Source organism: Acinetobacter sp. X9 (assembly GCF_054889255.1).
This window is the reverse complement of sequence record NZ_CM142679.1, coordinates 980,415-1,095,757: the sequence shown is the minus strand read 5'-3', so window position 1 is coordinate 1,095,757 and position 115,343 is coordinate 980,415. Positions and strand designations below refer to the sequence as shown.

The following is a 115,343-nucleotide window of genomic DNA, read 5'->3' as shown; positions in this document are numbered from 1 at the left end:
TAATTGCTGAAAAGCCGTTAGTTGCATTAAAGCCAGTTGAAGAAGCAGGTTTCTTTGCTCGTTTAATCGACCATATCAAGCAATTCTTCAGCAACTTATTCTAATTTTTGAATAGTTGAATTAAGCACTCATGCTATTTAGCCTGAGTGCTTTTTTATTTTATAATTCGACTAAATTTTATTTTGATACTACTCATGGCAAAGAACATTCGTCCTTATCTTGAACACCACCCTCAAGTAGATACAACCTGTTATATCGATGACATGGCTGTTGTGGTTGGTGACGTTAGCTTAGCTGAAAATGTTTCTGTTTGGCCTTTTGCAGTCATCCGTGGTGACGTAAATAGTATTCAAATTGGCAAAAACAGTAACGTACAAGACCATTGTATGTTGCATGTTAGCCATAAAAATGATGCCAAACCGAATGGCTCACCTCTGATTATTGGTGAAGATGTAACGGTTGGACACCATGTGACTTTACATGGCTGTACCATCGGTAATCGTGTTCTCGTCGGAATCAACACCGTTATTCTAGATGACGTAATTATTGAAGATGATGTGATGATTGGTGCTGGAAGTTTAGTTCCGCCTCGCAAAGTCTTAAAAAGCGGTTATCTCTATGTAGGAAGCCCTGTACAACAAGTGCGACCACTGACTGAAAAAGAACTGGCGTTTCTACCTTATTCAGCAAGACATTATGTAAAAGTGCAAAATAATCATAAAGCTGCACAAGCAGATAAAGATTAATTATCCATCTTGTTTGTGAGTATTAAAAATTCTGATTTTTAAACGATATGGTTTTTGCCGTATTGCTCATATCGTTTAGCAGATCACCGTAGCCAAAAACCCCTAAATTTCGTATTATACGTCTTTTAAATCATGGTGCTTTTTTATGGCCGCATGGACTCCTCATGTCACTGTTGCTACAGTCGTAGAAAAAGACGGACGCTATCTATTTGTTGAAGAGCATAGCGAAGGTTTTGTACACACAGTATTTAACCAACCTGCTGGTCATGTAGAATGTGGTGAGTCATTAACAGAAGCTGCCATTCGAGAAACACTTGAAGAAACAGGCCATCATATTGAAATTGATGCCTTGCTTGGTATTTATACTTATACCCCGCCAATGTTTCCCGATCGTACTTATTACCGCTTCTGTTTTCTAGCGCATGTGACTCAAGTTGAAAGTGATCCTCAACTCGATACAGGTATTGTCGCGGCTGTGTGGATGACACCCGATGAACTTAAAGAATCTGCCCGTGCCCGTAGCCCTCTTGTGCTAAAAGCAGTTGAAGATGCTTTAAAAGGCCACCATTATCCTTTATCGCTTATTTATGAGCACCCCTTCTCTCCCTCATTAACTTCTCATTTGGATGCCTAGTCCTATGCAACAACGTGTCATCGTCGGTATGTCTGGTGGTGTAGACTCTTCTGTTTCTGCAGCACTTTTACTTCAACAGGGTTATCAAGTTGAAGGTCTTTTCATGAAGAACTGGGAGGAAGACGACGGCACGGAATACTGTACGGCAATGGAAGACTTAGCTGATGCCCAAGCGGTAGCTGATAAAATCGGTATTAAGCTGCATACAGCAAACTTTGCTATGGAATATTGGGATCGCGTGTTTGAACTTTTCCTAGCTGAATATGCTGCTGGTCGTACACCAAACCCAGATATTTTATGTAATAAAGAAATTAAATTCCGCGCATTTTTAGATCACGCCATGACTTTAGGTGCAGACTTTATCGCAACTGGTCATTACGCACGCCGTGGTGAAACCGCATATAACTCTAAAGGCGAAGCATATGCGCCATTATTACGTGGTGTAGATAACAATAAAGACCAAACCTATTTCTTACATGCCGTTCATGGTAGAGAAATTAATAAAACATTATTCCCAGTAGGCGAAATCGAAAAACCTGAAGTTCGCAGAATTGCTGAAGAACTTGATCTTGCTACAGCCAAGAAAAAGGACTCAACAGGAATCTGTTTTATTGGGGAACGTCGTTTTAATGACTTCCTTAAACAATATTTACCCGCTCAGCCTGGGAAAATTGTACTTGATACAGGTAAAGAAGTTGGTGAACATCACGGTCTGATGTACTATACGCTCGGTCAACGTGGTGGAATTGGTCTAGGTGGTTTGAAAGGTGCAGCGGAAGGTGCATGGTTCGTACTACATAAAGATCTTGCCAATAATCGTCTCGTTGTTGGTCAGGGACATGAACACCCACTCATGCAAAGTACTCAACTGTGGAGTGAGTCAATTGACTGGGTAGCTGGTGAACAAAATATTCCAGTTGAAGGATTACGCTGTACAGCTAAAACGCGTTATCGCCAACCTGATCAGGCATGTACAATTTTTATTGATGAAAACACTGAACACGGTGTTCGCGTTGAGTTTGATGAACCACAGCGTGCTGTTACACCGGGTCAAAGCGTTGTATTTTATTCAGATGAAGTTTGCTTAGGCGGGGGTGTCATTCACCATACAAATGCCCCTACACCAAATTTTATTTAAGGGAATGAATGGCATGGTGGAGTTACCATTTCAACAATCACAAGCCTTGAATGTTCGACAAAACCGTGCCCTTGCCTTGGCTGGGGTATTTCAGGCCACCCAGCTCACCCATATGACAGCAATGACGGGTCAGCAAAGTATTGGTGAAAGTGGTAACTTCTATTTTGAACTATTAATCAAAGCAAGTTTAAATATTCGCCCTACAGTCAATAATGGTGTTCAAACTTTAGATTTTTTTAATCAGTTGGCAGATATTTCTTTAGGGCTTAAAACACTCGAAAATTGTATTACTCAACCTTTTACAAACATGCCTAAGTCTCGCCTTCCCAAAATGGGCACGGCTAAATTGCCAATGTCTTATGCGATGTCGCTTTTACAGTTAGAAAAAAAGGTTTATAGCAATCCTGAATATGTCGCAATCATCGAGAAAGCTCAGCAGAAAATTTTAAAACAGCTGTCTTTTTTTGATAATAACTACCTACACCCAAGCATTTTAGCCAATTTGGCTCAAACTTATGTTGATACGGCTGGGCAGATTAACCCACGAATTTTAGTTCGTGGTAATGCAGAAGCATTTAAAGATACCAACCATACTAACCGCATCCGTGCTTGTTTGTTTACTGGCTTACAAATGGCCCATTTATGGCGACAACTCGGCGGTAGTTCATGGAACATGATTTTTAGCAAACGTAAATTGCTACAGGATATTCAAGCACTTGCTCGTTTACAGTACCAAGTCGTTTAAGACTATAAACGAGATTTTTTTAGTTTTATGTTTATTCCAACATTAAGGAATCGTTATGAACGCTTTAACCGCTCTATCACCATTAGATGGACGTTATGCCAGCAAATGTGATGCGCTACGCCCTTTTCTTTCTGAGTTTGGTTTAATCCATGCTCGTGTCACTGTAGAAGTGCGTTGGTTACAAGCACTTTCTAACCGTCCAGAAATTGTTGAAGTTGCACCTTTTTCAAACGAAACAAATGCAGCCTTAGATGCGATTGTTAGCAACTTCTCTGAAGAAGATGCAAATCGCATTAAAGAGATTGAACGTACGACTAACCATGATGTTAAAGCAGTTGAATATTTCTTAAAAGAGAAGATTGCTGGTATTGCTGAATTGCAAAATGCGGGTGAATTCATTCACTTTGCATGTACTTCTGAAGACATCAACAACTTGTCTCATGCGCTTATGCTTAAAAACGGTCGTGAAGTTTTAGTATCAAGCATGAAGCAAATCCTTAATGCGATCTCTGCTTTGGCAACGACTCACGCTGAACAACCAATGTTGTCTCGTACACACGGTCAAACTGCTAGCCCAACAACTTTGGGTAAAGAAATGGCGAACGTGGCATACCGTTTAGCTCGTCAAATCAAACAATTTGAAAACGTTGAGTTACTTGGCAAAATCAATGGTGCTGTAGGTAACTACAATGCTCACCTTTCTGCTTATCCAGATGTTGATTGGGCCGCTCACGCACAAGCTTTTGTTGAATCTTTAGGTTTAACATTCAACCCTTATACAACTCAAATCGAACCACATGACTACATGGCAGAGTTGTTTGATGCGTTACGTCGTTTCAATACGATTTTAATCGACTTTAACCGTGACGTATGGGGTTACATTTCTTTAGGTTACTTCAAACAAAAATTGAAAGAAGGCGAAGTTGGTTCATCAACAATGCCACACAAAGTTAACCCAATTGACTTTGAAAACTCTGAAGGTAACTTAGGTATTGCAAATGCAGTATTGGCTCATTTAGGTGAAAAATTACCAATTTCTCGCTGGCAGCGTGACTTAACTGACTCAACTGTATTACGTAATATGGGTGTTGGTTTTGCACAAAGCTTAATTGCTTTCGATGCGTGCTTAAAAGGTGTTGGTAAACTTGAGTTAAATGCAAACCGTTTAAATGAAGATTTAGACCAAGCTCAAGAAGTTTTAGCTGAACCAATTCAAACTGTAATGCGTCGCTACAACATTGAAAAACCATACGAAAAATTAAAAGCATTAACTCGTGGTCAAGCAATGACGCGTGACATGATGGTTAATTTCGTAAATGGTGATGAACTTTCTCAAGTACCAAGCGAAGAACGTGCGCGTTTAGCTGAACTTACTCCTGCAACTTATACAGGTAATGCAGCTGAACAAGCGAAACAAATTAACGATTTAATTAGCAAAATTTAATTAAAAAGTTTACAAAAAGCGGAGCTTAGGCTTCGCTTTTTTATTACACTCATATAAATCACAATAAAGACTTCATAAAATGATCGAAAAACAATTCAAACTTAAACACTATATTACTCTTGGCTTGCTTTTAATTGCGATTGTTATTTCAGCTATTCAGCCTCTTGAATTTGAAGCCTATTTACTTCATCAAGCAGGCACTGTATTTATGTTGATTTTGCTCTTTGTTATTTTTAAGAAGATTGGACTCGATTTTTTAAGTTTTACTTTCTATCTGCTGTTTTTACTCATCCATATTGTTGGTGCACATTACCTATATTCATACGTTCCATATAATGATTGGATACAACAGGTATTCAATTTTAATTTAGATCAATACATGGGTTGGTCCCGTAATATGTATGATCGTTTGGTTCATCTTGCCTATGGTATTTTTCTCTACCCTCTTACTTATCGCGTGTTTCAGGTGTGGTTACCATCAGCAAAGCCATTCAGTCTATTTTTGCTAGTGGTTCAATTTGTAATGGCTTCAAGTGTTTTATATGAACTTATTGAATGGGCAATTGCTATTGGATTATCTCCCGAAGAAGCCGAAAATTATAATGGGCAACAAGGCGATATGTGGGATGCCCATAAAGATATGCTGTTAGCGACTATTGGGGCGATTTTCTATGGACTTCTTGCACTGATGCTTCCATCCAAAACAAATAACTCATAAATAAAAAAGCGCTCAATGAGCGCTTTTTTTAAGATCACTTTAGACAACAGGATAGGTTTGTTCTAAAAGGCTTTGTAAAACCGAAGAAGTAGTATCAGGTAAAACATGCTCAAGATTGGGAGTAATATTACTAGCGTTCGTAGTTATATCACTCTGATCATTTACCTGAGTGGGCTTTAATGCCGCTGAAGACAAAAGAGTTTCAATTGGGTCTGGTTCACTAGACGTAGAGCTTTTTAATAAATCATCTAATGACACAGATTTTTGCTGCTGACTAGTCGTTTCATTGGTTGTAGTTTGCGCTAACTTTAATGTATTTAACCCAACGCTATCCGCAACAGAAGGGACAACTTCATTTACATCACTACTGACAACTTCACTCGTACTCGCCACTTTTGGAGCGACCACATAAAACGTAAATGGTGAACTCACTTCACTTGTAAGGCCTGCTGCATCTGTTTGAATTAAAGTAATCGTATGTTTTCCAACAGCTAAATTTTTATCAAGTGTAAATGACCAATAGTTATTTGCATCTACTTGACCAACTTTTAGAATTGAAATTGCGACTCCATTATCATAAATAGTCAAAGTCGCACTGGGTTCAACTTTAACCGTAAATTTTGGGGTTGTATCATCTGTTTCAGAATTAGGGAGAATTTGTTTTAAAGTAGTCCCATTATCATTTTCTAATTTATTAAAAACTGGTTTCTCAGGAGGTGTATCCTTTGTACCATGGATTTCCAGAGACACAGAACTATTACCAGAGGCATCTATAGCAGATACAGAAGCTGTATCTTTAATAGTATTTAAAGCTGGTGAAATAGTAATTGTAAATTTCCCATTCTCGTCCGCTACTCCACTACCAATAACTTTATTGTCTTTCGTTATTTGTATTTTCGCATTAGCTTCAGCGGTACCAGTAACAGATGTTCCTTCTGCATTCACTTGAGCTGTAGGTTTATCTGGTGCTATGGTGTCATAGCCAGATTTAATTTCTAAAGGCTTAGAGGTATTCCCCGCTGCATCTTCAACAATGATTGTCGCCTTTTGTGACTCTTTTAAGGGGGAAGAAAGCGTGATTTGGAATTCACCTTGAGCGTTGGCCGTACCAGTTCCAATGACTTTACCATCAGCATCTTTGATATAAACCTTTGTATTAGCTTCTGCCGTTCCTTCAACTACTGTTCCTTCTTTATTTACTTCAATCAAAGGAGCGTCTGGCGGAATAGTATCTTTCCCAGCAAAGATCAGAGTAGCTTCAGATTTATTCTCTGCAGCATCCTGAGCAATCACTTTACCACCCGCTTCACTGGTCAAAGGTGGAGTTAGCTTTAAAGAAAAAATACCATCTTTATTCGCAGTTACAGTGCCTAGTACATTACCACTAGCATCATAAACAGTGATTTTTGCATCTGGTTCAGTTCTACCATCTAATATTGAACCATCTTCACTTAACTGGGCGCGTGGGGCATCTGGAGCAATTGTGTCTTTTGGACCTGTAATCGAAGCAGCAGTGGACTCACTGCCACCTTCACTTTGAGCTGAAACATTTAATTTATTTCCATCTGTCAAAGGTTTATCTAGCTTAATCGTAAAATTACCACTTGCATCTGCGTTACCTGAAGCAATTACATTTCCACTTAAATCTTTAATATAAATTTTTGCATTAGCTTCGGCTTTACCAGTGACCGTAACAGCATCATCTGCAAGTTTTACTTCTGTTGGTTTCGCAGTGGTTGGAACATTAACAGGCGAGTCATCTTTGTCATCATTATCAAAAGCCCAAAGATATAAACCTTCAGCGGCTAAAACCGCTAAACCTGCTTTTAGCACATTGCCCATCGAAAAAGTTGGGGAATCATCAACTGCCATTGTTGAGGCTGGTTGGCTCGTGCTGGTATAGGCTAAATCTGTGACATGGTTTAAACCTGTATAGTCGATCACCTTACCCTGAGCGTCAAATTGTGCCTCAACAAATTTTCCATGCTCAGTCGGAAGAACAAGTGAATGTTCTGTCGTATTCGTTACTTCATTAAAGAAATTTTCTAAGACAATAGTCTCTCCATTTTTTAAATGGACGACTAGACTTCCACCTTGTTTTTCCACCGATGCTATATCTTTTTGACTTACACCAATTTGAATAATAGAAGGTTTACTTAACACGACCTTATTGAGCTGACCATCTTGCAGAACGTCCAAACCCTCTTTGGATGCTACAATTATTCTTGTCATTATTTCCTGTCCTAAATTTCAGTTATATTTTTAAATGTCTAACTTTTTAAATATTTCATTTAAAAGCTATTTTATTGCTGTTTAAAATATCAAAACCATGTGTTTATCACAATTCAAAAATTATATTTATCAACATTTATTTTTTACTTTCCATTAAAAATCTAAACCTATTTAATAAGACAAATTTGAATATTAACTTTATAAAAAAACCAGCATTTAAGCTGGTCTTTTATAACATTTGAATTAGATAAACTTATAGTTTTGGATCACGTACCTGCACAAGCGTCGTGTTCGCCTTTGCTAGGCTTTCCATGACTTTGCTCATTACAGTAGGAATCAAACTATCTGCCATTTGCGCTGCTTGTAAACCCAGCTTTTCACCTAAGGTCGCTTTCTTACGTGTATTAATGACATACACATCATGTTGTGGCAATAAAGCTAATAAATACTCATCAGATGTTTGTAATTTATCAACAAGGTTCAAATCTAGAGCATCTTCACCATACCAATGCTCACCTGTCGCTACCTTATCAACATTAAGCTGTGGGCGATATTTTTCAACAAAGTGCTTAAATAAAACATGAGTTTGTTGCAGTTCTTCTTCGAACTTCGCTTTACCTTCAGGCGTATTTTCACCAAACATAGTTACAGTACGCTTATACTGCCCTGCTGTGTAAAGCTCAAAATCCACATTGTGTTCTTTTAAAAGACGATTAAAGTTTGGAACTTGAGCAACCACACCTATTGAACCAACAATAGCAAACGGCGCTGCAATAATTTCATTTGCAATACATGCCATCATATAGCCGCCACTTGCAGCGACTTTATCAACACAAATTGTTAAATGAAAACCAGCATCACGCAAACGCACCAACTGAGCTGCTGCCAGACCATAGCCATGAACCATACCGCCTGGGCTTTCGAGACGAACTACAATACGGTCACGTCCTGCTTTAGCAGTTGCTAAAATCAGGGTAATTTCTTCACGCAAGTTTTCAACTGCCGAAGCTTGAATATCACCTTTGAAATCTAAAACAAAAATCTTCTGATTATTTTTACGGCGAATTTTAGCTTCTTTAGCAAGTTGTTGAGCTAATTGTAAAAGTTCTAAACGGCTTGCCGTAGTTTGCGCAATTTTTTTTCTCTGTTCATTCACACGTGCATTTAAATGACTGACACGTATTTCCGCAGGGAGTTTAGGCAAATGGAATAACATAAAATTCTAAGCTCATAAGTTTATCTTTATAGCCTTAAGATGTGGTCCTTTTGATTAAAATTCAATAGTGATTTTGCAAAATAGAGTCATTTTCATTTATAAAATAAAAAAAAAGAGCACGTGGCTCTTTTTCTTTTATTGTTTATTAATCAACCGAAGCGACCAGTAATATACGCTTCCGTCAACTGATGGTCAGGTTGAGTAAAGACTTTTTCAGTTGAATTGACTTCAATTAAATCACCCAAATGGAAATAAGCAGTACGATCAGAAACACGTGCCGCTTGTTGCATTGAGTGAGTCACAATCACAATTGTGTATTGATTCGACAATTCAGAAATAAGTTCTTCTACTTTTGCTGTTGCAATTGGATCGAGTGCAGAACACGGCTCATCCATTAAAATCACTTCAGGACTAACAGCAATGGTACGTGCAATACATAAACGTTGTTGCTGACCACCTGATAAACCTGTACCTGGTTGGTTCAAACGGTCTTTAACCTCATCCCACAAACCAGCTTTACGTAAGCTATTTTCAACAATTTCTTCTAGGTCATATTTATCACGCGCTAAACCGTGAAGTTTAGGGCCATAAGCCACGTTGTCAAAAATAGATTTAGGGAATGGGTTTGGCTTTTGGAACACCATACCAACCTGAGCACGCAATAATACAACGTCTAGATTTGGGTCATAAATATTGTGATTATCGAGTGTAATTTTACCTGTTACACGGCAACCATCAATGGTGTCATTCATACGGTTTAAAGTACGAAGAAAGGTCGATTTACCACAACCTGATGGGCCAATAAACGCGATCACTTCGTTTTGGTAAATATCTAGATCAATACCTTTAATGGCTTCAAAATCACCATAATAAACATGGGCATCTTGTGCACTAATCTTGATTTCAGTTGAGTTCTGCTTTTTTGAAGTCTGTGGTTCAAAATGCGAAACATACGAAGTGCCATGATTCAGCGGTTTATCTGTAAATTGCGATTGTTCAGTATTCACTAACTTATCCTTTTCTAAGGAATTCGTAATATCAATAGTATTCATGATTTATCCTCTATTACCAACGCACTTCGAACTTTTTACGTAACCAAATTGCAAGACTGTTTAAACCAATCATTAATGCAAGTAGTACGATAATCGCAGCGGCAGTACGGCCTTCGAAGAAGTTACGCAACTCATTACCTTGCCATAAGTAAACTTGGACAGGTAAAGCAGTGGCTTGATCAAATGGTGTTGTTGGAATACTTGCAACGAATGCACTCATCCCGATTAAAAGTAAAGGTGCGGTTTCACCAAGTGCATGGGCAACACCAATAATTGCACCTGTCATAATGCCCGGTAATGCCAACGGTAAAACATGGTGGAAAATCGTTTGGAACTTAGAAGCCCCCAAACCAAGTGCAGCTTGTCGAATAGAAGGCGGCACAGCTTTTAATGAAGCACGCGTGGTAATGATGACTGTTGGTAGTGTCATTAAGCTTAAAACCAATCCACCCACTAGCGGAGCTGATAAAGGTAAATGCATCCAACCAATGAAAATTGCTGCACCGAGTAAACCAAATACGATAGAAGGAACAGCAGCAAGGTTATTGATGTTAACTTCAATAATGTCTGTAAGAACATTTTTTGGAGCAAACTCTTCGAGATAGATTGCGCTGGCAACACCAATTGGGATCGCAATGATGATCACGATGAGCATCATGAACAATGAACCCATGAATGCACCTGCAAGACCACTAATTGCCGGAGAACTGCGAGAGTCAGGATTCTTAAATAAGTTCATGTTAAATGTACTTTCAAGAACGCCTTTTGCTTTTAAGTCATCGGCAAGCTTACGCACTTCTGGATCGAGTTGTTGCTGATCATCTGGTAATGAACGATCAATATTACCTTTTAACCAAACATCGACGTTTGCATCACCTAAGAAGGTAATATTTTCTTTTTTACCAATGAGTGATGGATCTGCAAAAACCATATCACGTAGGCGATAAGCTTCCGAGCTTGCATATAAGCTGCTCAGATAGTCACGTTGTGATGCAAGTGCAGGATCTTTAGCAATCATTCCATTTACAATGATGCCATCCCAATCGACCATACCCATTTTAGTTTGCCAATCAACATAACGTTCTTGGTAATGTGCAGGTGTTTCACCTTGAGTACGTACAGGTACTGGGCCTGCATCAATCACTTTAGGGTCAAAGTAAATTGGAACATTCATACTGGTTTGCCAAAAAGCAGGTAAACCTTTTGCCAAGATACTACCGAACAAGAGAGCAACGAAAGCAAGACCAATAATGACTGCCGAGAAACCCGCAAAACGGAAAGCTTTTTCTTTGCGATGACGTTTAGCCAAAGATTTTTCAATAACCTGTTTACGTCGTTCACGTGTTTCGGCAGCAGTTTTCGGATCAAATACGTTCTGATCCATAGGAGACGATGTATTTGATGTACTCATTCGTATTGCTCACGGTATTTACGCACAATGTACAGTGCTACAATATTTAATCCCAAGGTAATAACAAATAGTGTTAAACCTAGCGCGAATGCAACCAATGCTTGTGGACTTGAGAAGTCTGTATCTCCAGTCAACTGTTTTACAATAGTTACTGTCACTGTCGAAACAGCTTCAAATGGATTTGCGTGTAAAAGTGGACTGTTCCCTGCTGCTAAAACCACAATCATGGTTTCCCCAACAGCGCGAGAGACTGCCAATAAGAAAGCGCCTGTAATACCCGGTAAAGCTGCTGGTAATACAACTTGACGGATTGTTTCAGACTTAGTCGCACCAAGTCCTAAAGAACCGTCACGTAGTGCGCGCGGGACTTGAGTAATAATGTCATCAGACAAAGATGAAACAAACGGGATAATCATAATTCCCATTACAAAGCCAGCAGTTAAAGCACTCGTCGCATTAATCTCTAAACCAATATATGCACCCGCTGCTTTAAAGAATGGTCCAATAATCATCATGGCAAATACACCATAAACAATTGTTGGAATACCAGCTAAGACTTCAATTGTTGGTTTTGCCCATGAGCGGAACCATGGTGAAGCATATTCAGCTAAATAAATTGCGATCATTAATCCAACTGGTACAGCAACGAGTAGAGCGATACCACTAACCATGAGCGTACCCCATAGCAATGGTAATAAACCATAACTGCCTTCAGCATTACCAGAAGTACTAAAGCCCGGATTCCATTCTGTACCAAAGAAAAAGTCCATTGGACTGACAAAACGGAAGAAGTGCATTGCTTCACCAAACATCGACATTACGATACCGATGGTTGTCAAAATCGCAACACCAGAACATAAAATCAAACCAACATTAATGGCACGTTCAACTTGGTTACGAGCACGATATTGTTGGCTGATTTTTTTCTTTGCCCAAACCAACCCCAATAAAGCAGCACAAATTACAACAGCAAATTTGGCAAAAGAGCCAATGGTTTGAAATTTTGCAAACTGTTGAGCAGCAGCTAATTCGTAGGCTGCCGGTTTATCGCTTACCCCAAAACCTGAAGCAATTGATTGAACACGATCAACCAATACACTTCTACCCGCTTCATCAAGAGAAGCACTTACAGACGCCGGAATATTATTAAAAATAATATGATTTAAAATACTTGGTTCAACCAAGTTCCAAATGATCAAAATTAAAAAAGCAGGGATACCGCACCAAAGACCAACCAGTGCGCCATAATAACCAGGACGAGAATGTAACGTCGCCGAGTTGCTTCCCTTACCTGCTATGTTACGGCTCTTTCTCAGCCCAAGTTGATATGCAATTGCCACGAGGGCTAACAACACACCGATAAGTAGCAGATTCATGTACTCTCCACTGTTTTCTCAATTGTCATAATTTGGAAAAACAAGTTAGACAAAAAGGCTGATGAACTCTTAAGATCACCAGCCTTCATTCAAACTAACTTATTTAACAGTTTTACCTGCTTTAAAGTCAGCCAAAACTTTTGCACGTTCAGCATCAGACATCGCGATTAAACCATCACGTTCAGCTTTAGAACCTTTACCAGTTGCTTTCTTGCTTACGAAATATTCTACATATTGCGGTAAGCCTTTAACTGATTTTAAGTGTTCGCCTTTCACGTAGAAGTACAATGGGCGAGATACAGGGTATGTACCATTCAATACTGTCTTCTCAGATGGAACAACGTTGTTTACTGTTGCCACACGTAACTTGTCACGGTTCATGTCATAGAAACTTAAACCGAACACGCCTACTGCGCTTGGAGAAGTCTTTAAGCGAGCCAATGTTTCTGTATAGTCGCCAGCGATTTCAATTACACGGCCATCTTTACGGAAAGTAGAACATGCTTTCTTCTGAGCATCTTTATCTAAGCTCTTGAAGTATTCATATGCTTCACAACCAGCTTCAACCATTTTCTCTTGGAAAACTTCACGAGTACCGTGGTTAGATGCAGGGATTACAAGCGTAATCGGTTCATTTGGAAGTGTTTTATCAATTTGATTCCAGTTTGTATATGGGTTTGGAACCAATTTACCTTTTGATGGTAACTGTGCAGCTAAAGCAGCAAACACATGGTAAGGTTTTAATTTATAAGCTGCTTTGTGTGAGTTAGACGCGAATACAATACCGTCATAACCGATTTTGATTTCTTGAATTTGTTTTACACCAGCTTTGTTACAAGCTTCGATTTCAGTGCTTTTAATTTTACGAGAAGCGTTAGCAACGTCGATCGTGTTATCGCCAACACCTTGACAGAATTGTTTCAAACCAGCAGAAGAACCGCCAGAACCAACTACAGGAGTTTTAAATTGAGGGAAAGTATTACCAAACTCTTCAGCTACAACGCTGGCAAATGGTAATACAGTTGAAGAACCAGCAATTTGAATCGTATCACGAGCTGCATTTGCAGTCGTTGTTACAGCTGCCCCAGTTACTGCTAACGCAATTGCGATTTGACGTGGATTTAAGCGCATTCTGTTCTCTCTCATTAATGCAATAGGTTGTACGTCACTTTTTGTTGAGTGCTTGTACGCTCTTCGATAGCTGCATTGTGAATAGAAAATATGACAATTAAGTTACAGTATGATGACGCTTTAATGATTTCGATATTGTTAACTGTCACATTAATATTTTTTATGTACTATCAATTAGTTATTTTAAATATAGAGATTATTTTACCCTCTCTATCAATCTATATTATGACATTAACTAAAAATATTAAATTTTTATTTTTTATAAAATATAAAAACAAAATGTATTATAAATATATTAAAAAACGGTAATTTAGTGATTTATTAATTTTATTATTTAAATATTTTCTGTCATTAAAATTATTATTAAAAATTTCTAGAAAAAAACAATTTCTTTGTAACATGAAAATAATATGACAAGAGATAAAGGGTTACCAACCTTAAGGCTGATAACCGCAATATCATTGTCAATTTAAAGGATCAATTCGATTGTACTTCTGGCAGAACAACTATTTTTTTACGATATTTTAAGAAGTACATCACAGCTAAAACAGCAAGCCAGATTGGTCCTAAAATAACTGCCAATCTCATATCTGGAGTCATTGCCATAATAATAAGAATAAAGCATACAAAGCTAATGGTTAAGTAATTACTCCATGGACTCATAATACTTTGGAACTTAGTTTGACGTTTTTGCAATTTCATTGCTTTAGTAAATTTCAAATGCGTCACTGAAATCATGAGCCAGTTAATGACAAGTGCAGCCACCACAAGCATCATGAAGAGCTGAAAAGCTTGACCAGGAATCAGATAATTCACGACCACACATATTGCTGTAATAGATGCAGAAACAACTGCTGCTGGAACCGGAATACCGCGACGGTTTACTTTTTTCAAAATTGCAGGAGCATTACCCTGCTCTGCCAAACCATGCAACATACGGCTATTACAATAGATACAGCTGTTATAAACTGAAATAGCAGCAATCAAGACCACAAAGTTCAGAACGTTCGCAACACCGTTACTATTGAGTGACTGGAAAATCATAACAAATGGACTGCCGCCTTCTGCCACCATGTTCCATGGATAAAGACATAAAAGAATACCGATTGCACCGATATAAAAAATTAAAATACGGTACACAATCTGATTTACTGCTTTAGGAATAGTCGTTTCAGGTTTCTTCGTTTCAGCTGCAGCAATACCAATTAATTCCAATCCGCCAAATGCAAACATAATGACAGCTAAAGCCATGACAAAACCGTGAATCCCGTGCGGGAAGAAACCACCGTGTTGCCATAAATTTGCAACACCCGCTTGCGGACCTGCTGAGCCTGAAAGTAAAAGATAAGCACCGAAACCAATCATGCTTAAAATGGCAACAATTTTAATGCAGGAAAATAAGAACTCGGATTCCCCAAAAAAGCGAACATTTACCAAGTTAATGCCGTTAATTAAAATAAAGAAAAATAAAGCAGTCAGCCATGTCGGAATTTCAGGCCACCAAAACTGTATAAACGTCCCAATCGCACTCAATTCAGCCATACTGACGAGTACATATAATACCCAATAGTTCCAGCCAGACATAAAACCCGCCATTTTGCCCCAATATTTGTTCGCAAAATAACTAAAAGAACCACTGACCGGCTCTTCAACAACCATTTCACCTAAATGGCGCATAATTAAAAAGGCAATAATTCCTGCAATTGCATATCCTAATAAAATTGAAGGACCAGCCAATTTAATTGTTTGTGAAAGACCTAAGAATAATCCTGTACCAATCGCCCCTCCGAGTGCGATGAGTTGAATATGCCGATTGGATAAGCCTTGTTTTAACTCGTGCTTATTGTTTGCATCCATAACATTATCTCCAATGTTGGTGTCACTTCCTGTACACCTTTATTCAGCACCATATCCGAAGGCCAGAACCCGACCTTCGGAAATAAGTAGCTTTAATATGAGTCCATTTAATTTTTGAGAAGACTTGTCCTGTCTTCTATTTAAAAAGAGATTGCATCCTTACATTTAATCGGTTGGGAACGCTCCTTTAAAATTTCGTAACCGCGATCACCGTAGTCAAAACGAGCAATCACAGAAGCAAATTTTTTCAAACTTACCGGTGCATCCATTGCTGGTAGTTTCAATTCAATAAAGGTTAATTGATCATTTTGCTGAACGTTGTCTAAAACGCTCTTCAGCTGTCCAGCAGTCTCAACCACATAAGTTGTATGGCCTTTTTTACCGTTAAATACCGCTGGAATTTCAGTGTATTTCCAGTTTTGCACATCGTTATAGGCAGCGTTTTCACCCATAATTAAACGTTCAATGGTGTAGCCGCCGTTGTTCAGCAAGAAAATAATTGGTTTTAAACCATGACGAATAATCGTAGAAAGCTCTTGTACCGTAAGCTGGAATGAACCATCACCAATAAATAGAATTTGACGACGTTCAGGAGCAGCCAACAAACTACCAAGCAAAGCCGGTAAGGTGTAGCCAATAGAACCCCAAAGCGGCTGAGCAATATATTTAGCTGTGGCAGGAAGTTTTATTCCTGACAAAGCAGAGTTTGATGTCCCCACTTCACCAATAATCACATCATCTTCTTTTAAAAACCCTGAAATGTAATTCCAAAGCACATCTTGGCTTAGCTTTTGCTGAGCTGGAGCTTCAATTACTTTCTGTGGTTGTTTTTCAAGAAGAGGTATTGTCGATTTACGTGGCGCAACTTTTTTATTTAGCTCGACAAGTAATTGTCCAATTTCAATACCCGGAAAATCCTGACCAAAAATATTTAGGCCATAAGATTTAATTTCGATGTAGTTCTTGGTCTCAATTTGATGAGTAAATACAGCGGAGCCTACATCGGTAAAGCGTGCGCCAACACCAATTAAACAGTCAGATTGTTCAATGATATTTTTCACATGCGGTTGGCTTGCCCCACCCACATAAGTTCCAATGTAACGAGGTGAGCCTTCATCCATAATATTTTTTGCAGTATTCATCCCTGCAAATGGAATTGAGCATTTTTGAGACAAATCATTTAAAAGTGAAGTTACACCAAAAACTGAAGCTTCATTATCAATAAGAAGTGCTGGGCTTTGAGCATTTGCAATAATGTCACAAAGTTTGCTTACCACACTCTGCAATAATTCAGGTTCAACAGCTGGGTAGCTTAAGTCAAGCGGACGCTCAGATACTTCAATTTTAACGTGAGTAATATCGCCTGGTAGTTGAATGTGTACAGGACGGCGTTCAAGGAAACACTGGCGTAATACACGGTCAATTTCAAAAGCTGCATTTGCTGGAGTTAAACGTGTTTGGGCAACTGTGAACTCTTTCATACAGTTCATAATATTGTCGTAGTTACCATCGACAAGCGTGTGGTGTATTAGTGTGCCCTTTTGAACCGCATGTAAAGGCGGAATACCTGAGATATGAATAAGAGGTACATTTTCTGCATAGGCACCTGCGATGCCATTAATCGCACTTAAGTCACCTACACCATAAGTAGTTGCCAAGGCAGAAAAACCGTTAATTCGTGCATAGCCATCTGCTGCATAGGCAGCATTTAATTCATTACAATTTCCAATAAATTCGAGTTGTGGGTCTGCTTCAACTTGTTCTAGATATGAGAGGTTAAAATCACCAGGTACACCAAAGAGATGTTGGATACCCATTTGTTTTAAACGAAGATTTAAAAAGTCACCGATTTCTATGAACATTGCTCTATATCCTTTGAGACCAATTTTTATTCCATAGAAAAATAATATTTCATCTATCTTTTAGATTTCGTGCATAATGAAAACGCATTTTAATAAAAATACATGATTTGTGTATCATAAAAGGATTTTATGCAATGGATAAGTTCGACTGGCAAATCATTCAGGCACTACAAAAGAATGGACGACTCACCAATCAGGAAATAGGAGATTTAATTGGTTTATCTGCTTCGCAATGTTCAAGAAGAAGGCAGCTACTTGAGCAAAAAGGTATTATTCTAGGCTACACAGCACGCATCCAGCAGCAGGCACTAGGACTCGAAGTTACAGCGATGATACATATTAATCTAAGAACACACGAGGCAAAATCACAGCAGGCTTTTCAAGAGCTCATTGAAGCTGAAGACAACATTCAGGATGCATTTTCAATTAGTGGCGATGCGGATTTTATTTTAAAAGTGGTTGCAGAAAACTTAGAACAGCTTTCCCAATTTGTGACCGAAAGGTTGCTTTCTTATAATTTTATTGGACACATAAAGTCTTACATCGTTCTTAAAAAAATTAAAGAACAGAATCATTTTTTAATCAAACCTAAAAGCATGAGCTATCATCACTCTCAATAAACTAACTCAGCTTTTCAAACATAAAAGTGAAAATAAAAAGGCGGATACTAGATCCGCCTTAAAATGAATATTTAGACTTTACTAATATGGACAGTTTGTCCAATCGTATTTTCAAGCAAGCCTTCCAGACCAAATTCAGCACCTAGACCAGACATTTTCCAGCCACCAAAAGGTGCATGAGGCAGAACCTCCGCATGGGTATTAATCCAAACAGTACCACATTGAAGCTGACTAGCGTAAGTCTGAGCGGCTTGAATATCTGACGACCAGATTGAACCACCCAAACCAAACTCACTGTCATTGGCACGAGCAATTGCATCGTTGATATCGGTATATTTTAAAACAGGTAACACAGGGCCAAACTGTTCTTCTTGCACCACGCGGCAAGAATCAGAAACTTCAGTCAAAATAGTTGGTGCAATAAAGTAGCCCTGCTCTGGTAGCTGCTGTTGCCCAGAAAGTGCTTTTGCTCCTTGAGAAATGGCATCGGCAATAAGTGCTTTCACTTTGTTATATTGCATTTTGTTTTGTACTGGACCAAATGTTGTAGAAGACGCCATACCATCACCTACAACTTGAGCGTTGGCAATATCAGCTAACTTTTGAGATAAAGCTTCATACTGGCTTTCATGCACATATAAGCGCTTTAAGGCTGCACATGTTTGACCAGCGTTTAAAAATGCCATATTAAAAATCTTTGCTGCAATTTCATCGATATTTGCATCTGGCAATACAATACCAGCGTCATTACCACCAAGTTCTAAAGTTAAGTGTTTTAGCTGCTGAGCTGCACCCGCCATAATGTGCTGGCCTGTTCGAGTTGAACCCGTAAATACAACTTTTTGTACATCTGGATGAGAAGATAATGCTTCGCCAATCTCGCCAGCACCAACCACAATTGAAATAACACCAACAGGGACCTCTTGCTGAATGATTTCACATAAACGTAAAGTTGAGAGTGGTGTGTATTCAGAAGGTTTGCTAATCACAACGTTACCCGCACGCAATGCAGGCATGATATGCCAAACCGCAATCATCAGTGGCCAGTTCCATGGTGTAATTGAAGCCACTACACCTAATGGTTGGCGATGGCGCTCAATACGCTTGGTTTCACTATCTTCAATTACTTCTACAGGTAAATCCATAGCAGCCGCATAGCGAGTCCAGCCAATTGCACCCTGCACTTCCATTTGTGCAAGTGCCAGTGGCTTACCTTGTTCAAGCACAACCAACTCTGCAAGCATTTCAGCATGCTTTTCAATACCGTCAGCAATTTTATTTAAAATTGATTTACGTTCATCGTGCGAGACTTGTTGCCAAGCTTTAGATGCCTGTTTAGCTACACTCACTGCTTGATTTACCTGTGCAACCGATGCTTTTGCACAACGTGCAGCAGTTAAGCCAGTAGCAGGGTTAAGAATTTCTAGCTCACCTTGTTCACCTGAACAAAGTTGACCGCCAATAATGAGTTTAAACTCATTGAGCATATTCGCTTGTTGCATTTCTTCTTCCTTGTCTTAATTGTAATTACAGCCACTTACTTTTTTCAGTTAAAGCGGGATTATTTAAAGTAAGTACGATATTGATATAACAATGTGACCAAAATATTGGGGACATACCAATACAATAAGAAATTTGCTTCCCATAAATCATGCATAATTATTTTTGTTTTTTGAAAATATGCATGATTTGTGCATACACTCTTCTTGTCATACACATTTTAAATAAAAATAATCTGTAATAAAAAAAGCTCGGTAATGAACCGAGCTTTTTTTATTATCAACTCAATTAGTCAATTGGTGGTACATAGTTACCAGAAGCAATTGCATCTTTAATGCGTTCAGCTTCAGCCAATACTTGACCTAAAAGGTTTTTAACGTTTTCGAATGTCACAACAGGGCTTAATGTTGTCATCTTCAATGACTGTACATTACCAACTTTTGTTACACCGATATTTGCTTCACCACGTGCAAACAATTCGTCTGCTACGTTTTGGTTTAAGCTATCGATAAACTCAACTGGGTAGCCTTGTGGCACAACGCGGAACAATACCGAAGCGAATTGTGGTTCAACTAAAAGCTCTAAACCATCAGTTGCCTTGATGTAATCTGCAACTTCACGAGTAAGTTTTACACCATGGTCAATCATTGAACCATAAAGGTCTTCACCTAGTGATTCAATTGTCATCCACAATTTCAATGCATCAAAACGACGAGTCGTTTGTAATGACTTAGACACAAGGTTTGGTACACCGTGCTCTTCGTCATAAGCAGAGTTCAAGTATTCAGCTTCGTAGTGCATGAAACGATAGTTCGCTTCGTCTTTTAACAAGAACGCGCCACAGCTAATACTTTGGAAATAATGCTTATGGAAGTCGAGAGTAATTGAGTCAGACAACTCAATACCATCAAGCATTGCACGATAGTCATTTGAAAGAATTAATGCACCGCCCCATGCCGCATCGATATGCATCCATGAACCATATTTATTGGTAATTTCACGGATTTTCTTCAATGGATCAATTGCACCGGCATCTGTAGTACCTGCTGTCGCAACGACACAAGCAACGACTTTACCTTCAGACTGAAGATGCGCCATCGTTTTTTCGAGAGCATCTACATCCATTTGTGCATTTTCATTCACAGGAACAGTCACAACTGACTGGAAGCCCATGCCCATCATTGCCATGTTCTTTTGCACAGAGAAATGTGCATTTTCAGAACAAATGACTTTGACGTTTTTCATTGCATCGGCAGGAATACCATCACGCTGTACAGACCATGGATTACCATTTTCGTCTTTCCAGTTTTTCGAGATGCACCAGTCACGAGCAAGCAATACACCCATCAAGTTAGATTGAGTACCGCCAGAAGTGAAAACACCAGCCTGGCCAGAACCATAACCTACTTTTTGACGCAACCAATCAATGAGCTGAACTTCCATTAATGAACCAGCCGGGCTTTGATCCCATGAGTCCATAGATTGGTTAGTTGCATTGATTAACACTTCCGCAATCTGGCTCATCACCATGGTTGGGCAGTGTAAGTGTGCTAATGAATGTGGATGGTGTACTTTCAAGCTTTTATTCAAGAAAAGCTCAATCATACGTTGAAGAGATTCTTGTACACCCATACCCTCTTTTGAAGGTTGGAAAGAAATTGCTGAACGCAATTCTTTAATACTACCGCCAGTGTACATCTTTTCATTTTGCAACCATGCTGAAACGGCTTTTACCGCTTCGCCCATTGCTGACTCATAGTCAGCAATGGATTGTGCATCATTGCAGAGTAACGCTTTACGATGTTCTGCAAAATCCACCATACTTATGCGCCTCGTACTGCAACCAATGCTTCTGCAATTGCTTTCTTAAAGCGAGCAACTACTTCAACACATTCGTCTTGAGTAATGATTAACGGGCAAAGTAAACGAATTACCGTACCATTACGACCACCTTTTTCAAGCAATAATTTATTGTTGAAACAAGCAGTTTGAATCGCAGCAGCTAATTGTGAATCAGCAGGATGTGAACCAATACGATCAGCTGGTTTACGCTCGTCAACGATCTCAACACCGATCATTAAACCGCGACCACGTACGTTACCGATACATGGGAATTCTTGAGCTAATTTTTTAAATTCAGCTTGTAAGAAGTCACCACGCTCTTGCGCATTTTGAGCAAGATTTTGTTCGCTAATCGTTTTTAATACGACAAGACCAGTACCCATAGCAAGTTGGTTACCACGGAAAGTACCCGTGTGACCAGCAGGCTGCCAAGCATCAAATTTACGTTTAATACCTAATACTGCAAGTGGTAAACCACCACCTACTGCTTTAGACATTACAACAACATCAGGTTCAATACCTGCATGTTCAAATGCAAACATTTTGCCTGAACGTGCAAAGCCAGCTTGAACTTCGTCTAAAATTAAAACGATGTTGTGCTTTTCAGTCACTTCACGGATTTTTTGCAACCATTTTACTGGAGCTGTAACTACGCCGCCTTCACCTTGAATCGCTTCAAGAATCACAGCAGCCGGTTTTGTTACACCGCTTTCTACATCTTCAATAAAGTTTTCAAAGTAGTAAGTTAAAGCGTCAACACCAGCTTCACCACCTAAACCAAGTGGGCAGCGGTATTCATGCGGATATGGCATGAATTGTACGCCTGGCATTAAACCGTTAACTGCATTTTTTGCACTTAAGTTACCAGTCATAGCAAGCGCACCATGGGTCATACCATGATAACCGCCTGAGAAACTGATCACTGAACTACGGCCAGTGTAAGTCTTAGCAAGTTTAATTGCTGCTTCAGTTGCGTCTGCACCAGCAGGACCACAGAACTGCAAGCAATATTCTTCTTTACCACCAGGTAAATATGCTAACAATGCTTCAGTGAATGCATCTTTTAAAGGTGTGGTTAAGTCTAAAGTATGCAATGGCAAACCACTTGCCAATGTATCTTGAATACTTTGAATCACCGCAGGATGATTATGACCTAAAGCCAATGTACCTGCCCCAGCTAAACAATCAAGGTACTGTGTACCTTCAACATCAGTAACCCAGCATCCTTGTGCTTTCGCTATCGCTAACGGTAATTTACGTGGATAGCTACGAACATTTGATTCCATTTGACTTTGGCGAGTCAAATAATATTCGTTAGTAGCATTAGTGGCAGGGTTAACGGAAGTAACGCTCATATCGGATTACCATCTCTGATAGGGGTAGAAAGAAATAAGTCTGGTGACGATTGGTCCTTTGACTCGGTGCTTTATAGAACTAGTAAAGACACTTATTTTATATCTTGTAACTAGGAGCGCGATGATACCTAATTTTACAAGAAAAAAAACGTCTTTTATGTACTTTACTCATCTAATCTTATTGAAAAAATGTATCATCCCAATAGTTATGATGAATTATCATCATACTATGTGACAACCTAAAGAAAATATTCTTTTTTTATATTACTTTGATTTTTTAAGTTACATTGAAACACTTTAATTTTAAGCTTTTAATTTTTAAAGACTTTATATTTACCAAAATTTAAAAAAACCTGATCTGAATATTACAAATACGCCACAAAATCTGCAAAAGTTATGCATAAGTTATGTTTAACATTTCCTAATGAAAAAAATTAAATTTATATTAATTTTTAAAGGAAAAATTTATGCGTACTTTAGCCGTCTCTACCCTTCTTTTAGGTTCTCTCCTTAGCCCTTTAGTTTTTGCTCAGGATGACAATGCTTTGAACTACAATATTGTAAATGTACAAGCGGAAGCTTCTCGCCAAGTTTCAAACGACGAAATGCATGCAACTTTATATATTGAAAAAAGTAACAAACAACCAGCCGAGCTTTCAAACCAAATTAATCAATTGATGAATCAAGCGCTTAGCGTTTCTCGTAAATATCCTCAAGTAAAAGTGGAAACTGGTGCTCAAAGTACTTACCCAATTTACGATAACGATAGCAATAAGTTAAAAGAATGGCGTGGCCGTGCTGAAATCCGTCTTGAAAGTAAAGACTTTAAAGCTGCTAGCCAGTTAGTAAACGAATTACAGCAAAACTTCCAAACTCAATCGATTAATTTTACGGTTTCTGATGAACAACGTAAAAAAGTTGAAAATGAGTTAATGGTAGAAGCATCTAAAAACTTCCAACAACGTGCTCAAATGTTGACCCAAGCTTGGAATAAAAACCAATATAGTTTGGTCACTCTAAACCTGAACACAAATAACTATTTCCCACAACCTGTAATGCGTGCCAGCATGGCTAAATTTGCTATGGCCGAAGCTGCACCAGCTCAAGACATGGCAGCTGGTGAGTCTAAAATTACTGTAAATGCAAACGGTTCAATTCAGTTTAAATAATTTGTTTGTCTAAAAAAAAGCCCTGAACTCATCAGGGCTTTTTTTTGACTTATTTTTTAAAAGGTAAAGCATATTTAAAGATACGGCCTACCACCTGTCCAAACTGTTTAGCCAGACTTGCGTTGTTATAATTTAGGCCATATTTTTTACATACAGCTTCCACTTTTGGAGCCATTTGGCGATAACGACGCGCTGGAATATCTGGAAATAAATGGTGCTCAATCTGATGGCTCAAATGTCCGCTTAAAATATGTAATGCTTCTGAACCTTTCAAGTTAGAAGAACCACGAATCTGGCGCATATACCAGTGACCACGGCTTTCTTCTTGTAAAACAGACTTTGGAAATACTTCTGCATCTTTTGTGAAGTGACCACAGAAAATAATCGTAAACGTCCAGATATTACGAAGACCATTTGCAACCAAATTACCAGTGAATACAGGTAAAGCTGCTGGACCTGCAATTAAAGGGAAGAAAACATAGTCTTTAAAAAGTTGTTTTCCAATCTTTTTATTAACAGGTTTTAACTCTTCCAAGAATTTTGCCATGCTCTTACGTTTATAAAGGACACGTCCAATTTCAAGATTCTGAATAGCTACGCCCCATTGGAACAATAAACAGAATGGGATGCTATAAACAGGTTGAAGTAAGAAACCCGGCTTCCAGCGTTGCTCTGGGAATAAACGAAGTAAACCGTAACCGATGTCATCATCAATACCTTTAATGTTGGTATAGGTGTGATGTTTATAGTTATGAGTTTGGCGCCAGTTATCAGAAGTACCGACAGTATCCCACTCGTAAGTTTGACCATTAAATTTAGGATCGTTCATCCAGTCATATTGACCGTGCATCACGTTATGACCGAGTTCCATGTTTTCCATAATTTTAGAGAAGCCTAATAGGCCTGTTCCTAAAATCCACGCTGGTGGGAACCAGCCTGCAAACAAACATGCACGACCTAAAAAGCTACTATAACGAATCGCAGCATAAACACGGCGGATATATTTAGCATCTTTCTCACCCAAATCATCCAATACCTCTTGCTTGATCTGATCGAGCTCTTTTGCAAATGCATCAAGTTCTGCTGGAGTCAAATCTCGATTTTTAGGATTTTTAAAATATTCGACTTTCACTGGCATATTCATAAGAGTTCTCTCTTAAAGATCAATAACTAGATCGGATTGTGCTGAGTTCACACAAATTTTGAGTAATTGGCTTGGTTCAGTGTTTTCACTACCGTTAAGTAAATTACGTGTTGAACCTTGTGATTTATTACAAACACATTTATTACAAATTCCCATACGGCAACCATGAGTTGGTTTAAGACCTTCATGTTCAAGGCTAACCAGAATTGACTGGCCTTTAGGAATTGCAATAACCTTATTAGACTGGGTTAATGTGACATTCACATAACCAATATCATCAGCAGAGCTTTCATTTGTTAAGCTAAATGCTTCTGTTAAAACGGCTGGAGCTTTTTCAAAAAGTTGCTCAACAGTCGCCACAAAACCAGAAGGTCCACACGCATAAATTGTGCTGTTTTCTACATCATCAACTAATGCTAAATGCTCTGCATTTAAACGCTCATCATTTGGGGTTTCTTGTGTATAGAAAACCTGATAATTAAAGTTCGGATATTGCTGCGCAACTTTTTCAAAGTACTCAACAAAAGCTGCATCTGAACGCTGCTTTACCCAATATAAAAGTTGTACCTGAACTTTATCTAACTGCTGGCTTTGTTTAATCGCAGTAATTAGGCTCAACATTGGGGTAATACCACTACCCGCAGCCAACATAATTAAATTCGATGTTTTGATGTTTTGTTGCATGTCACCATAAGGTTGACCAAGCTCAAAAACATCACCGATTTTGCTTTCAGAAATAAACCAGTTACTCACGATACCATCAGCAACTTTTTTTACGGTTAAACGTAAGTGCTGCGCATCTATTTGCGTCAAACTATAAGTACGTTCATAGCGACGACCAGCAATTTCTACAATCACAGGATGATGCTGGCCTGCAACGCCCATTTTCACTAAGCGGTTACATTTTAGCGTCAGGCTCACCATGTCGTGAGCGACAAATTCTTTTTTTACAATTTGAACAAGGCCATGTTTTACAGACCATAAAGGATTAACTTTTTGTAGCCAGAAATTAGCCATTTCTTTATCAAAGATGGCTTGTGTCAATGAATTGAATAGAGAATTTCTCTTTTCGATTGCTTGCATAATTGAAGGCTCAGTCGCTCTTTTTTAATTATTATACACATGTATATATATTTGTATATACACCCGTACTTTTAATTACAATTTCACAAGTTCAGCTTCTAAGGCTATAATCCTGAGAGTTTACAAATATATTGAACAGCATGACCCAATCTTCACTTTCTCAGAACCTGAATGACACACCTCAACAACAAGATGTCATTGAAATTAAAACAGCTACGCGTTCTGTTGGAAGAAAAGCGACAATTACTAAAGAAGAACTTTTTCAGGCCGCTTTAAACCTTATTGGTCCGCAAAAAAGTATTGCTTCATTGAGTTTACGTGAAGTAGCTCGAGAAGCAGGAATTGCCCCAAATAGTTTCTATCGACATTTTAAAGATATCGATGAATTAGCAATTTCTCTAATTGACCGCGCAGGTATCGTTTTACGTAAAATTATCCGTCAGGCTCGCCTACGTGCTTCTTTACAAGAAAGTATTATTCGTAGTTCCGTCGATATTTTCCTTCAACAACTCGATGCCGATGAAGGTAATTTAAGTTTATTACTACGTGAAAGTTTTACAGGTTCTGCTTCTTATAAGGCTGCCGTAGACCGCCAGCTCAACTTTTTTCAGCAAGAGCTACAAGAAGATTTAATTCGTCTTGAACGATTAAATAACAATCACCTGTATCACCCAGACCTTGTTGCAAAAGCAATTACTCAACTTGTGTTTCACATGGGTGCCAAAGTGATTGATTTACCGATTAATCAACGTGCAGAAGTTGCTGAACAAACCATGATTATGATTCGGATGATATTAGAAGGCGCACGTCATCTAGATGAAGCAAAAATTCGCTAAAATGATCTAATGAATGGCTTGTTGATGAACAGGCCATTTTTACATCTAACTCCTCTATTTTCCAATAAAAATATAATTCACTGATTGAAGCGAATAGCTTGCCAGAGTATAAATAATCATTCCGTTTGCTCTTTCTCCTATATTCCCAACGATCTCAGGGATCAACATGCAAAATTTGAATAATCGTCAAAGTCTGATTGCAAGCTACATTCTTATGGGCATCTTTTTGCTTTCGGTTATCCCATTACATCTATTAGCAAGTTTTTTTGCAGGCTTTCTCATTTATGAAATTATTATTAGTTTAAGTTCGGTTGTAGAACGTTATATTGATGGCCAAAGAGCCCGTATTTTTATTAGTATTTTACTCAGTATTGTCACCATTTCACTTATTGGTTTTTTCATTACCAGTCTGATTAGTTTCGTTGTATACGATCTAAAAGGTGTCGGATTACATAGTATTAATAGCAAGGTTGATCAAACCTTACTTCATTTACAAGCAGAGATCACAAAGTATCTTCCAGGTTATATTCCTGATAGCGTGACAGATCTAAAAGACGAAATCTTTGCATTTATGAAAGATAACGTCACCACACTAAAAAACACCAGTTCCGATATTTTGCATAACTTCGTGACCATGGTCATGGGATTAATTATTGGTATTTTGGTAGCAATACATGGTTTTCATCGCCGTACGCCTCAGCCTGTTTTTAAGTCACTGCTTATTCAGCGTATTCAAAAATTATCAATTTCATTTAAAAATGTTGTTTTTGCCCAAATAAAAATTTCAGCCATTAACACCCTGCTCTTTATTTTATTCGCCTTTATTTTGTTGCCACTTTGGGGAGTTCACCTTCCTTTTGCCAAAACTTTAACTATTTTGACCTTTATGTTTGGTCTCATTCCAATTTTAGGGAATCTACTTTCAAACACTTTAACGTTTATTGCAGCTCTTACAATTTCTCTAGGACTAGCAGGAGCAGCATTACTTTATCTTGTTCTGGTCCATAAACTTGAATATTTTATTAATGCTAAAATTATTGGGCATAAAATCAATGCAAATGCATGGGAGATTTTATTAGCAATGCTAGTATTTGAGTCAATTTTTGGCTTAGGCGGTTTAATCGCAGCTCCAATTTTTTATGCTTATTTAAAGCTAGAATTAAAAGACGCTGGTCTCATCTAACTCAAAATCGATGTATAAAAAAAGCGCCCTCTCGGCGCTTTTTTCATTTTGAGTAAGTTACGGTTTAACCACAACTAACACTTGAATTGCTTCTGGTGTAACAGTTAAACCATCAAGTAAGCTCAAGCCTTCTTTTTGCAGTTTCTGTAAACGTTCAATTTCGTCTTGACGAATACTTGGGTTGAACTGTTTGAGATAAGTTAAACGGTCAATTTCATATTGCCATTTATTGCCATAATGTTCCTTTGCTTGTTGCTGAAGCTGCGGTAAATCAACTTTCGCAATCTCTAACGCTTGTTTATAGCGCTGCTCAATGATATCACGGCGGGCTTTAACTACTTGACGGCAGCTATTGCCATCTAAATGGTGCAAATAAGGTTTTAAAATTGTTGGATCAATCTTTTCAGATAAGTCCTGACCATTTTCACTTAACAATACACGGATAAGCTGTTTCGGCAAGCTTGATGGCAAGTTCAAAGATTTAGGTGCAACAACATCTACTTTAAACCAGACTTCAATTAATACTGAACCCTGCTTTAAAGCGTTAGATTTGAGTACAGCAACATTGGTACTACCAAACGATTGTGTACGGATCATTTCCATAACACTTTCAATGAATGGATGCTCTAAAGTTAAATATTGAGCATCTTCACGAAGCTGAGCTTGATCACGATAGAAAGTTGCTGTCATACCTTCTTCGTCTAATGCCAAACCTTGCACTTGCATTTGGTCGGTCGGTTTAATAATCACCGTACCATTACTTTGCTCATCAAAGTCGATATTGGTTGATGACATGAAACGCTTCACAAACATTGGTAGCGTAGTATTGTCATCATAGTCTTCAAGAGCTTGAACAATTTCTTGTGCCACAATAGGACGACATGAATTATATTCAAGTAAACGATCTCGGCCGGCTTGAAGTTCAGCTTCCAAGGCTTGACGTTGAACATTCACCTCTTCAAGCAAATCTTCAAATGTTTGACCTTGGTCTGCAAGTAAACAGTCTTTTAACTCAACAATAAAGTTCTCTTGCAGCGTTTGTGCTGTTGGAGAAATATTGCTGAAAATATTCAGAGCTTCATTATACCAACGGAACATACGCTCTTGAGCTGTTCCCACAAGGTATGGCACATGAATTTGAATACGGTTTTCTTGCCCAATACGGTCTAGACGGCCGATACGTTGCTCTAAAACATCTGGGTTAGCTGGTAGATCAAATAAAATTAGATCACTGGCGAATTGGAAATTACGGCCTTCCGAACCAATTTCCGAACACAGTAGAATCTGCGCACCATAGCTTTCTTCAGCAAAATAAGCAGCTGCTTGGTCACGCTCTAGTAAGCTCATGCCCTCATGGAACATTGCGGTACGAATGCCTGCATGCAAACGCAATACATTTTCTAAAGATTCAACTACTGGTCCGCTACGCGCAATTAAAAGCACTTTTTTATGCTTAAGATCTTTGCGTAAAATTTCCATTAACCATGGCACACGCGGATCATTTTGCATCCATGAACCATCAATTTGTGCTTCTTCAGGCCACATTTGCTCACGCAGTTTGCCATCTTTTGACCAATCTTCTGGTGCTGGTAATGGTGCTGGCTGACAATCACGACCTGGGAAGCCCTGAATAGCTTCACGTGTATTACGGAATAAAATACGTCCAGTACCGTGACGGTCTAATAATTCGTGAATTGCTCTAAAGCGTTGATCTGGCTGGTCTTCAATGCTGTGACCTAACAAACCTTCTAAAGCAGATAAATGCTCTGGTGTTAGAGCTTGATCAGACATGAGTACTTCAGCAATTTTTGCAGTCTGCTGATATTGAGTCTCTTCATCTAAGAAACGCTCTAAACTACTAAAACGCTGTGGATCAAGTAAGCGTAAGCGAGCGAAATGACTTTCTACACCTAATTGTTCAGGTGTTGCAGTGAGTAATAGTACCCCTGCTGTATTTTCAGCGAGCTCTTCAATTAAATCATAGCGATCATTACCGCCTTCTTCTTCGCTCCACATCAAATGATGTGCTTCATCGACTACGAGCAAATCAAAACCAGCTTCTATGGCTTGCTCACGCAAATCATCATGGTCAACCATTAAGTCAACGCTGGCAATAATGCATTGCTCAGTCAAGAACGGATTAAGTTCCGGATCATGTTCTTTAATAGATGCGGTACGTGTTAAATCAAACAGAGAGAATTGCAAGTTAAAACGACGGCGCATTTCAATCATCCACTGATACTGAAGAGAATCAGGGACTAAAATCAGAATTCGTTCTGAACGACCAGTTTTAAGCTGTTGGTGGATAATTAAACCAGCTTCAATTGTTTTACCTAAACCAACTTCATCGGCAAGTAAAACACGAGGTGCAAAACGTTTACCAACTTCATGTGCGATATAAAGCTGATGAGGAATCAAACCAACACGGGCACCGACCATACCACGTAGAGGGCTGGTCTGCATTTGCGCTTGCATCAACATCGCTTCAATACGCAGGTCATACCACTCTTTATAATCAACTTGACTTGCAAGCAAACGATCTAAAGGTTTAGATAATTGAATTTGCGCACCAATACGAGTTTCATTGAGTGCTTTACGCTCTTGCTCGCCATTTTCTAAAGTACGAACAACGTTGTAACGCAAAACGCCATGACGATCTTCAACAGATTCAACGATCCACTTCTGGCCTTCTTGATCTTGAACTTCATCATTCGTATTGAAGATGATACGAGATAGTGGAGCATTATTACGTGCATATACACGTGTCTCATCACTTTTGGGGAATAAAATGCTGACAGATCTTTCATCTACATCAATAAGTACACCTAAACCGAGCTCAGTTTCTGTGTCTGATAGCCAACGTTGACCAATAGCATACTGCTGCAATTTTTCCACCTTTCTCTCAAGTTCGCACTACATATTGTACGATGCAAATTAGCTTATTTTTGCATCTTTTTATGTAGTCTTTAAAGCAAAATTTTGAAGCAAAAACCAATTAAATCGCTTTGCTACAAAAAATCACGCATTAAATTTTTTACATTAAAACGGTACAGGACAGTCAAAAGTTAATGTTTCTGCTGTGACAGGATGATTAAAACTTAACTGTTTGGCATGCAAACATAAACGCGGAACAAGTTGTTGCTCCGGTGTTGCATACAGCGTGTCACCTACAATTGGATGCCCAAGATATTGCATATGTACACGGAGTTGATGAGATCGGCCCGTAATTGGTGTTAATTTCACACGAGTTACAGGCTGTCCCTGAATCTGAAAATGTTCTATGGCCTGCCAATGTGTTAAAGCAGGCTTGTTGTGAGAAGCGTCGACAATATGTAAAGGTGGTCGGCTTGGGTCATAGATGACAGGAATATCTACAGTCCCCTCACCCTCTAAATGCCCTGCGACAAGCGCTTCATATATTTTTGAAGTCTGACGATCTTGAAATTGACGTGCAATCGCACTTTGACCGCGCTTCGATAAACCAAATACTAAAATACCTGAAGTATCTCGGTCTAGTCGATGAATGAGCAAAGTTTTAGGTTCAATCGCAACCAACCTTGTCAAAACGCTATCATGTAAATCACCTTTACCAGGAACACTCAAGATGTCCGAAGGTTTATGAATCACCATAAAATCATCATCACGATAGATCAGATGTTCACTTAGAAAATCACTCAAAGTTGTATTCCCAAGGTAAGATGAAAAACAAGCGGGCAATAATAAAAAGCTTACGTCCGAATTACAATGCCGTTCGGGTAAATTAACAGCAGAATTTGCAAATATTATGGATCACTTGAGGTCTATAGTCAGTCAAGGCTTCAATAACTGCATAATATGTTGCAATGTCGGTGTTTGCATTATCTCTTCAGCGCTTAAGCTCGCACCATTTGCACGCCATAGATCGACTAGATAATTCACAGCAGACTGATCTAATCCGTAGTTTCTTAAATCAATTTCAGGATGGATCTCCATAGGATGTCGCCCTACCTGTTCAGCAATTGCCAATAAAATTCCTTTATCTGACAAGATATAGGAGGACGGCGCACTTAAAGACCATAAGCGTATTAAGCTCTGCGTATTTAGATGTTTTATATGGTCAAAACTGATCTTTTCAATCCATTGGATATGCTGCTCTAGATTAGCCGCCAAGATCGCATCATTTACAACACTGACCTGATCTGTAATCGATAAAACAAGCTGCATGACTTGTTTAAACAGAGGAGATAAATCACCTGCCATCATAACTTGAGCTTTAGTATTTGATGACAAACGCTGACCAAGCTCCAACATCGTTTGTTGAAGCTGAGATGTATCAATAAAAATAATTGGAATTTCGAGTGATTGAGCGCGCTTACTCAACAATTCCAAATGGTTCGCCAATGGTTGCTCAGACCAATCTGGTCGTAGTTTAAGCTCATTGAGCCCAACCATGAGCAAAATACTTTGCGCTGACTCAATTGACCAATTTGAAGTATTTGCTGCTAATTGGATTTTTCGAGGTAAGGGATAAAACATTGTTCTCTACAAATATAAAAATAGCTCAAATTAAAAAGCCCGTTTAACACGGGCTTTTTTGCTTACTTCATTTCAGCGAATGTTTCTTTTGCAGCCTGAATCGTAAATTCTATATCTTCATCAGAGTGTGCAGATGAAATAAAGCCTGCTTCAAATGCTGAAGGTGCCAAGTTTACGCCACGTTTTAACATACCATGGAAGAACTTTTTGAAAGCTTCAATATCACATGCCAACATAGAGTCAAAGCTTGTAATGTCTTCTTGGTCGGTAAAGTAAAGACCGAACATTGCGCCAGCTTGCTGAGTCTTAAATGGAATACCCGCTTCATCAGCTGCAGCTTGTAAGCCTGCAAGTAACTTTTCAAGTTGAGCAGATAATTTGCTGTAAAAGTCAGGTTGGCGTAAATGTTTAAACATTTCAATACCAGCACGCATAGCAAGTGGGTTACCAGATAATGTACCTGCTTGGTATACACCACCTAAAGGTGCGATGCATTCCATGATTTCACGCTTACCACCAAATGCACCAACAGGCAGACCTGCACCAATAATTTTACCTAAAGTCGTTAAATCAGGTTTAACATTATAAACTGATTGCGCACCGCCTAAAGCAACACGGAAGCCTGTCATCACTTCATCAATAATGAATACAGATTTATATTCATCACAAATATCACGAATGGCTTGTAAGAAACCGTCGATTGGTTTCACCATATTCATGTTACCCGCGACTGGTTCAATAATAACACCCGCAATTTCATGGCCGAACTTAGCAAAGCATTCTTTTAATGCAGCAATATCATTATACGGCAGCGTTAAAGTATGTTTAGCAAAATCAACAGGAACACCTTTCGAAGTCGGTTCACCTTCACCTAAAGTCAGTAAACCTGAACCTGCTTTTACTAAAAGTGAGTCTGAGTGGCCGTGGTAACAACCCTCAAACTTCACGATTTTGTCACGGCCAGTATAACCACGCGCTAAACGAATAGCGGTCATGGTCGCTTCTGTACCCGAGTTAGTCATACGCACCAATTCAATTGATGGCATGATTTCACAGATAATATCTGCCAGTGTTGTTTCGTGTACGGTTGGTGCACCAAAACTTAAGCCATCTTCTGCTGCTGTTTGTACAGCCTTAATAATCTCTGGATGAGCATGACCTAAAATCATTGGTCCCCAAGAACCAACATAGTCAACATAACGCTTACCATCCACATCCCATAAATAAGCACCTTTTGCTTTCTCGATGAAAACCGGTGTTCCTCCAACGCCATTAAAGGCACGTACCGGAGAGTTCACACCACCTGGAATGTGTTTGCTGGCTTGTTTAAATAACTGTTCTTGCTTTGGAGATAAACTCATGGAAATGCTCGTCTTAAATATCTAAAAAATAATTTTGAAAGCTTAAGAAAATAATTGTGCCCACGCCTGTACACGGGCAGGAATTTCAGCAGTTGATCGGCCTAATATATCACTAATGACTGCACACAGGTCAGCCCCAGCCTCAATCACAGGTTGTGAGTTTTCAACCGTTAAACCACCAATCGCACAAATTGGTAAATCATATTGGGCTGCTGCTTGCTTAATTACTTCGATACCTACATTACCTGCTTCTGGTTTTGTAGAGGTCGCATAGACCGCACCAAATGCAATATAAGTCGCGCCATCTGTAATTGCTTTTTGTGCAAGTTCTAAGGAGTTTAGGCAAGTACGGCCAATAATCACGCCTTCTGGTAATTGCGATTTTGCATCGGTAATTTCACCATCACTTTGACCTAAATGCACACCTAATCCAAACTGAGCAGCCAGTTTTAGGTCGTCATTAATGACAAAAGGAACCTGATATTTTTCACATAAAAGTTTGATTTTCTCGACTTCTGCGGGTTGGTCTGCTTTGTCTATTTTCTTACGGCGGTACTGTAAAATTGCGACCTGACGAGTTGCGAGTGCGGCATCTAGTTTTTCTAATAATAGTTGGATTGGGTCATCGTTGGTAATGAGATATAAACCGCGCATACTCTACTCTCGCTTTAAAAAACTTCGCTAGTATAACGGATTTATAGGACATCATAAGTACCGATTGATATAGGCTTACCAGTACCAATCGGTATATTTAGAATAGATATAAATATTAGCTCGGAATTTTATCGTGCTTACGGTCAATCAAACTTAATCGACCAGTCGCTACGTCAGACAGCATTCGCCAATCAGAAATAAAGCTATAGAAAGGCTGTTTAAAACTGGCAGGCTTATTTTTTTCAAACACAAAATGTCCAACCCAAGCATTTGCATAACCCGCTACCAAACCATAGAGTACATATTTGGCTTGTTTCTTACGGACTGCTTTTGAAAAAAAGTATAGACCAATGCTACTGCCCACCACATGCAAACGTCTGCTCATGATGTTACGGTGTTCAGTTAAATAAAAACGATAAAATTCCTGATAGTTTTTAATCGGCAATTCAAACTCTGGCTGAGCTTCATGGCTAAAGTTCACTGGTGCATTCACGATCATCTTCCTGATTTTTATTTGATCAAAACGTCACCTGATTGTACACCTAAATAAAAGTGTAGCGTCATATGTTTGATTGTAACTTTCTCTATCAAAACCATTATTTTTATAGCTAAGCTATTATACTTATTCAAGATAGTCTAAATACCTGATTCAGGGAGATATATTATGGTCGAAGTCGAACTAAAGTTTCAGTTACCTGAATCGAAGAAAAAAACTGTCCAGCAATACTTAAAAAAACACAAAGCAAAGAATATTCACTTACAGGCAAAGTATTACGATACTCCTGATCGACTGCTTGCAAAAAACGGTATGGCCTTACGTTTACGTAAAGAAGATGATCAATGGGTACAAACATTTAAAGCCGCAGGTCAAAGCCATCTCCACCGTGTTGAAGAAGAAATTCATTTAGGTGTGTGTGACCAAGAACCTGACTTAAACCTTGAGTTATATCAAGATAATAAAGTGGTAACTGATTTAATTAATACGGCTTTAGGAACAGAAGCTGAAAAACTAAGTTTGCAGTTTGAGACTGATGTACAGCGCACCTACCATGTGTTTGAAGCAGATAATACAGCGATTGAGGTTTGCTTAGATGATGGTGTCGTAAAAACAGCGGATGCACAAAGTGTAATTTGCGAAGTCGAATTTGAACTCAAGCAGGGTGCAGTGAAAACGCTTATTCAATTTGCGCAGCAATGGATTAATCGTTACTCACTTTGGCTAGATGTAAGAAGTAAAGCCGAACGTGGCAATTTATTAGCATTAGGACAAGCTGCCTCACCTGCTATTCATGCCAAAGCTCTAACATTAAATAAAGATATTACTGCTCAACAGGCTCTCAAAAAGATTGTCGAAAACTGTTTAGAACAATTCTTACCAAATATGGCTGTCATTGCCGATGGGGTTGCTGAAGCTGAGCATATTCACCAAGCACGTGTGAGTCTACGTCGTTTACGTAGTGCCCTTAAGCATTTTGCAGGTTGGTCAGGCGAGCTAAATCCTCTTTGGGAAGAACAAATTGCTGAGCTTTTCCGTAAACTTGGAGACACTCGTGATGAAGATGCGATTCGTACCGAAGTGTTACCTATTATTCAACAACATGGATCACCTGAACTATTACTACCAGTTTCAGCCCAGCCCTCAAAAGAACTCTCAACAATCTTTACCTCTGCAGACACGATTAAGCTATTACTCAATTTATTAGCATTTGCTTATTCAGAAGAAGATTCTAAGTCCCAAAAAGGCAGCTTAAAAAAACATATTAAAAAGAGCTTAGATAAGTTACATCATAAAGTGATTAGTAATGCTGAACACTTCTCTGAGCTTGAAGTGACTGAACAACACAAAATAAGAAAGCAAGCTAAGCAGTTACGTTATTGTGTTGAGTTTATTTCTAGTCTTTATCCAAATAAAAAAGTACAGCAATATTTAAAACAGCTACAACCTGTGCAAAATACCCTAGGTCAATATAACGATTTGTTTATTGCAGAAGGTATTTTTAACAATGTGGTTGAACAAGATCCGTCTTTCTGGTTTGCCTTAGGTTGGGTCAAAGCCAAACAGCCACAATTACAAAAGCGCTCAGCAAAAGCTTTACAGACTTTTAGTCAGGCTGAAACTTTCTGGTAATTTATAAAAAGTCGCTGTAGACGTGCAGCGACTTTTTATCGGTATTTACCAAATACTTTCCATACGCCGTTATCTGCTAACGGATCACTATAGCTATCGCTGCGTTGCTTTCTTGGCTTATCACGAGCATCGACCAGTTTAAAATGCGGTTCAACCCCTAGCACAATCCCATTGGTGTAAAACCGTGAACGTGTATATTCGCTTTGTCCATGCTGGAATACATAGGTTCTTAAATCGATGAATTCACGGTGAGCAACCAGAGCCGCGGTATCATCACTTTGCAACCATTCTTGCATCGTAAAAATCTGATCAGTTTCGAACTGCCCGCATTTTTCAATAAGACTCGCAACACCGCGAAAAGTTTTAGATTCTTTTGCGCGTGTTTTATTAATCCGAATTCGGTCTACGTGAAAAAAGAATAGCGGTAAATTTAAATGACTTGGCAAATGAATCGCATCTGGTAATTCATCTTCCATAAATGGCTGAAAAAGCTCTTGCGCCCTTTCAATTAGCCCCTGCCATTGACGGTAGTAGTTTTCGACTTCTTCTTGCAAGCCATAATAAATGGGCAATCCTTCGACATGCTCTAAATATTGAGGTGGGAAAACATGCTGGCGTAATAAAGCAATATCTGTCTTTAAACTTTGAATAGCAATTGCATCTTGCATATTAGTCTCTCCTACCAATACTTAGGCTATTTACAGACTAAGTCAAAGGTTTTGTTTCCGCAAGCGTTTGCCTATAATAAGCAGCTCTATTTTTGCGGGAATAAGTCATGTCTCAAAAGATTAATGCAACAGATATTACTGAAGAAGAAGCATTAAATGCTGTTTTCTTTGAGCGTGCGGATGAATTTATTAAACAGGCTAATGATTTTTGTCGCCCGCCAAAAGATAAAAAAGTTGATCCGGCTGAGCTACGTGGTCAAGTGAGTGCTGCAATGTTATTTGCTACTGCCCGTTTCAATACATGGGTAGCAGCAAATAACTTTAAAGATGGTAATGAAATGCGTGATGCAAAAGATCAGGTCATGTCTTACCTTCTTCAGCAGTTTCAAATGATGCTTGAAGATAACTTCGATGAGTATTGTGAACAATTCGAAAATTATTTACGTTTCCGTAAAAATGAAGATTTTCACGCGCACAAACATGATCATTAATATGATTTAAAGACCTAAATAAAAAGCCACATTTGAGTGGCTTTTTATTTGCGAGAAGACTTTATTTCTTTGCGGCCTGACCATATTGATCAGCCATCACTTCGACCAAATGTTCAGTTTTAATATACTTCTTAATTACTCTGTTAACGTCAGCAACAGTCAATTTAGTTAACTCTTGATCATGACGAATTCGGTCTTGCAATGTTTTGTTTGTTTCAAGCTGTAGATTTAACATGCCATGAATATTACGTTCATCTTCTAAAGCCGTAACTCGTTTCTTCATGATATCTGCTTTAGCAGCTTCAAGCTCTTGCTCAGTTACCCCATTTTTAACCAAGTCATTTAACACTTTATGTATTGAGGCAGACACTTGTGCTGAGCGACCTGAAGTATAATTTGCACTAATACTCAAAGCCCCTACATTCGTATCACGATCAAGTTGCAGCCCACTTCCAAAACCATAGACTAGCGCATTTTTCTCACGAAGCTCTTGAGCCAAACGTGATGAAATTTGAGATTCCCCTAAAATATAGTTCATTAAAATGAGAGCAGATGCATCTGGATGGTTTTTCCCAACTGGAATTGAAAGCACACTTTGGTAGCTACCAAATTCGCGCTGCTCAGACAAAACATGAACTTGCTGTGCTGGAAAATCAACGTGATCAATCAAGATTTTTTGATATGGCTGCTTACCGTTCCAACGACCAAATTCCTGATTCAGTAATTTCTGCATCTTTTTCGCATCAAATTCGCCTGTAATGGCAATTTGAGCATGGTTCATTGCAAAGAAACGCTCATATAACTCTTTCACCTGTTCTTGAGTTGCATTTTTCAACTGCTGTTTTGCCAGTTCAGGTTCAAAGTGATAACGCAAATCACCTGGTTGATATTCTTCAAGTAAACGTGAAAGTGTTAAGCCCGCTACTACATCTGGTTCTGTATAAGGACGATCAAGGCTTGATAAGCTTTGCGATTTAATTAAATCAAATTGAGATTGTTCAAATTTCGGATTTTTCATCACATCAAGAACAAACTTGAAAAACTCATCAAATTTTTCTGATTTAGACTGAATATTAATGGTCATGCCATTGCCATCAGCACTTGCATAAGCCGCACCGCCTGCATCAATTGATTTATCAGCAATATCTTGCAAACTGTATTTATCAGAACCACGAAGCAATAAGTATGACGTTAAATCAACTACCGTACCTTTATTAAATAAAGATTTTTCTGTTCCGAAGTCCATCGTAATCGTTGCGTAAGTACGATCATCACGTGTTTCAACTGGGAATAAAGCATACTTCATTCCATTTTTTAGTTTTCCACGGATAATCTTTTTCTCATTGCTTTCAACATATTGCTTTGAAGTTTTTAAAAACTCAGCAACTTCTTGTTGATATACTTTCGGATCTTTTAAAGGCTCAGCCTTTGCTTCCACCTGATCTAGAGTTTTAGGTGTCTCTTTTGAATTTTGCTGTTGCGCTTTTTTCTGGTCTTCGGGGGTTGGCAAAATATCGCCATCAATACGATGCTCAGCCACAAGGAACTGCTTTAAAGTTTGATTTACCTCATTGAGCTTCACTTTATCAATTGAATCTAAATCTTTAAAATATTGGTCCCATTGCCCATCCGCTACAGTGTAATCACTTAAACGGGAACCCAAAGCAACGGCGTCTTTATTGACTAACTCACCTTGTGTTTTCATTAAGCTTTTTACACGATTTAGCTCAGTCTCTGTAAAAGGTTTACCCTTTTCAATTCCAGAGAGCAAAGCGCTTTCAACTTTATTAGGATCATTTTTTGGTGAATAGATCGCACCTAAAAATACGACGTTAAAATCTTGGTCTAACCAAGTACTAGCTTCAACATTTGTGGTAATACCTGTTTCCACCATGTTCTGGTATAAGTGACCACTTGGCTGCATGGTATACAACATAGGTGCGAAAGCCAGTTCCGGTTGAATTTTGGTATTTTTACCATTCATATAGATATGGAATTTGGCCAAATCACTACCCTTTTTCACCATGAATTGACGATTTTTTATTTTTGTAGAGTCGAGCACAGGAATCTGTACAGGCTTAGGAACAGCTCTTGCCGTGATTGGGCTAAAATATTGATCTATTGTTTTTAAGACATCAGTCTTATCAAACTTACCTGAAATCACCATGACTGCATTATTAGGTGCATACCAGCTACGATAGAACTGATTTAATTCAGGCATTTTAATCGATTTAAGCTCAGGCAAATCACCAATCGGTAAACGTCCTAAATATTGGTTACCATAAGCTGACTTCCACATTTGATCCATCAGCACAGCAAAAGGCTGATCCATACGGACTTCGCGTTCACGCTTTACAATTTCAATCTCGGAAGGAACAAACTTTTCTTGAAGAACTAATTTATCCATACGCTCAGATTCAAGATACAGCACCTGATCAAGCGCAGTTTTTTCTGGACGAACGATATTAGTATATTTTGTTGAATAATAATCGGTGCTGGCGTTTGTCATCAATGTATATTGATCTAAACGACGCTGGAATTCTTCCCCTTTAACATTTTGAGTCCCCTTAAAAGCCAAGTGCTCAAGCAAATGAGCTAAGCCACTTTTACCTTGCGGGTCATTTAATGAGCCTGTTAAATAAATGGTATTAATAAAGATTTTATTTTCTTTGTCATTCGGCGCAAGCACTACCCGAAAACCATTATCTAATTTATATTCCTCAACATTTTGCTTACTTTTTACTAGTGTAGTTTGTGCCCAAGACGCAGCACTTAAACCAAGAATACATAGGGAGAGTGTCAGTTGTTTAAACTGCATAAACATATAAATACCAATTAATTTGAATAATAAAAAATCAATAGTTGTGGGACTATAGTAGGAAATTTAAGCTGACTTTCATAGTAAAGTTTTGAAAAAAAAGCCGTTTATTTAAACGGCCTTATATTTTAAGGAAAAATTTCAGCTTGCATATAAAGCTTCCCATACCCTGAAACTTCAATACGTTCCTGATTCAGGATATTGCAATATAAAACGCCTCCACGGCTAGAAGCCTGATAAGCCATAATATTATTTTTATCGAGTTTCTCTGCCCATAATGGTGCTATTGCGGTATGAATTGAACCCGTAACTGGATCTTCATCAATGCCCGCGACAGGTGCAAAATAACGCGATATACAATCGTACTGTTGGTCCGCTTTTGAGGTAATAGCAACATCCATGTCTCTTGCTGTAATAGCAGTACGTAACTTACCTAAAGTTTTGAGCAAACTCATATCAGGCTGCTCATCCAACACATCTTGCACTGACTCATATTCAACAATATAAGCGTAATCATTTTGATAAACCGCTTTAAAGGGTTTGGTTAATGCCTCACGTAAAACAGCCGGATAATCTTCAACTTGATGAGCTTTACGAATTGGAAAATCCATTCTGATTTTACCATCATCATCTTGATGAATGATAAAAAGCCCTAAGTTTCGGACATGAAAATTAATGGTCTTCTTGTCAGTAAAATCTTTAAATAATACAAAAGCACTGGCAAGAGTCGCATGCCCACAAAAATCAGCTTCGATCGTTGGAGTGAACCAACGGATTTCATAGTTTTCAGAGTCTATAATTTTTACAAAAGCAGTTTCAGATAAGTTGTTTTCAAGTGCTATCTTCTGCATTAAATCTACATCTAACCACTCTTTTTCAACAACGACAGCGGCTGGATTTCCACGAAATAACTCTTTTGTAAAAGCATCGACTTGATACATTTTCATGATAGTGCTCTCTTTTGTAATAGGCTCATTTTCGAAAATTATTTAAAAGAAAAACAGATACAGTTTTTTTAAAATTAACATCACAGTAATAATTTATGCATATAAAAAAACGGCTCATCCAGAATAGAGAGCCGTTTTTTTACTGATCTTTAATGATGTTGAGTTAATTCAATTTCATCTTCACTGTTTAATATTTCTTTATCAGTCTGCCCCATGAATTGACTCGTCACTACACCCGCAGTCATTGAACCATTTACGTTTAATGCAGTACGCCCCATATCAATGAGGGGTTCAATTGAAATAAGAAGCGCAACCAATGTTACAGGTAAACCCATTGCAGGAAGAACAATCAGCGCAGCAAAAGTCGCACCACCACCTACTCCGGCAACCCCAATTGAACTTAAAGTCACAATACCAACTAACGATGCAATCCACATTGGGTCTAAGGTGTTGATACCCATAGTTGGTGCAACCATCACCGCGAGCATTGCAGGATACAAACCTGCACAACCATTTTGACCAATAGTCGCCCCAAAAGAAGCAGAGAAACTTGCAATAGATTCAGGCACACCCAAACGACGAGTTTGCGTTTCAATGCTCAGTGGAATACTTGCTGCACTTGAACGGCTAGTGAATGCGAACGTTAAAACTGGAGCAACTTTCTTAAAGAATTTAAGAGGAGAAACACCCGTCATAGTCAAAATAATGGCATGTACGACAAACATAATCGCCAAGCCTAAATAAGATGCAACCAAGAAACCGCCTAGATTTAAAATATCTGCGACGTTTGAACTTGCCACGACTTTTGTCATAAGCGCAAATACGCCATATGGTGTAAGAGTCATCACTAAGCGCACAAGCTTCATTACCCATGACTGCAACGTCTGAATTGCAGTCAGAATACGTTGACCTTTTTCTGCGTCGTCCTTCATTAGGTTAAGCGCTGCTATACCTAAAAAGACGGCAAAAATAACTACACTAATAATTGATGTTGGGTTTGCACCAGTCAATTCAGCAAATGGGTTACTTGGAATAAAGGAAAGAATAAACTGCGGCACACTTAAATCGGTAACTTTGCCTACATAGTCCGTATTAATGGCAGTTAAGCGTGCAGTTTCAGCAGCACCTTGCACCAAACCTTTTGCAGTTAAGCCAAACAGGTTGGTAACAAATACCCCTACCAGTGCAGCAATCAGCGTTGTAAAGAGTAAAGTACCGATCGTATAAAAACTGATTTTGCCTAAAGAAGATGCTTGGTGTAATTTTGCCACCGCTCCCAAAATAGACACAAATACCAAAGGCATCACGACCATTTGTAAAAGTTTTACATAGCCGTTTCCAACGATATTAAACCAGCTAATAGATTCAGCAAGAATCGGATGGCCACCGCCATAAATCAAATGTAGTCCTAAACCAAACACTACACCTAGAACTAAGCCAGCCAGAACTTTTTTCGATAAGCTCCAGTCCGTTTTACGTGTTTGGGCGAGTAAAAATATTAACCCGACAAAAACCACAATATTGATGATTAAGGGTATATTCATTCCCAAACTCCAAATTATTGCTTGTGTCATCTTTCAAGGGGGCATATTTGACCATAGCCAGCCTATATAAACTACCCTTTTCCACAATTTTATAGCATCAAGATGATTACAAACCTCTGTGAGAATATAAAATGACTTTTTCATACATATATATCACTTTTAATTTATAAATTAAGTTGGATATTTACGTATGAAAATCAATCACAACCTAAGCAACCTTTAATTCAAATTGTTGCTCAATAAAATGAATAAACTGCTTTAAATTGGTTCCCCATGTTTCGGGCGATTGGGCAACCAAGTAGGTAGTAAAATGAGCGGATTCAGTATTAAGTTCAAAACAACTTAATGACACTTTCTCGACTACTTTGTTTAGATATGACTTTGGCAATAAAGCAAAACCAACACCTAATTCCACACAGCTTACAATTCCGTCCAGACTGCCCATTTCCATAATTTGTGAAGGCGGGACACTGTGATCATTTAAAAATAACTCGATTGCATGACGATAAGAACAACCTTGTCGAAACGCAATAAATCGGGTCTTTGCAAGCTTGGCAACATCTGGAAAGTGAGTTTGCTGTTTCGGACAAACCAAAACCAATTGTTCTTGCCAAACAGGTAAACTATACAACTCTGGAATTAAATATTTAGAAGCAACAAAAGCACAATCAACCTCTCCTTGCTGCACAGCGCTTAACAAATATCGTGTCGGGTGAGTTTGCAACTCGATCGGCAAATTCGGATATTGCTGCATACATTGATTGAGTAATTGAGGTAACCGTATTGCTGCTGTCGTTTCCATACTACCCAAACGAATGGTTTCGTTCGGGTCAATATCACCCTCTTGAAAGATTTTTTTCGCTTTATTATGTAGCGCAATCATTTGAACAGCATAACTATGCAGCTGTTGTCCGGCATTCGTTAAGGTCACTGGGTTATTACGATTGAATAAAATAACCCCTAACTCTTCTTCAAGCTTTTTCACATGGCTCGTGATATTCGATTGAACCGTATACATTTTTTGTGCAGCCAAGGAAAAACTTCCACTCTCTGCAACAGCTAAAAAAAACTCTAGAGACTTAAGCAACATACCACTATCTCAAAATAAGATAATCACCATCATATTAAATCATTTTTAAAGATTTAAAAACTCGCTTTTAATAATAAAAAAATTGAGCGTCCTCTCATGTCTACGTTTTATCGAATGAGCTTAATTGTCTTTTTGGCAACTTGTTTGGGAATTGGTGTTTTTAGATTTTCCTATACTGCGCTTATGCCCATCATGATCGAGCAATACCATTGGACCCATGATTTTGCCAGTTTCTTGGGCAGCGCAAATTTATTGGGATATCTCATTGGTGCTTTATTCGCCCTATTGAGTATTAAGGAAAAGTACATTCCACCCATGATTGTCTTGTCGGCTATAGCTGGCAGCCTCAGCCTACTAGGCTGTTCATTCATGGATATGCCTTTGGTGTGGTTCATTTTTTGGCGTACGATTTCAGGTATTGCTGGCGGCTTACTTATGATTTTGGCGCCTAGCTTTGCGATGAAATACATTCCCACCACGCAAAGATTAAAAGTTAATTTCTTAGGATTTAGCGGAATTGGTGTGGGCGTTTTATCTGCCACCATTATTATTCCCCTACTTCAAAATATGCCTGTTCATTATGTTTGGTATATTTTTGCTGGTCTTTCTCTATTAGGAAGCTTAACTCTTTATCGATTATTAAGTCGTAATACTGCCCAGATGATTAAACCACAATCGACCACTCTACAACTCTCACAAAAATCACGTTTAGGTCTGGTCATTATTCTTGCCTACATGTGTAGTGCCTTTGCCTATATTCCACATTCTTTGTTTTGGATGGATTATTTATCTGGAACTCTGCATTTTCCGTTACAGCAAAGAAATTTATTTTGGGTTCTCTATGGAGTGGGAAGCTGCATTGGTGCACTTGTCGCTTATTGCTTAAGCAGACTAATCGGATATCTACAGGCCATTAAATGGTTATATGCCATTTACAGCTTAGCCGTTGTTTTGCCGTTCCTTTCACATACCGCATCTTTACTGGCCTTATCTTCGCTTCTGACAGGCTTACTGACTCCCGCAACCGTATTTATTAGTTCTTATAGTCTGCTACAGATTTATGAGCACCGTTATCAAAAGCTTTGGAGCCTTGCCACCATTGGCTTTGCTAGCACTCAGCTTTTAGGTGGGGTTGTCATTAGTACTTTGCATCATTTGAATTGGTCTTATGCACATCTCTTTCTTTTGAGTGGAACCGTTCTACTCTTTGCAGTTTGCCTTTTACTTCCTGTACGCCCTTCTTTCATCTCAACCCTCGGAGAAACCGAATCATGAAATCTCTGTTCTTCCCGCTATTTTTAATTGCCTTTGTTCTTGTTATTCAGGCCATAGATCAGAGTTATCAAAAGAAAGTCGGCATCACGAAGACCACTAAGCACTCTGAATTTTTACAATAAAAAAAGCCCTCAACCGAGGGCTTTTTTATAGAAGATTACTCTCCCATGTGCTTAATAATCGCATCACCAAACTCAGAACAACGTAACAAGGTTGCTCCCGGCATTAGTCGCTCAAAATCGTAAGTTACGGTTTTGGCAGCAATTGCTCCAGAAATTCCTTTAATGATCAGATCAGCAGCCTCTGTCCACCCCATATCACGCAGCATCATTTCCGCAGAAAGAATAATAGAACCAGGGTTTACTTTATCCTGTCCCGCATATTTAGGTGCAGTACCATGAGTTGCTTCATATACTGCAATAGCACCACCAATATTTGCACCAGGTGCAATACCAATACCTCCGACTTCTGCTGCCAAAGCATCAGAAATATAATCACCGTTTAAATTTAGCGTGGCAATCACAGAGTAATCGGCTGGACGCATCAGGATCTGCTGTAAAAACGCGTCTGCAATGACATCTTTGATAATGATATCTTTACCAGTTCTAGGGTTTTTAATTTTAACCCATGGGCCACCATCAATTAGCTCTCCACCGAAACGATCAAGAGCCAATTCATAGCCCCATTCTTTAAATGCGCCTTCGGTGTATTTCATGATATTACCCTTGTGAACCAGCGTTACAGAAGGCTTATCATTTTCGATTGCAAACTGAATGGCTTTACGGACTAAACGCTGTGTTCCTTCTTTTGAAACAGGTTTAATTCCAATACCACATCCTTCAGGGAAACGGATTTTTGTGACACCCATTTCTTCTTGAAGGAACTTAATGACTTTTTTGGCCTCTTCAGAATCAGCTTTCCATTCAATACCTGCATAGATATCTTCCGAGTTCTCACGGAAAATTACCATATCAGTTAATTCTGGGTGTTGAACGGGTGAAGGAACGCCTTCAAACCAACGTACTGGTCGTACGCAAACATATAGATCTAATTCTTGGCGTAAGGCAACGTTGAGTGAACGAATGCCTCCACCAACTGGTGTGGTTAAAGGACCTTTGATTGATACAACGAACTCGCGAAGTGCTTCAAAAGTTTCTTCTGGCATATAGTTGCCATAAATTTTATTGGCTTTTTCGCCGCAATACACTTCCATCCATTCGATCGAGCGTTTGCCACCGTATGCTTTTAAAATAGCAGCGTCTACGACTGCTTTCATTGTTGGTGTAATATCCACACCAATACCATCACCCTCAATGAAAGGAATAATTGGATGATTTGGTACGTTCAGTGATAGGTCTGCATTTACTTTGATTTTGTCGCCGTCGGCAGGAACCACGATCTTCTGATAACCCATTGTGTAGATTCTCCCTTTTATAATACTTAATTAACTAAAAATAATTATCGATAAACAATACTTTCAACTTTTATTAACGCATAATAGCTTAATCGAATTTAATTCTTTTTGAGATTTATGTGGGAAATAAGCAAATTTCGCACTTAAATATAGCTCAATGTTTTCTCTAGTTATTTGAAAGAAGAAGCCATTTTTTATGAAAATTGTGATTCTCAACAAGCCTTATGACGTTCTCTCCCAGTTTCGTAAAGACGAAGCACACATGACCGTCTCTGACTTTGTTGATGACCCGACTTTGCGCTTGGCAGGCCGTCTTGATATGGACTCTGAGGGTTTAGTTTTTTTAACCGATCATGGTGGTCTGAATCAGTTCATTACCAACCCTGCAAATAAAAAATACAAAACGTATTTAGTTCAAGTTGATGGCGATGTAACCGAAGAAGCGCTTGAGCAACTTCGTAAAGGTGTAGAACTGAATGATGGTATGACGCTTCCTGCAAAAGCCATTAAAGTCAGTGAACCTGAATGGTTATGGGAACGCAATCCACCCGTACGTTACCGTGCAAATATTCCAACATCTTGGATCGAGATTTCAATTTGTGAAGGCCGTAACCGCCAAGTTCGTCGTATGACTTCTGCGGTAGGTTTTCCAACTTTACGTTTAATTCGTACTAAAATTGGCTCAATCGATTTAGTTCAACTTGGCTTAAAACCGGGTGATGTAAAAGAAATTGAACCATTACTTTACCCTGACTTTAAAGATGTGCCAGCTGAACAGCCTTATCGCTCACGTTCATATGTGAAAAAGCCAGGCGGTACTGGTGGCAAACCAATGGTTCGCAAAAGCAAAGATGGTTCTGCTAAAAAGTCTGGTACAAAACGTATTTGGCAAATGGATGAAAGCGAGAAACCACGTCGTAAGACTAATGGTACAACTCGTCCAAATACCAAAGCACCACGTGGTCGTGGCCGCAATGGTCGATAAGATTTAATCTTTTAAAAGCTCACATCAGTGGGCTTTTTTAATGTCTTTTATTTTAGGCAATAAAAAACCGGTGCATATGCACCGGCTCTTAAGCTAATTACTAACGGGTTAGTAATTAAGCTTCAACTGTTGCAAGAGCTGCATTAAATGTAGCACTCGGACGCATTACAGCATTTACTTTAGTTGGGTCAATTGCGTAGTAACCGCCGATGTTCGCTGGTTTACCTTGTACTTGAGCAAGTTCAGCAACAATCTTCTCTTCATTTTCAGCTAAAGCTTTAGCAAGAGGAGCAAATTTAGCTTTCAACTCAGCATCTTCGTTCTGAGCAGCAAGCGCTTCAGCCCAGTAAAGTGACAAGTAGAAGTGGCTGCCACGGTTATCGATTTCCCCAGTACGACGTGATGGAGACTTGTCATTGTCAAGCAATTTACCAGTCGCTTCATCAAGTGTCTTCGCAAGTAACTTAGCACGAGCATTATTTTCTTTAATGCCCATTTCTTCTAAAGATACTGCAAGCGCAAGGAACTCACCAAGTGAATCCCAACGTAAATGGTTTTCTTCAACAAGTTGTTGTACGTGTTTAGGCGCTGAACCACCAGCACCAGTTTCGTACATACCACCGCCCGCCATAAGCGGAACGATAGACAACATTTTTGCAGAAGTACCAAGTTCCATAATTGGGAACAAGTCAGTTAAGTAGTCACGTAAGATGTTACCAGTCACAGAAATCGTGTCTAGGCCACGTACTACGCGCTCAAGTGTATAACGCATTGCACGTACTTGAGACATAATTTGGATATCAAGACCAGTCGTATCATGATCTTTTAAGTACTTTTGTACTTTCTTGATCAATTCGTTTTCGTGTGGACGGTACGGGTCAAGCCAGAAGATTGCAGGCATGCCTGAGTTACGTGCACGAGTTACTGCAAGTTTAACCCAGTCACGAATCGGAGCATCTTTAACCTGACACATACGCCAGATATCACCCTCTTCAACATTTTGAGTCAATAACACTTCACCAGTGTCAAGATCGGTAATGTTTGCAATACCAGCTTCTGAAATCTCAAAAGTCTTGTCGTGAGAACCGTATTCTTCAGCTTTTTGAGCCATCAAACCAACGTTTGGTACTGTACCCATAGTCTTCGGATCGAAGTTACCATGCCATTTACAGAAATTGATCATTTCTTGGTAAATACGGGCAAATGTTGATTCTGGCATAACAGCTTTAGCATCATATTGCTTACCATCAGCACCCCACATTTTACCACCGGCACGAATCATTGCAGGCATAGAAGCATCTACGATGATGTCGTTTGGTGAATGGAAGTTTGTGATGCCTTTTGCCGAGTCAACCATTGCAAGTGCAGGACGGTGTTCTTGACAAGCATGTAAGTCTTCAATGATTTCTTCACGTAATGACGTTGGAAGAGTTTCGATTTTCTCGTACAACCCAGCCATACCGTTATTAACGTTAATACCTAATTCGTCAAATAACTTACCGTGTTTTTCGAAAGCTTCTTTATAGTAAATTTTCACACAGTGACCAAAAACGATCGGGTGTGAAACTTTCATCATTGTCGCTTTTACGTGTAAAGAGAATAAAATTCCCGCTTCTTTACAATCATCAAGTTCTTTTTCATAGAAATCACAAAGTGCTTTCTTGCTCATGAACATTGAATCAATGATTTCACCTTCTTGAAGCGCAACTTTTGGCTTAAGAACAATGCTCTTACCACTATTCGTGATAAGTTCCATTTTCACATTACGTGCGCGATCAAGTGTCATTGATTTTTCACCATGGTAGAAGTCACCTTCTTCCATATGTGAAACATGAGTTTGTGACCACTGTTTCCACTCGCTCATTGAATGAGGGTGTTTTTTCGCATAGTTTTTAACTGCTGCGGGAGCACGGCGGTCAGAGTTACCTTCACGAAGGACAGGGTTTACTGCTGAGCCAAGGCACTTACCATAACGAGCTTTGATTGATTTTTCTTCTTCAGTCGTTGGATTTTCCGGATAATCAGGAATTGCGTAACCTTTTGATTGAAGCTCTTTGATACATGCAGTTAATTGCGCAACAGACGCACTAATGTTCGGGAGTTTGATAATGTTTGTATCTGGATCTTGTGTAAGACGACCTAGCTCTGCAAGGTTGTCGGATACCTTTTGCTCTTCACTTAGGTAATCAGCGAATTCTGCGAGCACACGTGCAGCTACAGAGATGTCACTTTTAATAATCTCGATGCCAGCTGGCTTGGTAAAGGTCTCAATGATCGGCAGTAGCGAATAGGTCGCCAATAATGGCGCCTCATCAGTCAGTGTGTAAATAATAGTTGACTTTTCACCAGCCATATATAGCCCCTTCCGTTTGATTGAGTGTTGAGGACCGAGCTTGTGGCCCAGTGCCTACGAACCGATATGCTTAAATAAAACCCTGAGAGTATCGGCTCTCATTGTCTTCCAGTCAACGAAATATCCAGTGATAACGACATTTCGCAGCGAAATAATACATAATTTAAATCTATTGATAATATTCCTATACCCAACTTTAAGTAATACATCATTCATCATTACTTTTTTATGGACTGAATATGATTAAATTACATGAGATATCTTTCAGAGTTCTGACAATTATTATACTTTTCATTCAAAACAAACTCAAAGATAAAACGAATCTCATCGTTTAGTAGCACTTAAAAATAAAAAACCGATGTACAAAACATCGGTTTTTTATAAACTATTTAACTGTTATTTAAGCTTTTAACCATTTTTCAGTTTTAGCCTGATCTTCAATAATAAGTTCAACTTCAGTTAAATCAGATGTAGCACACTCAACTTCAAAAGATAGTAACTCATCGCGACGGAAAGCAAACACAGTATAAGTACCGCCCTGCTTTGCATACTTCTCGACAAGCTTAGTGGTCGCTTTTAAACCATCAATTGCGATAATTACATCATTGGCAGAAATACCTGCTTTAGCTGCTGCGCTATCGCGGCGAGCACTTTGCACGAGTACACCTTCTGGCTTATCAACAAGTTTCAAACCAAGTGGCAAAGATTTGTCAGTTTTAACTCTATAACTTAAGCCAAACTCAGGGAACAGTTGATCAAGTGGTAATTCATCAGTGGTATTAATCAAATGATTAATTTGTTCAATCCAGCTATCACCCGTCAGTTCTTTACATAAATCAAAAATGGTTCTTTCATTTACTTGAAGACCATTTTGAGTGTTTTCATATAACCGACGCATTAAAGCATCAAGACTAGAACCACGTAGACGTAAGCCTAAATCTAGACATAACGCAACTAACGAACCTTTATTGTAGTAACTGGTACCCGCATTATTCGAGTTTTCATCTTGACGATAAAATTTAATCCACGCGTCAAAACTTGACTCTGCAACTGTTTGAACAAAACGGCCTGGGTTTTGCAAATAACGGTCAATTTGTGCTTTGAGTAAATCAAGATAAGACTTCTGAGAAATCACGCCGCTACGTAATAAAATCAGGTCATCGTAATATGAAGTAAAGCCTTCAAATATCCACAATAAAGACGTGTAGCCTTCTTGATGCAAATTATAGTTTGCAAAGTTTTCTGGGCGGATAAACTTGACTAACCATGAATGAAAATATTCATGACTACATAAGCCTAAAAAGCGTTGATAATCTTTAGAAGGTTCAGTGGGTTCATTCGATTTTGGCAAATCCTCACGCGGTGTAATCAAGCTTGTGCTATTACAATGCTCTAATCCACCATAACTATTCCCTGTTGCCATGGTCATAAAGGTATAGTTTTTAAATGGTGCTGACCCGAACATATTTATTTCAGCTGCACAAATTTTTTCAATATCGGCTTTTAGGCGATCAATATTGGTATTATGCGAACCAGAAATTACGAACTCATGTTCAATGCCGTTCGTCTCAAAACTAAAGCGTGTTTGATCAGCCAATTCAAATGGACTATCAATCAGTTGATCGTAGTGATCTGCTTTTAAAGTAAATCGACCTTTAACTAAGCTTTTTGAAGCTAAGCCCGTTGCTAACTGAAAATGTTTTAATTCATCTGGCAAGAAAACTTCGACTTCACAAGCAGACTGTTCTTGTCCTTCTAAAGCTAAACATACGCATGCTGGATTAATATATAAGCGTGTCTGGTCTACATACGCACCACGTACAGACAAATCATATGCATACACATCATATTCAATCGTCATTAATTCGTGGTCTGTATTAAATAAACGCCAGCGATTCTTGCTCGTTTTTTTAATGTCCAGCAGACGTCCAGCTTCATCATAAGCTTTAACGGATTCAATATGTTTTGAGAACTCTCGAATTAGATAACTACCCGGAATCCACGTTGGTAACCAAAGTTCCTGATTCGGGTTGGCTAAAAAACGAATTGTCACGTGAACAAGGTGTTGTTTGTAATCATCGAACTCAATTTGATAATGCAACATAAATTCTTCAATTTAAAAATAAGAACGGCTTCACATTAGATTATCACTTTTTTGTATCGTCTTGCGTAGATGTATTTTTTGGCAACAATTCACACTAGCCTTCCACGAAAAAAAGGCATAGCATGCTGTGCATCTGTGTCCCGTATTTGCCAGTGAAGTTAAGGTCATCCGTGAAATTTTTTCTATCTCTTTTTACCCTCTTTAGTATTTTTTGTACTACCCTAACCAATGCTGCATTACTCAATATTGCACCTGAAAGTGTTGAAGCTGCTGCATGGACTATAGTAGATACTCAATCGGGTCAAATCATTGCTGAACATAATAGCCATGTTCAACGCGCACCAGCATCTTTAACCAAAATGATGGTTGCATACATTGCCCTAAAAGAGATTAAAGCTGGAAAACTGAAAAAAGAAGAAATCATTACTGCAACTCCAGTGGTTAGTGTTGTGCAGTGGGATGAATCACAAATGTATCTTAAAGCTGGTGAACAAATTTCAGTTGATCAGTTATTGGCAGGTCTAATCGTGATGTCTGCTAATGATGCAGCCGTGACTTTAGCTGAAAAAATCTCTGGCGATGTTCCGCGCTTCGTGCAGCGTATGAATCAGGAAGCTCAAGCTTTGGGTATGAAAGATACTCATTTTAGTAATCCTGCTGGAATTACAATGCCTGACCATTTCACTACAGCACACGACCTTAGCTTATTAAGCCAGGCATTAATTAAACAAACCCCTGAATATTTACATTATTCAAAAATGCCAAGCTTTAGCTATAACCAACGTTTCCACCACGCGACTAATCTTGCTTTGAAATATGATCCATCTGTAGATGGCTTAAAAACGGGATATACCAAGGCAGCAGGTTATAACTTGGCTTTAACAGCTTCACGTCCTTCATTCTCATCTAACCTAACTCAAAGACGTTTATTAGTCATTGTTTTAGGTACACCGAGTGCTGTAAAACGTGCTGAGATTGCAGATAAATTAATGAATCTTGCTTACGCCTATACACGTGATGAAGTGATTATTCCTGAGCAGAAATTAATTGCTGAACTACCTGTTGTAAAGTCGACTTTAAAAATGTTTAAGGTAGAAACAAAGCAACCGACAATTGTAACGACATCTTTATACGCAGACCCAGCACCAATTGACCTAAATACTTTTGATAATGCAACTCAACGCGTTCAAGTACTTGATAGCAATCAACAGCTCAAGGTGATTGCTCCACTTGAAACGACTCAAACACATGTAAACATTGAACTCAATGAAAAACAATTAACTGCGCCATTAATGAAAGTCGTAAGTTTGGCAACAGTATCGATTTATCAAAATAATCAACTTATCCGTAGTCTTCAAATCGAAGATAATGTACATATTGAAGAAGCCAATATTTTCCAAAAAATCGCAATGTGGTTTTCTAGCCTCTTCTCTATTTTTTCATCAAGTGAACATAGTGCTGCAAAACTTTACCCAGTAGATTCGCACTAAAAACATCAAATTGTGCACAGACGCACAATAATTTTTATAAATAAAAGATGGCATAATTTAGCCATCTTTTTTTATAGAAAAATAATTAGGTGAAAAAATGACCCAAAATTTACATCATATTGTAATTGTTGGTGGTGGTGCTGGCGGCTTAGAACTGGCAACACAACTCGGTGAAACTTTTGGGAAAAATCGTAAAGCAAAGATTACATTGGTTGACCAAAACCTTACCCATATTTGGAAACCATTGCTTCATGAAATTGCTGCTGGTTCTTTAAATCCCCACGAAGAACAAACTAACTATTTTGCGCACTCAGAAAAACATCATTACGAATTTGTGCTCGGAACATTAGTTGGGGTTAATAAAGATAAAAAATTAATTGAACTAATGCCACCTCAAGTGTCTAAGGATCAACAGAATCATTCGCAAGTGCTAAGTTATGAAACACTTATTTTAGCGCTTGGCTCAGTATCAAATGACTTTAATACAGCAGGTGTGCGTGAAAACTGCCATTTCCTTGATAGCAGAAAGCAAGCCGATATTTTCCAGCAAGATTTATTACATCTTTATATTGAAGCTCAAAATCAACCCAATCAGCGAACTTTAAATATTGGAATTGTTGGTGCGGGAGCAACAGGTGTAGAGCTTTCAGCTGAGTTAATTGAAACGACTAAAAACTTTTATCGATATGGTTTAAAGAAGATTCATCCAAACCAAGTCAAAATCACACTGATTGAAGCTTCTGAACGTATCTTACCTGCTTTAAATGATAAAACTGCTGAACACAGTGCAGAACAACTTAAAAAAATGGGTGTTGAAATTTTAACTCAACATCGTGTTGAAAAAATTGATAAACATTGCATCTACTTTAGTAATGGTAATCAACTCAAAAGTGATATTACCGTATGGGCCGCAGGCGTAAAAGCACCGAAGGTATTAGAAAGTTTTACCGATTTTAAACGCGACAATATTAACCGCCTGATGGTCTATGCAACGTTGCAAACTTATTCTGATCCAAATGTATTTGCGTTTGGTGACTGTGCTCATTGCCAACTTGATGCAAGACACCCTCCACTTGGCCCCCGTGCTCAAGTTGCAAGCCAACAGGCCAGCTTCTTAGTCGATGCTATGGCTGCTCGACTAAATGGTCGATCACAGCCAATGTTTACATTTAACGACAAAGGTTCTCTCGTGTCTTTAAGTCGTCATAAAGCCGTTGGAGAATTACTTGGGGATGTCAGCGTGCAAGGCTATATTGCAAAAACAATGTATGTCTCTTTATATCGTTTACATCAAGCAACGATTCACGGATATACTCAGGCTGGACTACTCACAATGAAAGATTTACTTACAAGACGTGTACGTCCAAAAATTAAGCTGTATTAAGTTGAATTTTTTAAGTTCGTCCCTATTTATATAAAAACGCATCAGAAAAAGTGCCAAAGATTAAGATTTTGTAGTCTACAAAATTTATTTTTCACTTTATGATGTACGCTTCAATTGATTGAATGGATCAAAAACATGACTGCTATTGCAAATAACCACGTGGTTTCATTCCACTACAAATTAACAAACGCTGAGGGTGAAACACTTGATCAATCTCAAGGTGAACCACTTGCCTATTTGCACGGTGCAGGCAATATCATTCCTGGTTTAGAAAATGCATTAACAGGTAAAACTGTTGGTGAAAAATTCACTGTTAACGTTCCAGCTGCTGAAGGTTATGGCGAATACAACCCAGACCTAGTACAAGAAGTTCCAGCTCAAATGTTCCAAGGTGTTGAGAACATTCAACCTGGTATGCAATTCCAAGCTCAAACAGATGACGGCGTACAGATCGTTACTGTTAAAGCGGTTGAAGGCGACAACGTTGTTGTTGATGCTAACTTCCCACTTGCTGGTCAAGATTTAACTTTTGAAGTTGAAATCGTAGAAATCCGTGATGCTTCTCAAGAAGAATTAGATCACGGTCACGTACACGGTGCTGGTGGTCATCACCACTAATTCATCTTTAAAGATGATAAGAGCAAAGCTTCGGCTTTGCTTTTTTTATGTATTTATTTTTATATAATATTTTGATAATAATTCTTTAACTCACTTCACTCTAAAAGGGCCAATTTTCATGTCAAACGTAAATCAGCTAATTTGGTTTCGTCAAGATTTGAGAGTTCGAGACCATGCTGCTTTATGGCATGCCTCTCAACAAGGGCCTTGTATTGGGTTAATTATTTTATCGCCTGAACAATGGAAAATGCATCACGATGCACCTATAAAAATTAATTTCTATCTACGTCAACTTCAACAACTCAAAAAAGAACTAGGACAACTTAATATTCCCCTTATTATCCAAGTCATTCCTTACTGGAAAGATATCGCTGATTATATTGGTGAACTTAGCACTCAACTTAATATTGAAAATGTCTATTCAAATATAGAGATCGGCGTTAATGAATTAAAAAGAGATAAAACTGTACAAGATTTTTTAAATCAACAAGGCAAAGAACTTTTTTTATTTCATGACCGTACGATTTTTCCTTTATGCTCTATTCGCAATCAGTCACAGCAGCCCTATCAGGTTTTCGGTGCATTCAAAAAAGCATGTTATTCAAAATTGGATATCAGTGGGTTACCTCAATGCTATCCGATTCCTGAAAAGCAAAGTGGCTATCCAGCGTCTTTTTCAAAAATAAACAGCTTAACCCTAGAAGATATTGAAGCTTTTTTTGAACCTTCTGTTTCTAAAGAGCAACAAGACTTATGGCCAGCCGGAGAAGTTTTTGCTCTAGAGCAACTCGACGTATTTATTAAAGATCATCTATCTGATTATAAATTAGAACGTGACTTTCCCAATGTAAAAGGAACTAGCCAACTTTCTCCCTATTTAAACCTTGGGATTTTGTCTATCCGCCAGTGCCTGCAAGCTCTTTTTAGGGCTGAACATGGCAACTTTCATTTGACAAATGAAGGCCAGCAGACTTGGTTAGACGAACTGCTTTGGCGAGAATTTTATCAGCATATTTTATTTGATTTCCCACATGTTTCTAAACATATTCCATTTAAAAAAGATACTCAAAAAATTAAGTGGAGTCACAATCCAAAGCACCTAGCCGCATGGCAAACGGGCCAGACAGGTATACCGATTATTGATGCTGGAATGCGTCAACTTTTAAAAACTGGCTGGATGCATAATCGTGTACGCATGATTACAGCCATGTTTTTATGTAAAAACTTGCTCATCGATTGGCGAGTAGGTGAACAATGGTTTATGGAGCATTTAATCGATGGGGATTTAGCAGCAAATAATGGTGGCTGGCAATGGTGCGCTTCTACCGGAACTGATGCTGTACCTTACTTTAGAATTTTTAACCCTATTGCTCAATCAAAGAAATTTGATCCAAATGGAGATTATATTCGTCAATGGGTTCAAGAATTAGCTCATCTAGACAATAAAGCCATTCATGAGCCCTACTCGACTAAAACGAATATTCAGTTAAATTATCCAAAACCAATAGTTGATTTAAAGGAAACCCGCCTTAAAGCAATTGAAACTTTCAAGAGTATTTAGATAAGAGTTACGTCTTATCTGTTTATTTTTCATTAAAAAATAACAACAATATTTGACTAAATAGTGACTTTGATCTACAAATAAACATAATAGTTACTTAAAAAGGCCATAAACAACAATAACTTCGCAATGTCTCACATTTAGTAATAAAAGTATAAAAAAATTAACATTATAAGAAGGTAGCCATAGCTCACATGCAACAGCAACAAAAGAACCCTGGAAGAACACTCGTCTTATGGATTATCGCAGCTCATCTATTTATGGGTATAGTGGCGTATGAGTGGTTGCCTGTAAGTTTTAGAGGAAGCTGGATCTTTATTCTTATTCTTTTAATTTCTGGAGCTTTTTTACAAGTTGGCGCATCTTTAATTGTGGGCTTAGTCGCTTTTATCGGTGTTGCAGTATATTTTCTACTCGACTTAGGAGCTCAGACACATATTGAACGTCAGCTTCTTTTACTTTTTATTATTCCCCTCATTCCTCTTTTTCTGAGTGCTGTTCGCCATAATATTGAAATTAACGTTCAAAAATACCGCGATATTCAAAGTTATGACCGTAATTATCGCCGTGATATTTTCCCGCTTAGTGCACTCAAGTATTTCCAACGTAGTTTCTTTAAGCTTCTTGATCATCATAACATACAAGACTATGAAGTCTTTGAAATTAGAATTCTCAACCGAAGCTTAATTAAAGAAATGTTAGGCGACGATGTGTGGAAAACAACTCAAAATGAGATGATCAAAATTTTGAGTCAGCATCATCCACAAGAAATCGTTTTCCAGTTTGCTGATGATGATCTCGAAACTATATACAGTATTGTAATTCGCAAGCAAAAAATGGATGAAGAGCCTGATTTCATTAAAAAGCTTAGAGAAATTATGACCTTGCGGCTTGAAGTGGAATATAAAATTATTCAAATTCCACCTGAAGAGGAGACGACTTAATGTCTAATCTTCTTAATATTTGTGGAATTATTATTGCATCTAGTCAGTATCCTGATGCCACTTTACAGCAGTTCTATCGGCAATATTATCATTGTGAGATTAAAACTGAATACACCAAAACAGAAGTTCAAAGCACAGACGATCTTTCCATGTTTTTCCCTTATCAAGACACATGGTGGCCTGTCTTTACAATTGACCAGATCAGTTCAGATAGTTTTCAAGAGCTGATTCATAAAGGAATAAAACCCGGCATTATATTGCCAGATGAAGTTTTCAGTTTTTCTCATTATTTCTTGCTCAAAGAGGCAGTCAGCCAAGGTGCGATTCCAATTGCACTTTATAAATCAGAGCAGCCTCAATATTTTGCGGCTAAAGCCACATTTTCGACCGCAATTGGTTTACGGCCTATGGCTGCATTTGTCTCAACAGGTTGGGATGAAAACTTAATTTCACAGACCCCTGGTAGCTATATTATTCAATTTAATCCGTCACAGCTTCCTCTCCCCTCTAGAGAGATTAAGCAAAAACAGCATTTATTTTATTCGGCTAAACCTTTTAATAGTCATATTTCTGGCTATGAAATTATTATTAATCCTCCTGCCGATCTACCCACAACAAATATTCGGTATCCTCAACTGGGAATATCATGGAAATTTAATAAGATTAATTACATAAGTACGCCTGAAGAAGTAGAGACTAGTCTTATTGGCTATATTTTCATTGGGTTAAGTACTGTTGTAGTTCCACTCGATCTAATTCTCACGAGTACCTACCCAGACCTCCTTGGTACGTTTGGTAGCTATATTTCATGGATCTCCTTAGTAGTGGGGTTGCTTTTATTGGTATTGCTCATCTCGTCTATTATTAGGAGGGTTAAATCAAATGGCTCCCATTGATATTCTCTTCTTATTTGGCTTTTTAGGGATTTGGATTCCACAAGCATTTTGGGCGTGGTTAAGTTATCAAGCTTGGAAATATTCAAAAACAGCTGAAAAAGAGCTACAAAACCTTCCTATACCAGAAAGATGGCCTGTTTTGAGTGTCTTGATCCCTGCCTATAATGAAGGGGTTGTGATTGAAGATACTTTGCATGCAATTGCTCAACAAGATTACCCAGCCGAAGCATATGAAGTTTTACTTATTAATGATGGTTCAAAGGATAACACCTTAGAAATCGCCGAAAATTTGGCAAAAATTTATCCTTGCATAAAGATTGTTAATGTTCCTAAAGGAATGGGTGGTAAAGGTAAATCTAGAACGCTTAATAATGGCCTCCCCCATGCTAGAGGCGAATTGATTGTTGTTTATGATGCAGATAGTACGCCTGAACCCGACTGTGTCCGCTTGCTAGCTCAAACCCTGCTTGCCGATAAAAAATTAGTAGCCGTTAATGGAAAAGTAAGAACACGTAATTGGCAAGATAGTATTTTGACCCGATTTATCGCAATTGAGTTCATCTTTTTCCAATGGATTTTCCAAGGCGGTCGTTGGCAACGTTTTGAATTATCAACATTGATGGGTACTAACTATGTGATTTGGCGTGATGCTTTAGAAACCTTAGGTGGTTTCGATGAAAAGTCATTGGTGGATGATACTGAAATGAGTTTTAGGATTTTTATCGGCCAAAAACGAATTAAATGGGTGCCCTATGCGATTGGTTGGCAGCAAGACCCCCCATCTCTGAGTGTATTTGTGAAACAGCGCTCACGTTGGACACAAGGTAATTTTTATGTAACTCGTAAATATTTGCCCGTAGCATTAAGAACACCTTTTCCTATAGGAATTGAAATTCTAAATAACATTATGTGCTACATACTTTTTGTACCCGCTTTATTCTGGAGTCATATCACGTTAACCCTTGGGTTGCTTGATATAGCAGGTATTTCAGTTCCGGGTCCATTTACCACGTTGTGGGGACTCTCATTTTGCTTATATGTTGCACAAATGTGGTTTACCCTTTCACTCGAAAAAGTAAAACCAGAACTCTACTTTTATTCAGTTCTATCTTATGTAAGTTACTCACAAGTTTTTCTATTCATTGTATTTAAAGCCGCATATGACATGCTTAAAAATAAAATACAGGGTAATTCCCTTCAATGGTACAAAACGGAACGTAGCAAGGAGAAAAAATAAATGAAAAAGACTTTTGATCTCTACAACACAGCTCAAGTGCTCCTTGCCAGCACCAGTCTTATGCTCGCCATGTCTGCTCATGCTTACACATGGAAATTGGACGACATTAGTACTTCTACTAAATACACAGTCGAGCCTCATTTTTTCTATATTGGCAAAGGTGCCCAGTGGCAAAACATTCAATTTTCAAGTGATTATTCCACTGAAAGTGATACAACTTTACTTGTAAAATATGATGACAAACTCATTTATAACACTACGCTAAGTGGGGATGGTCAAGTCAAATTTGATATTCCAGCAAGTCAGAGTGGCTTTCATCGTTTAGATTTTATTATTCAACAGTATGCTAAACCAACTACACGGAATCAAACCAAAGAAACATTCTGTACAGAAGATATTGATCACTTAACTTATTTAAGCAATTCCCAACTCGACTTTACGCCTATCCGTAATGTATACCGTTTAAAAGACTTACCAGATGCTTTAGCTAATCCACAAGCGAGACGGCCTACTCCGTTTGTTGGTATTTTAAAATATAACCGTAAAGAGATTATAGAAGCTTCAATGCTGGCTAGATTAGCAAGTTCATGGACTTCAATCACGCCAATTGAATGGGTTGATTCAGGACAAACTAATTTAAATGATGAAACAAATTTTATTATTGAAGTGATTCGCTCAGCTACGCCACTTAAAGGGGGAGCTTTAGTACAAATCGCAAAACCAGCAGATGGAGTGGCTACTCTTTCAATTACTTATCACACCCCACAAGAACTCACTGCTGCCATAAATGGATTAATTAATCCTTCATACGTAGAGCAACTTGATACAGGAAGTGCAATTTTCCCCACAACAATCTCCACCCCAACTTGGGCACAATTTAAAAAAATCAATACACTTGCCGATTTAGGCATTGAGGACTTCAGATTAAATCATGCTGAAAAGAACTTATTCCTTGATTTCCCTGCAGTATGGCAACCAACCGATATCTTGCAAGGGCAAATTGCACTTCGTATTCAAAGTGGTTTATTGCAAGGTTCAAATATCACGGCTTGGATTGATGGAGGACTTGCTGGAAGCATGAAAACAGCCGACCTTGCTTCCGATCCTGTAAACCGACAATTCAACATTTTTGCAAAAGCTATTTCTAATACGACCAATTTTAGTTTAAAGCTTGAAAACTCGGTGATTGCTAACTCTCAGTGTTTACCCACTGCACATGGTTCGCTCTGGATTGATACAGCCAAGTCTACTGTAAAGCTACCTCATAAACTCAAAAATGGTGTAGCCGCAATTTCAATGACTTTAGCAACGACTCCGACAATTGCGATTGATGATCAATCTGGTGCATTAAATATCGCTATTGTATTAGGCCAAACCGCGAAAAAAATGCTTTTAACACAAGCACCAATGCCTCTCAACCTAATCCGTTATTCACCAAGCGCGCCACAATCCGTAAATGTCCGCGTTAACAAAGATATTTATCAACAACAAGTACTAATGCATCAGGATATTATTTATGCTCCTGCTGCCCAAAATGGTTTTATTGTCAGTTATAACAATAACCGCTTTGATGTGATTACCGACTCACAAGGTGGCGCACAAACTTTTATGCACCTTTGGGAAAAAATACAACATAAAATTCCAAACAACGTGACAAAAATGCTGGTTTCAGAAAATGGAAATATTTATGTTTTACAAAAACTCATTGTCGGAAATCAAAAGGCGCCTCTAGTCCAACAGTCTTCTTTCTTCTTACTAGTTGTGATTATCTCTGCAATTATGATAATAATTATCTTCTTGTGGTACTGGTTAAGACGAAATAATGAGAAAACAGATACCAATTAAAATAGCTGCTTTTATTATTTTAATTATATGTAGTGTCATTGGATATGCGGGGCTTTTCAAACATCAAGGTCAAGCCCCTCATATTGAAGGCATTTTCTGGCAACCTGACAATAACACGACTCCTCCAGAAGGAAATTGGCACTACTTAGGTGTCGATACATTTGTTCCCCAATGGTCTGTTGTTGAATCTAAATCTTGGTGGAAAGAATCAAATTTTCCTCAATGGGAAAAAGCTATTAATTTAGAAAAGATTAAACAAGAACCTTGGGCAAAAAATCTTATATTAGGCTTAGCTGGTGAATATAATGAACCTAAAGCTCGGGCTAATGTCATTGAGTTAGGTGAAAAATCTGCCCAAATTATAAAAGAACAAAAAACAGCATTTAAAGGTTATTACTTTCCAGTAGAAGCAGATCCAACTTGGCTACGAGTTAGTGCTTTAGGTCATGTATTGTCTAAACTTCCTGCACCAGTCTGGGTGAGTATTTATAGTGGCGAAACTGAGCCTGAAAATTATGATTTGTGGGTTAAAAGCTGGCTACCTAACCATAGTGGAGTTTTTTTCCAAGATGGCGTTGGTGTTGGCGTTCGATCACCTAAACAGGCCAAACATATTTTAGATCAGCTTGAAGATAAACTTGGAAAAGACAAAGTAATTATAGTGTTAGAAGCTTTTAGGGTAAAAAAGAATGGGCAATTTAGAGCCGCGTATCCTTGGGAAATTATTTCTCAGCTAAAAGCATATGAAGGTAAAACTGTTTATATTTTTGATGGCCCTCATTACATGAGCCGCTGGTGCGTTAATATTGTGAGCTTATGGTACCGCCTCACTTATGGTGGTATTCCTACCACCATAAATCGAGTCAAATACTAACCTTAATTCTTAGAAATCCTTATAAAAAACGAGCTCTACTCGAGTATTGTTGTAATGATCTTTCGTATTTACTGGCACATCTTTAAAGTAATTGCCATATAGTCGTTCTACACGTAATTTTATAGGTTGATAATTAAAAGGCTGCCATGAAATACCTGGGCCATATTCAAATAAATTATTGTAATACTCATCTTTACTGTCAGCTAAGCCATGCAATTTCATATACGCCTGTACAGTTCCATTCTCACCTTTATAGACATTCAGACCCGTGCGTAATCTCAAATCACCAATAACGTTATAATCTTCTCTAGAATAAGTTGCTGCATTGCCATATAAATCAGTGAAGTAATCATTAAAGCAAAGTGGCTGATTACAACTATTTTGAGAATACCACTCCTGATAACCTGTCACCCCACCGACAACACTTTCACGAAACTTATCTCTATTTCGATCAATTAGATCATAGCTTCCACCTACTTCTAAATACATGCGCACAGGTATAGAAGTCCAAGGTTGATAATTAGCGCCTACACCTAGAGTTACTGCATTTTCATCAATAATTTCAGGTCGTACACCACCTTGAGATTGAGTATCGCGGTTTAGATTTAAAAAGCCATACACCTGCGCTCGACCATTATCGAGGTTCTTACCATAGCGAGCTTTAAGTGGGAAAATTACATCGTCGTAACGTGATTCATATGAAGGCGCAAAATACACATCACGGAAATAAGTTTTGACCTCTCCTCCACTCAGATTTTTTACAGCCTGTGTCGCTTTAGTCGCAATATCAGCATCTTTAGACTGGGTAAGCTCCTTAAAAACCACCAGAGCCTCTTTGTTATTTTTTTGAGAATTCAGTAGATAGGCTTCTTGGAGTTTTAAATTATCATCTGCTGGATCTAATGCCTCTGCTTTTCTCAGACTTTGCAAAGCTGCATCTTGTTTCCCCAGTCGAATCTGTAAATAAGTTAAGCTTTTCCAAACTTTGATATCTTGTGGCGTCATCTCTCCAAGTTCTAATAATAACTTCTCGGCATTTTCAGGTTGAGTCTTCTCAATTTTATAAAATTGATCCCATTTATCATAAATTGGGTTTCCAGGTTTGTATTCTTGATTAACAATCTCTTGCGCAAAACTAGTCTCAATACTTAAGAGGCATAAAGCTGGACAGATCGAACCAATAACGATAAAGGAACGGGTTATAGATTTTATTGTTTTGCTATTCATTGGGACCTCTAAAGTAAAGTAGATAGAATGCTTGCGTAGCAATCAAATTAAAATTTAATCAATAAGTATTATAATTAAACCCATAAATGACACTGTTTTATATAAGTAGATGAGTTCTTTAAATTGTTCATTTTATCTCCTTTAATATGATGTTTTAAAAAGTTCTTATCTGTTTGTTTTTCCTATAATGACACATTTTTTAATCGTATTATTGTAAATAATCTTATAGGATAAGATAAAAATTTATAACTACAAATAGGAGAAAACATGTCCTTTTCTCAACATCCAGAACATCATTTTATTCACCGCTCAGGGTGGTTAAGGGCGGCCGTTTTAGGGGCAAATGATGGAATTATTTCTGTTACTAGTCTAATTATGGGAATGGCTGCAAGTGGGGCTTCTGCTCATACACTTCTTATTGCATGTATTGCTGGTTTAATTTCCGGTGCAACCTCTATGGCTGCAGGAGAATATATTTCAGTAAAATCACAAGAAGATATTGAAAAAGCCGACTTAAAATTTGAAGAACAAGAACTTAAAAAGCATCCGCAGCGTGAACTGGACGAACTCACTCAAATTTATATATCCAGAGGCTTAGCACCTGATTTAGCGCTACAAGTTGCTACTGAACTTACAAATCATGATGCATTAGGGGCTCACGCGCGTGATGAAATAGGTATTCATGAAAATACCGCAGCAAATCCTATTCAAGCCGCATTAGCTTCAGCTGGCTCATTTTCATTTGGGGCATTGTTTCCTATGCTGGCTATTTTACTCAGTCCAGAGATATGGATCGAAAAAACAGTCTTAATATTTGGCATTATTTCATTAGCCTTTTTAGGAGCGCTATCAAGTCATTTCGCGGGCACTTCTAAGCTTAAAGGGAGCCTACGCATTACCTTGTGGGGAATTTTAGCGATGGGCTTTTCAAGCTGGATCGGCTCTTTATTTCATGTTACTCCACTTTAAAAAATCAGAACTTATCAATGTTTAAGAACTAAATATTTAAAAACTAAATGCCCAATATTATTTGCTCTTGGTTCGGTTTTCACGCTATGGTGAATAGAAAGAAATGAGGTGAATAAAATGGACCTATTACAACAACTTGAAATTAAACATCCAATTTTTCTTGCCCCTATGGCAGGTGTATCTACACCTGAACTTGCAGCAGAAGTTTCTAATCAGGGTGGTCTTGGGTCCTTAGGTCTAGGTGCAAATACAGCGCAAAGTGCACGTGAACAGATTTTAAAAACCCAAACACTTACAGAAAAATCATTTCAGGTTAATTTTTTCTGTCATCAACCCGAACAACTTAACCTTCAAACTTCTGCTCAGTGGATTGAATATTTACGCCCACAATTTGAAAATTTCGGAGAACAGCCTCCTCAAAACTTAAACTGTATTTATCCAAGTTTTCTTGATAACGATGATTTTCTAAATGTCGTATTAGAAACCAAACCTAAAGCGGTCAGTTTTCATTTTGGCATTCCCCATCCTCATCAAATTCAGGCATTAAAAGATGCCGGAATTATTACGATGGTGTCTGCTACCAACTTAGTTGAAGCACAAGCCATTGAAACGGCTGGTATAGATATTATTATTGCTCAAGGGATTGAAGCAGGCGGACATCGTGGAATCTTTAATAAAGCCTTTGATGCAGCAATTAAAACGAGCGATTTAGTACACCTTATTGTCAAGCATTGCAAACAGCCTGTGGTAGCCGCAGGCGGAATTATGAATGGAGCACAGGCACGGCATATGTTGAGCTTAGGAGCTGTTGCTGTTCAACTCGGAACAGCATTTGTGCAATGCCATACATCAAATGCATCTGCCGAGTATCGTAAAGCTTTATTTAATGAACCTGTAACACAAATCAGCGCCAGTCTTTCTGGGCGTCCAGCCCGTGGCCTGCTCAACCATTGGCATACACAAATTGATCTACCAAGTCGCCCTCCTCAACCCGAATATCCATATGCATACGATCTAGCCAAGCAATTAAATGCCATTGCAAGCAAGAATAAAGACTATGGCTTCGGTGCTTTTTGGGCGGGTAGTAATGTCTCTCAAATACGAGAGCTAGATGCTGCTGATCTGGTTAACCAGTTAGTTGTAGAAATGCTAGAAGATGAGTAAATCTTAAAAAGCCAGTAATCATATACTGGCTTTTTATTTAATGGGTTTCTAGTAAGTTAACCTGCTCAACCTGAACATCACTCATCAAATTGCCTTCAGCTAATAACTCATTAAAATAGTTTTCGACCACTAATGCTTGTTCAGCAGTGCTTTCAACTTTATACATATTTTGGCGAAATTCGTTACTTGAGCGTAAACCTTTTGTGTACCAAGCAATGTGTTTGCGGGCAATACGGCAGCCAGAGTATTCACCATAAAATTGATAAAGTTCTGATAAATGTCCTAGTAACACCTGCTTCACCTCTTCAATATTAGGTGCAGCCAAATGTTCACCAGTTTTTAAATAATGAGCAATTTCACGAAAAATCCATGGTCGACCTTGAGCAGCTCGACCAATCATAATTGCATCTGCCCCAGTATAGTCGAGTACATATTTTGCTTTTTCAGGACTATCAATATCACCGTTCGCAATAAGTGGAATATTGATTAATTCTTTAACATGTTTGATCAAATCATAACGTGCTGTATTTAGATACATGTCTTCACGGGTGCGACCATGTAAAGCCAGTGCAGCAATCCCCGCTTCTTCTGCCCTTTTTGCTACTCTTAAAATATTTTCCTGACCATTTAAAAAGCCCAAACGGGTTTTCAAAGTCACAGGAACATCAACAGCAGCAACAACCGCATCAAGAATTCGAGCCACTAAGTCTTCATCTTGTAATAACGCTGAACCAGCGAGCTTATTACATACTTTCTTGGCAGGACATCCCATATTAATATCAACAATTTGTGCGCCATTTGCTACTTGATAGCGTGCAGCCTCTGCCAATTGCTCAGGATCAGAGCCTGCAATTTGAGCAGAGATCGGAGCGAGCTCACCATCAAAGTTCGCACGGTAGAGGCTCTTTTTGCTCATCCGCAAAGTTTTATCAGCAGTCATCATTTCACTGACTGCATGGCCTGCGCCAAAATACTTGCAGAGTGTTCTAAATGGACGGTCAGTTACTCCCGCCATAGGAGCAACAATTAAATTATTTGACAGTTGATAGGGACCAATATACATATATATTCATACAATTGATGATCAACATAGTATACTTCATCCGCTTAATCGGCTCATCTTTTTATGCAGGTGCTTTCCTCGCCATGAACAAACCGTTGTCTTCCCGTTTTTTATTAAAATCATTCGGCATGGCTGCCGTATGCATGAGTTTAGCTGCTTGTGGTGATAAAGCTTGGTGGTCAAACAATGATGAGCCTGAACTAGAAAGCCAACAGATTAAACGTCTAATTCCATCACGTGTGCATGACCGTGAATCATGGGCTAAAGATATTGATGACATTATGAAAGACTTGGATATTCCTAAAACCAAAAAAAATGTCTGTAGTATTGTAGCTGTAGTGGATCAGGAATCCAACTTTGTTGCCAACCCTCAGGTGCCTGGGTTAGGACAAAAGGCAGTTGAAGAAGTTAGTACACGTTTAAATGAAAAATTTGAAGATAAGCTTGGCAAAACCGTTGGTGGAACAATTGCTGGTTATTTTGAAGAAGTTCTAAGAACTCAGCCCTCTCCTGATAATAACTATATGAGTCAAATGCGTAAGGTTAAAACCGAGAAAGAACTCGACTTACTTTACCGAGAAATTTTCGACTTCATGGCTAAACACTATCATGTGAGTGCCTTAACTGGTGCAGCCAAATTGGTTGGTCAAGATATTGGCGAGAAAATGAACCCTATTACGACTTTGGGCTCAATGCAAGTTCATATTAATTATGCGAAAGCCAATAAGCGTTCGAGTATGAGTACTGCTGCGCTCCGCGATGACCTATATACTGAATACGGTGGTTTATATTACGGCATACATCGTTTAATGGTTTATCCTGCAGACTACGATAAAGCCATTTATCGTTTTGCGGATTATAACTCTGGTATGTACTCTAGCCGTAATGCAGCTTTTCAAAAAATGCTAAAAGAACTTACCGATAAAGATATAAGTCTTGATGGCGATCTACTTCTTTATACAAAAGATGGTGATCCACGCGCAGCTCAAAGCGAGTCAGAAAAAGAGCTGATTACGGTATTTGCAAAAAATAATGTATTGGTTACGCCAAGACAAATTCGTGATGATCTTAAATTAGAAAAAGAGAAAAAGTTTGAAAGTACTCAAACTTATATTGCGCTGACTAAACTTTATAAATCAAAAACTGGCAAAGAACCGCTCTATGCAATTATGCCTCAAGTGGTGATTTCCGGGCCTAAATTAAGTCGTGATTATAATACCAATTGGTATGCAACCCGCGTAAACGGACGATATGAAACATGTATGCAACGAGCGAAACGAATAAGACTATAAAAAGTCTCGCCCTGTTCGATTTTGATGGAACCTTGTGTAGTAAAGATAGTTTTACAGGGTTTATCTTTTATGCTTTATCTAAGCGTCACATTGTTAAGCAAGGCTTGAAAATTCTGCCATGGATTCAAGCCTACTATCTTAACTTTTATCCTGCCCATGCTATGCGTGCCAAGTTATTCCGTAGCATGTTTAAAAATACGCCTGCAATTGAATTACAAAAATTAGGTGAAGAATACGCACAAGAGTTAGTCTCTGCGCTTTCGCCTGAAATTTTTAATCAGTTACAACACCATCAATTGCGTGGTGATCAGGTCGTATTAGTTTCAGCCTCAATTGATGTCTATCTTGCTCCACTTTGCAAGTTACTAGATATCGAGTTGATTTGTACCGAAACTCAAATTAAAAACGGCATGATGACGGGTTACTATTCCACTCCAGACTGTAGTAGTGAACAAAAGAAGTTAAGAATACATCAGCAATATACGCTACAGCATTACCACCAGATTTATGCTTATGGTAATAGCTCGGAAGACTTAGACATGCTCAGTCTCGCCACACATCCATATATGGTAGGTGAAGACCGTGTTTTACCTCGTTTAACACCAGAAAAAAGCTCGCTTAAAGCGAGCTTTTTTATTTGAGTAAAACTTAATAAATTGCCATATGATCACGGTGAATCATTTCAAGTGAACGAGCTTCACCAAGCACTTGATAAACCTTATCTGAGGCTAAGCCTTTAATAATTTCGGCTGATCGTGAGCTAAAGTTCACTCGACCTACCGCAATACGTTTACCTTGTTTATCGACACATTCAACCACATCACCCCGATCAAAATGTCCTTCAACATTTTTAACTCCAACAGGGAGTAAACTGCGATGCTTCAATTTAATCGCTTCAACAGCACCATCATCAATCACAAGACGGCCTGCCGTTTGTAAATGAGCAGCGAGCCACTGTTGATGAGCAGTCATGCGGTCTTTATCTGTAGTAAACAAAGTGCCTAGCATCTCACCTGCCATCGCACGTGATAAGACATTATCACTTTCGCCACTCGCGATGAGGGTTGGGCAGCCCGATTTAGCAGCTAAACGCGCAGCACGAACTTTAGTGACCATCCCACCTCGCCCAAGCACACCACCACCGCCGGCCATATCGAATAAATCATCATCCATAGCACGAACAGTAGAGAGTAATTTAGCATCAGGATTATGACGCGGATCTGAGTCAAACATACCTTGCTGATCGGTTAAAATGATCAGCAATTCTGCATGAACCTGACCTGCCACCATAGCAGCTAAGGTATCATTATCACCAAAACGGATCTCATCGGTAGACACCGTGTCATTTTCATTAATGACAGGAATCACACGCCAATCAATCAAGTTTTGCAGAGCATCACACGAGTTCAGATAACGACGGCGATCTGCCAAATCATCATGAGTCAATAAAACCTGAGCAGTACGAATACCGTGGTTTTCCAGCACACTAGACCAAGTATGAATTAAGCCCATCTGCCCAATTGCTGCACAGGCTTGTAGACTGGGTAGATCGGTGGGTCGACTCGCAAGCTTCATACGGACCATACCTTCTGCTACAGCTCCTGATGACACTAAAATAATCTCGTGTCCGGCATTGTGCAGATCTGCAATCTGTTTCGCCCAATGCGAAATAGCATCTAGATCTAGACCTTGCCCATTAGCTGTAAGTAAAGATGATCCGATTTTAACAACGATTCGTTTACACTCACTGAGCTGACGTTGCCCATCGACCACTTCTATCATGTTTCCCTCGGTTTTCTAGTCACGAACGTAGATGACTTCTACATCATTGTCGTCTTCATCATCGTCAAAATCATCATCATCGTCCATCATGCTTTCGAGACGCTGTGCTCGACGCATTGCACGATATGCTTCTTTTGCCGCAATGGTTTGTTCACGTGTTTCAACTTCTAGTTGTTCACGGAAAGCTCTTACTTCTGCTGCATATTCAGGATCTTCAACTTCGCGTTCACGTTGTTGTTCAATCTGATCCATCAGGTAATACACAACTTCTTTTGTACCTTCGCTTAATAAGCCCGATGTCTTAAAGACAGGTCCAGTCCACTCTAGTTCATCTAGAATGTGCTGACACCACTCTTCGCGGCTTTCTTCAGCAATCTGATCAAGTTTATTGAGTACTAAAACAACTGGTAATTTAGCCAAAGTTGGTGAGAACTTAGCCAACTCATTCATAATCGCTTTTGCATTATGCGCTGGATCTGAACCATCAATTGGTTGTACATCAATAATGTGTAAAAGAATACGAGTACGTGCCAAATGTTTAAGGAAGCGAATTCCTAAACCAGCACCTTCTGCTGCACCCGCGATTAACCCAGGAATATCGGCCATTACAAATGAACGATGGCGGTCAGCATCGACTACACCCAAGTTTGGAACCATGGTTGTAAATGGATAATCTGCCACTTTTGGTTTTGCAGCACTTACAGCACGAATGAAAGTAGATTTACCGGCATTTGGCATACCCAGCAAACCAACATCTGCCAATACTTTTAATTCAAGACGAATTTCGCGGAACTCACCTTTTGTACCAGTCGTACATTTACGCGGTGCACGGTTAGTTGATGATTTAAAGTGAGTGTTACCTAAACCACCTTCACCACCACCAGCAACCAGAATTCTTTGGCCGTCTTCAACCAAATCGCCAATAATATCGCCTGAATCTGTATCAACAATTGTTGTACCAACGGGTACTTTTAAAACCACATCTTCACCACCACGTCCAGTACAGTTCGCACCTGCACCGTTTTTTCCACGCTCAGCACGGAATTTACGTGTGTAACGGTAATCGACTAGCGTACTTGTATCATCATCAGCTTGAATATAGATACTTCCACCACGTCCGCCATCACCACCATCTGGGCCACCAAATGGTACAAATTTTTCACGGCGAAAACTGGCTACGCCATTGCCACCGTCGCCAGCCTCTACGGTAATGACTGCTTCATCAACAAAGCGCATCTGCCAATCCTCTAAAAACTCTAAAACCGCCTATTCTGCCATATTTTCATAAAATTCTCGAATAGAAAATGGAACAATTCCATTTATAACGATCTGTTTTATCTTTAATCCAGCAGATGCTTTTAGTTTTGCAAATAGTATCCTTATAAAAAATAAAATTTAGCCAATTTATTTAATTATCAAGGATGAACATTGCGCAGAGGTAAGGTCATTTGCATATCAAGATTTGCTTTTGTTTTTGGCACAGAATTATACATGATGGCATTAAATGAAGAGACATTCCCCATTTCCATAGGATCATTTACGTTTAGGCTTGGTTTAAACTGATGTTTCACCGATAAATTTACGGGTTCATCGAATTCAAAATAAACTGGACCATCAAAAACAATTTTAACGGGAACGGTATAACTACGTTTTAAATTAAAAGGCACATCTAATTTAATAGGGATATCTAATTTAAGTGGAAATTTTGGTAAAAACTTACTTTGATAAACCAAGTCTGTGGTGGTTTCTAAAGGCATAACCTGATCAATTTTTAGAGTCGTTGAATAATCGACACTTACCGTAATAGGTGTTTCTACAGCGAAATTTAAATCTGCCAAATATTTCCCTTTTAGGGGTAAAGTTAATTGGCGATCTATATCTAAAGTTGTATCAAGTTTACCAATAGACTGAACCTGCAAAGTATTACCAACTTGAATTTTTGTTTCTAAAGAGTCAGGTAAACTAATATCGGCATTATGAGCCGAAACGACTAAATTTGCTTGAATATTGAGATACACCCAAAACATAATAGCGGCAAGTATCATCATTAAAAAGAAACTGATTAACATACTCTTGAGTGAACGAAACATTAGCATCCACCCTATTGATCAGCTGTCTTTTGTGATGTTTCTGAACCTAATACTCGATTTAATCGCATAGTGGACAGAGGAATCTTTAACTCACCATTTGCAATCTTAACAGGCAGAGTATTTTTTACATCAACCGAAGCATTTAATGCAGTTTTAACAGGTACATTTAAATTCCCTTCAATTGGGATATTCGTGTCTAATCTAGCTTTTAAAGGAATATTTAGATTTTCTTTTAATACCGTGCGTACTGGAGCATCAAATTTTAAATGAACCTTTTGCTCAAGCGGGACATTAATATCAATTGGCACATCAAGTTTTAATGGAATTGTCCCTTTTAATGGCAACGTAATATCACGCCCCAAAACACGCACCTGAACCTTGGTATCAATTGGTAGATTTTGCTCAACTTTTAATGTTTCTTTGACTGGAATGGTTGTACTAATCGGCACCATATTATCGAAGTAAACACGCGGAGTTAATGTTTGTGTTAAAGGAATATTCAGTTTCTCATCAATTGGAATACTGGCATTTACGCGCCCCTTTACATCTACATTTAAAGCATCTTGTACTTTAACCTTAACCTGTAGAGGCTCTTGTAAATCAATAGCAACTGCCTGATTTTTCAGTGGAATATAAATATTAAAGTGCTTAAATACCCATATTGCAATGAGTACACCACATAAATTGGCAATAATGATGAATACAAAAACGACCAACAAACGTTTAAACTGCGACAATTCCTATCCCTTACTATTTTCTTTTTTTCCTTAATTTGTATTCTCATTTATTTACAAAAAATAGTCAGCATATATTTTGTACGGTTGTAAAAAAACCCAGTCTAAACTGGGTCTTTTTGTGAAAATATTTTATAGATCGTTAAATGATCTTAAGCATTCAATTCTGCTGGGATTTTTTTGTAGCTTACGCCGCACATTTGTTCAGCAATACGTAATACCTGACAGCTATAACCAACTTCGTTATCGTACCAAACGTAAGCAGTTAAACGGTTACCAGAAGTAATCGTTGCTTGAGCATCGTATACACCTGCTGTACGAGAACCGATAAAGTCACTCGATACAACTTCAGTCGAGTTGGTATAACCAATTTGACCTTGAAGGTTAGAGTTAATCGAAATTTGACGAATGTATTCGTTCACTTCTTCACGATCAACTTCTTTATCAAGTGTTAAGTTCAAGATTGCAAGAGATACGTTTGGTGTAGGAACACGTACAGAGTTACCAGTTAATTTACCTTTCAATGCAGGTAATGCTTTAGCAACCGCTTTAGCTGCACCAGTCTCTGTAATTACCATGTTCAAAGTAGCAGCACGGCCACGACGATCTGCTTTATGGTAGTTATCGATTAAGTTCTGGTCATTTGTAAATGAGTGAACAGTTTCAACATGACCGTTAAGAACTTTATATTTGTCATCCAATACTTTAAGAATTGGAGTAATTGCATTTGTTGTACAACTTGCAGCAGAGATGATTTTGTCTTCATCTAAGATATCAGTGTTGTTTACACCAAATACAACGTTTTTCATTTCGCCTTTACTTGGTGCAGTCAATACAACACGTGCAACGCCTGGGCATTTCAAGTGTTGGCTTAGACCTTCAGCATCACGCCATTTACCAGTGTTGTCGATTAAAAGTGCATTTTCAATACCGTATTCAGTATAGTCAACTTCACTTGGGCTAGACGCATAAATCACTTTAATGAAGTTACCGTTAGCAATGATTGCTTCGTTTTCTTCATCAACAGAAATTGTACCAGCGAAAGTACCGTGAATAGAGTCACGACGAAGTAAAGAAGCACGTTTTGCCAAGTCACCGTCAGAAGACTTACGTACAACGATTGCTTTAAGGCTTAAACCACGACCTAAACCTGATTGGCTAATGATTAAACGAGCCAAGATACGACCAATACGACCAAAACCGTAAAGAACTACATCTTTAGGTTGTTCAGAAGTTGCGCTACCTTTGATTGACTCAACTGATTGAGCAACAAAAGCATCAACATCACCGCCTTTTTCTTTGTATTCGACAGCAAGTTTACCGATATCAACTTCTGCAGAACCAATATTTTCAACTTTTGCTAAAGCTTCTAAAATTGGGAATGTGTTTACAACAGAAAGTTCAACGTCTACAACACGTGTACGACGGTGAGTTTTCAAAATTTGGATAACAGAACGGTTAATTAAAGAGCGACCGTAAACAGATACGACAATATTTTTTTCACGGTATAATTGACCGATTAATGCAATCATACGTTCCGCGATTTCTTCACGGTTTTTCCAACGGCCTTGGTGTTCAGCGTGCAGGGCGATGATAGTGTCTTTGCTCACAGATACGTCCTCTAATTAATTATATCTAGGCGTGATTTTTAAAACCCCGTAATTGTAATGGAATTATTGGCAAGAATGAATCAAAAGCTGACGTTAGTGACTAGATTTTCCTAAAATTCATCATAAATTCATAAAATACCTATAATTATTTTTTATTATCTTATTGTTTAAAGCAGCTAAATTTTTGCTTTTTCTTACTTTTTAGGTTCTGATGACCTAATTGAACTCATCATTTTTTAATCTTTTTTGATATTTCGTGATATTAAGTTGCAGATTTTGGGCTTTTTGCCGTTGTTGATAAAGATGAATTGCTCCTTCTAAAACGAGTACAAAAACAGCACACCAAATCGGAATATAAGTGAACCATTCTTCTTGACCAATGCTCTCCCCTAAAACTAAAGAAGCTAAAGCAAGTAATACAGGTTCCAAATATCCTAAGAGTCCAAACACAACTAAAGGTAGAAAACGACTTGCCAGAATATAACTTCCCAGACCAATAGCACTTAAAATTCCAAGCCCAATAATGATCAAAGAAAGACTCGGTTGGTCTATAAATTTACTGTATGGTAGCAAACCTGTATGAGTTAAATAAATTGCAACAGGCATAATAATGACCAAATCCCACCAAAAGCCCCCTAAATTATCTGTTTTAATTTTTTTACGTAATAAAAAGTAGGCAGAATATCCAACTGCTACCAATGCAGTTTCCCACGCAATACTTCCTAAACGCCATATCTCATGGCTAACGCCAATGACTGCAAGAATAATTGCTACCCATTGAAATTTTGATATTTTTTCGCCATACAACACACTTCCAGCTAAGACAAGAACCAGCGGTAATAGGAAATATCCCAAAGAGACTTGTAACCCACGCCCATGCATCGGCCCCCACAAAAAAAGCCAAAGTTGTACTGAGGTTAAAATAGAGGTTGTGATTAATAATAATAGTAAAGAAGGCTTAGCCAAAATACGTTGATAGATAGTCTTGATATAGACTAAATCACCACTCCACCACATAAATAAAGTAAGGAACGGTAGTGTTGCAATAATCCGCCATCCAAAAGTTTGCTCACTATCTAGCTGGCTTAATAATTGAGTATAAAAATAAAGTACACCAAAAGTGAATGATGCCATGACAGATAAGATCACGCCCTTAAACATCATCAACCTCTTAGACTTTAGTAAAAATAACTCACTACAATACTTGATTTATCCACTATAAAAAAGAAAAAACCATGTAAAAAAATGGTTTTTTCTTAAACAGACATATACCACTATTCTTTATGTTCTGTACGAATAATATCTCGAATATCAAAACCTAATGTTTTTGCATAATTTAAATATTCATCTACCACTTCTTGCTCTGGATGAGGGTCTCTTGATAACACCCAAAGGTATTTACGTGAAGGTTCCCCAACCAAAACAGTCTGATAGTCTTCATCTAGCTTTAAAATCCAGTAATCCCCACGGATTACCGGAATCCATCTTACAGCTTCCGGTAAAAAACTTACCTTCAATTTGGTGTTATATGGCGGGTTAACCACAAAGGCCTCCCCGATAGATTGCTGTAATTGTTTTCTATTATCGTAGCAGCGATTATCTACTACTACATTTCCATTTTCGTTTAAGGTGTAAGTTGCAGATACGTTATAAGCACACTTTTTTTGAAAAAATGCAGGCTTACGCGCGACTTCATACCAAACACCTAGATATCGGTCCAGTTCAACTTTATAGACAGTTTGCAAAGGTTTTGGCTGGGCATAGACATAGGTTCCAACAGCCAAACCAGCCAAAACGACACCGCCCAACGCAATTTTAGCCAAACGCCAACTGGCTTGCGGAACATTATTTCGAAATGCCATTGTTGCCCTCAACGATTAGTTGTGAATACAAAAGAACTCAAATATCTACAGTAGCTTGTTTTTTAAACACATTATGTAGCGTTATGTATTCGTTTATTGCAACATTTGCGCTTTCAATCGAATGATTTCATCACGTATCCGAGCTGCCTGTTCAAACTGCAAATCTTTCGAAGCTTTTAACATCTCTTTTTCAAGCTTAGTAATATGCTTACTAAACAATTTTGGATCAGAGAGAATATGTCTTTCGTCCGCACTTAAAGCTTGTGCTTGTTCAAGCACCTTCTCATCAATTTCGTCGTCTGAAAGCACTTCGCCTGAATCAATTTCTTTGATGACCTGACGAACAGCACTACGTGGCGTAATACCATGCAACTCGTTGAACTCGATTTGTTTAGCTCTACGGCGTTCAGTCTCATCTATTGCTTTTTGCATAGAGTCAGTAATTCGGTCAGCATATAAAATTGCTTTACCTTTTACGTTACGCGCGGCACGACCAATTGTCTGAATGAGTGAACGTTCCGAACGTAAAAAACCCTCTTTATCTGCATCTAAAATAGCAACTAAAGAAACTTCTGGCATATCGAGACCTTCACGCAGCAAGTTAATACCGACTAGAACGTCGAATACGCCTGTACGTAACTCATGAATAATTTTGACACGTTCAACCGTATCAATATCCGAGTGCAAATAAGCGACTTTAACCCCATATTCTTTTAAATAAGAAGTCAGATCTTCCGCCATACGCTTTGTTAAAGTGGTCACTAACACACGTTCATTTAGGTTCTTACGAATATTAATTTCAGAAAGAACATCATCAACCTGAGTTAATACAGGACGAACTTCAATTTCAGGATCAATTAGTCCTGTTGGACGTACCACCTGTTCAACCACTTGGTCAGACTTTTCTAGCTCATATTTAGCAGGTGTTGCACTGACAAAAATGGTCGTCGGCACAATGCGTTCCCACTCTTCAAATTTCATTGGTCGATTATCAAGTGCGCTTGGTAAACGGAACCCGTAATTCACTAAATTTTCTTTACGCGATCGGTCACCTTTATACATTGCTCCAATTTGCGGAACTGTAACATGTGACTCATCAATAATCAGCAATGCATCTTCTGGTACATAATCAAATAAAGTTGGAGGCGCTTCACCAGCTGGACGACCAGACAAATGTCTTGAATAGTTTTCAATACCATTGGTATAGCCCAACTGTTGCATCATCTCTAAATCATAACGGGTACGCTGCTCAATACGCTGGGCTTCCAGCAATTTGTCATGTTCACGGAAGAATTTAAGTTGATCTTGTAATTCATCTTTAATTGTATCAATTGCACGAGTCAGATGATCTTTCGGCGTTACATAGTGGCTTTTTGGATAAATCGTAACACGTGGAACTTTACGAACCATTTTACCCGTTAACGGATCAAACCAACGGATCGAATCAACCTCGTCATCAAATAGTTCAATACGAATCGCGTGTTGATCAGATTCGGCAGGAAAAATATCAATAATTTCGCCACGAATTCGATATGTACCACGTAAGAACTCAAGTTCATTACGCGTATATTGCATTTCAACCAAACGGCGGATAATTTCATCACGACTTACGCGGTCGCCCTCAACCACATGCAGTAACATTTGCATATAAGCATTTGGATCACCCAAACCATAAATTGCAGAAACCGATGCCACAATAATTGCATCACGACGCTCTAATAAAGCGCGTGTTGCTGATAGTCGCATTTGGTCAATGTGATCGTTAATGGCAGCATCTTTTTCAATAAAAGTATCTGAGGATGGAACGTAAGCCTCGGGTTGATAGTAATCATAGTAACTTACGAAATACTCAACCGCATTATTAGGGAAGAACGCTTTAAACTCTCCATAAAGCTGGGCAGCCAAAGTTTTGTTATGAGCCATCACAATTGTAGGTCGCTGTGTTTGAGCGATCACATTCGCCATGGTATAGGTTTTACCCGAGCCAGTTACACCCAGCAATAACTGATTACGAAAACCATGCTCGATACCATTTACCAGCTTTTCAATGGCCTGTGGCTGATCACCTGCTGGCTGATAATGAGTGACCAAATCAAAAGGTTGATTTTCGTTCAAAGTTATCTCTCTTTATGAAAAATTGAATTTAACGTCTCCCCTTTTAATGGGGATTTTTATCTTAATTTAAAGTCTAAATTGAGCTGGAAATTCAATGTAAAAGATTAAGCATCTTAACACTTGACCAATACCCTAATCGGTTGCAACATGAAGCTATCCATTAAACAAAAAGTATAACCATGACCTATCAATATCATGATGAAAGTATTGTAACCGAACTTCCCGAAGATACAGTTTTTGTATTTGGAAGTAATCTTGCTGGACAACACGGTAGTGGTGCAGCGCGCGTTGCAAGTCAGCACTTCGGAGCAGTTGAAGGTGTAGGTCGTGGCTGGGCAGGTCAAAGCTTTGCAATTCCAACTTTAAATGAACACATTCAACAAATGCCACTTTCACAAATTCAGCATTATGTTGAAGACTTTAAGATATACACAAAAAATCATCCTAAAATGAAATATTTCATTACTGCATTAGGTTGTGGCATCGCAGGCTATAAAGTTTCTGAAATCGCTCCTCTTTTTAAAGGTATTTATCACAACGTTATCTTTCCGGAATCTTTTAAACCCTATGTAGAAGATAATGCAGTATCTCAATTTCCGACTTTAACTCAAAAGATGGTACAAAGTTTCATTAATGATGAAGTTATTTTTTACTTTAATCATGGCAGTGAATCATTTGAAGAAGCTTTAGATAAAACTGATTTATCAGATGCTGAAAAAGCAATAGCTCTTATTGTCTTAAATGAAGAGTTGTACCCACGAGATCGTTATGGACGAGGCCGTGATCATGAGCTTAGTGATATTTTAGGGAAGCTAAACGGTAAAATTTTCAATCTTCACGGAAATTCTGAGGGTGCCATGATTTTTGTGAGTGCTGTTGTTGCACTGATGGAACTTTACGATTTTGATGAACAAGATTTTATCAAACTATGGCGTGGTGAAAAAAATATTTATCACCCCATTAATCGATAAGTTTTCTTATAAATTTGTGAGCTAAGCAGATAATTTCTGCTTTCTCATGATTTTATTTTTACTTACATTTAATCTTTTTATTTTTAATTATTCTAATAGATTTAGACTATTTATTCTCCCAAATCTTAATTTTTCTCACTATACTTTAAGGCAAACTGAATACTTAAAGAAACATATGGAAACTTTAGATTCTTCGATTTTTGACCTTAGCCCAATTCCAATGTGGATTGAGGATTTCAGTGAAGTTAAACAACAATTTGATTTATGGAGAAAGCAAGGAGTTGAAAACCTCCATGAATTTTTAAATCAAAATAAACATTTAGTTATCGAATGCGCTCATAAAATTAAAATTATTCGTGTTAACCAAAAAACTTTAGAACTTTTTGAAGCAACAACACACGAAGAACTCTATTCGAATTTGAATCTCATTTTTAAAAAGGAAATGTTCGAATCACATATTTATGAACTTGAAGCGTTATGGAATGGCAAAACCCATTTTTCAAGTACCACTGTGAACTACACCTTATCAGGCAAACGTATTGATGTTCAGTTAAGAGGGTCTATTTTACCTGGTTCTGAATCTACTTTTGAGCGGGTATTAATTACTACCGAAGATATTACTCCCTATCAAAATGCACTCCGTCAGGAAGAAAAAAACCGTCGACTGGCTGAATCTATGTTTATCTACTCACCTACTTCGCTGTGGGTTGAGGATTTCAGTCGTATAAAAAATAGAATTGATCAACTTAGGCTATTGGGAATTGAAGACTTCAGAACTTTTCTAGATGTTCATCCTGAGTTTGTCCGCCAGTGTGTAGAAGATATTTTAATTTTAGATGTTAATCAGGCCACGCTAGATTTATTTAAAGCTCCTGATAAGTCGACACTTTTAAGAAATACACACAAGATTTTTGCTGAAGAAATGGTTGAAACCTTTCGAGAACAACTCATCGAATTGTGGCAAGGGAATATTCATCATAAACGTGAAGCCATTAACTACGCTTTAGATGGCCAAATAAGAAATGTGCTGCTTCAATTTACCGTTTTTCCGGGATATGAAGAGACTTGGGGATTAGTACAAGTTGCACTGACAGATATTACTGCACGAAAAAAAGCGGAAAACTATCTTGAATATTTAGGTCAACACGATGTTCTTACTAAACTATATAACCGTGCTTTTTTTACAGAGGAACTAAATCGTTTAAACCGAAGTATTATTCGTCCTGTTTCTTCAATTTTTTTAGATATGAATGGTCTAAAAGAAACAAATGACCAGTTTGGGCATGATATTGGAGATGGTTTATTACGCCGTGTTGGAAATATTTTAAGTCAGGCTATTTCAAATACAGCATATACTGCATCCAGAATCGGTGGTGATGAATTCGTGATCTTAATGCCAGGTGCAGATGAAGCGCACGTTCAAATTATGCTTCAAACGATTCAGGAGCTTTTTAATATCGACAATCAATATTATTCAAGCCATCCAGTAAGTATTGCGATTGGACATGCAACCACTCAAACAAATGAACAAATTGAGGACATGCTAAAACGAGCAGACCATCACATGTATCAAAAGAAAAAAAGTTATTATCAAGAAATTTTATTTAATCAATAAAAAAACAGGCATATTGCCTGTTTTTCAAAATTAGCGTTTTCCCATAGAACGACGCGTACCACGTGGAGGCATCCATGTTCTATCCGCGTATTGCTCTGGTTTTGGACGCACTTGGTTGTGTACCGCATCATCTGCTTGATTGCTTTCATTCGGCATTGGGAATGGCAATTTCACCAAAGCCTTTTTCTGTTTTGGCTGTTGCTCAGTCATGATTCATTCTCGAAATTTCGATTGCGGCCTATTATAAATGATTTTTATCATTTCTTTTCAAAAAAGCTTCAATTGAGTAAAACAGCAACAAGAACCTTCTTAAATTAAACTTTTTTACATCTAAACATACCCGTATCCGCAAATTGCTTAATTTTTGCGATAAGATAGTATGCTTTTTATTTTTTAATCCCATAAGAGGAATATTGCCGTGGACGTACGTCTTTCTGATCGTGTCAATGCTATCAAACCGTCCCCTACACTTGCTGTAACTAACAAAGCTGCTGAACTTAAAGCTGCTGGCAAGAACGTGATTGGTTTAGGTGCTGGCGAGCCAGATTTTGATACCCCTCAACACATCAAAGATGCTGCAATTGAAGCGATTAATAATGGTTTCACCAAATATACGGCTGTAGATGGTACTCCTGGGTTAAAAAAAGCAATTATTGCTAAATTGAAGCGTGATAATAATCTTGATTATCAAGCGAACCAGATTTTGGTTTCTTGTGGTGGTAAGCAAAGCTTCTTTAACTTGGCACTTGCTCTATTAAACAAAGGCGATGAAGTAATCATTCCAGCACCTTTCTGGGTAAGCTACCCAGATATGGTCATTATTGCTGAAGGTACTCCAGTCATTGTGAAATGTGGCGAAGACCAACGCTTCAAAATCACTCCTGAACAATTAGAAGCTGCTATTACACCTAACACTCGTTTAGTTGTATTAAACAGCCCATCTAACCCAACAGGCATGATTTATAGCAAAGCTGAATTAGAATCTTTAGCTGAAGTTTTACGTCGTCATCCACAAGTATTTGTTGCATCTGACGATATGTATGAACCGATTCGTTGGGAAGATGAGTTCTACAACATCGCAACTGTTGCTCCAGATTTATATGACCGCACGATTGTTTTAAACGGTGTTTCTAAAGCATATGCAATGACAGGTTGGCGTATTGGCTATGCAGCCGGTCCAGCAAAAATCATTGGTGCAATGAAAAAGATCCAATCACAGTCAACATCTAACCCAACTTCTATTTCGCAAGTTGCTGCTGAAGCTGCATTGAATGGTCCACAAGACGTATTACAACCTATGATTGAAGCGTTTAAACGCCGTCATGACTTAGTTGTAAATGGCTTAAATGATATTAAAGGTATCTCTTGCTTACCTGCTGATGGCGCTTTCTATGCCTATGCAAACATTCGTCCTCTTATTCGTGCAAAAGGCTTAAAATCTTGCACAGAGTTCTCTGAATGGTTACTAGAAGAAACTGGCGTAGCAGTTGTTCCTGGTGATGCATTTGGTTTAGGCGGTTTTATGCGTATTTCATATGCAACAGCTGACGAAGTACTAGTTGATGCGTTAGCACGTATCAAAAAAGCTGCTGACTCAATTGAAGGTGTAGACGCTGCTATTGCTTCAATTGAAGCTGAAAAAGCTGCGAAATAATCTGCATTTTGCATAAAAAGGGTTCTCTTGAGAGAACCCTTTTTTAATTCACTTATGCATTTTTGGCTTTTTGAGGTCTTATATAAATGACTAATAAAATTCCAAATAAAACCATAAAACTCGATAAAATCACTTGCCCTGTCACAGTCTCATTTACAAATAGGCTTCCACCTATAATCGCCAAACATGGCACACTTAGCTGTACTGTACTCGCTGTCACCCGATCAATATGCTTCAAAATTGCATACCAGAGTACATAAGCCCCGCTTGAAGTGACACCGCCCGACAAAATCGCTAAGACCCATCCTTGCATGTCAATGTAGCGATCTTGGGCAAGTAATACATTCGCCAACAAAACCATTGGCACAGCTAGCGTAAAATTTGCCAACGTACTACCAATCGGTTGTGTCATATTACGACCAGCAATGCTGTATCCTGCCCATGCCAACCCAGATATCACCATAATTAGAGCATATCCCCAATCAGGCGCATGAGTATCGGGTAATAACAAAACAATGATTCCAGCCAAAGCAATACATAAGCCTATACCACGGTATATGCCAATCTGTTCACCCTGCCAATAGCCATAAAGCACCATAGTCAGCTGTACAACCCCAAACAATAACAGAGCACCAATACCAGCGTCGATCTGAAGATAAGCATATGAAAATGCCAAAATATAAACCGCTAGAAAAAAAGCGTTTTTTAAACTCCATTGGACTTTGGTTTGAGACGATTTTGAATATAAAAACAGTCCAAATAAAACAACCGCACCACTTCCCACTCGTATTAGACTAAAAGTCATTGGGTCAATATGTCGGCCAACCAAAGCCAAACGACACAATACAGAATTTGCTGCAAAAGCCGCCATTATGAGTGCAATTTTAAAAAGCATTGTCCTTATGCTCCTGTTATTTCTTATAGTGTAAAAGAAGTCTTTCTTATCTATCTAATTCATTATGCAACTCATTTAATTCAATTTTTATAATAAAGAAATTTTATATTAAATGAACAAAATTTTAAAATTCAACTTATCAGTTCAATCTTTAACTATAGAATTGACTTATCGATGACTTAATAATAGGCTAATATCAAGTTCCACTTTAGAACTTAAAGAATTAAAGGACCCAAAAAATGAAAAATCCGATGGAAATGACTGGCCTTGAATTTTTACAAGCAATGATTGAAGGCCATATTCCACCTGCCAGCATTAGTAAAACAATACCTATGCAACCTACTGAAATTTCAGAAGGATCTGTTACCTTTAAAGCCCAAGCAGATCATAACCATTTAAATCCACTCGGTGGCGTACATGGTGGTTTTGCTGCCACAGTTCTAGATTCAGTGACTGGCTGTGCAGTACATACGATGTTACCTGCGGGTGTAGGTTATGGCACAATCGACCTTAACGTAAAAATGTGCCGCCCTATTCCCCAAAATCAGGCTTTAATTGCAACAGGCAAAGTTATTAATTTAAGTAAAAATTTAGGTATTTCTGAAGGAAAGATTATTGATGAGGAAGGTAAACTGTATGCCTATGCAACAGCAACCTGCATGATTATTCGTCCATAATCATTAAAGGCAGCCTTAAACCGCTGCCTTTTTTATTAAGTCATCTGAATTATCTGGACGTTCACAAGTTTGTGCAATCACATACGGCGCCCAAATATTTTTAAGTTGAAGTTCTATAATTTCTTGATGCTCTACAGACCAAGCTAAAACTTTATTTTTACCCAACAATAACTCCCCTTCTAATTGAAAAATATATAAAGATTCAGAAGAGTTTAGTAGTTTCGAGCTTTTTAAAATCTTAAGTGAATTATGCACATTCCATTTAGCACTAAACCAAAGCTGCAATAAATCGCCTAAATATAAATCCTGCTTTTTGAAAGGATAAGCATTAATCCATGCACCTTCTACAAGTGTGTAATAAGATTCTGATTGATTTAAGATATTGAGATAATTGTGTTGATAGAAATCAAAATTAGAAAAAATAGAAGCGATCGTAAGCGTTTTCATACTTATCTCCGATTTAGCCATTTTAGTGCTGGCAAGTTGGTTTAAATCCACACTGTTTGGATTTCTCCAAACGCTTGTTCTTTTTTGAATCTAGCAATTGATTTTTTAAAGTGCAAGTAATTTCTTAACTCATCACTCAACTGATCAAATAAAAAGCATACGACACAAAAATGAAGTAAACATGACAATTTAGACTTGACCCTTCTCAAAATCTCCTTATAATCGCATGCAGATTCTCCCATAGCTCAGTCGGTAGAGCGACGGACTGTTAATCCGCAGGTCCCTGGTTCGAGCCCAGGTGGGAGAGCCAAATACTAAAAAGCCCGCAGCATTAAAGCGGGCTTTTTTTTGCCGTAAATTTATCAATAACTACAAAAAATCCTCTATCAGCAGATAGAGGATTTAATTTTTTCTTAGAGTCTTTATTAGGTTTAACGCTCTAACCTAACTCGAAAGAATATATTTTCTTCTTAAATTATTATTCCACTTCAACCACTTTTAAAGGATTAAAAGATTGAGTGGTCGGCATCATTTCAATACGATTAATATTAATGTGTGGAGGTTGTGAAGCAATCCAAGCTACCGTATTTGCAATATCTTCAGGCAAGAGTGGATTCTTTTTATCATATAGGCTGTTTACTTTATCCTCATCACCTTTAAAACGCACAAGAGAAAATTCAGTACCTCCACACAACCCTGGTTCAATATTAGTTACGCGCACACCAGTACCAGCCAAATCAGCACGAAGATTTAGACTAAATTGCTCCACAAATGCTTTGGTTGCCCCATACACATTGCCCCCTGGATATGGGTATGTACCTGCAATAGAGCCCATATTAATGATTAAACCTGACTTTTTCTCCACCATGCTCGGCAAAATTAGTCGGGTAATCGTAACAAGCCCTTTAACATTGGTATCAATCATCGTATACCAATCATCTAATTCTGCTTTATCTGCTGGTTCTAATCCCAATGCCAATCCAGCATTATTCACCAATAAATCAATTTGACCGATTTGAAATTCGGCTGGCAAATCAAGCAATGCCTTGTTTATATTTTCTGCCGTATCCGTCATGTCAAATACTAATGGGTAGAATTTCTCACCAAGTTCTTGTTTTAGTTCTTCTAGTTTTTCTGCTCGTCTTCCACAGCCAATAACTTTATATCCTAGCTCAATCAGCTTTTTTGAAATGCTATAACCAAAACCTGCCGATGCGCCTGTAACTAATGCTAACATTCTTATATCCTTAGAAATGATCAACTATTTCAGTTGAACTCATGATGAACATATCAGCCTTTATATTTACACAATATTTATTATTAGCCTAAAAAAATAAAAGTTTTTTAAAAATTTTAAGAGAAATTAAAATCTATAAAAAATATATTTATTAAATAATTATATGCATTAAAAAACTAAAAGCAGAGCATGCTTACTGTCTAAGAGATAATGTTCACCTAATAAAAAAGTTTACCGTGAAAGGTAAACTTTTTTATTTGAGACATCCAAGACTAAGCAGGGATACCACTATGAAAACGGAAAGTATTATCTGGGGTTAAAATCAGATTCTTTTCAACTTCACGGATATGATCAATTCGCTGCTGAATATCCTCTTTAGGATCTTTCATTTTTGCAGTTTTTGCCACATCAAGCGCAAGTGCGAGATAGTCTTCAAAATGACGAGACTCTGACTTAAGCAAGTATCGATAATAACGTCCTAACTCATCATCTACACGTGGAGCAAGTGCATAAAAACGCTCACATGAACGAGCCTCTACGAATGCACCAATCACCAGCACATCAATTAAAGCTTCAGGTTCATACGTACGAATCTCTTTACGTAATCCACCTGCATAACGTCCGGCACTTAAACCAGTCCACTCTTGACCACGCTTAGCCATAAGCTCAAGCACTTGTTCATAGTGAAGCATTTCTTCTCGTACAAGCTGAGCAAGTTTTATTTGTAAGTCAGGAAAGAAGCTATAACGGAACATTAAGTTCATTGCTGTACTAGCTGCTTTCTTTTCACAATTAGCATGATCTTGCATCAAGATATCTAAATTATTGATTGCTTCATCCAACCATGCTTTTGGTGTTTGACAACCTAAAAAGGCCACCACAGGTTGCATTAACTCATCGTAATTGATACTCGACATAACCAACTATCCTGCTGCCTGAATCACTGTTTTCATATCTTTAACAGCTTGAACCAGACCAACAAAAACACTTTCAGCAATAATTGAATGACCAATGTTTAATTCATGAATTTGTGGAATAGCTGCAATTGGTGCAATATTTTTAAGGTTAAGGCCATGACCAGCATTTACAACCAAACCTTTTGAAGCTGCATATTCAACGCCTTTGATAATACGCGCCAACTCAGCTTGTTGATCTTGCTCTGTTTCCGCATCTGCATATGCACCCGTATGCAACTCAATCGTAGGTGCACCACACGCAACTGCTGCATCAATTTGAGCTAAATCAGCATCAATAAATAATGATACGTCGCAACCAATAGCCGCTAAAGTTTGAGTTGCAGCTTTAACTTTTTCAAAGTTACCCACTACATCCAAACCACCTTCAGTTGTTACTTCTTGACGTCTTTCAGGAACAAAACATACGTGCTGAGGCTGAATTTCTTTCGCAAACTCGACCATTTCATCAGTAACAGCCAACTCTAGGTTCATACGCGTTTTTAATAATGGACGCATGCGACGTACGTCGTCATCTTGAATATGGCGACGGTCTTCACGCAAATGCAAAGTAATCCCCTCTGCACCAGCTTGTTCACAAATAAGAGCAGCTTCCACAGGGTCTGGATAAGTAGTACCGCGCGCCTGTCTCAAAGTAGCAACATGGTCTATGTTTACACCAAGCAATGCAGCCATAAATAAATCCTAATTACGATTGAGTTTGAGTATTTTGAATCCACAATTGTCGACTTTTTAGGGGACGATCTCCTAAAAGCGATGTAATCATTTGACGGTATAGTTTACCTAATAATTGCAATTGTTCGTGAGAAAAATCCTGACCTTGCTCATAATCCAACATAGATAAAATTGCTTTACCTGACAATGAGGAACGGCTTGCCTGAACAACGGGCGCAAAACCTTCAGTCACCTGAAATTGATAAAACTGGTGAGCCTGTATTGGCTGTTGTTGAGTATCAATTGAGAAATCAATCGCGTAACCCAGCTCAGGAAGTAAAACATGTTCGAACTGACGCAAAATCTGTCTCAGAAAAAGATCAGGATTTTCATGGGAAGATAATTGCTGTAATTGAAGCAGGGTTAATTGATATTGCTCAAAAGATTGCGGCATTGCCTCTTCTAATGGGCAAAGTCTAAGAACAATTTCATTTAGATAAAAACCAGCAAAAAAAGCATCCCCAAAAAAGAAAACAGGCTGATTTAATATTTCCAGCTTAGTAAAATTTTTGAGTTCACTTTTACCCGTGGCTTGTAGCCGAATAGGCTGATATTGAGGGGGCGGAGTCTGCCTTAAGATGCCATCGACTCGCCCATATTCCTGAGTAAAAAGATGCACAATATGACTTTTTTCACGGTACTTACGGTGATGAATCATATATCCATGGAGGACTTCATTGCGCATCATAAAAAGAATCTATTCCTCAGATTCTTTTTCTTTTTTGTCATCCTCATCATCACCATCAGGAATAACAGCACCTACAACAGCTGCTGTACCTTTAACTACACCTTTAGTAGTTTTATAGGCGATACCTACTGGTACGGTTACAAGCTTATATACACAACCTTGTAACATCAATGTACATCCAACTATAGCAATTAACGATGTAATTGTTTTCATACCAGCATCCTTATCCTTTAGATATCACTATACCCTAAGCTTTTTAGAGCACGCTCATCATCAGACCAGCCACCCTTCACTTTTACCCAAAGTGTGAGCATAATTTTTTGCTCAAACATTTTTTCCATGTCTTTACGAGCATCCATACCAATCGTTTTAAGCTTGGCACCTTTTTCACCAATCACAATGGCTTTTTGACCAGCGCGGTCTACAAAAATCGTTGCATCGATATAGGTACAAGCTGGTTTTAAACGACCAGTTTTTTCATTAACAGTTGCTTCTTCCGTTTTGAAAGATTCAATTTGTACTGTTAAATCATAAGGAAGCTCTTCACCCAACTGACGCATGATTTTTTCGCGAATAATTTCACTTGCCAAAAAGCGTTCAGAGCGGTCCGTAATCTGATCAAATGAATACAATGGTGGTTGGTAAGGAAGGTACTTCTCAATCGTTTCACTCAAGTGTTCTAAGTTTGCACCACGCAAAGCAGAAACAGGAACAATCTCAGCAAAATTCATAAGTTTGGCACGTTCTTGAATGAGAGGAAGAATCTCTCTTTTATCTTCAAAAGTGTCAGCCTTATTAATGACCAAAATAACTGGCATTTCAGCGTTCTTGAGTTTTTCAAGCACTAAATCGTCGTTTTGAGTCCACTTATAAGCATCAATAACGAATAAAACTAAGTTAACGTCACGTAATGCAGAATGAGCAGCACGGTTCATCATTTTATTAATAGCACGCACTTCTTTTTTATGCATACCTGGGGTATCTACATAGACCGCCTGCATCTTTTCGCGCGAATCAATACCAATAATTTTATGACGTGTTGTTTGAGGTTTACGCGAAGTAATAGAGAGCTTTTGACCCAATAAATGGTTCATGAGGGTAGATTTACCCACATTTGGACGTCCCACAATCGCCACAAATCCGCTCTTAAAATCCGAAGGGATTGTTACGCCTTTGGAACTAAAAAATTGATCAATCAGATTATTAGGATCTTGGTTTTCATTTGAATCTGGATTGATTTGATCAGAATGCATCGACATGCAGGTTATTGCTCCAATAACTTTAAAATTTCCGCCGCTGCTGCCTGCTCGGCAAAACGACGACTTGAACCCTCACCATAAATCTTCGGTAAACCATCTACCACACATTCCACTTTAAAGTGCTGATGAGGTGCATCACCCTGAATATCTACAACCTCGTAAACAGGGAGAGGTTTTTTACGTGCTTGTAGATACTCTTGTAAACGTGATTTCGGATCTTTGAGTTGATCCGTAGGTTCTATATGGTCTAAATAGGGTATGTACCATTTTAGCACAATATCTTTAAGTAAGTTGAGATCACCACTATCAAGATAAATTGCACCAATAATCGCTTCTACCGTATCTGCTAATATTGACTCACGATGATGACCACCAGATTTCAACTCGCCTGTACTTAATATTAAACACCGACTAAGTTGCAAATCGGTTGCAATCTTACCTAATGCTTCTTGGCGAACTAAGGTCGCACGCATACGCGTGAGACGACCTTCATTTTCATTTGGATAAGCATGATATAGATAATTGGCGATTATCATGCCTAATAATGAATCGCCGAGAAACTCTAAGCGCTCGTAATTGTATTTGTGACTCACCGAACGATGAGTCAAAGCTAACTGTAACAATTCAAGCTGCTTAAATTGATATCCGATTCGACTCAGTAAGCGAGGATCACTTAGTTTGAACTGATGTTTTATCAAAACTCTTCTCAAATGTTAAAACTAAATCAATATTGAATAAGAAAGGTTTTCTTACTTCATATTTCTTTTTGACCGTTAGACCTGACTGATTAAACACTTGAGCGATCTCTTTAAAGTGGAGATCACGAATATTGTTCATTTCGAGTCGCTGATCCATTTGTGTTACAAACTTTTGTGGTGTGATCTCAGAAGAGCTTTCTTGTAAAAGCTCTTCTATCTGATTATTAATCAGCCGATCATCCCAATATGCTGGCCAAACTGCAAGTACAGCTTTTACTGCAACTGCAAATATAACCACCCCAAATAAAATTGCTAAATACGAAGTACCCTGTTGTGCCTTACGCATTTCTTTTTTTCCTAATGGTTGTTTTTAATCTATTTTTCCATTTCGGCTAAAGTTAGGAAGGTGTAAGCCTGGTTCTTTATGCATCCACACATAGAATGCTCGTCCTGTTAAGTTTTCTTCAGGAACGAACCCCCAGAAACGACTGTCTGCACTTTGATCTCGGTTATCCCCCATTGCAAAGTAATGTCCTTTTGGTACAGTCACTTCCCAATATAAACCGTCTTGGTTCGCATATTTACCATTTTCAACATAGTTGATAAATGGTGCTTGGCGCGCCACATTTACGCCTTCAAGCTCACGCATCGTAAAGGTATGCTCACCAATCGTCTCTTTATGATAAATAGACGTTGGCGTATCCATCACATCTTTTTCACGACTGAACTGTGTTAATACTTTCGGTACTTTTTGCCCATTAATAATTAATTGCCCATGGTCATAAACAATATGATCGCCAGGTAAACCGATTACACGTTTAATATAGCTAATAGTCGGTTGAGGTGGATAACGGAATACAATTACATCACCACGCTTCGGTTCACCTACATCAATAATTTTCTTATTAACAATAGGTAAACGTACACCATAATCAAATTTATTAACCAGAATAAAATCACCAGTTTCTAAAGTTGGCACCATAGAGTCCGATGGAATATTAAATGGTTCATAAAGAAATGAACGGAGTATAAGTACTACAGCTAAAACCGGCCAAAAGTCATAGGCCCATGTAATGACAAAATTTTCGTTCCCGCGTCCTTTATTTGCACGCTGTTTTAATACAAGTTTATCTAACAACCACACTGCAAATAGAATCAGCGTAACTGGAACAAGAATTAAATTAAAATCAAAATCCACATGACCTCACTCGCAGCCTCGCTGCTTGTATTACAGTGGGGAAAGGAAATTGTTCACTTCCCCCACCCTCATTTCTTATCTTTCTACTTTCAATACAGCCAAGAACGCTTCTTGTGGAATTTCAACACTTCCCACTTGTTTCATACGTTTCTTACCTTCTTTTTGTTTAGAAAGTAGTTTTTTCTTACGCGAAACGTCACCACCATAACATTTTGCCAATACGTTTTTACGCATCGCTTTTACGGTAGAACGGGCAATAATTTGCGCACCGATTGCTGCCTGAATAGCAACATCGAACATTTGGCGAGGAATTAAGTCTTTCATTTTCTCAACCAATGCAATACCACGATGGCGTGCATCATTACGGTGACAAATCATAGCCAAGGCATCAACCTTTTCGCTATTAATTAACACATCAACCTTAACTAAAGCTGAACTTTCAAAACGTACAAAGTTATAGTCTAAAGATGCAAAGCCACGAGAGCATGACTTTAATCTGTCAAAGAAATCCATAACGACTTCAGCCATCGGGATTTCAAATGTAATAGAAACTTGGTTACCCAAGAATTTCATATCTTTTTGTACACCACGACGTTCGATACATAGTGTCATTACGTTCCCTAAATATTCTTGAGGAACAAGGATATGACACTCCGCAATTGGTTCACGTAAATCTTCTACAGTCGATCCATCTGGCATTTTTGATGGACTATCGATGTAAATCGTTTCGCCTTTCTTGGTTAATGCTTCATAAATTACAGTAGGTGCAGAACTGATGAGATCAAGATCGTACTCACGTTCTAAACGCTCTTGTACAATTTCCATGTGCAGCATACCTAAGAAGCCACAACGGAAACCAAAGCCTAAAGCATCTGAACTTTCTGGTTCAAAGAATAAAGCCGAATCATTAATCTGTAATTTTTGTAATGCTTCACGGAATGGTTCGAAGTCACTTGCATCAATCGGGAAAAGACCAGCATATACTTGTGGTTTAACCTTTTTGAAACCCGGTAAAGTTGCAACGTCTGGTGTAGAAGCAAGAGTAATTGTGTCACCTACTGGCGCACCAAAAATATCTTTAATACCAGCAATAACAAAACCTACTTCACCAGCTTCAAGAATATCTGTTTCAGTATGCTTAGGATTAAATACACCTACAGACGTGACCGGATGAGTTTGTCCTGTCGATTTAACCAACATTTTGTCGCCCTTGCGGATACGACCTTGTTTAATACGAACAAGAGAAACTACGCCTAAGTAGTTATCAAACCATGAGTCGATAATTAATGCTTGTAATGGTGCTTCACGATCACCTTCTGGCGCCGGAATAACATCGACTAAACGCTCGAGTACACCTTCAACACCTAAACCAGTTTTTGCTGAACAGGTTGGTGCATCTGTCGCTTCAATCCCGATAATTTCTTCAATTTCATGAATTACACGTTCAGGTTCAGCCTGGGGTAAATCAATTTTATTTAGAATAGGAAGAACTTCTAGACCTTGTTCAATTGCTGTATAACAGTTTGCAACTGATTGAGCTTCAACGCCTTGTGCTGCATCTACAACCAATAGTGCACCTTCACATGCAGCTAATGAACGAGAAACTTCATAGGAGAAGTCAACGTGCCCAGGCGTATCAATAAAGTTAAGTTGGTATTCCTGACCATTTGGATGGGTGTAATACAGCGTGACAGAAGCGGCTTTAATGGTAATCCCACGTTCACGCTCAAGCTCCATTGAGTCTAAGACTTGGGCTTGCATTTCACGATCTTGTAGACCGCCACACATCTGAATAAAACGGTCAGCCAATGTAGACTTACCATGGTCAATGTGGGCAATAATCGAGAAATTTCGTATATTTTTGATATCGACGGATTTTTTAGCTTGCGCCATGGGTTACCTTGAGAAAATATAGAGTGCTATGTAGCTTGTTTTAATACACAGCCAAAGCGGTTAAATAAATTGCGTGAGATTATAACAGATTGCCGATATGAAAAAGATATAAATTCTTTCTTTTAAAAAAGCTTTTTAAACTTCTCAACATAACAAACTATTTCTCGTTGAAAAGCCTCTAAATCAGAACAGTTTTAACTCGAACTTAATTAGGTTTGCAGATAAATTATTGCCAGTTTCATTAGTTATATCCCCAATTAATTCAAATCCGAGTTTCTGCACGACCTGTTGAGATCTAATGTTCTGTTCAAATATTTCAGCCCAAACATATTTTATTTGTTTTTGGAATAATCTGCTTTGTTTCAAATACTGGATGAGCCCTACAAGAGCCTCTTGCATATATCCCTTACCCCATGCATTAGGATGTAGTTCATAGCCAATAACAACCGCAAAATCATCACCAATTTGTTTGATAGTATTTACACCACATGTTCCCAACATAGTTCCATCTTTTTTAAGACGAATAGCATGCCTAAAACCTAGCTGTTGATTCCATTTTTTATGCATTTTTTCAATTAAAGCCTCAGCTTCTTCCAATAAAGTAAAGGCTTCTAAATCATAAAATTCGAGTACGCTTGAATTTGAAAATAATTCAAAGATAAAATTTTTATCAGCTTCTGTAAGGTCACTTAAGATTAATCGATCTGTTTCTATAGAAAATAAATACTCCAAATTCCAGCCTCTCTTTTTTACTTGCGATCATACGAAACAGTGAAATCATAAGGATTTATACTTGAGTCAAGCGGCTTATATGCATGGGTAAAAGTTGGCGACATCCGTTTTGGACGTCCTGTAGCAATTTCAATACACGCCCATTTGGTATTTCCAACAAATAATACAGCCTGATCTGATGGACGAAAAAACACATACTGGCGGAACGAATAAAGTGCATTAATGTCATCTAACCATGTACGTAATACAATTTGTTCGCCTTCAAACGCAGCTTTACGATATTGCACATGATGCTCAACCGCGACCATTGCATGTTTTAACTCAAGATACTTCGTTACCCCTACTCCCAAAGTTTCAACATGAGCAGCAGCTACATCTTGCATCCATTGAACATACATCACATTATTTACATGTCCCAACGCATCAATGTGATGTGGCTGCACCTGAATATGTAAATCAAAAATACTACTCACAAATGAACACTCTTATTTATTAACCTTAAAACTCAAATAAGTGTAGGTAGATATCGCTAAACGCTCAAGATAAATAACAAAAACCACCCATTTCAGGGTGGTTTATTGATTGGGTTAAGGATTACTGAATACGTAAACCAAGCATTGCGCGCTGTCCCTGACGAATAATAGCAACACGTGCTACGGTATTTTTTGGCAAGTTAGAAACAACTTTTGCAAAATCCTGACTATTTAAAATTTGGTTATTATTGACTTGAGTAATCACATCGCCCGGAATGATATTCGACAATGATGCTAAACCACCACGGCGAACATCTTGTACATAAATACCACCTTTTACGCTCAACGCATTTTTTTCCGGTTCAGCGAGATCACGAATACTCATGCCTAAAACTGGTCCCTTAGATGCAGCACCTTGTACACCAGTAGCAGGTGTTTCATCTGGCGCAGTCGTTAAGGTTGCTGAAATATTACGTGTTTTATCATCACGTAACACTTCAAACTGAACGGTTTGATTTGGCTGTACTTTGTTTAATGCATAGAGTAAATCACTCGTACGGAGTACAGGTGCACCATTTAATTTTAAAATGACATCTCCAGCTCTTAGCCCTGCTTTTTGTGCAGGTGAGTTCGGAGAAATTTGAGTAATTAAAGCACCTTCAGGTTTTGGTAATTTGTAGGCATCAGCAAGGTTTCGATCAATATCTTGCATCATCACCCCAAGATAAGAACGCGTTACTTTACCTTTTGTTTTGAGCTGGTCTGCAACATCCATTGCTACATCAATCGGAATAGAGAAAGACAAGCCCATGTAGCCGCCAGTACCACTAAATATTCGAGAGTTTACCCCGACCACTTCACCATTTTGATTAAATAATGGACCACCAGAGTTACCTGGGTTTAAAGCCACGTCAGTTTGAATAAACGGCACCGAGGTTTCACCGCTCATGTTTCTTGATTTTGCACTGACAATACCGGCCGAAGCTGAGTAATCAAAACCAAACGGCGAACCAATAGCTAGAACCGGTTCTCCGACACGTAAGCGATCAACATTTCCTACTCGTAAAGCTGGATAGTTAGTTCCATTGACCTTTAACAAAGCAACGTCTGTACGCTCATCACTACCCACTACGGTTGCATCAATTTCACGGCGGTCATTTAGAGTGATGCTGATACGAGAGGCATTTTCAATCACATGGTGGTTTGTGAGTAAATAGCCATCTTTACTAATGAAGAATGCACTTCCGTAAGCTGTCTTTTCTTGTGGACCTCGTTGCTGTGGAATGATGACCTGATTGCCAAAGAAACGTTTTAAAATTTCAGGAACTTGCTGCTGCAACAGTTCATCCTGAGTCATTTTTTTTACGACGTTCACACTCACAACTGCTGGACTAACTTGTTCAACGAGGTTTGAAAAATCAACAGCAGCATTTGCTTGAACAGCAGCAACTGTAAATACCGCTGCATACATTCCTTGTTGTAAATAGCGAGATTTCATTCGGTGCTCACCCACAATTTGGTCTACGAGAATAAGAATAAAACTGTTGTATCACAACGCTTTGGGGTTGTGCGTAACAATATGTTTATTTGTAATACATCATCACAAGGATTATTTTACGCATTGCAACTTTTTAAGCCAATTGCAATTTTTCTCTGAGTTAGAGCGCTTAAGCTCTTGCCTTTTTAGGTAAAAAGGGGTGTCATTAGCGGACGTTTTAAATTGATGCGAATGGACATGCCTAATTTACAGACAATTCACCACTTTGACGTGATTATTGTGGGCAGCGGCGGCGCTGGTTTAAGTCTGGCTTTATCGTTACCAAATCATTTTAATATTGCAGTTTTAGCCAAAGCTGCTCTGACCGAAGCAAGCACCTTTTATGCTCAAGGCGGTGTTGCTGCTGTTCTTGACGAGACTGACTCTATTCAACAGCACATTAATGACACTATGATTGCAGGCGCTCATTTATGTGAAATGGACGCGGTACAACATACCGTAGAAGGCGGCCGCCCTTCTGTTGATTTTCTTTTAAAACAAGGCGTGCAATTTACCTTAGATGAAGATGAGCAACTTCATTTAACTCGCGAAGGTGGCCACTCACAGCGCCGCATTATCCATTCTGCTGATGCAACAGGCAAAGCCATTTCAACTACTTTGGTTGAGCGTGCCAAAGAACGTAAAAATATTACTATTTTTGAAAATTATATTGCGATTGATTTAATCACCTCGCATAAATTAGGCCATACCGACCAAGCGAATCGCGCTATTGGTTTATATGCATTAGATGAAAATACTGAAAAGGTTCATACCTTCCTTGCACCATTCACCGCGCTAGCTTGCGGCGGTGCGATGAAAGCTTATCTGTACACATCTAATCCAGATATTGCTACAGGTGATGGTATTGCAATGGCTTTCCGTGCAGGTTGCCGCGTTGCCAATATGGAATTTAATCAGTTCCACCCAACTTGTCTCTATCATCCTCAAGCACGCTCATTTTTAATTACCGAAGCTATGCGTGGTGAAGGTGCTTATTTGCGCTTACCTGATGGCGAACGTTTTATGTTGCGTTTTGACGATCGTGCAGAACTAGCTCCTCGCGATATTGTGGCACGTACAATTGACCACGAAATTAAACGTCTCGGTATTCGTCACGTGTGGTTAGACATTACCCACAAATCACCCGAGTTTATTAAAGAGCACTTCCCTACACTTTATGCACGATTGCTTGAGTTAGGTATCGACATTACCAAAGATATGATTCCGGTGGTTCCGGCCGCCCACTATACATGTGGTGGTGTTGTGGTTGACTCAAATAGCCAGACAGATATTGAAGGTCTCTATGCAATTGGTGAAACATCTTATACAGGCTTACATGGTGCAAACCGTATGGCAAGTAACTCATTACTTGAGTGCTTCGTTTACGGTATGAGTGCGGCAAAAGACATCGAAAATAAATTTGATGAAAACTTCAAATTACCTGAAGTACCAACTTGGGATGACTCACAAGTAACCAACCCTGATGAAGATGTTGTGATTTTACAAAACTGGGATGAGTTACGTTCGACCATGTGGAATTACGTTGGTATTGTAAGAACCACAAAACGTTTAGAACGTGCTTTACACCGTATTGAAATGTTAAAGCGTGAAATCACTGAATATTATCAAGACTACCGTGTTAGCAAAAACCTGATTGAGCTGCGTAACCTTGTTTTAGTATCGGAAATGATTGTTCGCTGTGCTATGCAACGTAAAGAATCACGTGGTTTACATTACACACTCGATTATCCGGAAACTTCCAGCGAGATTCGTAAAACTGTTTTGACTCCTCCAAATTTTGCAGTAGAACAGCCATTGGTTAATACCGACATTTAAGCTGTTCTTCTACTCTACAAAAAAGTACAGCTCTGGCTGTGCTTTTTTATTTGCTTTGATATTTATGCTCTAGGTGGGATTGAATAAGTCGCAGTCACATGCGCAACAGGTTCATCCAGACCAACTGAATAAATCCAAACCTCACCCACCACCAAACTCTTTCCGACTTTCATGAGTTTACATTCACTACGTAAGTCTTGATCACCCGCAGGTTTTCTTAAAAAATTAATATTAAAGTTGGTGGTTACGGCTAAACCAACAATACCGATCTCACCTAATATCGCAATATATAAAGCAAAATCAGCCAAAGTCATCATGGTTGGGCCAGATATGGTGCCACCAGGACGCTGATGCCTTTGATCGACATGATAGTAAACAACTGCAGCTTTGGGAGTGACTGATTCAATCGTGCAGTGTTCAAGGCTTGGGGGAAATTCCTTTTCAAGAAATGCCACGATTTCTTCTTTTGAGCTTTTCATCCTTGTTATTCTTCAATCTATAAATCATATGTAAGATAGCATAAGAAAATAGCAGATATTTTCTATGACGGTTTAAACCAGAATTAACGTCATTTTTTACCACTCCCAAAAATATGAGAGTGGCTAATCCGATGGCCTATGCTAAATATTGCAGAGCTTGCTCAAACACCTGATCTGGACTTTGTGTAGCATCTAAACGTTTAATACGCTCAGGCTCAGCTTTCCATAAGGTTTCGTATCCTTCACGAACTTTAGTAAAGAAGCTTAACTTTTCTTGTTCAAAACGGTCTAAAGCTCCGCGTTCACGTGCACGGTTCATACCAAGTTCAATCGGTGCATCTAACCAGAAAGTCACCTCCGGCATGCGCGAAACAAAGTTCTGATTTAAAAGTTGTAATTTATCTTGGCTTAAACCACGACCAGAACATTGATAAGCAAAACTCGCATCGGTAAAGCGATCACTTAATACAATTTTGTTAGCTTCTAAAGCAGGCAAAATAACTTGTTGTAAGTGTTGAGCGCGTGCCGCATAAATAAGCAATAGCTCAGTATCATGACTCATATTTTCATCATGATTCACCGCCAAAAGCATAGAACGAATTTGCTCAGCTAACGGTGTGCCGCCCGGCTCTCGAGTTAAAACAACTTGTTTGTCTTGCTCTTCAAAATGCTGATGAATTTTTCGAATGAGTGTAGTTTTACCTACCCCTTCCGTGCCTTCAAAGCTGATAAACATCTCTTTTCCTTATTTCTTCGATCTCAACACGGATAAATATTCTTGCACTGCTTGATTATGAGCTTGCAAGTCTGCCGTAAATTTATGTCCACCATTACCAGTCGCTACGAAATAGATATTATTTGAATCATCTGGATGTAACGCTGCTTCAATTGCTTTTTGGCTTGGCAAAGCAATTGGAGTTGGAGGCAAACCATTAATGGTATAAGTATTATATGGTGTTGGAGTACGGAGGTCTTCTCGGGTAATGTTGCCTTTATAATTATTACCCATTCCGTAAATAACAGTTGGATCCGTTTGTAAACGCATACCGAGTTTTAAACGGCGGACAAAAACTCCAGAAACTTGTGTAAGTTCACTGTCTAAACTCGTTTCTTTCTCAACAATAGAAGCCATAATTAATGCTTCATATTTATCTTTATACGGTAAATTCGGAGCGCGGTTTGCCCAAGCTGCATCTAGAGCTTTTACTTGACGATGATATAAATCGGTCAGAATTTTCTTGTCAGTCTCGCCTTTGGCAAAGAAATAAGTATTCGGCGCGAATAAGCCTTCTGGATGATCGTAAGGAATCCCAAGCGCTTTCATAAGCTGATCATTAGGTAAATCCAATATTGTATTTTTTACATTTTTATCATTTTTGAGTGCAGTAATAAGCTGCTTAAAAGTTGTACCTTCAATCACCAAAACACGGTTCATCTGAGCATTATCAGCATCAGACAACATCTCTAACACTTGTCTTACGCTCATCCCTTGTTCAATTTCATACACACCAGCTTTCATGCTGTCATGAATCATAAACTTTTGATAAAGCTTCAATATGATAGGAAAGCTAACTTTATCTTCTTTTGCCAAACGGTCAATAAAACCAGAATAAGTTTCCCCAGATGTAATCGATAACATCTGTTTTTTTCCTTCGATAGGATAAGCCTTAAACAAACTTGACCATAAAATGGCAAACGTAAAAATTAAAACAATAAAAAGGCCAATTAGAACCAATCGCTTAGAAAATTTTGGAGCTTGTTTTTTGTTATTTTTCTTGGCGTTTTTTGCTTTCGCATTCACAGGTGGCTTCGGCATATTAATGAATCTGATTTAAGTTAAGGATATGAAATAAATCTATGCATGCCTGAGTATCTAGCGTTTTCTCGCCTAAATGAGTAACCACTCGCATAGGGTTTAAAGCATTACAAAAGAATAGACTTTGTATTTCAGATACTTCATCTAATTCAATCACACGTACTTCACAGGCAATACCATGGTGCTGCATACGCGCCAGAATTTCTGCCCGCATTACACCGTGGACGCCATTATAGCGAAGTTCAGGAGTAATCCATCTATCATTTAAACGAATAAAACAATTACTACTGACCCCTTCAACAATATAACCTTGTACATCAGTAACTAATGCTTCAGCCCATCCGAGTTGATCTGCTTCTTTTTTTAGCAATACTTGTTCAAGGCGGTTTAAAGATTTAAGCCCAACTAAGCTCGGCATGGTTAAACCTAGGGCCTGATTTAAAACACCACACTGGATAGAGTCAGGCACAAACGGCTCTAAAGCTTTTGGATAAAACCAGATATAAATATCAGCTTCATGTTTCGGCAAACTATAACCGCGGTCGCCTTCCCCACGACTAATCACAATTTTTAAAGTGCCATTGAGTACGAGGTTCTGCTTTTGCAGTTGCTGTAAACTCAGTTCGATTAATTCAAAATTTACAGTTAAAGACAGTTTTTGACATGCAAGTTTTAGACGTTGCCAGTGTCTTTCTTTAAGCTCAATTTGGTTTTGAAAAACACGAATTGTGGTAAAGCACCCATCTCCATAATGAAAGGCTCGATCTAATAAAGGAATAGTCTCAACGGGTTGCCCATTTTTAAAACACCACATGTTTGCTCCATCCTTTGCTAAAAGCCGCACAACAATACAACACCTTTCATTTAAATAATAAATGATTGATTTTAAAAAATTATACCGATTTCGTATCTGCTTTTGAAACTTGTTATATATCAAGATTTAAGAATAATTTATCTCTTTTTATTATTTCTATTTTCTTCATATTAAATTCGTTTTTTATTATTTTTTTAGAATAAAGACTAGCGCTATTCTGCGTTCATGTTTTGAACATTTCATATTTTTTGAGGACTTATCTCATGCGTTTTTCTCAATTAAAAGTCGGGGTTATCGCTGCACTTCTTTCTGTTTCGTCATTTGCAGCCCAAGAATTTTTAAACGTTTCTTACGATCCTACTCGTGAGCTATATACAGATTTCAACAAACAGTTCGGTACTTACTGGAAACAACGTACTGGTCAAGATATTGAGTTTAAGCAATCACACGGCGGCTCTGGTAAACAGGCTCGTGCGGTTATCGATGGCTTAAATGCAGATGTGGTGACATTAGCACTTGCAGCAGATATTGATGAAATTGCTGAAAAAGCAAAATTACTTCCAACCAACTGGCAGAAAAAACTGCCACAAAACTCAACGCCATATACATCAACTATTGTATTTTTGGTGCGTAAAGGCAACCCAAAGCAAATTAAAGACTGGGCTGATTTAATCAAACCAGGTGTAGAAATCATTACACCAAACCCAAAAACCTCTGGTGGTGCTCGTTGGAACTATCTTGCAGCTTGGGCTTGGGCAAAACATCAACCAGGCGGCAATGATGCGAAAGCACAAGAATACGTTCGCCAAATTTATAAACATACTAAAGTTCTAGATTCTGGTGCTCGCGGTGCGACGACTACTTTCGCTGAGCGTGGCATTGGTGATGTATTACTGGCTTGGGAAAATGAAGCTCATTTAGCTATTCGTGAACAGCCGGGTAAATTTGAAATTATTACTCCGTCTCTTTCGATCTTAGCTGAGCCTCCAGTTGCAATTGTGGAGAAAAATGCAGCTAAAAAAGGCAACTTAACCATTGCTAAAGGTTATCTCAACTATTTGTACTCACCTGCTGGTCAAGAAATTGCAGCACGTAACTTCTACCGTCCTCGTAACGCAGCTGTTCTTAAAAAATACAGCAATGTATTTAAGCCATTGAAGCTTGTAACAATCGATAAAGAGTTTGGTGGTTGGACAAAAGTACAAAAACAACACTTCGATAATGGTGGTGTTTTCGATCAAATCGTGAAAATCAATAGTGCAGAGAAGTAATTCTTTACGCTAAAGGTAAGGAGAACAGACATGATTCACACTGTAATTGTTCCGGGTGTAGGTGGCAGTGAACATCAGCATTGGCAATCTTGGTTGCAGCGTCAACTCGTGTCTAGTTCTCGTGTTGAGCAAAAAAACTGGGATAGACCTGTATTAAGCGAATGGGTTGAGCAATTCGTTAAAACAGTTCAAGCAGTTCAAGCTCCTGTTCAAATTGTTGCACATAGTTTTGGATGCTTAACGAGTGTAGCTGCTTTGGCTGAGCATCCAGAATTAAGAAGCCAAGTTAAGAAACTAATTTTAGTCGCTCCAGCGAATCCAGCACGCTTTGGGGAGGCAGGGTTTGCTCGCCATAGCTTGACCGACTACAAAGATTATTTTCATCAATTAAAAATTGATGTGCCTGCAACGCTACTCATTAGTGAAAATGATCCATGGCTCGGCTTTTTTGATGCTTTACAACTTGCAAAATCATGGAAGTTAAATCCCGTCAATCTTGGTGAAGTGGGCCATATTAATGTTGCCTCAGGTTTTGGGCCATTTCCAGATTTGCTGAACTATTTGATTCTAGAAGATTCGATGTGTAGTCACTCATCTATCGACCCGGTAAAAACACATTTCTCTTTGAAATTTGCTTAATACCAATCTTTATACCGCACTGTTTATCTTTATTTATTCGCTTACTGGTTTCAGCAGGCTTTTCTCTTTGAGGAAATATCATGTCGCAGCGATCCCGAGTGCTGCCTGGGTTTGGTCTATCTTTGGGCTTCACCCTCGCCTATGTGTCTTTTATTGTGCTTATTCCATTAGCCGCAGTCTTTATCAAATCATTTGGAATCGGATGGGACGGATTATGGGAAATTTTAACGTCTGAGCGTATTTTGAAATCGCTTCAACTCAGCTTTAGTTCAGCTTTAATCGCAGCATTTATTAATGTTGTGTTTGGCCTACTTTTGGCTTGGTGTCTTGTCCGCTATAACTTTCCAGGAAAGCGTTTAGTTGATGCATTGGTCGATTTACCTTTTGCTCTTCCGACCGCAGTTGCAGGTATTGCACTGACTTCGCTCTATGCTCCTACTGGTTGGTTAGGTCAATATCTTGAACCACTTGGTATTCAGGTTGCCTATACACCTATCGGGATTACGTTAGCATTGGTCTTTATTGGTATTCCTTTTATTGTTCGAACCGTTCAGCCGGTACTCAGCGATATTGAAACCGAACTTGAGGAAGCAGCTTCAGCACTTGGTGCAAATCGTTGGCAGACCATTACTAAAATTATTTTACCGATCTTACTACCTGCTCTATTTACAGGCTTTGCTTTAGCGTTTGCTCGCGGCGTGGGTGAGTATGGCTCTGTTATTTTTATTGCAGGTAACCAGCCGTTTAAAACAGAAATCGCACCGCTGATGATCATTTCCCGTCTTGAAGAATATGATTATGCAGGTGCAACGACCATTGCAGCGGTCATGTTAGTTCTCTCTTTTATCATTCTATTTGTCATTAACTTACTTCAAGCATGGGCAAACCGTCGTACAGGGAGAAACATCACATGAATTTACATACCGACAGCAATGCACTTGCCTTGAAGTTACAGTCTCGTGATGCAACACGTGAGCCAACTTGGGTACGTTATACCCTGATTACAATCGCACTGATTTTTTTCCTCAGTTGCCTCATGTTGCCACTCATTCTGGTTTTCGTGGAAGCATTTAAACAGGGACTTGAAGTCTATATTCAAGCTTTGATTGATCCAGATACGTTATCAGCAGTGAAATTAACATTACTCACCGCAGCAATTGCAGTTCCAATTAATGTGATATTTGGTGTGGCTGCAGCTTGGGCGGTTTCTAAGTTCCAGTTTAAAGGCAAGGCTATTTTAACCACTATCATTGATATGCCTTTTTCGGTTTCACCTGTTATTGCAGGTTTAATGATTGTTCTAATTTTTGGTGCGCAAGGTTGGTTCGGCGGCTGGTTAATGGATCATGACATCAAGATTTTATATGCCGTACCTGGAATTGTTTTAGCAACCATTTTTATTACAGTTCCTTTTGTGGCGCGTGAGTTAATTCCACTCATGGAAGCTCAGGGAACAGAGGAAGAAGAAGCAGCAATTGTACTCGGTGCATCAGGTTGGCAAACTTTTTGGAAGGTCACCCTCCCTAACATTAAATGGGGTCTGATTTACGGCGTGATTTTGTGTAATGCCCGTGCAATGGGTGAGTTTGGCGCAGTATCAGTGGTTTCTGGTCATATCCGTGGTGAAACCAATACTCTGCCACTGCATGTTGAAATTTTATATAACGAGTACACCTTTAGCGCAGCCTTTGCCGTGTCCTCACTGCTTGCCTTCTTAGCTCTTTTAACACTGATTTTAAAAACTTGGTTAGAGCTACATCAAGATAAACCAGAACCGCATTCAACTGATTCGTAAGGAATGAAATCATGAGTATTCAAGTTAAAAATATTGAAAAACACTTTGGTGCATTCCATGCGCTTAAAAATATTTCCCTAGACTTTCCAGAAGGTGAACTGGTTGCGCTACTCGGACCATCTGGTTGTGGTAAGACGACTCTGCTTCGTATTATTGCAGGTCTAGAATCAGCCGATGACGGTCAGGTTTTACTTGAAGGTGAAGATGCGACCAACGTACATGTGCGTGAGCGTCAAGTTGGTTTTGTATTCCAGCATTATGCTTTATTCCGCCATATGACCGTATTTGACAATATTGCCTTTGGTTTACGTGTTCGACCTCGTGCAACCCGTCCTTCGGAAGCTGAAATTAAAAAACGTGTCACTCGTTTACTTGATCTAGTTCAACTAGGCTTTTTAGCAGACCGCTACCCTGCTCAGCTTTCTGGCGGACAACGTCAGCGTATTGCTTTAGCCCGTGCTTTAGCAGTAGAACCTCGCGTGTTATTACTCGATGAACCATTTGGCGCTCTAGATGCCAAAGTACGCAAAGAATTACGTCGCTGGTTACGCAACTTACATGATGAATTGCATATCACTTCAATTTTCGTGACTCACGATCAAGAAGAAGCACTTGAGGTTGCAGACCAGATTATTGTCATGAATAAAGGTAATGTTGAGCAAATCGGTTCACCTCGTGAAGTTTATGAAAAACCTGCAACGCCATTTGTGTTTGATTTCTTGGGTCAGGCAAATCGATTTGAAGGTGAACATACGGAAGGTATTATCCGTATCGGTAATGACCGTATTCAATTACCAACAGTAGTTGAGGCACCTCAAGGAAAAGTGATTGCTTTTGCCCGTCCAGATGAGTTACATATTCACTCGCAACCGCAAGCGAATACCATTGAAGCGACTTTTGTACGTGAAATCTGGATTGCTGGAAAAGTAGTGGCCGAATTACAAGACCGTAATGGACGTTTAATTGAAATTGCTCTGAGCAGTGAAGCTGCAAAATTACATGCATTTAAACCTAATCAAACTGTTTGGGTGAGCGCATCTCAATTGCACTTATTTGCAGACCAAGTTGCTTAAGAAATATATTTGGTGAGGAAATATCTTGCGGATCTTTAGACGCTCCTCACCTCTTTTGAGGAAAAGTGTAAATGAACTTTCAACAATTAAGAATTATCCGAGAAACAGTACGCCAAAACTTTAACTTGACGGAAGCATCGGCTGCACTCTACACATCTCAATCGGGTGTAAGTAAACACATCAAAGACTTAGAAGATGAATTAGGTGTTCAACTTTTCGTTCGTAAAGGTAAACGCCTTTTAGGTTTAACTGAACCAGGCCAGTCACTTCTTAGCATTGTTGAACGCATGTTAGTGGATGCTGAAAATATTAAACGACTTGCTGAAGATTTTAATAAGGTTGATGAAGGAACATTAACGATCGCAACTACGCATACTCAAGCGCGTTATGTATTGCCTCCAATCGTTAATCAATTTAAGAAATTATTTCCAAAAGTTCATTTGATTTTACAACAAGCTAGCCCTGTGGAAATTTCAGAAATGCTTTTACAAGGTGAAGCGGATATTGGAATTGCAACCGAGTCTTTAACGACTGAAGAAAATCTGGCTAGCATTCCTTACTATCAATGGCAGCACAGTATTATTACCCCGCAAAATCATCCTTTAGTGCAGGCGGATAAGATCACTCTAGAACTTTTAGCAGAATATCCACTCATTACTTATCATGGTGGTTTTACAGGTCGATCTAAAATTGATAAAGCCTTTGAAGAGGCTCATCTAGATGCAGATATCGTAATGTCAGCTCTTGATGCCGATGTTATCAAAACCTATGTGGAACTTGGCATGGGTGTGGGTATTGTCAATGACGTGGCTTATGATACAGAACGTGATTATCGTTTAAAGCAAACCAAAACTGATATTTTTGGTGTTAATACTACATGGATTGCGGTTCGCAAAGGCCACTTATTACGCGGTTATGGTTACGAATTTATTTCTTTATGCTCACCTGATGCGGATATTAAAGCGCTTAAGAAAATTGCTTACCCAGACGAATAAAAATTAAAAATAAATAAAAGAGCTTTTTAGCTCTTTTATTTATTCTATTAAGTACAAAAAAAACGAGCCGTAGCTCGTTTTTTCTTTTGTGATCTTACCAGTAGAAGTTCACACCAACTTTACCAACTGGCATCCATTGGTATTTATCGTCATTACGAATTTCATTTGCTTCTTTATCAACAGCATCTTGGGCAGATGTTGGGTTACCTGTTACAGGAGCAAGGTTATATTGAGTTAACTGAACTTGTGGGTTACCAGTATAGTAAGCACCTACCTCACCAAATACACCCCAGTTTTTATTGATTTTAGGTGCAAAACCAAAACCTAAGTATGGAGCGATATCATTCTTGTAAGACATTTTACCTCTTACACCGCCCTCTTGGCCTGCAACTGCTTGTTGATAGTTCTTACCATCAATTGATAAAGTTTCACCATTACCAATACGTTTAGCTAAGTCATAATCATTATCTAGATAAGCAGCACCCGCAGCTATATATAAGCCTTGAGCCCAACGGTTAGCACTTGCACCCCATGGACGAATCTCAGCATTTAAATAGATATTATTGTTATCCATATCTAGGTCATATTTAGTACCATTTACAGAAACATCATCTGTCCACGAAATGTCACCACCGTTATAACCCAAAGCCAAACCTACATATGGGTTTGCTTGCCATAATAAAGCACCACCGTAACCAGTCGTACCTACCTCAGCACGTGCCCCCACAGGAATTAATTGGTTTTTGTCAAATGCGTAGCTGTCATGAACAACGGCTTCATCTGCCATAGCAGCGCCAGCAGCGAATAAAGCTGTTGTAGTGACTAATACACGTAATGCTTTCATAGTTTTCTCCTCAAAAAAGGCTCTGTTTTTAATTTATTCATCTTGTGACTGAAATCATAATAATGACAGCTTAGATTCTTTTTTATACAAAAAATGCTAGATTTCTGTTATTTTTTGATACAAATTGAGTTAAATTTTTATTTTCAAATCATTTTTGTGTAAAAAACACTTGATTATCTAATAAGCTTATTTCGATTTACCTCATTTATATCATCAATCAAACGTAACACGTTTTTTGAAAGATTCTTGTCACAAATTAGTGTAAAATCTTTAAAATTTTTTATGGAAGGAAGATCATGTCTCAGCTTTCTACGATCATTGAGCAAGCATTTGAAGACCGCGCAAATTTTACTGCAGCAGATTGTTCAAGCGAAATTCGCCAAGCTGTTGAAGAAGCAATTGCTGGTTTAGATAACGGTACACTTCGAGTTGCTGAAAAAATCAATGGTGAATGGGTTGTTCATCAATGGTTAAAAAAAGCTGTTTTATTATCATTTAAACTGAATGACAATAAACCAATCGAGTCATGTGATCTTCGTTTCTATGACAAAGTTGAAACTAAATTCTCTGGTTGGACTGAAGAGCAATTTAAAGCTGCAGGTGTTCGTGTTGTTCCTCCTGCTGTAGCACGTCGTGGTAGCTTCCAAGCTAAAAACGTGGTGTTAATGCCATCTTATGTCAACATTGGCGCTTATGTAGATGAAGGCACAATGGTTGATACATGGGCAACTGTAGGTTCATGTGCTCAAATCGGTAAAAATGTTCACTTGTCTGGTGGTGTAGGTATTGGTGGTGTTTTAGAACCATTACAAGCTAACCCAACTATTATTGAAGACAACTGCTTTATCGGTGCGCGTTCAGAAATCGTTGAAGGCGTTATCGTTGAAGAAGGCTCAGTCATTTCAATGGGCGTTTTCATTGGTCAATCAACTAAAATTTATGACCGTGAAACTGGCGAAATCCATTATGGTCGTGTACCAGCAGGTTCCGTTGTAGTTTCAGGCAGCTTGCCATCTAAATGTGGTACTTACAGCTTATATGCTGCAATTATCGTAAAAAAAGTTGATGCGCAAACACGTTCAAAAACAAGCTTGAACGATTTGTTACGCGCTGACTAATTTGTTATAACTCTGTTGCGGAGCTTTAATCGCTCCTCATCTCTACGATCAAACTGATCGTAGAGATTTTATTTTTTATATAGTGTGGTATTTCTAGAATGGCTTCCTTACGTTCCTCTGCAATTCCTGTCTCTGACCCTGCGTCCGGTTTACGCATTACCGAGATTTTTTACTCGTTGCAGGGTGAAGCAAATGCCTCTGGCCTACCGACTGTATTTATTCGTCTAACAGGCTGTCCATTACGTTGTAGCTATTGCGATACCACTTATTCTTTTGAAGGTGGCGAACGTTTTTCACTTGAACATATCATTGAAACAGCTACACAATTTCAAACACCTTATATTTGTGTAACAGGTGGTGAACCTCTTGCTCAGCCAAACTGTTTGATTTTATTACAACGTTTATGTGAGGCAGGTTTTGACGTCTCTTTAGAAACCAGTGGCGCTCTTGATGTATCAAGAGTGGATCCCCGTGTTTCAAAAGTCCTGGATTTAAAGACTCCAAATTCTGGTGAAGAACATCGTAATCTCATCAGTAATCTTGACCATTTAACACCACGTGACCAAATCAAATTTGTGATTTGCAATCGTGAAGACTATGAATGGTCAAAGCAACAAGTTGAAAAATATCAACTGCAAACCAAAGTCAGTACCGTTTGGTTCTCCCCTGCCTTTGCGGTTGAAAAAGGTGCTGTAGGCCTGCCACGTCTAGCACGTGATCTGGCACAGTGGATACTTGATGATAAATTACCTGTTCGTTTCCAACTTCAGTTACATAAACTGCTTTGGAACGATGAATCAGGTCGTTAATCACTCAATAAAATAAATCATTCCGAATATGGAGAAAAATATGCGCTCTCGTGCCATTGTTTTACTTTCAGGCGGCTTAGACTCAACCACTTGCCTAGCTTGGGCACAAGCGCGCTATGAATGTATTGCTATTAGTTTTATGTATGGTCAACGCTCAACCACTGAACTTGATGCTGCAAAAGCATTAGCTCAGCGTTCAGGTGTTGAACATCGTGTAATTAATATTGATCTAGCAAATTTAGGTGGATCAGCACTTACAGATCACAACATTGCAGTACCAGAACAGTTACAAGAAGGTATTCCTGTAACTTATGTACCAGCGCGTAACACTATTTTCCTCTCATATGCTCTAGCAGCAGCTGAAGTATTTAATGCTGAAGCTATTGTTATTGGTATCAATGCTGTTGATTATTCAGGATATCCTGATTGTCGCCCTGAATTTATTGATGCTTTTGCGAATATGGCCCGTTTAGCAACTAAAGCTGGCGTAGAAGGAAAACCACTTAAATTTGAAACACCCCTGTTACATTTATCCAAAGCGAATATCATACGTTTAGGGATTGAACATGGCGTAGACTATAGTCAAACGGTATCTTGCTACCAAGCAGATGCTCAAGGACGTGCGTGTGGTAAATGTGACAGTTGCCGTTTGCGTAAAGAAGGCTTTATCGATGCCGGTGTTACCGATCCAACACGCTATATACCGTAATAAGTAGGTAAAATTTATGAAGTTGTTAAAATCAAATCTTATTCTTTCATCTTTATTCTCAGCAGCTGCACTTATGGCGGGTTCAGCTCAAGCAGCTGAAAACCCAGTTCAAGCGGCATATAAAAGCACTAACGTTAAAGGTGCATTAGTTAACGTTTGTAAAGAACAAACTGCTAAAGGCGGCAAGTTAAGTTCATCTGAAGTTAGCAAATTCTGTAGCTGTCAGGTTGAAGCACAAGGTAAAGTGACTGAAGCACAAAAATGGGAAATCCAAAGCGCAATCAATGCGAAGAAAAGCCCAAGTTCTCTAGGATTTGTACAACAACAAAACCGTGATCTTAAAGCATGTTTTGGTACTCAGTTAACAACTAAGCTTGAAAAGTTAACTGAAGATGCAATGAAGGCAGCTCAACAACAAGCTCCTAAAAAATAAGATTTTAATGTTCCAAATTAAGCCTGCATTTATGCAGGCTTTTTTATAGCTCTGTTAAAATAACAGCACTTTTGACCAATTCATTTGATGTAAGCCATGCAAGAACAATGGAAAACTAATGCTAACCATAAAAGGTCTATTGTCTCATTTAGTGGAGGCAAAGATAGTTCTCTAGCACTCTACCATGCAATGCAGACAGGCGAAGTGATTGGATTGATCGTAATGCTAGAAGAACAAGGCCAACGTTCTCGCTCACATGCCATGCCTCTTGATATTATTCAAGCGCAAGCTAAAGCAATCGGCTTTCCCGTGCTTATGGGTTCATCAAGTTGGAATGACTATGAAGTAAAGTTTATTGAATTACTCAATCAAGCAAAGCAACAAGGAGCCGAGGTACTGGTTACAGGTGACCTTGATATGCCTGAACACGGCTGTTGGCATGATCTAGTAACGCAACAAGTAGGTCTTCAATTAGGAATGCCTCTTTGGCTACGTCCGCATCGTGAAGTTGTTGAAGAATTTATTCAACTTGGATTCCAGAGCATAGTGGTGACCGTAAACCTTAAACTCGGGATGAAGGTAGAAGATTTAGGAAAAACTTTAACTTTAGAATATATCCAAGAGCTTGAGAACCGTGGTATTGATCCATGTGGTGAGGGCGGTGAATTTCATACGACTGTGATTGATGGACCAATTTTTAACAAAGCAATCCCTGTAAGAAAACTCAATATTGTTTATCATGAGGAATACGCTTTTTTACCACTTGAATTAGATCAAATTTAACTTTTAAAGGATAAGAAATGTCTGAGAATATTCAATTGCCAAATCAGGTGTTCCCTACTACACACGGCGAAGTGAACTTGACCGAAGTCGAAAATGAATGGCTAATCATTTACTTCTATCCTAAAGATTCAACACCAGGATGTACAACACAAGCAGTGGGTTTTTCTTGTTTGAAAGATCAGTTTGATGCTTTAGGTGCCCGTATTTTCGGTATTTCACGTGACTCGGTAAAAGCCCATCAAAATTTTACAGAGAAGCAAGCACTTACTATTGATCTGATCAGTGATAAAGAAGAAATTCTTTGTCATCACTTTGATGTGATTAAAGAAAAGAATATGTATGGTAAAAAAGTCATGGGTATTGAACGTTCTACTTTTATTTTCCATAACAAAACTTTAGTTAAAAGCTATCGCAAAGTTAAAGCAGCTGGGCATGCAGAGCAAGTTCTAGAAGACTTAAAAGCTCTACAAACAGCTTAATAAACTTAAGAAACAAAAAGCGGGCATAATGCTCGTTTTTTGTATATGAACAAATTACTTACTCCTTTACTTTGGCGTATGATAAAGACATTAGAATAATTCACGCTAAGGTATTTACATGAGTCTGCTCAAAGTTTGTAATTTACTGTCTAGTGGTCTTGTTATCTCTGCTTGCTCCGTTAGTTCATCCAGTATGCCGCCCTCAATTACACCATCTACCACGCAAGTTGAAACTCCACCTATAAAAATAAGTTGCCAAGATTTACAAAACCCTGCCTATCAACAAACCGTACTTAAAATAATTAATCAGATTCGCCAGCAATCACGCCAATGTGGACAACAACATTTCGCTGCAACCAGACCATTAAGTTGGAGTAATAATCTATATAAAGGTGCACTTTCTCATAGTGAAGATATGGCAACACACAACTTTCTCGGACATGTTGGCTCCACGGGACTAGATTTAAAATCACGTTTGAAAATTTATAATACACTCGGTAAAGCCAATGGTGAAAATGTCGCAAGTGGACAGAAAACATTAGATGAAGTGATGTCTAGATGGCTGTCGAGTCCCCTACATTGTAGTAACCTAATGAACCCTAAATTTACAACTTACGCAATTGCTTGTGCTTCTGATCAATCTGTAAAACAAAAGAGCTATTGGACTCAACAATTTGGTACACGTTAAAAGGAAAAAAGATGCAATCAGGTTCGATCACCCCTATTTTAAGAATTTTTGATGTCGAGTTAGCTCAATCATTTTATCTTGAGTTCTTAGGTTTTCAGCTTGATTGGCAACACCAATTTGAAGACAACTTTCCGTTATATTTACAAATTTCTAAAGATGATTGCGTTATTCATTTATCCGAGCATTTTGGAGATGCGAGTCCTCATAGCGCGATCCGTATCTATTGGGAACATATCTATGAGTTGCACAGTGAACTAAGCCAAAAAAATTATAAATTTTCTAAGCCTCAAGTTGAAAAAACAGATTGGGAGACACTTGAACTCAGTATCACCGATCCTTTTTCTAACCGAATTATCTTTTGGGCAGATGCTTAATCGATATACATTTATTCAAAATCATCGAGATTAGAACGATCATCTTCTTCAAAACGTTGTTGCAACTGTTGATAAGTGCGTGTTTTTTTAAATTCATCCAAAAATTGAATAGTTCCTACAGGGAAAAATTCCGTTTGGATTTCACCACGATAATAAGCTTCACGCATTGGCGTTGCCGAAATTGAATCTTTTAAACTATCTAGTTCAACCATAATCCACTCAGGAAATAGTCGTAAATAATATGAAGACTCATCCTTAAAGTGTCCAATCAAACCAACTTTTGAGTTCGGTTCAATTACGCCATTCACTAAAAATTTGACTTGTTTGACCCATTTTTCGTCATTATAAACATCTACTACATGTACAAAACGAATGCGTTTTTGCTCTTCTAACGAGAAATTTGACAAGATCATTTGCTCGCGCTCTACTGCTAAGAACGGATTTTTAATATTACGTTCCATTTGAGCAGAACCTAATGCCAAAACGACATAGTGGCTTTGTTGTAAGGCAATTTCAATTGTCTGCATATGAGCTAAATGAAATGGTTGAAAACGCCCTATAAAAACGAGATAGTCAAATTTATACATAATTAGATTTTCACTTTTTATGAACTCACCAGTTAACCGCATTACAAAAAATATGCGCCATAATGAGAACCTAAAAATTAACAACGTGGTTTAAAGCAAGGATAGTACGATGACACTTAGCTGTATTCAACAACCTCATCAACATTTACACGCAAATTTAGAAGGTGGCGTACTCACCTTAGCCATAAATCGCCCAGAAGCAAAAAATGCACTGTATGGCGAACTTTACTTATGGATTGCCAAAGCACTTGATGAAGCTGACCAAGACAAAGATGTACGAGTAATCGTTCTACGTGGTGTAGAGCAAGATTTTACCGCTGGTAATGACATGAAAGATTTTATGGGTTTTGTACAAAATCCTAATCTAGGCCCAGCAGGTCAAGTTCCTCCGTTTGTACTCCTTAAATCTGCTGCTAGATTATCGAAGCCACTTATTATTGCAGTAAAAGGTGTGGCTATTGGTATTGGTGTTACGATTTTATTACATGCAGATTTAGTTTTTGCTGACAATACCGCCCTTTTCCAAATTCCATTTGTAAGTCTTGGCCTTTCTCCAGAAGGCGGTGCAAGCCAACTATTGGTTAAACAAGCGGGTTATCACAAAGCAGCTGAACTTCTATTTACTGCGAAAAAATTTAATGCAGAAACCGCAGTACAAGCAAGCTTAGTGAATGAAGTTGTTGAAGATGCTTATGCATCTGCTCAGGCAACCGCTCAACATTTAGCAGCTTTACCACTTGC

The 115,343-nt window shown here is 38.5% G+C and carries 109 protein-coding genes and 1 tRNA gene (2 of these 110 cut by a window edge); 50 read left to right on the top strand and 60 right to left on the bottom strand.

Annotation, left to right across the window (positions count from 1 at the left end):
• The 7 genes from dacC to ACYU0V_RS05215 form a co-directional block, all read left to right on the top strand.
• On the top strand, nt 1–104 hold the 3' portion of the coding sequence (gene dacC, locus ACYU0V_RS05245) for a D-alanyl-D-alanine carboxypeptidase PBP5/6 (protein WP_002118558.1). It extends 1,045 nt beyond the left edge of the window; the window shows 104 of its 1,149 coding nt (coding positions 1,046–1,149); its start codon lies off the left edge, out of view; its stop codon occupies nt 102–104.
• A gap of 90 nt (nt 105–194) precedes the next feature.
• Nucleotides 195–746, top strand: coding sequence for a gamma carbonic anhydrase family protein (locus ACYU0V_RS05240; protein ID WP_161282502.1), 552 nt, complete (start codon nt 195–197; stop codon nt 744–746).
• 145 nt (nt 747–891) lie between these two features.
• The gene (locus ACYU0V_RS05235) at nt 892–1,380 is read left to right on the top strand and encodes an NUDIX hydrolase (RefSeq protein WP_068563297.1); all 489 of its coding nucleotides are present in this window, start codon (nt 892–894) and stop codon (nt 1,378–1,380) included.
• A 4-nt stretch (nt 1,381–1,384) separates the two neighbouring features.
• Nucleotides 1,385–2,518, top strand: coding sequence for a tRNA 2-thiouridine(34) synthase MnmA (gene mnmA, locus ACYU0V_RS05230; RefSeq protein WP_005073282.1), 1,134 nt, complete (start codon nt 1,385–1,387; stop codon nt 2,516–2,518).
• A 13-nt stretch (nt 2,519–2,531) separates the two neighbouring features.
• A complete protein-coding gene (gene hflD, locus ACYU0V_RS05225) occupies nt 2,532–3,263 on the top strand; it encodes a high frequency lysogenization protein HflD (protein ID WP_068563452.1) in 732 nt (243 codons plus the stop codon).
• Nucleotides 3,264–3,318: 55 nt separating this feature from the next.
• The gene (gene purB / locus ACYU0V_RS05220; protein ID WP_002118712.1) at nt 3,319–4,707 is read left to right on the top strand and encodes an adenylosuccinate lyase; all 1,389 of its coding nucleotides are present in this window, start codon (nt 3,319–3,321) and stop codon (nt 4,705–4,707) included.
• 79 nt (nt 4,708–4,786) lie between these two features.
• Entirely contained in the window at nt 4,787–5,425 is a 639-nt protein-coding gene (locus ACYU0V_RS05215; RefSeq protein ID WP_014207311.1) for a DUF2238 domain-containing protein, read from the top strand.
• Between the two features lie 39 nt (nt 5,426–5,464).
• Here ACYU0V_RS05215 and blp2 read toward each other — a convergent pair whose 3' ends face one another.
• The 8 genes from blp2 to ACYU0V_RS05175 all read right to left on the bottom strand — a co-directional run bounded on the left by blp2 (nt 5,465) and on the right by ACYU0V_RS05175 (nt 17,562).
• Nucleotides 5,465–7,657: an Ig-like repeat protein Blp2 gene (gene blp2 / locus ACYU0V_RS05210; protein WP_461849302.1), complete on the bottom strand. Its 2,193-nt coding sequence runs from the start codon at nt 7,655–7,657 to the stop codon at nt 5,465–5,467.
• 253 nt (nt 7,658–7,910) lie between these two features.
• Nucleotides 7,911–8,873 carry a protease SohB gene (gene sohB / locus ACYU0V_RS05205; RefSeq protein ID WP_002118820.1) on the bottom strand — a complete coding sequence of 321 codons (963 nt, stop codon included), beginning with the start codon at nt 8,871–8,873 and terminating at the stop codon, nt 7,911–7,913.
• A gap of 149 nt (nt 8,874–9,022) precedes the next feature.
• On the bottom strand, nt 9,023–9,925 hold the full coding sequence (gene pstB, locus ACYU0V_RS05200) for a phosphate ABC transporter ATP-binding protein PstB (RefSeq protein ID WP_016140357.1): 903 nt from the start codon (nt 9,923–9,925) through the stop codon (nt 9,023–9,025).
• A gap of 13 nt (nt 9,926–9,938) precedes the next feature.
• The gene (gene pstA / locus ACYU0V_RS05195; RefSeq protein WP_461849301.1) at nt 9,939–11,336 is read right to left on the bottom strand and encodes a phosphate ABC transporter permease PstA; all 1,398 of its coding nucleotides are present in this window, start codon (nt 11,334–11,336) and stop codon (nt 9,939–9,941) included.
• Nucleotides 11,333–12,712, bottom strand: coding sequence for a phosphate ABC transporter permease subunit PstC (gene pstC, locus ACYU0V_RS05190; RefSeq protein ID WP_032004486.1), 1,380 nt, complete (start codon nt 12,710–12,712; stop codon nt 11,333–11,335). Before pstC ends, pstA begins: the two co-directional genes overlap by 4 nt.
• Nucleotides 12,713–12,811: 99 nt before the next feature.
• Nucleotides 12,812–13,843 (bottom strand): substrate-binding domain-containing protein, encoded by a 1,032-nt coding sequence (locus ACYU0V_RS05185; protein ID WP_002118975.1) that lies wholly within the window; start codon nt 13,841–13,843, stop codon nt 12,812–12,814.
• Nucleotides 13,844–14,320: 477 nt separating this feature from the next.
• Nucleotides 14,321–15,700, bottom strand: a complete 1,380-nt coding sequence (locus tag ACYU0V_RS05180; protein ID WP_461849300.1) for an amino acid permease — start codon at nt 15,698–15,700, stop codon at nt 14,321–14,323.
• Nucleotides 15,701–15,840: 140 nt separating this feature from the next.
• The gene (locus ACYU0V_RS05175) at nt 15,841–17,562 is read right to left on the bottom strand and encodes an alpha-keto acid decarboxylase family protein (protein WP_199975848.1); all 1,722 of its coding nucleotides are present in this window, start codon (nt 17,560–17,562) and stop codon (nt 15,841–15,843) included.
• A gap of 134 nt (nt 17,563–17,696) precedes the next feature.
• On the opposite strand from ACYU0V_RS05175, the gene ACYU0V_RS05170 reads away from it, so the two are divergent.
• Nucleotides 17,697–18,182: an Lrp/AsnC family transcriptional regulator gene (locus ACYU0V_RS05170; protein ID WP_004700117.1), complete on the top strand. Its 486-nt coding sequence runs from the start codon at nt 17,697–17,699 to the stop codon at nt 18,180–18,182.
• 71 nt (nt 18,183–18,253) lie between these two features.
• Here the strand turns inward: ACYU0V_RS05170 and ACYU0V_RS05165 are convergent, their stop codons facing one another.
• From ACYU0V_RS05165 to ACYU0V_RS05155, 3 genes are all read right to left on the bottom strand, one after another.
• On the bottom strand, nt 18,254–19,684 hold the full coding sequence (locus ACYU0V_RS05165; RefSeq protein WP_461849298.1) for an aldehyde dehydrogenase family protein: 1,431 nt from the start codon (nt 19,682–19,684) through the stop codon (nt 18,254–18,256).
• Nucleotides 19,685–19,970: 286 nt separating this feature from the next.
• Nucleotides 19,971–21,503: a pyridoxal phosphate-dependent decarboxylase family protein gene (locus ACYU0V_RS05160; protein WP_057062827.1), complete on the bottom strand. Its 1,533-nt coding sequence runs from the start codon at nt 21,501–21,503 to the stop codon at nt 19,971–19,973.
• A gap of 2 nt (nt 21,504–21,505) precedes the next feature.
• Nucleotides 21,506–22,879 carry a diaminobutyrate--2-oxoglutarate transaminase gene (locus ACYU0V_RS05155; protein ID WP_002118718.1) on the bottom strand — a complete coding sequence of 458 codons (1,374 nt, stop codon included), beginning with the start codon at nt 22,877–22,879 and terminating at the stop codon, nt 21,506–21,508.
• Nucleotides 22,880–23,346: 467 nt separating this feature from the next.
• Here ACYU0V_RS05155 and ACYU0V_RS05150 point away from each other — a divergent pair, with 467 nt between their 5' ends.
• Nucleotides 23,347–24,048, top strand: coding sequence for an SIMPL domain-containing protein (locus tag ACYU0V_RS05150; RefSeq protein ID WP_461849296.1), 702 nt, complete (start codon nt 23,347–23,349; stop codon nt 24,046–24,048).
• A gap of 49 nt (nt 24,049–24,097) precedes the next feature.
• Here ACYU0V_RS05150 and ACYU0V_RS05145 read toward each other — a convergent pair whose 3' ends face one another.
• On the bottom strand, nt 24,098–25,192 hold the full coding sequence (locus tag ACYU0V_RS05145) for a fatty acid desaturase family protein (protein ID WP_002118415.1): 1,095 nt from the start codon (nt 25,190–25,192) through the stop codon (nt 24,098–24,100).
• Between the two features lie 12 nt (nt 25,193–25,204).
• Nucleotides 25,205–26,275, bottom strand: coding sequence for a ferredoxin reductase (locus tag ACYU0V_RS05140; protein ID WP_461849295.1), 1,071 nt, complete (start codon nt 26,273–26,275; stop codon nt 25,205–25,207).
• A 140-nt stretch (nt 26,276–26,415) separates the two neighbouring features.
• Between ACYU0V_RS05140 and fabR the strand changes: the two genes are divergently transcribed.
• Both fabR and ACYU0V_RS05130 read left to right on the top strand, forming a co-directional pair.
• Nucleotides 26,416–27,111, top strand: a complete 696-nt coding sequence (gene fabR, locus ACYU0V_RS05135; protein ID WP_002118668.1) for an HTH-type transcriptional repressor FabR — start codon at nt 26,416–26,418, stop codon at nt 27,109–27,111.
• A gap of 166 nt (nt 27,112–27,277) precedes the next feature.
• Complete coding sequence (locus ACYU0V_RS05130; protein WP_005067939.1) at nt 27,278–28,294, top strand: AI-2E family transporter; 1,017 nt, start codon at nt 27,278–27,280, stop codon at nt 28,292–28,294.
• A gap of 57 nt (nt 28,295–28,351) precedes the next feature.
• Here ACYU0V_RS05130 and rapA read toward each other — a convergent pair whose 3' ends face one another.
• The 6 genes from rapA to ACYU0V_RS05100 form a co-directional block, all read right to left on the bottom strand.
• The gene (gene rapA / locus ACYU0V_RS05125) at nt 28,352–31,189 is read right to left on the bottom strand and encodes an RNA polymerase-associated protein RapA (RefSeq protein WP_005073250.1); all 2,838 of its coding nucleotides are present in this window, start codon (nt 31,187–31,189) and stop codon (nt 28,352–28,354) included.
• A 144-nt stretch (nt 31,190–31,333) separates the two neighbouring features.
• Nucleotides 31,334–31,972: an RluA family pseudouridine synthase gene (locus tag ACYU0V_RS05120; RefSeq protein ID WP_005307342.1), complete on the bottom strand. Its 639-nt coding sequence runs from the start codon at nt 31,970–31,972 to the stop codon at nt 31,334–31,336.
• Nucleotides 31,973–32,104: 132 nt separating this feature from the next.
• Nucleotides 32,105–32,809, bottom strand: a complete 705-nt coding sequence (locus ACYU0V_RS05115; RefSeq protein WP_461849291.1) for an acyl carrier protein — start codon at nt 32,807–32,809, stop codon at nt 32,105–32,107.
• 62 nt (nt 32,810–32,871) lie between these two features.
• A complete protein-coding gene (gene hemL, locus ACYU0V_RS05110; protein ID WP_016146072.1) occupies nt 32,872–34,170 on the bottom strand; it encodes a glutamate-1-semialdehyde 2,1-aminomutase in 1,299 nt (432 codons plus the stop codon).
• A gap of 42 nt (nt 34,171–34,212) precedes the next feature.
• Nucleotides 34,213–34,824, bottom strand: a complete 612-nt coding sequence (thiE, locus tag ACYU0V_RS05105) for a thiamine phosphate synthase (RefSeq protein WP_046811675.1) — start codon at nt 34,822–34,824, stop codon at nt 34,213–34,215.
• 115 nt (nt 34,825–34,939) lie between these two features.
• Entirely contained in the window at nt 34,940–35,323 is a 384-nt protein-coding gene (locus ACYU0V_RS05100) for an Mpo1-like protein (RefSeq protein WP_017387281.1), read from the bottom strand.
• Between the two features lie 165 nt (nt 35,324–35,488).
• On the opposite strand from ACYU0V_RS05100, the gene ACYU0V_RS05095 reads away from it, so the two are divergent.
• Entirely contained in the window at nt 35,489–36,952 is a 1,464-nt protein-coding gene (locus tag ACYU0V_RS05095; protein WP_199992058.1) for a CYTH and CHAD domain-containing protein, read from the top strand.
• Nucleotides 36,953–36,987: 35 nt separating this feature from the next.
• Here the strand turns inward: ACYU0V_RS05095 and ACYU0V_RS05090 are convergent, their stop codons facing one another.
• Nucleotides 36,988–37,620: a hypothetical protein gene (locus tag ACYU0V_RS05090; RefSeq protein ID WP_002118705.1), complete on the bottom strand. Its 633-nt coding sequence runs from the start codon at nt 37,618–37,620 to the stop codon at nt 36,988–36,990.
• Between the two features lie 107 nt (nt 37,621–37,727).
• On the opposite strand from ACYU0V_RS05090, the gene ACYU0V_RS05085 reads away from it, so the two are divergent.
• On the top strand, nt 37,728–38,111 hold the full coding sequence (locus tag ACYU0V_RS05085; RefSeq protein WP_002118682.1) for a DUF3144 domain-containing protein: 384 nt from the start codon (nt 37,728–37,730) through the stop codon (nt 38,109–38,111).
• A 61-nt stretch (nt 38,112–38,172) separates the two neighbouring features.
• Here the strand turns inward: ACYU0V_RS05085 and ACYU0V_RS05080 are convergent, their stop codons facing one another.
• From ACYU0V_RS05080 to ACYU0V_RS05065, 4 genes are all read right to left on the bottom strand, one after another.
• On the bottom strand, nt 38,173–40,935 hold the full coding sequence (locus ACYU0V_RS05080; RefSeq protein ID WP_461849288.1) for a M16 family metallopeptidase: 2,763 nt from the start codon (nt 40,933–40,935) through the stop codon (nt 38,173–38,175).
• A gap of 122 nt (nt 40,936–41,057) precedes the next feature.
• Nucleotides 41,058–41,876 (bottom strand): PhzF family phenazine biosynthesis protein, encoded by an 819-nt coding sequence (locus ACYU0V_RS05075; RefSeq protein WP_461849287.1) that lies wholly within the window; start codon nt 41,874–41,876, stop codon nt 41,058–41,060.
• Between the two features lie 149 nt (nt 41,877–42,025).
• Nucleotides 42,026–43,420 (bottom strand): L-cystine transporter, encoded by a 1,395-nt coding sequence (locus tag ACYU0V_RS05070; RefSeq protein WP_461849286.1) that lies wholly within the window; start codon nt 43,418–43,420, stop codon nt 42,026–42,028.
• A gap of 208 nt (nt 43,421–43,628) precedes the next feature.
• Nucleotides 43,629–44,510 carry a LysR family transcriptional regulator gene (locus ACYU0V_RS05065; RefSeq protein ID WP_002118709.1) on the bottom strand — a complete coding sequence of 294 codons (882 nt, stop codon included), beginning with the start codon at nt 44,508–44,510 and terminating at the stop codon, nt 43,629–43,631.
• A gap of 96 nt (nt 44,511–44,606) precedes the next feature.
• Between ACYU0V_RS05065 and ACYU0V_RS05060 the strand changes: the two genes are divergently transcribed.
• Both ACYU0V_RS05060 and ACYU0V_RS05055 read left to right on the top strand, forming a co-directional pair.
• Nucleotides 44,607–45,785: a YbfB/YjiJ family MFS transporter gene (locus ACYU0V_RS05060; protein WP_461849285.1), complete on the top strand. Its 1,179-nt coding sequence runs from the start codon at nt 44,607–44,609 to the stop codon at nt 45,783–45,785.
• Nucleotides 45,782–45,907 (top strand): hypothetical protein, encoded by a 126-nt coding sequence (locus ACYU0V_RS05055; RefSeq protein ID WP_080776957.1) that lies wholly within the window; start codon nt 45,782–45,784, stop codon nt 45,905–45,907. The genes ACYU0V_RS05060 and ACYU0V_RS05055 overlap by 4 nt, the downstream gene beginning before the upstream one ends.
• Before the next feature lie 35 nt (nt 45,908–45,942).
• On the opposite strand, the gene icd is transcribed toward ACYU0V_RS05055, so the two are convergent.
• On the bottom strand, nt 45,943–47,199 hold the full coding sequence (gene icd / locus ACYU0V_RS05050) for an NADP-dependent isocitrate dehydrogenase (protein WP_005067916.1): 1,257 nt from the start codon (nt 47,197–47,199) through the stop codon (nt 45,943–45,945).
• 196 nt (nt 47,200–47,395) lie between these two features.
• On the opposite strand from icd, the gene ACYU0V_RS05045 reads away from it, so the two are divergent.
• The gene (locus ACYU0V_RS05045) at nt 47,396–48,184 is read left to right on the top strand and encodes an rRNA large subunit pseudouridine synthase E (protein WP_461849284.1); all 789 of its coding nucleotides are present in this window, start codon (nt 47,396–47,398) and stop codon (nt 48,182–48,184) included.
• 115 nt (nt 48,185–48,299) lie between these two features.
• Here the strand turns inward: ACYU0V_RS05045 and ACYU0V_RS05040 are convergent, their stop codons facing one another.
• Complete coding sequence (locus tag ACYU0V_RS05040) at nt 48,300–50,537, bottom strand: NADP-dependent isocitrate dehydrogenase (RefSeq protein ID WP_461849283.1); 2,238 nt, start codon at nt 50,535–50,537, stop codon at nt 48,300–48,302.
• Nucleotides 50,538–50,937: 400 nt separating this feature from the next.
• A complete protein-coding gene (locus tag ACYU0V_RS05035) occupies nt 50,938–52,641 on the bottom strand; it encodes a M61 family metallopeptidase (protein ID WP_461849282.1) in 1,704 nt (567 codons plus the stop codon).
• Nucleotides 52,642–52,811: 170 nt separating this feature from the next.
• On the opposite strand from ACYU0V_RS05035, the gene ACYU0V_RS05030 reads away from it, so the two are divergent.
• The 9 genes from ACYU0V_RS05030 (at nt 52,812) to ACYU0V_RS04990 (ending at nt 63,490) form a co-directional block, all read left to right on the top strand.
• The gene (locus tag ACYU0V_RS05030) at nt 52,812–54,131 is read left to right on the top strand and encodes a D-alanyl-D-alanine carboxypeptidase PBP6B (RefSeq protein WP_151282805.1); all 1,320 of its coding nucleotides are present in this window, start codon (nt 52,812–52,814) and stop codon (nt 54,129–54,131) included.
• A gap of 97 nt (nt 54,132–54,228) precedes the next feature.
• Complete coding sequence (locus tag ACYU0V_RS05025) at nt 54,229–55,515, top strand: NAD(P)/FAD-dependent oxidoreductase (RefSeq protein ID WP_461849281.1); 1,287 nt, start codon at nt 54,229–54,231, stop codon at nt 55,513–55,515.
• 135 nt (nt 55,516–55,650) lie between these two features.
• On the top strand, nt 55,651–56,133 hold the full coding sequence (locus ACYU0V_RS05020) for an FKBP-type peptidyl-prolyl cis-trans isomerase (protein WP_002118581.1): 483 nt from the start codon (nt 55,651–55,653) through the stop codon (nt 56,131–56,133).
• 118 nt (nt 56,134–56,251) lie between these two features.
• Nucleotides 56,252–57,694: a cryptochrome/photolyase family protein gene (locus tag ACYU0V_RS05015; protein WP_342063715.1), complete on the top strand. Its 1,443-nt coding sequence runs from the start codon at nt 56,252–56,254 to the stop codon at nt 57,692–57,694.
• A gap of 194 nt (nt 57,695–57,888) precedes the next feature.
• Nucleotides 57,889–58,638, top strand: coding sequence for a hypothetical protein (locus ACYU0V_RS05010; protein ID WP_057070293.1), 750 nt, complete (start codon nt 57,889–57,891; stop codon nt 58,636–58,638).
• Complete coding sequence (locus tag ACYU0V_RS05005; RefSeq protein ID WP_151282801.1) at nt 58,638–59,534, top strand: hypothetical protein; 897 nt, start codon at nt 58,638–58,640, stop codon at nt 59,532–59,534. Before ACYU0V_RS05010 ends, ACYU0V_RS05005 begins: the two co-directional genes overlap by 1 nt.
• Nucleotides 59,521–60,771: a glycosyltransferase family 2 protein gene (locus ACYU0V_RS05000; RefSeq protein WP_005067892.1), complete on the top strand. Its 1,251-nt coding sequence runs from the start codon at nt 59,521–59,523 to the stop codon at nt 60,769–60,771. Before ACYU0V_RS05005 ends, ACYU0V_RS05000 begins: the two co-directional genes overlap by 14 nt.
• Nucleotides 60,772–62,616, top strand: coding sequence for a hypothetical protein (locus ACYU0V_RS04995; RefSeq protein ID WP_213689427.1), 1,845 nt, complete (start codon nt 60,772–60,774; stop codon nt 62,614–62,616). It begins immediately after the preceding gene.
• Nucleotides 62,594–63,490: a hypothetical protein gene (locus tag ACYU0V_RS04990; RefSeq protein WP_213689426.1), complete on the top strand. Its 897-nt coding sequence runs from the start codon at nt 62,594–62,596 to the stop codon at nt 63,488–63,490. Before ACYU0V_RS04995 ends, ACYU0V_RS04990 begins: the two co-directional genes overlap by 23 nt.
• A 9-nt stretch (nt 63,491–63,499) precedes the next feature.
• On the opposite strand, the gene ACYU0V_RS04985 is transcribed toward ACYU0V_RS04990, so the two are convergent.
• Nucleotides 63,500–64,717: a tetratricopeptide repeat protein gene (locus ACYU0V_RS04985; RefSeq protein WP_213689425.1), complete on the bottom strand. Its 1,218-nt coding sequence runs from the start codon at nt 64,715–64,717 to the stop codon at nt 63,500–63,502.
• A 267-nt stretch (nt 64,718–64,984) separates the two neighbouring features.
• Here ACYU0V_RS04985 and ACYU0V_RS04980 point away from each other — a divergent pair, with 267 nt between their 5' ends.
• Together ACYU0V_RS04980 and ACYU0V_RS04975 are read left to right on the top strand one after the other, a co-directional pair.
• Nucleotides 64,985–65,686 carry a VIT1/CCC1 transporter family protein gene (locus ACYU0V_RS04980; RefSeq protein ID WP_005067876.1) on the top strand — a complete coding sequence of 234 codons (702 nt, stop codon included), beginning with the start codon at nt 64,985–64,987 and terminating at the stop codon, nt 65,684–65,686.
• A gap of 117 nt (nt 65,687–65,803) precedes the next feature.
• Nucleotides 65,804–66,850, top strand: a complete 1,047-nt coding sequence (locus tag ACYU0V_RS04975) for an NAD(P)H-dependent flavin oxidoreductase (RefSeq protein WP_461849280.1) — start codon at nt 65,804–65,806, stop codon at nt 66,848–66,850.
• Nucleotides 66,851–66,887: 37 nt separating this feature from the next.
• Here ACYU0V_RS04975 and dusB read toward each other — a convergent pair whose 3' ends face one another.
• On the bottom strand, nt 66,888–67,913 hold the full coding sequence (gene dusB, locus ACYU0V_RS04970; protein WP_130173508.1) for a tRNA dihydrouridine synthase DusB: 1,026 nt from the start codon (nt 67,911–67,913) through the stop codon (nt 66,888–66,890).
• Nucleotides 67,914–67,996: 83 nt separating this feature from the next.
• On the opposite strand from dusB, the gene ACYU0V_RS04965 reads away from it, so the two are divergent.
• Nucleotides 67,997–69,205 (top strand): DUF1615 domain-containing protein, encoded by a 1,209-nt coding sequence (locus tag ACYU0V_RS04965; protein ID WP_045126687.1) that lies wholly within the window; start codon nt 67,997–67,999, stop codon nt 69,203–69,205.
• On the top strand, nt 69,172–69,846 hold the full coding sequence (locus tag ACYU0V_RS04960) for an HAD-IB family hydrolase (RefSeq protein WP_461849278.1): 675 nt from the start codon (nt 69,172–69,174) through the stop codon (nt 69,844–69,846). The genes ACYU0V_RS04965 and ACYU0V_RS04960 overlap by 34 nt, the downstream gene beginning before the upstream one ends.
• 7 nt (nt 69,847–69,853) lie before the next feature.
• On the opposite strand, the gene proB is transcribed toward ACYU0V_RS04960, so the two are convergent.
• The 8 genes from proB to uvrB all read right to left on the bottom strand — a co-directional run bounded on the left by proB (nt 69,854) and on the right by uvrB (nt 79,398).
• The gene (gene proB, locus ACYU0V_RS04955; RefSeq protein WP_002118789.1) at nt 69,854–70,987 is read right to left on the bottom strand and encodes a glutamate 5-kinase; all 1,134 of its coding nucleotides are present in this window, start codon (nt 70,985–70,987) and stop codon (nt 69,854–69,856) included.
• A 15-nt stretch (nt 70,988–71,002) separates the two neighbouring features.
• On the bottom strand, nt 71,003–72,223 hold the full coding sequence (gene cgtA, locus ACYU0V_RS04950; protein WP_461849277.1) for an Obg family GTPase CgtA: 1,221 nt from the start codon (nt 72,221–72,223) through the stop codon (nt 71,003–71,005).
• 179 nt (nt 72,224–72,402) lie between these two features.
• Nucleotides 72,403–73,077, bottom strand: coding sequence for a hypothetical protein (locus ACYU0V_RS04945; protein WP_005073191.1), 675 nt, complete (start codon nt 73,075–73,077; stop codon nt 72,403–72,405).
• An 11-nt stretch (nt 73,078–73,088) separates the two neighbouring features.
• A complete protein-coding gene (locus ACYU0V_RS04940) occupies nt 73,089–73,814 on the bottom strand; it encodes an MFS transporter (RefSeq protein ID WP_262451246.1) in 726 nt (241 codons plus the stop codon).
• A 149-nt stretch (nt 73,815–73,963) separates the two neighbouring features.
• Complete coding sequence (locus ACYU0V_RS04935; RefSeq protein WP_002118702.1) at nt 73,964–75,421, bottom strand: glyceraldehyde-3-phosphate dehydrogenase; 1,458 nt, start codon at nt 75,419–75,421, stop codon at nt 73,964–73,966.
• A 216-nt stretch (nt 75,422–75,637) separates the two neighbouring features.
• Nucleotides 75,638–76,585 carry an EamA family transporter RarD gene (gene rarD, locus ACYU0V_RS04930; RefSeq protein ID WP_317807275.1) on the bottom strand — a complete coding sequence of 316 codons (948 nt, stop codon included), beginning with the start codon at nt 76,583–76,585 and terminating at the stop codon, nt 75,638–75,640.
• 110 nt (nt 76,586–76,695) lie between these two features.
• A complete protein-coding gene (locus ACYU0V_RS04925; RefSeq protein WP_017402788.1) occupies nt 76,696–77,283 on the bottom strand; it encodes a lipocalin family protein in 588 nt (195 codons plus the stop codon).
• Nucleotides 77,284–77,376: 93 nt separating this feature from the next.
• Entirely contained in the window at nt 77,377–79,398 is a 2,022-nt protein-coding gene (gene uvrB / locus ACYU0V_RS04920) for an excinuclease ABC subunit UvrB (protein ID WP_002118463.1), read from the bottom strand.
• Between the two features lie 179 nt (nt 79,399–79,577).
• Between uvrB and ACYU0V_RS04915 the strand changes: the two genes are divergently transcribed.
• Nucleotides 79,578–80,369, top strand: coding sequence for an A1S_2505 family phage non-structural protein (locus ACYU0V_RS04915; RefSeq protein ID WP_461849274.1), 792 nt, complete (start codon nt 79,578–79,580; stop codon nt 80,367–80,369).
• A gap of 175 nt (nt 80,370–80,544) precedes the next feature.
• Complete coding sequence (locus ACYU0V_RS04910) at nt 80,545–81,984, top strand: sensor domain-containing diguanylate cyclase (RefSeq protein ID WP_461849272.1); 1,440 nt, start codon at nt 80,545–80,547, stop codon at nt 81,982–81,984.
• A gap of 30 nt (nt 81,985–82,014) precedes the next feature.
• Here ACYU0V_RS04910 and ACYU0V_RS04905 read toward each other — a convergent pair whose 3' ends face one another.
• On the bottom strand, nt 82,015–82,194 hold the full coding sequence (locus tag ACYU0V_RS04905) for a hypothetical protein (RefSeq protein WP_002118942.1): 180 nt from the start codon (nt 82,192–82,194) through the stop codon (nt 82,015–82,017).
• A 208-nt stretch (nt 82,195–82,402) separates the two neighbouring features.
• On the opposite strand from ACYU0V_RS04905, the gene ACYU0V_RS04900 reads away from it, so the two are divergent.
• The gene (locus tag ACYU0V_RS04900) at nt 82,403–83,638 is read left to right on the top strand and encodes a pyridoxal phosphate-dependent aminotransferase (protein WP_461849270.1); all 1,236 of its coding nucleotides are present in this window, start codon (nt 82,403–82,405) and stop codon (nt 83,636–83,638) included.
• Nucleotides 83,639–83,690: 52 nt separating this feature from the next.
• On the opposite strand, the gene ACYU0V_RS04895 is transcribed toward ACYU0V_RS04900, so the two are convergent.
• The gene (locus ACYU0V_RS04895; RefSeq protein ID WP_461849268.1) at nt 83,691–84,533 is read right to left on the bottom strand and encodes a DMT family transporter; all 843 of its coding nucleotides are present in this window, start codon (nt 84,531–84,533) and stop codon (nt 83,691–83,693) included.
• 239 nt (nt 84,534–84,772) lie between these two features.
• On the opposite strand from ACYU0V_RS04895, the gene ACYU0V_RS04890 reads away from it, so the two are divergent.
• Entirely contained in the window at nt 84,773–85,210 is a 438-nt protein-coding gene (locus tag ACYU0V_RS04890) for a PaaI family thioesterase (RefSeq protein ID WP_002119022.1), read from the top strand.
• A 15-nt stretch (nt 85,211–85,225) separates the two neighbouring features.
• On the opposite strand, the gene ACYU0V_RS04885 is transcribed toward ACYU0V_RS04890, so the two are convergent.
• Both ACYU0V_RS04885 and ACYU0V_RS04880 read right to left on the bottom strand, forming a co-directional pair.
• Nucleotides 85,226–85,657: a hypothetical protein gene (locus ACYU0V_RS04885; protein WP_017386246.1), complete on the bottom strand. Its 432-nt coding sequence runs from the start codon at nt 85,655–85,657 to the stop codon at nt 85,226–85,228.
• Nucleotides 85,658–85,698: 41 nt separating this feature from the next.
• The gene (locus ACYU0V_RS04880; RefSeq protein WP_079381033.1) at nt 85,699–85,845 is read right to left on the bottom strand and encodes a hypothetical protein; all 147 of its coding nucleotides are present in this window, start codon (nt 85,843–85,845) and stop codon (nt 85,699–85,701) included.
• Nucleotides 85,846–85,891: 46 nt separating this feature from the next.
• On the opposite strand from ACYU0V_RS04880, the gene ACYU0V_RS04875 reads away from it, so the two are divergent.
• A tRNA-Asn gene (locus ACYU0V_RS04875) sits at nt 85,892–85,967 on the top strand.
• 168 nt (nt 85,968–86,135) lie between these two features.
• Here the strand turns inward: ACYU0V_RS04875 and ACYU0V_RS04870 are convergent.
• The 13 genes from ACYU0V_RS04870 to ACYU0V_RS04810 all read right to left on the bottom strand — a co-directional run bounded on the left by ACYU0V_RS04870 (nt 86,136) and on the right by ACYU0V_RS04810 (nt 97,021).
• Nucleotides 86,136–86,894 (bottom strand): SDR family oxidoreductase, encoded by a 759-nt coding sequence (locus ACYU0V_RS04870; protein ID WP_461849266.1) that lies wholly within the window; start codon nt 86,892–86,894, stop codon nt 86,136–86,138.
• 272 nt (nt 86,895–87,166) lie between these two features.
• Nucleotides 87,167–87,811: a MiaE family protein gene (locus tag ACYU0V_RS04865; RefSeq protein ID WP_174723443.1), complete on the bottom strand. Its 645-nt coding sequence runs from the start codon at nt 87,809–87,811 to the stop codon at nt 87,167–87,169.
• Between the two features lie 6 nt (nt 87,812–87,817).
• Complete coding sequence (gene pdxJ / locus ACYU0V_RS04860) at nt 87,818–88,543, bottom strand: pyridoxine 5'-phosphate synthase (RefSeq protein ID WP_461849265.1); 726 nt, start codon at nt 88,541–88,543, stop codon at nt 87,818–87,820.
• 13 nt (nt 88,544–88,556) lie between these two features.
• Entirely contained in the window at nt 88,557–89,270 is a 714-nt protein-coding gene (recO, locus tag ACYU0V_RS04855) for a DNA repair protein RecO (RefSeq protein WP_016146115.1), read from the bottom strand.
• A 9-nt stretch (nt 89,271–89,279) separates the two neighbouring features.
• Nucleotides 89,280–89,483, bottom strand: coding sequence for an NF038104 family lipoprotein (locus ACYU0V_RS04850; protein ID WP_005067833.1), 204 nt, complete (start codon nt 89,481–89,483; stop codon nt 89,280–89,282).
• A gap of 17 nt (nt 89,484–89,500) precedes the next feature.
• Nucleotides 89,501–90,523 carry a GTPase Era gene (gene era / locus ACYU0V_RS04845; protein WP_079381034.1) on the bottom strand — a complete coding sequence of 341 codons (1,023 nt, stop codon included), beginning with the start codon at nt 90,521–90,523 and terminating at the stop codon, nt 89,501–89,503.
• 11 nt (nt 90,524–90,534) lie between these two features.
• Nucleotides 90,535–91,227: a ribonuclease III gene (gene rnc / locus ACYU0V_RS04840; RefSeq protein ID WP_005067830.1), complete on the bottom strand. Its 693-nt coding sequence runs from the start codon at nt 91,225–91,227 to the stop codon at nt 90,535–90,537.
• Nucleotides 91,199–91,573, bottom strand: a complete 375-nt coding sequence (locus tag ACYU0V_RS04835; protein WP_032055219.1) for a DUF4845 domain-containing protein — start codon at nt 91,571–91,573, stop codon at nt 91,199–91,201. The genes rnc and ACYU0V_RS04835 overlap by 29 nt, the downstream gene beginning before the upstream one ends.
• Before the next feature lie 24 nt (nt 91,574–91,597).
• Entirely contained in the window at nt 91,598–92,425 is an 828-nt protein-coding gene (gene lepB, locus ACYU0V_RS04830; protein ID WP_130173523.1) for a signal peptidase I, read from the bottom strand.
• A 75-nt stretch (nt 92,426–92,500) separates the two neighbouring features.
• Nucleotides 92,501–94,318: a translation elongation factor 4 gene (lepA, locus tag ACYU0V_RS04825; RefSeq protein WP_002118606.1), complete on the bottom strand. Its 1,818-nt coding sequence runs from the start codon at nt 94,316–94,318 to the stop codon at nt 92,501–92,503.
• A gap of 183 nt (nt 94,319–94,501) precedes the next feature.
• Entirely contained in the window at nt 94,502–95,050 is a 549-nt protein-coding gene (locus tag ACYU0V_RS04820; RefSeq protein ID WP_461849262.1) for a GNAT family N-acetyltransferase, read from the bottom strand.
• A gap of 17 nt (nt 95,051–95,067) precedes the next feature.
• Nucleotides 95,068–95,523, bottom strand: a complete 456-nt coding sequence (locus ACYU0V_RS04815) for an acyl-CoA thioesterase (RefSeq protein WP_086265445.1) — start codon at nt 95,521–95,523, stop codon at nt 95,068–95,070.
• 121 nt (nt 95,524–95,644) lie between these two features.
• A complete protein-coding gene (locus tag ACYU0V_RS04810; protein ID WP_039759589.1) occupies nt 95,645–97,021 on the bottom strand; it encodes a Do family serine endopeptidase in 1,377 nt (458 codons plus the stop codon).
• Between the two features lie 231 nt (nt 97,022–97,252).
• Here ACYU0V_RS04810 and nadB point away from each other — a divergent pair, with 231 nt between their 5' ends.
• Nucleotides 97,253–98,896 (top strand): L-aspartate oxidase, encoded by a 1,644-nt coding sequence (gene nadB / locus ACYU0V_RS04805; protein WP_013197095.1) that lies wholly within the window; start codon nt 97,253–97,255, stop codon nt 98,894–98,896.
• 62 nt (nt 98,897–98,958) lie between these two features.
• On the opposite strand, the gene ACYU0V_RS04800 is transcribed toward nadB, so the two are convergent.
• The 4 genes from ACYU0V_RS04800 to pabC all read right to left on the bottom strand — a co-directional run bounded on the left by ACYU0V_RS04800 (nt 98,959) and on the right by pabC (nt 102,005).
• On the bottom strand, nt 98,959–99,375 hold the full coding sequence (locus ACYU0V_RS04800; protein WP_000842533.1) for a PaaI family thioesterase: 417 nt from the start codon (nt 99,373–99,375) through the stop codon (nt 98,959–98,961).
• 136 nt (nt 99,376–99,511) lie between these two features.
• Nucleotides 99,512–100,111 carry a dTMP kinase gene (gene tmk, locus ACYU0V_RS04795; RefSeq protein ID WP_461849259.1) on the bottom strand — a complete coding sequence of 200 codons (600 nt, stop codon included), beginning with the start codon at nt 100,109–100,111 and terminating at the stop codon, nt 99,512–99,514.
• A 9-nt stretch (nt 100,112–100,120) separates the two neighbouring features.
• Complete coding sequence (gene mltG, locus ACYU0V_RS04790; protein ID WP_461849258.1) at nt 100,121–101,191, bottom strand: endolytic transglycosylase MltG; 1,071 nt, start codon at nt 101,189–101,191, stop codon at nt 100,121–100,123.
• A 1-nt stretch (nt 101,192) separates the two neighbouring features.
• Nucleotides 101,193–102,005, bottom strand: coding sequence for an aminodeoxychorismate lyase (gene pabC / locus ACYU0V_RS04785; protein WP_002118496.1), 813 nt, complete (start codon nt 102,003–102,005; stop codon nt 101,193–101,195).
• 263 nt (nt 102,006–102,268) lie between these two features.
• On the opposite strand from pabC, the gene ACYU0V_RS04780 reads away from it, so the two are divergent.
• The 6 genes from ACYU0V_RS04780 to ACYU0V_RS04755 all read left to right on the top strand — a co-directional run bounded on the left by ACYU0V_RS04780 (nt 102,269) and on the right by ACYU0V_RS04755 (nt 107,778).
• Complete coding sequence (locus ACYU0V_RS04780) at nt 102,269–103,276, top strand: sulfate ABC transporter substrate-binding protein (protein WP_001212602.1); 1,008 nt, start codon at nt 102,269–102,271, stop codon at nt 103,274–103,276.
• 30 nt (nt 103,277–103,306) lie between these two features.
• Complete coding sequence (locus ACYU0V_RS04775) at nt 103,307–103,915, top strand: RBBP9/YdeN family alpha/beta hydrolase (RefSeq protein WP_461849256.1); 609 nt, start codon at nt 103,307–103,309, stop codon at nt 103,913–103,915.
• An 80-nt stretch (nt 103,916–103,995) separates the two neighbouring features.
• On the top strand, nt 103,996–104,829 hold the full coding sequence (gene cysT / locus ACYU0V_RS04770) for a sulfate ABC transporter permease subunit CysT (protein WP_005073131.1): 834 nt from the start codon (nt 103,996–103,998) through the stop codon (nt 104,827–104,829).
• Nucleotides 104,826–105,710: a sulfate ABC transporter permease subunit CysW gene (gene cysW, locus ACYU0V_RS04765; protein WP_461849253.1), complete on the top strand. Its 885-nt coding sequence runs from the start codon at nt 104,826–104,828 to the stop codon at nt 105,708–105,710. Before cysT ends, cysW begins: the two co-directional genes overlap by 4 nt.
• Before the next feature lie 11 nt (nt 105,711–105,721).
• Nucleotides 105,722–106,783: a sulfate/molybdate ABC transporter ATP-binding protein gene (locus tag ACYU0V_RS04760; protein WP_213689411.1), complete on the top strand. Its 1,062-nt coding sequence runs from the start codon at nt 105,722–105,724 to the stop codon at nt 106,781–106,783.
• Nucleotides 106,784–106,854: 71 nt separating this feature from the next.
• Complete coding sequence (locus ACYU0V_RS04755) at nt 106,855–107,778, top strand: CysB family HTH-type transcriptional regulator (RefSeq protein WP_002118601.1); 924 nt, start codon at nt 106,855–106,857, stop codon at nt 107,776–107,778.
• A gap of 94 nt (nt 107,779–107,872) precedes the next feature.
• On the opposite strand, the gene carO is transcribed toward ACYU0V_RS04755, so the two are convergent.
• Complete coding sequence (gene carO / locus ACYU0V_RS04750; protein WP_032035952.1) at nt 107,873–108,622, bottom strand: ornithine uptake porin CarO type 1; 750 nt, start codon at nt 108,620–108,622, stop codon at nt 107,873–107,875.
• Between the two features lie 296 nt (nt 108,623–108,918).
• Here carO and dapD point away from each other — a divergent pair, with 296 nt between their 5' ends.
• The 8 genes from dapD (at nt 108,919) to ACYU0V_RS04710 (ending at nt 114,015) form a co-directional block, all read left to right on the top strand.
• A complete protein-coding gene (dapD, locus tag ACYU0V_RS04745; protein WP_002118664.1) occupies nt 108,919–109,740 on the top strand; it encodes a 2,3,4,5-tetrahydropyridine-2,6-dicarboxylate N-succinyltransferase in 822 nt (273 codons plus the stop codon).
• A gap of 98 nt (nt 109,741–109,838) precedes the next feature.
• On the top strand, nt 109,839–110,549 hold the full coding sequence (gene queE / locus ACYU0V_RS04740; RefSeq protein WP_206231773.1) for a 7-carboxy-7-deazaguanine synthase QueE: 711 nt from the start codon (nt 109,839–109,841) through the stop codon (nt 110,547–110,549).
• 40 nt (nt 110,550–110,589) lie between these two features.
• A complete protein-coding gene (gene queC / locus ACYU0V_RS04735) occupies nt 110,590–111,258 on the top strand; it encodes a 7-cyano-7-deazaguanine synthase QueC (protein WP_002118843.1) in 669 nt (222 codons plus the stop codon).
• Nucleotides 111,259–111,274: 16 nt separating this feature from the next.
• On the top strand, nt 111,275–111,691 hold the full coding sequence (locus ACYU0V_RS04730) for a hypothetical protein (protein ID WP_461849250.1): 417 nt from the start codon (nt 111,275–111,277) through the stop codon (nt 111,689–111,691).
• 96 nt (nt 111,692–111,787) lie between these two features.
• The gene (locus ACYU0V_RS04725; protein WP_461849248.1) at nt 111,788–112,474 is read left to right on the top strand and encodes a Dph6-related ATP pyrophosphatase; all 687 of its coding nucleotides are present in this window, start codon (nt 111,788–111,790) and stop codon (nt 112,472–112,474) included.
• Between the two features lie 17 nt (nt 112,475–112,491).
• Nucleotides 112,492–112,953, top strand: coding sequence for a peroxiredoxin (locus tag ACYU0V_RS04720; RefSeq protein ID WP_017399250.1), 462 nt, complete (start codon nt 112,492–112,494; stop codon nt 112,951–112,953).
• Nucleotides 112,954–113,071: 118 nt separating this feature from the next.
• Nucleotides 113,072–113,641, top strand: coding sequence for a CAP domain-containing protein (locus tag ACYU0V_RS04715; RefSeq protein ID WP_005073120.1), 570 nt, complete (start codon nt 113,072–113,074; stop codon nt 113,639–113,641).
• A gap of 11 nt (nt 113,642–113,652) precedes the next feature.
• The gene (locus ACYU0V_RS04710) at nt 113,653–114,015 is read left to right on the top strand and encodes a glyoxalase superfamily protein (RefSeq protein ID WP_005067793.1); all 363 of its coding nucleotides are present in this window, start codon (nt 113,653–113,655) and stop codon (nt 114,013–114,015) included.
• 11 nt (nt 114,016–114,026) lie between these two features.
• Here the strand turns inward: ACYU0V_RS04710 and ACYU0V_RS04705 are convergent, their stop codons facing one another.
• Nucleotides 114,027–114,602, bottom strand: coding sequence for a nicotinate-nicotinamide nucleotide adenylyltransferase (locus ACYU0V_RS04705; RefSeq protein ID WP_075383547.1), 576 nt, complete (start codon nt 114,600–114,602; stop codon nt 114,027–114,029).
• Between the two features lie 109 nt (nt 114,603–114,711).
• Between ACYU0V_RS04705 and ACYU0V_RS04700 the strand changes: the two genes are divergently transcribed.
• Nucleotides 114,712–115,343: the 5' portion of an enoyl-CoA hydratase-related protein gene (locus ACYU0V_RS04700; RefSeq protein ID WP_199983573.1), read on the top strand. 169 nt of this gene lie beyond the right edge of the window; 632 of the gene's 801 nt are visible here — the first part of the coding sequence; its start codon is at nt 114,712–114,714; the stop codon falls past the right edge of the window.

Excerpts from the sequence above, each read along its gene's own strand:
- ACYU0V_RS05240 (WP_161282502.1), top strand. The coding sequence starts at position 195 with ATGGCAAAGAACATTCGTCCTTATCTTGAACACCACCCTCAAGTAGAT.
- ACYU0V_RS05235 (WP_068563297.1), top strand. The coding sequence starts at position 892 with ATGGCCGCATGGACTCCTCATGTCACTGTTGCTACAGTCGTAGAAAAA.
- mnmA (WP_005073282.1), top strand. The coding sequence starts at position 1,385 with ATGCAACAACGTGTCATCGTCGGTATGTCTGGTGGTGTAGACTCTTCT.
- hflD (WP_068563452.1), top strand. The coding sequence starts at position 2,532 with ATGGTGGAGTTACCATTTCAACAATCACAAGCCTTGAATGTTCGACAA.
- purB (WP_002118712.1), top strand. The coding sequence starts at position 3,319 with ATGAACGCTTTAACCGCTCTATCACCATTAGATGGACGTTATGCCAGC.
- ACYU0V_RS05215 (WP_014207311.1), top strand. The coding sequence starts at position 4,787 with ATGATCGAAAAACAATTCAAACTTAAACACTATATTACTCTTGGCTTG.
- blp2 (WP_461849302.1), bottom strand. The coding sequence starts at position 7,657 with ATGACAAGAATAATTGTAGCATCCAAAGAGGGTTTGGACGTTCTGCAA.
- sohB (WP_002118820.1), bottom strand. The coding sequence starts at position 8,873 with ATGTTATTCCATTTGCCTAAACTCCCTGCGGAAATACGTGTCAGTCAT.
- pstB (WP_016140357.1), bottom strand. The coding sequence starts at position 9,925 with ATGAATACTATTGATATTACGAATTCCTTAGAAAAGGATAAGTTAGTG.
- pstA (WP_461849301.1), bottom strand. The coding sequence starts at position 11,336 with ATGAGTACATCAAATACATCGTCTCCTATGGATCAGAACGTATTTGAT.
- pstC (WP_032004486.1), bottom strand. The coding sequence starts at position 12,712 with ATGAATCTGCTACTTATCGGTGTGTTGTTAGCCCTCGTGGCAATTGCA.
- ACYU0V_RS05185 (WP_002118975.1), bottom strand. The coding sequence starts at position 13,843 with ATGCGCTTAAATCCACGTCAAATCGCAATTGCGTTAGCAGTAACTGGG.
- ACYU0V_RS05180 (WP_461849300.1), bottom strand. The coding sequence starts at position 15,700 with ATGGATGCAAACAATAAGCACGAGTTAAAACAAGGCTTATCCAATCGG.
- ACYU0V_RS05175 (WP_199975848.1), bottom strand. The coding sequence starts at position 17,562 with ATGTTCATAGAAATCGGTGACTTTTTAAATCTTCGTTTAAAACAAATG.
- ACYU0V_RS05170 (WP_004700117.1), top strand. The coding sequence starts at position 17,697 with ATGGATAAGTTCGACTGGCAAATCATTCAGGCACTACAAAAGAATGGA.
- ACYU0V_RS05165 (WP_461849298.1), bottom strand. The coding sequence starts at position 19,684 with ATGCAACAAGCGAATATGCTCAATGAGTTTAAACTCATTATTGGCGGT.
- ACYU0V_RS05160 (WP_057062827.1), bottom strand. The coding sequence starts at position 21,503 with ATGGTGGATTTTGCAGAACATCGTAAAGCGTTACTCTGCAATGATGCA.
- ACYU0V_RS05155 (WP_002118718.1), bottom strand. The coding sequence starts at position 22,879 with ATGAGCGTTACTTCCGTTAACCCTGCCACTAATGCTACTAACGAATAT.
- ACYU0V_RS05150 (WP_461849296.1), top strand. The coding sequence starts at position 23,347 with ATGCGTACTTTAGCCGTCTCTACCCTTCTTTTAGGTTCTCTCCTTAGC.
- ACYU0V_RS05145 (WP_002118415.1), bottom strand. The coding sequence starts at position 25,192 with ATGAATATGCCAGTGAAAGTCGAATATTTTAAAAATCCTAAAAATCGA.
- ACYU0V_RS05140 (WP_461849295.1), bottom strand. The coding sequence starts at position 26,275 with ATGCAAGCAATCGAAAAGAGAAATTCTCTATTCAATTCATTGACACAA.
- fabR (WP_002118668.1), top strand. The coding sequence starts at position 26,416 with ATGACCCAATCTTCACTTTCTCAGAACCTGAATGACACACCTCAACAA.
- ACYU0V_RS05130 (WP_005067939.1), top strand. The coding sequence starts at position 27,278 with ATGCAAAATTTGAATAATCGTCAAAGTCTGATTGCAAGCTACATTCTT.
- ACYU0V_RS05115 (WP_461849291.1), bottom strand. The coding sequence starts at position 32,809 with ATGTTTTATCCCTTACCTCGAAAAATCCAATTAGCAGCAAATACTTCA.
- hemL (WP_016146072.1), bottom strand. The coding sequence starts at position 34,170 with ATGAGTTTATCTCCAAAGCAAGAACAGTTATTTAAACAAGCCAGCAAA.
- thiE (WP_046811675.1), bottom strand. The coding sequence starts at position 34,824 with ATGCGCGGTTTATATCTCATTACCAACGATGACCCAATCCAACTATTA.
- ACYU0V_RS05100 (WP_017387281.1), bottom strand. The coding sequence starts at position 35,323 with ATGATCGTGAATGCACCAGTGAACTTTAGCCATGAAGCTCAGCCAGAG.
- ACYU0V_RS05095 (WP_199992058.1), top strand. The coding sequence starts at position 35,489 with ATGGTCGAAGTCGAACTAAAGTTTCAGTTACCTGAATCGAAGAAAAAA.
- ACYU0V_RS05090 (WP_002118705.1), bottom strand. The coding sequence starts at position 37,620 with ATGCAAGATGCAATTGCTATTCAAAGTTTAAAGACAGATATTGCTTTA.
- ACYU0V_RS05085 (WP_002118682.1), top strand. The coding sequence starts at position 37,728 with ATGTCTCAAAAGATTAATGCAACAGATATTACTGAAGAAGAAGCATTA.
- ACYU0V_RS05080 (WP_461849288.1), bottom strand. The coding sequence starts at position 40,935 with ATGTTTATGCAGTTTAAACAACTGACACTCTCCCTATGTATTCTTGGT.
- ACYU0V_RS05075 (WP_461849287.1), bottom strand. The coding sequence starts at position 41,876 with ATGAAAATGTATCAAGTCGATGCTTTTACAAAAGAGTTATTTCGTGGA.
- ACYU0V_RS05070 (WP_461849286.1), bottom strand. The coding sequence starts at position 43,420 with ATGAATATACCCTTAATCATCAATATTGTGGTTTTTGTCGGGTTAATA.
- ACYU0V_RS05065 (WP_002118709.1), bottom strand. The coding sequence starts at position 44,510 with ATGTTGCTTAAGTCTCTAGAGTTTTTTTTAGCTGTTGCAGAGAGTGGA.
- ACYU0V_RS05060 (WP_461849285.1), top strand. The coding sequence starts at position 44,607 with ATGTCTACGTTTTATCGAATGAGCTTAATTGTCTTTTTGGCAACTTGT.
- ACYU0V_RS05055 (WP_080776957.1), top strand. The coding sequence starts at position 45,782 with ATGAAATCTCTGTTCTTCCCGCTATTTTTAATTGCCTTTGTTCTTGTT.
- icd (WP_005067916.1), bottom strand. The coding sequence starts at position 47,199 with ATGGGTTATCAGAAGATCGTGGTTCCTGCCGACGGCGACAAAATCAAA.
- ACYU0V_RS05045 (WP_461849284.1), top strand. The coding sequence starts at position 47,396 with ATGAAAATTGTGATTCTCAACAAGCCTTATGACGTTCTCTCCCAGTTT.
- ACYU0V_RS05040 (WP_461849283.1), bottom strand. The coding sequence starts at position 50,537 with ATGGCTGGTGAAAAGTCAACTATTATTTACACACTGACTGATGAGGCG.
- ACYU0V_RS05035 (WP_461849282.1), bottom strand. The coding sequence starts at position 52,641 with ATGTTGCATTATCAAATTGAGTTCGATGATTACAAACAACACCTTGTT.
- ACYU0V_RS05025 (WP_461849281.1), top strand. The coding sequence starts at position 54,229 with ATGACCCAAAATTTACATCATATTGTAATTGTTGGTGGTGGTGCTGGC.
- ACYU0V_RS05020 (WP_002118581.1), top strand. The coding sequence starts at position 55,651 with ATGACTGCTATTGCAAATAACCACGTGGTTTCATTCCACTACAAATTA.
- ACYU0V_RS05015 (WP_342063715.1), top strand. The coding sequence starts at position 56,252 with ATGTCAAACGTAAATCAGCTAATTTGGTTTCGTCAAGATTTGAGAGTT.
- ACYU0V_RS05010 (WP_057070293.1), top strand. The coding sequence starts at position 57,889 with ATGCAACAGCAACAAAAGAACCCTGGAAGAACACTCGTCTTATGGATT.
- ACYU0V_RS05005 (WP_151282801.1), top strand. The coding sequence starts at position 58,638 with ATGTCTAATCTTCTTAATATTTGTGGAATTATTATTGCATCTAGTCAG.
- ACYU0V_RS05000 (WP_005067892.1), top strand. The coding sequence starts at position 59,521 with ATGGCTCCCATTGATATTCTCTTCTTATTTGGCTTTTTAGGGATTTGG.
- ACYU0V_RS04995 (WP_213689427.1), top strand. The coding sequence starts at position 60,772 with ATGAAAAAGACTTTTGATCTCTACAACACAGCTCAAGTGCTCCTTGCC.
- ACYU0V_RS04990 (WP_213689426.1), top strand. The coding sequence starts at position 62,594 with ATGAGAAAACAGATACCAATTAAAATAGCTGCTTTTATTATTTTAATT.
- ACYU0V_RS04985 (WP_213689425.1), bottom strand. The coding sequence starts at position 64,717 with ATGAATAGCAAAACAATAAAATCTATAACCCGTTCCTTTATCGTTATT.
- ACYU0V_RS04980 (WP_005067876.1), top strand. The coding sequence starts at position 64,985 with ATGTCCTTTTCTCAACATCCAGAACATCATTTTATTCACCGCTCAGGG.
- ACYU0V_RS04975 (WP_461849280.1), top strand. The coding sequence starts at position 65,804 with ATGGACCTATTACAACAACTTGAAATTAAACATCCAATTTTTCTTGCC.
- dusB (WP_130173508.1), bottom strand. The coding sequence starts at position 67,913 with ATGTATATTGGTCCCTATCAACTGTCAAATAATTTAATTGTTGCTCCT.
- ACYU0V_RS04965 (WP_045126687.1), top strand. The coding sequence starts at position 67,997 with ATGAACAAACCGTTGTCTTCCCGTTTTTTATTAAAATCATTCGGCATG.
- ACYU0V_RS04960 (WP_461849278.1), top strand. The coding sequence starts at position 69,172 with ATGTATGCAACGAGCGAAACGAATAAGACTATAAAAAGTCTCGCCCTG.
- proB (WP_002118789.1), bottom strand. The coding sequence starts at position 70,987 with ATGATAGAAGTGGTCGATGGGCAACGTCAGCTCAGTGAGTGTAAACGA.
- cgtA (WP_461849277.1), bottom strand. The coding sequence starts at position 72,223 with ATGCGCTTTGTTGATGAAGCAGTCATTACCGTAGAGGCTGGCGACGGT.
- ACYU0V_RS04945 (WP_005073191.1), bottom strand. The coding sequence starts at position 73,077 with ATGTTTCGTTCACTCAAGAGTATGTTAATCAGTTTCTTTTTAATGATG.
- rarD (WP_317807275.1), bottom strand. The coding sequence starts at position 76,585 with ATGATGTTTAAGGGCGTGATCTTATCTGTCATGGCATCATTCACTTTT.
- ACYU0V_RS04925 (WP_017402788.1), bottom strand. The coding sequence starts at position 77,283 with ATGGCATTTCGAAATAATGTTCCGCAAGCCAGTTGGCGTTTGGCTAAA.
- ACYU0V_RS04915 (WP_461849274.1), top strand. The coding sequence starts at position 79,578 with ATGACCTATCAATATCATGATGAAAGTATTGTAACCGAACTTCCCGAA.
- ACYU0V_RS04910 (WP_461849272.1), top strand. The coding sequence starts at position 80,545 with ATGGAAACTTTAGATTCTTCGATTTTTGACCTTAGCCCAATTCCAATG.
- ACYU0V_RS04905 (WP_002118942.1), bottom strand. The coding sequence starts at position 82,194 with ATGACTGAGCAACAGCCAAAACAGAAAAAGGCTTTGGTGAAATTGCCA.
- ACYU0V_RS04895 (WP_461849268.1), bottom strand. The coding sequence starts at position 84,533 with ATGCTTTTTAAAATTGCACTCATAATGGCGGCTTTTGCAGCAAATTCT.
- ACYU0V_RS04890 (WP_002119022.1), top strand. The coding sequence starts at position 84,773 with ATGAAAAATCCGATGGAAATGACTGGCCTTGAATTTTTACAAGCAATG.
- ACYU0V_RS04885 (WP_017386246.1), bottom strand. The coding sequence starts at position 85,657 with ATGAAAACGCTTACGATCGCTTCTATTTTTTCTAATTTTGATTTCTAT.
- ACYU0V_RS04870 (WP_461849266.1), bottom strand. The coding sequence starts at position 86,894 with ATGTTAGCATTAGTTACAGGCGCATCGGCAGGTTTTGGTTATAGCATT.
- ACYU0V_RS04865 (WP_174723443.1), bottom strand. The coding sequence starts at position 87,811 with ATGTCGAGTATCAATTACGATGAGTTAATGCAACCTGTGGTGGCCTTT.
- pdxJ (WP_461849265.1), bottom strand. The coding sequence starts at position 88,543 with ATGGCTGCATTGCTTGGTGTAAACATAGACCATGTTGCTACTTTGAGA.
- recO (WP_016146115.1), bottom strand. The coding sequence starts at position 89,270 with ATGATGCGCAATGAAGTCCTCCATGGATATATGATTCATCACCGTAAG.
- ACYU0V_RS04850 (WP_005067833.1), bottom strand. The coding sequence starts at position 89,483 with ATGAAAACAATTACATCGTTAATTGCTATAGTTGGATGTACATTGATG.
- era (WP_079381034.1), bottom strand. The coding sequence starts at position 90,523 with ATGCATTCTGATCAAATCAATCCAGATTCAAATGAAAACCAAGATCCT.
- ACYU0V_RS04835 (WP_032055219.1), bottom strand. The coding sequence starts at position 91,573 with ATGCGTAAGGCACAACAGGGTACTTCGTATTTAGCAATTTTATTTGGG.
- lepA (WP_002118606.1), bottom strand. The coding sequence starts at position 94,318 with ATGGCGCAAGCTAAAAAATCCGTCGATATCAAAAATATACGAAATTTC.
- ACYU0V_RS04810 (WP_039759589.1), bottom strand. The coding sequence starts at position 97,021 with ATGAAATCTCGCTATTTACAACAAGGAATGTATGCAGCGGTATTTACA.
- nadB (WP_013197095.1), top strand. The coding sequence starts at position 97,253 with ATGGACATGCCTAATTTACAGACAATTCACCACTTTGACGTGATTATT.
- ACYU0V_RS04800 (WP_000842533.1), bottom strand. The coding sequence starts at position 99,375 with ATGAAAAGCTCAAAAGAAGAAATCGTGGCATTTCTTGAAAAGGAATTT.
- tmk (WP_461849259.1), bottom strand. The coding sequence starts at position 100,111 with ATGTTTATCAGCTTTGAAGGCACGGAAGGGGTAGGTAAAACTACACTC.
- mltG (WP_461849258.1), bottom strand. The coding sequence starts at position 101,191 with ATGCCGAAGCCACCTGTGAATGCGAAAGCAAAAAACGCCAAGAAAAAT.
- pabC (WP_002118496.1), bottom strand. The coding sequence starts at position 102,005 with ATGTGGTGTTTTAAAAATGGGCAACCCGTTGAGACTATTCCTTTATTA.
- ACYU0V_RS04780 (WP_001212602.1), top strand. The coding sequence starts at position 102,269 with ATGCGTTTTTCTCAATTAAAAGTCGGGGTTATCGCTGCACTTCTTTCT.
- ACYU0V_RS04775 (WP_461849256.1), top strand. The coding sequence starts at position 103,307 with ATGATTCACACTGTAATTGTTCCGGGTGTAGGTGGCAGTGAACATCAG.
- cysT (WP_005073131.1), top strand. The coding sequence starts at position 103,996 with ATGTCGCAGCGATCCCGAGTGCTGCCTGGGTTTGGTCTATCTTTGGGC.
- cysW (WP_461849253.1), top strand. The coding sequence starts at position 104,826 with ATGAATTTACATACCGACAGCAATGCACTTGCCTTGAAGTTACAGTCT.
- ACYU0V_RS04760 (WP_213689411.1), top strand. The coding sequence starts at position 105,722 with ATGAGTATTCAAGTTAAAAATATTGAAAAACACTTTGGTGCATTCCAT.
- ACYU0V_RS04755 (WP_002118601.1), top strand. The coding sequence starts at position 106,855 with ATGAACTTTCAACAATTAAGAATTATCCGAGAAACAGTACGCCAAAAC.
- carO (WP_032035952.1), bottom strand. The coding sequence starts at position 108,622 with ATGAAAGCATTACGTGTATTAGTCACTACAACAGCTTTATTCGCTGCT.
- dapD (WP_002118664.1), top strand. The coding sequence starts at position 108,919 with ATGTCTCAGCTTTCTACGATCATTGAGCAAGCATTTGAAGACCGCGCA.
- queE (WP_206231773.1), top strand. The coding sequence starts at position 109,839 with ATGGCTTCCTTACGTTCCTCTGCAATTCCTGTCTCTGACCCTGCGTCC.
- queC (WP_002118843.1), top strand. The coding sequence starts at position 110,590 with ATGCGCTCTCGTGCCATTGTTTTACTTTCAGGCGGCTTAGACTCAACC.
- ACYU0V_RS04730 (WP_461849250.1), top strand. The coding sequence starts at position 111,275 with ATGAAGTTGTTAAAATCAAATCTTATTCTTTCATCTTTATTCTCAGCA.
- ACYU0V_RS04725 (WP_461849248.1), top strand. The coding sequence starts at position 111,788 with ATGCAAGAACAATGGAAAACTAATGCTAACCATAAAAGGTCTATTGTC.
- ACYU0V_RS04720 (WP_017399250.1), top strand. The coding sequence starts at position 112,492 with ATGTCTGAGAATATTCAATTGCCAAATCAGGTGTTCCCTACTACACAC.
- ACYU0V_RS04715 (WP_005073120.1), top strand. The coding sequence starts at position 113,072 with ATGAGTCTGCTCAAAGTTTGTAATTTACTGTCTAGTGGTCTTGTTATC.
- ACYU0V_RS04710 (WP_005067793.1), top strand. The coding sequence starts at position 113,653 with ATGCAATCAGGTTCGATCACCCCTATTTTAAGAATTTTTGATGTCGAG.
- ACYU0V_RS04705 (WP_075383547.1), bottom strand. The coding sequence starts at position 114,602 with ATGTATAAATTTGACTATCTCGTTTTTATAGGGCGTTTTCAACCATTT.